104 protein-coding genes, 1 tRNA gene, 1 other RNA gene and 7 pseudogenes (1 of these 113 running past the window's edge) are annotated in these 110,550 nt (G+C 67.8%); 73 read left to right on the forward strand and 40 right to left on the reverse strand.

The window, feature by feature from the left end; genetic code table 11:
• The 6 genes from D7006_RS05465 to D7006_RS05490 form a co-directional block, all read left to right on the forward strand.
• Positions 1-839 carry the end of a ParB/RepB/Spo0J family partition protein gene (locus D7006_RS05465; protein WP_237355854.1) on the forward strand. Its footprint begins 1,225 nt before the window's first position, so 839 of the gene's 2,064 nt are visible here — the last part of the coding sequence; its start codon lies beyond the left edge, outside the window; it ends in the stop codon at positions 837-839.
• 92 nt (positions 840-931) lie between these two features.
• Complete coding sequence (locus tag D7006_RS05470) at positions 932-1,969, forward strand: toprim domain-containing protein (protein ID WP_237355855.1); 1,038 nt, start codon at positions 932-934, stop codon at positions 1,967-1,969.
• A 338-nt stretch (positions 1,970-2,307) separates the two neighbouring features.
• Positions 2,308-3,228, forward strand: coding sequence for a DUF2493 domain-containing protein (locus tag D7006_RS05475; RefSeq protein WP_237355856.1), 921 nt, complete (start codon positions 2,308-2,310; stop codon positions 3,226-3,228).
• A 385-nt stretch (positions 3,229-3,613) separates the two neighbouring features.
• Entirely contained in the window at positions 3,614-3,781 is a 168-nt protein-coding gene (locus tag D7006_RS05480; RefSeq protein ID WP_237355857.1) for a hypothetical protein, read from the forward strand.
• Positions 3,782-3,900: 119 nt separating this feature from the next.
• Entirely contained in the window at positions 3,901-4,482 is a 582-nt protein-coding gene (locus D7006_RS05485; protein WP_237355858.1) for a hypothetical protein, read from the forward strand.
• Between the two features lie 450 nt (positions 4,483-4,932).
• Complete coding sequence (locus D7006_RS05490; RefSeq protein ID WP_237355859.1) at positions 4,933-5,259, forward strand: DUF736 domain-containing protein; 327 nt, start codon at positions 4,933-4,935, stop codon at positions 5,257-5,259.
• 57 nt (positions 5,260-5,316) lie between these two features.
• On the opposite strand, the gene D7006_RS05495 is transcribed toward D7006_RS05490, so the two are convergent.
• The gene (locus D7006_RS05495; RefSeq protein WP_237353990.1) at positions 5,317-5,535 is read right to left on the reverse strand and encodes a helix-turn-helix domain-containing protein; all 219 of its coding nucleotides are present in this window, start codon (positions 5,533-5,535) and stop codon (positions 5,317-5,319) included.
• 206 nt (positions 5,536-5,741) lie between these two features.
• Between D7006_RS05495 and D7006_RS05500 the strand changes: the two genes are divergently transcribed.
• The 13 genes and pseudogenes from D7006_RS05500 to D7006_RS05560 all read left to right on the forward strand — a co-directional run bounded on the left by D7006_RS05500 (position 5,742) and on the right by D7006_RS05560 (position 15,711).
• Positions 5,742-5,999, forward strand: a complete 258-nt coding sequence (locus tag D7006_RS05500) for a DNA -binding domain-containing protein (protein WP_237356857.1) — start codon at positions 5,742-5,744, stop codon at positions 5,997-5,999.
• A 130-nt stretch (positions 6,000-6,129) separates the two neighbouring features.
• Positions 6,130-6,474, forward strand: coding sequence for a transcriptional regulator domain-containing protein (locus D7006_RS05505; RefSeq protein WP_237355860.1), 345 nt, complete (start codon positions 6,130-6,132; stop codon positions 6,472-6,474).
• Positions 6,440-6,898, forward strand: a complete 459-nt coding sequence (locus tag D7006_RS05510) for a DUF2285 domain-containing protein (protein ID WP_237355861.1) — start codon at positions 6,440-6,442, stop codon at positions 6,896-6,898. The genes D7006_RS05505 and D7006_RS05510 overlap by 35 nt, the downstream gene beginning before the upstream one ends.
• Positions 6,899-7,038: 140 nt before the next feature.
• Positions 7,039-7,320 carry an AlpA family transcriptional regulator gene (locus tag D7006_RS05515; RefSeq protein ID WP_237355862.1) on the forward strand — a complete coding sequence of 94 codons (282 nt, stop codon included), beginning with the start codon at positions 7,039-7,041 and terminating at the stop codon, positions 7,318-7,320.
• A 15-nt stretch (positions 7,321-7,335) separates the two neighbouring features.
• Positions 7,336-8,490, forward strand: coding sequence for a replication initiator protein A (locus D7006_RS05520; RefSeq protein ID WP_237355863.1), 1,155 nt, complete (start codon positions 7,336-7,338; stop codon positions 8,488-8,490).
• On the forward strand, positions 8,487-9,140 hold the full coding sequence (gene parA / locus D7006_RS05525; protein ID WP_237355864.1) for a ParA family partition ATPase: 654 nt from the start codon (positions 8,487-8,489) through the stop codon (positions 9,138-9,140). Before D7006_RS05520 ends, parA begins: the two co-directional genes overlap by 4 nt.
• Positions 9,137-9,391 (forward strand): hypothetical protein, encoded by a 255-nt coding sequence (locus D7006_RS05530; protein WP_237355865.1) that lies wholly within the window; start codon positions 9,137-9,139, stop codon positions 9,389-9,391. The genes parA and D7006_RS05530 overlap by 4 nt, the downstream gene beginning before the upstream one ends.
• A complete protein-coding gene (locus D7006_RS05535; RefSeq protein WP_237355866.1) occupies positions 9,388-9,918 on the forward strand; it encodes a DUF2840 domain-containing protein in 531 nt (176 codons plus the stop codon). The genes D7006_RS05530 and D7006_RS05535 overlap by 4 nt, the downstream gene beginning before the upstream one ends.
• Positions 9,915-10,465: pseudogene (locus D7006_RS05540) on the forward strand (S26 family signal peptidase). The gene D7006_RS05535 and the pseudogene D7006_RS05540 overlap by 4 nt, the downstream one beginning before the upstream one ends.
• 291 nt (positions 10,466-10,756) lie before the next feature.
• On the forward strand, positions 10,757-11,296 hold the full coding sequence (locus D7006_RS05545) for a lytic transglycosylase domain-containing protein (protein WP_237356858.1): 540 nt from the start codon (positions 10,757-10,759) through the stop codon (positions 11,294-11,296).
• Positions 11,297-11,539: 243 nt separating this feature from the next.
• Positions 11,540-13,279, forward strand: a complete 1,740-nt coding sequence (locus D7006_RS05550; RefSeq protein WP_237355867.1) for a VirD2 family relaxase/mobilization nuclease — start codon at positions 11,540-11,542, stop codon at positions 13,277-13,279.
• 24 nt (positions 13,280-13,303) lie between these two features.
• On the forward strand, positions 13,304-15,277 hold the full coding sequence (locus tag D7006_RS05555; protein ID WP_229644297.1) for a conjugal transfer protein TraG: 1,974 nt from the start codon (positions 13,304-13,306) through the stop codon (positions 15,275-15,277).
• Positions 15,278-15,282: 5 nt separating this feature from the next.
• Positions 15,283-15,711: a CopG family transcriptional regulator gene (locus D7006_RS05560; protein ID WP_229644296.1), complete on the forward strand. Its 429-nt coding sequence runs from the start codon at positions 15,283-15,285 to the stop codon at positions 15,709-15,711.
• Between the two features lie 88 nt (positions 15,712-15,799).
• Here the strand turns inward: D7006_RS05560 and D7006_RS05565 are convergent, their stop codons facing one another.
• Entirely contained in the window at positions 15,800-16,654 is an 855-nt protein-coding gene (locus D7006_RS05565; protein ID WP_229646964.1) for an SDR family oxidoreductase, read from the reverse strand.
• An 87-nt stretch (positions 16,655-16,741) separates the two neighbouring features.
• Here D7006_RS05565 and D7006_RS05570 point away from each other — a divergent pair, with 87 nt between their 5' ends.
• Entirely contained in the window at positions 16,742-17,647 is a 906-nt protein-coding gene (locus D7006_RS05570) for an AraC family transcriptional regulator (protein WP_229644295.1), read from the forward strand.
• Between the two features lie 84 nt (positions 17,648-17,731).
• Here the strand turns inward: D7006_RS05570 and D7006_RS05575 are convergent, their stop codons facing one another.
• The gene (locus D7006_RS05575) at positions 17,732-18,574 is read right to left on the reverse strand and encodes a helix-turn-helix transcriptional regulator (protein WP_229644294.1); all 843 of its coding nucleotides are present in this window, start codon (positions 18,572-18,574) and stop codon (positions 17,732-17,734) included.
• Positions 18,575-18,668: 94 nt separating this feature from the next.
• Between D7006_RS05575 and D7006_RS05580 the strand changes: the two genes are divergently transcribed.
• A complete protein-coding gene (locus D7006_RS05580) occupies positions 18,669-19,565 on the forward strand; it encodes an SDR family oxidoreductase (RefSeq protein ID WP_237355868.1) in 897 nt (298 codons plus the stop codon).
• 112 nt (positions 19,566-19,677) lie between these two features.
• On the opposite strand, the pseudogene D7006_RS05585 reads toward D7006_RS05580, so the two are convergent.
• Positions 19,678-19,872, reverse strand: a pseudogene (locus tag D7006_RS05585) (transposase); the annotation flags it as partial.
• A 5-nt stretch (positions 19,873-19,877) separates the two neighbouring features.
• Here D7006_RS05585 and D7006_RS05590 point away from each other — a divergent pair.
• Positions 19,878-20,507 (forward strand): annotated as a pseudogene (locus D7006_RS05590) (transposase); the annotation flags it as partial.
• A gap of 838 nt (positions 20,508-21,345) precedes the next feature.
• Here the strand turns inward: D7006_RS05590 and D7006_RS05595 are convergent.
• The 6 genes from D7006_RS05595 to D7006_RS05620 all read right to left on the reverse strand — a co-directional run bounded on the left by D7006_RS05595 (position 21,346) and on the right by D7006_RS05620 (position 30,490).
• On the reverse strand, positions 21,346-23,022 hold the full coding sequence (locus tag D7006_RS05595; RefSeq protein WP_237355869.1) for an electron transfer flavoprotein-ubiquinone oxidoreductase: 1,677 nt from the start codon (positions 23,020-23,022) through the stop codon (positions 21,346-21,348).
• 100 nt (positions 23,023-23,122) lie between these two features.
• Positions 23,123-24,277, reverse strand: coding sequence for an acyl-CoA dehydrogenase family protein (locus D7006_RS05600; protein WP_237355870.1), 1,155 nt, complete (start codon positions 24,275-24,277; stop codon positions 23,123-23,125).
• 10 nt (positions 24,278-24,287) lie between these two features.
• Positions 24,288-25,484 carry an acyl-CoA dehydrogenase family protein gene (locus D7006_RS05605; protein ID WP_237355871.1) on the reverse strand — a complete coding sequence of 399 codons (1,197 nt, stop codon included), beginning with the start codon at positions 25,482-25,484 and terminating at the stop codon, positions 24,288-24,290.
• Positions 25,485-25,487: 3 nt separating this feature from the next.
• Positions 25,488-26,675, reverse strand: coding sequence for an acetyl-CoA C-acyltransferase (locus tag D7006_RS05610; RefSeq protein WP_237355872.1), 1,188 nt, complete (start codon positions 26,673-26,675; stop codon positions 25,488-25,490).
• A gap of 21 nt (positions 26,676-26,696) precedes the next feature.
• Positions 26,697-28,406: an AMP-binding protein gene (locus D7006_RS05615; protein ID WP_237355873.1), complete on the reverse strand. Its 1,710-nt coding sequence runs from the start codon at positions 28,404-28,406 to the stop codon at positions 26,697-26,699.
• Positions 28,406-30,490: a 3-hydroxyacyl-CoA dehydrogenase NAD-binding domain-containing protein gene (locus D7006_RS05620; protein WP_237355874.1), complete on the reverse strand. Its 2,085-nt coding sequence runs from the start codon at positions 30,488-30,490 to the stop codon at positions 28,406-28,408. Before D7006_RS05620 ends, D7006_RS05615 begins: the two co-directional genes overlap by 1 nt.
• Positions 30,491-30,944: 454 nt before the next feature.
• Here D7006_RS05620 and D7006_RS05625 point away from each other — a divergent pair, with 454 nt between their 5' ends.
• From D7006_RS05625 to D7006_RS05730, 22 genes and pseudogenes are all read left to right on the forward strand, one after another.
• A complete protein-coding gene (locus tag D7006_RS05625; RefSeq protein WP_237355875.1) occupies positions 30,945-32,123 on the forward strand; it encodes an ABC transporter substrate-binding protein in 1,179 nt (392 codons plus the stop codon).
• Between the two features lie 123 nt (positions 32,124-32,246).
• On the forward strand, positions 32,247-33,119 hold the full coding sequence (locus D7006_RS05630) for a branched-chain amino acid ABC transporter permease (RefSeq protein ID WP_237355876.1): 873 nt from the start codon (positions 32,247-32,249) through the stop codon (positions 33,117-33,119).
• 11 nt (positions 33,120-33,130) lie between these two features.
• Entirely contained in the window at positions 33,131-34,162 is a 1,032-nt protein-coding gene (locus D7006_RS05635) for a branched-chain amino acid ABC transporter permease (protein WP_237355877.1), read from the forward strand.
• The gene (locus D7006_RS05640) at positions 34,155-34,865 is read left to right on the forward strand and encodes an ABC transporter ATP-binding protein (RefSeq protein ID WP_237355878.1); all 711 of its coding nucleotides are present in this window, start codon (positions 34,155-34,157) and stop codon (positions 34,863-34,865) included. The genes D7006_RS05635 and D7006_RS05640 overlap by 8 nt, the downstream gene beginning before the upstream one ends.
• A complete protein-coding gene (locus D7006_RS05645) occupies positions 34,858-35,580 on the forward strand; it encodes an ABC transporter ATP-binding protein (RefSeq protein WP_237355879.1) in 723 nt (240 codons plus the stop codon). Before D7006_RS05640 ends, D7006_RS05645 begins: the two co-directional genes overlap by 8 nt.
• A complete protein-coding gene (locus D7006_RS05650; RefSeq protein WP_237355880.1) occupies positions 35,577-36,566 on the forward strand; it encodes a nitronate monooxygenase family protein in 990 nt (329 codons plus the stop codon). Before D7006_RS05645 ends, D7006_RS05650 begins: the two co-directional genes overlap by 4 nt.
• A 60-nt stretch (positions 36,567-36,626) precedes the next feature.
• Positions 36,627-37,373, forward strand: a complete 747-nt coding sequence (locus D7006_RS05655; RefSeq protein ID WP_237355881.1) for an enoyl-CoA hydratase-related protein — start codon at positions 36,627-36,629, stop codon at positions 37,371-37,373.
• 90 nt (positions 37,374-37,463) lie between these two features.
• Positions 37,464-38,276: an IclR family transcriptional regulator gene (locus D7006_RS05660; protein ID WP_229646699.1), complete on the forward strand. Its 813-nt coding sequence runs from the start codon at positions 37,464-37,466 to the stop codon at positions 38,274-38,276.
• A 26-nt stretch (positions 38,277-38,302) separates the two neighbouring features.
• Positions 38,303-39,454 carry a CaiB/BaiF CoA-transferase family protein gene (locus D7006_RS05665; RefSeq protein ID WP_229646698.1) on the forward strand — a complete coding sequence of 384 codons (1,152 nt, stop codon included), beginning with the start codon at positions 38,303-38,305 and terminating at the stop codon, positions 39,452-39,454.
• A gap of 62 nt (positions 39,455-39,516) precedes the next feature.
• Entirely contained in the window at positions 39,517-40,278 is a 762-nt protein-coding gene (locus D7006_RS05670; protein ID WP_229646697.1) for a thioesterase family protein, read from the forward strand.
• A gap of 255 nt (positions 40,279-40,533) precedes the next feature.
• A pseudogene (locus D7006_RS05675) lies at positions 40,534-41,047 on the forward strand (transposase); the annotation flags it as partial.
• Positions 41,048-41,227: 180 nt separating this feature from the next.
• Positions 41,228-42,214, forward strand: coding sequence for a P-type conjugative transfer ATPase TrbB (trbB, locus tag D7006_RS05680; RefSeq protein WP_237353965.1), 987 nt, complete (start codon positions 41,228-41,230; stop codon positions 42,212-42,214).
• Positions 42,215-42,219: 5 nt separating this feature from the next.
• Positions 42,220-42,543, forward strand: coding sequence for a TrbC/VirB2 family protein (locus tag D7006_RS05685; protein WP_237356859.1), 324 nt, complete (start codon positions 42,220-42,222; stop codon positions 42,541-42,543).
• On the forward strand, positions 42,543-42,815 hold the full coding sequence (locus D7006_RS05690) for a VirB3 family type IV secretion system protein (protein ID WP_237353964.1): 273 nt from the start codon (positions 42,543-42,545) through the stop codon (positions 42,813-42,815). The genes D7006_RS05685 and D7006_RS05690 overlap by 1 nt, the downstream gene beginning before the upstream one ends.
• Before the next feature lie 12 nt (positions 42,816-42,827).
• Complete coding sequence (gene trbE, locus D7006_RS05695; protein ID WP_237355882.1) at positions 42,828-45,257, forward strand: conjugal transfer protein TrbE; 2,430 nt, start codon at positions 42,828-42,830, stop codon at positions 45,255-45,257.
• Positions 45,254-45,988, forward strand: a complete 735-nt coding sequence (gene trbJ / locus D7006_RS05700; protein ID WP_237355883.1) for a P-type conjugative transfer protein TrbJ — start codon at positions 45,254-45,256, stop codon at positions 45,986-45,988. The genes trbE and trbJ overlap by 4 nt, the downstream gene beginning before the upstream one ends.
• Positions 45,989-45,997: 9 nt before the next feature.
• Positions 45,998-46,258: a putative entry exclusion protein TrbK-alt gene (gene trbK-alt / locus D7006_RS05705; protein ID WP_237355884.1), complete on the forward strand. Its 261-nt coding sequence runs from the start codon at positions 45,998-46,000 to the stop codon at positions 46,256-46,258.
• Entirely contained in the window at positions 46,255-47,535 is a 1,281-nt protein-coding gene (trbL, locus tag D7006_RS05710; RefSeq protein ID WP_237355885.1) for a P-type conjugative transfer protein TrbL, read from the forward strand. The genes trbK-alt and trbL overlap by 4 nt, the downstream gene beginning before the upstream one ends.
• On the forward strand, positions 47,532-48,221 hold the full coding sequence (gene trbF / locus D7006_RS05715; RefSeq protein ID WP_237355886.1) for a conjugal transfer protein TrbF: 690 nt from the start codon (positions 47,532-47,534) through the stop codon (positions 48,219-48,221). The genes trbL and trbF overlap by 4 nt, the downstream gene beginning before the upstream one ends.
• Complete coding sequence (gene trbG, locus D7006_RS05720; protein WP_237355887.1) at positions 48,218-49,270, forward strand: P-type conjugative transfer protein TrbG; 1,053 nt, start codon at positions 48,218-48,220, stop codon at positions 49,268-49,270. The genes trbF and trbG overlap by 4 nt, the downstream gene beginning before the upstream one ends.
• Entirely contained in the window at positions 49,267-50,514 is a 1,248-nt protein-coding gene (locus tag D7006_RS05725; protein WP_237355888.1) for a TrbI/VirB10 family protein, read from the forward strand. Before trbG ends, D7006_RS05725 begins: the two co-directional genes overlap by 4 nt.
• A gap of 1 nt (position 50,515) precedes the next feature.
• On the forward strand, positions 50,516-50,782 hold the full coding sequence (locus D7006_RS05730; RefSeq protein ID WP_237355889.1) for a DUF2274 domain-containing protein: 267 nt from the start codon (positions 50,516-50,518) through the stop codon (positions 50,780-50,782).
• Here the strand turns inward: D7006_RS05730 and D7006_RS05735 are convergent.
• The 3 genes and pseudogenes from D7006_RS05735 to D7006_RS05745 all read right to left on the reverse strand — a co-directional run.
• A complete protein-coding gene (locus D7006_RS05735) occupies positions 50,745-51,416 on the reverse strand; it encodes a LysR family substrate-binding domain-containing protein (protein WP_237356860.1) in 672 nt (223 codons plus the stop codon). The two genes, D7006_RS05730 and D7006_RS05735, sit on opposite strands and share 38 nt — an antisense overlap.
• A 39-nt stretch (positions 51,417-51,455) precedes the next feature.
• Positions 51,456-51,665 (reverse strand): annotated as a pseudogene (locus D7006_RS05740) (LysR family transcriptional regulator); the annotation flags it as partial.
• 60 nt (positions 51,666-51,725) lie between these two features.
• Positions 51,726-52,025: pseudogene (locus tag D7006_RS05745) on the reverse strand (nitronate monooxygenase); the annotation flags it as partial.
• Positions 52,026-52,104: 79 nt separating this feature from the next.
• Here D7006_RS05745 and D7006_RS05750 point away from each other — a divergent pair.
• From D7006_RS05750 to D7006_RS05760, 3 genes are all read left to right on the forward strand, one after another.
• Entirely contained in the window at positions 52,105-52,830 is a 726-nt protein-coding gene (locus tag D7006_RS05750; protein ID WP_237355890.1) for an SDR family oxidoreductase, read from the forward strand.
• A gap of 10 nt (positions 52,831-52,840) precedes the next feature.
• The gene (locus tag D7006_RS05755; RefSeq protein WP_237355891.1) at positions 52,841-53,452 is read left to right on the forward strand and encodes a 2-hydroxychromene-2-carboxylate isomerase; all 612 of its coding nucleotides are present in this window, start codon (positions 52,841-52,843) and stop codon (positions 53,450-53,452) included.
• A 79-nt stretch (positions 53,453-53,531) separates the two neighbouring features.
• On the forward strand, positions 53,532-54,284 hold the full coding sequence (locus tag D7006_RS05760) for an alpha/beta fold hydrolase (protein ID WP_237355892.1): 753 nt from the start codon (positions 53,532-53,534) through the stop codon (positions 54,282-54,284).
• 225 nt (positions 54,285-54,509) lie between these two features.
• Here D7006_RS05760 and D7006_RS05765 read toward each other — a convergent pair whose 3' ends face one another.
• The 4 genes and pseudogenes from D7006_RS05765 to D7006_RS05780 form a co-directional block, all read right to left on the reverse strand.
• Positions 54,510-54,800 carry a hypothetical protein gene (locus D7006_RS05765; RefSeq protein WP_237355893.1) on the reverse strand — a complete coding sequence of 97 codons (291 nt, stop codon included), beginning with the start codon at positions 54,798-54,800 and terminating at the stop codon, positions 54,510-54,512.
• 112 nt (positions 54,801-54,912) lie between these two features.
• Positions 54,913-55,767: pseudogene (locus D7006_RS25370) on the reverse strand (MBL fold metallo-hydrolase); the annotation flags it as partial.
• A gap of 368 nt (positions 55,768-56,135) precedes the next feature.
• A tRNA-Gly gene (locus D7006_RS05775) sits at positions 56,136-56,210 on the reverse strand.
• A gap of 159 nt (positions 56,211-56,369) precedes the next feature.
• Complete coding sequence (locus tag D7006_RS05780) at positions 56,370-56,843, reverse strand: cupin domain-containing protein (RefSeq protein WP_169122684.1); 474 nt, start codon at positions 56,841-56,843, stop codon at positions 56,370-56,372.
• Positions 56,844-56,968: 125 nt separating this feature from the next.
• Between D7006_RS05780 and ettA the strand changes: the two genes are divergently transcribed.
• The 5 genes from ettA (at position 56,969) to D7006_RS05805 (ending at position 62,643) form a co-directional block, all read left to right on the forward strand.
• Positions 56,969-58,624 (forward strand): energy-dependent translational throttle protein EttA, encoded by a 1,656-nt coding sequence (gene ettA / locus D7006_RS05785; RefSeq protein WP_237355895.1) that lies wholly within the window; start codon positions 56,969-56,971, stop codon positions 58,622-58,624.
• A 55-nt stretch (positions 58,625-58,679) separates the two neighbouring features.
• Positions 58,680-59,288: a hypothetical protein gene (locus D7006_RS05790; RefSeq protein WP_237355896.1), complete on the forward strand. Its 609-nt coding sequence runs from the start codon at positions 58,680-58,682 to the stop codon at positions 59,286-59,288.
• A gap of 472 nt (positions 59,289-59,760) precedes the next feature.
• Positions 59,761-60,408, forward strand: coding sequence for a DUF938 domain-containing protein (locus D7006_RS05795; protein WP_237355897.1), 648 nt, complete (start codon positions 59,761-59,763; stop codon positions 60,406-60,408).
• A gap of 126 nt (positions 60,409-60,534) precedes the next feature.
• Positions 60,535-61,608 (forward strand): flagellar motor protein MotA, encoded by a 1,074-nt coding sequence (locus tag D7006_RS05800; protein WP_237355898.1) that lies wholly within the window; start codon positions 60,535-60,537, stop codon positions 61,606-61,608.
• Between the two features lie 15 nt (positions 61,609-61,623).
• Positions 61,624-62,643 (forward strand): peptidoglycan -binding protein, encoded by a 1,020-nt coding sequence (locus D7006_RS05805; RefSeq protein ID WP_169122678.1) that lies wholly within the window; start codon positions 61,624-61,626, stop codon positions 62,641-62,643.
• 60 nt (positions 62,644-62,703) lie between these two features.
• On the opposite strand, the gene D7006_RS05810 is transcribed toward D7006_RS05805, so the two are convergent.
• The 3 genes from D7006_RS05810 to D7006_RS05820 are packed head-to-tail and all read right to left on the reverse strand — an operon-like array spanning position 62,704 to position 65,212.
• Positions 62,704-63,045 (reverse strand): DUF1491 family protein, encoded by a 342-nt coding sequence (locus D7006_RS05810; RefSeq protein WP_029555194.1) that lies wholly within the window; start codon positions 63,043-63,045, stop codon positions 62,704-62,706.
• A gap of 14 nt (positions 63,046-63,059) precedes the next feature.
• On the reverse strand, positions 63,060-63,746 hold the full coding sequence (locus tag D7006_RS05815) for a peptidoglycan-binding protein (protein ID WP_237355899.1): 687 nt from the start codon (positions 63,744-63,746) through the stop codon (positions 63,060-63,062).
• Positions 63,743-65,212, reverse strand: a complete 1,470-nt coding sequence (locus D7006_RS05820; protein WP_237355900.1) for a sensor histidine kinase KdpD — start codon at positions 65,210-65,212, stop codon at positions 63,743-63,745. The genes D7006_RS05815 and D7006_RS05820 overlap by 4 nt, the downstream gene beginning before the upstream one ends.
• Positions 65,213-65,465: 253 nt before the next feature.
• Between D7006_RS05820 and D7006_RS05825 the strand changes: the two genes are divergently transcribed.
• Both D7006_RS05825 and D7006_RS05830 read left to right on the forward strand, forming a co-directional pair.
• Positions 65,466-65,963: a DUF5330 domain-containing protein gene (locus tag D7006_RS05825; RefSeq protein WP_169122674.1), complete on the forward strand. Its 498-nt coding sequence runs from the start codon at positions 65,466-65,468 to the stop codon at positions 65,961-65,963.
• Positions 65,964-66,126: 163 nt separating this feature from the next.
• Positions 66,127-66,549, forward strand: coding sequence for a SufE family protein (locus D7006_RS05830; protein ID WP_169122673.1), 423 nt, complete (start codon positions 66,127-66,129; stop codon positions 66,547-66,549).
• Between the two features lie 15 nt (positions 66,550-66,564).
• On the opposite strand, the gene D7006_RS05835 is transcribed toward D7006_RS05830, so the two are convergent.
• The 4 genes from D7006_RS05835 to D7006_RS05850 all read right to left on the reverse strand — a co-directional run bounded on the left by D7006_RS05835 (position 66,565) and on the right by D7006_RS05850 (position 69,023).
• Positions 66,565-67,005 carry a DUF3775 domain-containing protein gene (locus tag D7006_RS05835; protein WP_237355901.1) on the reverse strand — a complete coding sequence of 147 codons (441 nt, stop codon included), beginning with the start codon at positions 67,003-67,005 and terminating at the stop codon, positions 66,565-66,567.
• An 86-nt stretch (positions 67,006-67,091) separates the two neighbouring features.
• A complete protein-coding gene (locus D7006_RS05840) occupies positions 67,092-67,646 on the reverse strand; it encodes a hypothetical protein (protein ID WP_237355902.1) in 555 nt (184 codons plus the stop codon).
• A gap of 27 nt (positions 67,647-67,673) precedes the next feature.
• Entirely contained in the window at positions 67,674-67,832 is a 159-nt protein-coding gene (locus tag D7006_RS05845; protein WP_169122670.1) for a hypothetical protein, read from the reverse strand.
• A 150-nt stretch (positions 67,833-67,982) separates the two neighbouring features.
• The gene (locus D7006_RS05850; protein ID WP_237355903.1) at positions 67,983-69,023 is read right to left on the reverse strand and encodes a GntR family transcriptional regulator; all 1,041 of its coding nucleotides are present in this window, start codon (positions 69,021-69,023) and stop codon (positions 67,983-67,985) included.
• 231 nt (positions 69,024-69,254) lie between these two features.
• On the opposite strand from D7006_RS05850, the gene D7006_RS05855 reads away from it, so the two are divergent.
• Positions 69,255-70,340, forward strand: coding sequence for an Ldh family oxidoreductase (locus tag D7006_RS05855; protein ID WP_237355904.1), 1,086 nt, complete (start codon positions 69,255-69,257; stop codon positions 70,338-70,340).
• A gap of 258 nt (positions 70,341-70,598) precedes the next feature.
• Here D7006_RS05855 and D7006_RS05860 read toward each other — a convergent pair whose 3' ends face one another.
• Together D7006_RS05860 and purD are read right to left on the reverse strand one after the other, a co-directional pair.
• Positions 70,599-71,027: a thioesterase family protein gene (locus D7006_RS05860; RefSeq protein WP_237355905.1), complete on the reverse strand. Its 429-nt coding sequence runs from the start codon at positions 71,025-71,027 to the stop codon at positions 70,599-70,601.
• Positions 71,027-72,292 (reverse strand): phosphoribosylamine--glycine ligase, encoded by a 1,266-nt coding sequence (purD, locus tag D7006_RS05865; RefSeq protein ID WP_237355906.1) that lies wholly within the window; start codon positions 72,290-72,292, stop codon positions 71,027-71,029. Before purD ends, D7006_RS05860 begins: the two co-directional genes overlap by 1 nt.
• A 152-nt stretch (positions 72,293-72,444) precedes the next feature.
• Here purD and xseA point away from each other — a divergent pair, with 152 nt between their 5' ends.
• Both xseA and D7006_RS05875 read left to right on the forward strand, forming a co-directional pair.
• Positions 72,445-73,896, forward strand: a complete 1,452-nt coding sequence (gene xseA / locus D7006_RS05870; RefSeq protein ID WP_237355907.1) for an exodeoxyribonuclease VII large subunit — start codon at positions 72,445-72,447, stop codon at positions 73,894-73,896.
• 75 nt (positions 73,897-73,971) lie between these two features.
• Entirely contained in the window at positions 73,972-74,196 is a 225-nt protein-coding gene (locus tag D7006_RS05875) for a DUF2093 domain-containing protein (protein WP_237355908.1), read from the forward strand.
• A gap of 161 nt (positions 74,197-74,357) precedes the next feature.
• Here the strand turns inward: D7006_RS05875 and D7006_RS05880 are convergent, their stop codons facing one another.
• Positions 74,358-75,698 (reverse strand): dihydroorotase, encoded by a 1,341-nt coding sequence (locus D7006_RS05880; protein WP_237355909.1) that lies wholly within the window; start codon positions 75,696-75,698, stop codon positions 74,358-74,360.
• Between the two features lie 77 nt (positions 75,699-75,775).
• Here D7006_RS05880 and D7006_RS05885 point away from each other — a divergent pair, with 77 nt between their 5' ends.
• The 6 genes from D7006_RS05885 (at position 75,776) to D7006_RS05910 (ending at position 80,233) form a co-directional block, all read left to right on the forward strand.
• On the forward strand, positions 75,776-76,654 hold the full coding sequence (locus D7006_RS05885; RefSeq protein ID WP_237355910.1) for a folate-binding protein YgfZ: 879 nt from the start codon (positions 75,776-75,778) through the stop codon (positions 76,652-76,654).
• A 28-nt stretch (positions 76,655-76,682) separates the two neighbouring features.
• Positions 76,683-77,294, forward strand: a complete 612-nt coding sequence (locus D7006_RS05890) for a DNA-3-methyladenine glycosylase I (RefSeq protein ID WP_237355911.1) — start codon at positions 76,683-76,685, stop codon at positions 77,292-77,294.
• A gap of 56 nt (positions 77,295-77,350) precedes the next feature.
• Positions 77,351-77,715: a transfer-messenger RNA gene (ssrA, locus tag D7006_RS05895) on the forward strand.
• Between the two features lie 138 nt (positions 77,716-77,853).
• On the forward strand, positions 77,854-78,432 hold the full coding sequence (locus D7006_RS05900; RefSeq protein WP_169122660.1) for an SspB family protein: 579 nt from the start codon (positions 77,854-77,856) through the stop codon (positions 78,430-78,432).
• Between the two features lie 17 nt (positions 78,433-78,449).
• The gene (locus D7006_RS05905; protein ID WP_237355912.1) at positions 78,450-79,715 is read left to right on the forward strand and encodes an FAD-dependent oxidoreductase; all 1,266 of its coding nucleotides are present in this window, start codon (positions 78,450-78,452) and stop codon (positions 79,713-79,715) included.
• Entirely contained in the window at positions 79,712-80,233 is a 522-nt protein-coding gene (locus tag D7006_RS05910; RefSeq protein ID WP_169122658.1) for a dihydrofolate reductase, read from the forward strand. Before D7006_RS05905 ends, D7006_RS05910 begins: the two co-directional genes overlap by 4 nt.
• Before the next feature lie 9 nt (positions 80,234-80,242).
• On the opposite strand, the gene D7006_RS05915 is transcribed toward D7006_RS05910, so the two are convergent.
• Positions 80,243-84,223, reverse strand: coding sequence for an AsmA family protein (locus D7006_RS05915; RefSeq protein ID WP_237355913.1), 3,981 nt, complete (start codon positions 84,221-84,223; stop codon positions 80,243-80,245).
• Between the two features lie 63 nt (positions 84,224-84,286).
• The gene (locus D7006_RS05920; protein WP_371745043.1) at positions 84,287-85,699 is read right to left on the reverse strand and encodes an FAD-binding oxidoreductase; all 1,413 of its coding nucleotides are present in this window, start codon (positions 85,697-85,699) and stop codon (positions 84,287-84,289) included.
• Between the two features lie 207 nt (positions 85,700-85,906).
• Between D7006_RS05920 and D7006_RS05925 the strand changes: the two genes are divergently transcribed.
• Positions 85,907-86,416: a thioesterase family protein gene (locus D7006_RS05925; protein ID WP_169122655.1), complete on the forward strand. Its 510-nt coding sequence runs from the start codon at positions 85,907-85,909 to the stop codon at positions 86,414-86,416.
• Positions 86,417-86,675: 259 nt separating this feature from the next.
• Positions 86,676-86,861 carry a hypothetical protein gene (locus tag D7006_RS05930; RefSeq protein ID WP_237355914.1) on the forward strand — a complete coding sequence of 62 codons (186 nt, stop codon included), beginning with the start codon at positions 86,676-86,678 and terminating at the stop codon, positions 86,859-86,861.
• A 16-nt stretch (positions 86,862-86,877) separates the two neighbouring features.
• Here the strand turns inward: D7006_RS05930 and D7006_RS05935 are convergent, their stop codons facing one another.
• From D7006_RS05935 to D7006_RS05965, 7 genes are all read right to left on the reverse strand, one after another.
• Entirely contained in the window at positions 86,878-87,789 is a 912-nt protein-coding gene (locus tag D7006_RS05935) for a 50S ribosomal protein L11 methyltransferase (RefSeq protein ID WP_229645734.1), read from the reverse strand.
• 10 nt (positions 87,790-87,799) lie between these two features.
• The gene (locus tag D7006_RS05940) at positions 87,800-89,074 is read right to left on the reverse strand and encodes a diguanylate cyclase (protein ID WP_237355915.1); all 1,275 of its coding nucleotides are present in this window, start codon (positions 89,072-89,074) and stop codon (positions 87,800-87,802) included.
• Positions 89,075-89,180: 106 nt separating this feature from the next.
• Entirely contained in the window at positions 89,181-91,643 is a 2,463-nt protein-coding gene (locus D7006_RS05945) for an ATP-dependent helicase (protein ID WP_371745044.1), read from the reverse strand.
• An 88-nt stretch (positions 91,644-91,731) separates the two neighbouring features.
• Complete coding sequence (locus D7006_RS05950; protein ID WP_169122650.1) at positions 91,732-91,965, reverse strand: hypothetical protein; 234 nt, start codon at positions 91,963-91,965, stop codon at positions 91,732-91,734.
• Between the two features lie 73 nt (positions 91,966-92,038).
• A complete protein-coding gene (locus D7006_RS05955; RefSeq protein WP_237355917.1) occupies positions 92,039-92,413 on the reverse strand; it encodes a cupin domain-containing protein in 375 nt (124 codons plus the stop codon).
• Positions 92,414-92,417: 4 nt separating this feature from the next.
• The gene (locus D7006_RS05960) at positions 92,418-93,842 is read right to left on the reverse strand and encodes an MFS transporter (RefSeq protein WP_237355918.1); all 1,425 of its coding nucleotides are present in this window, start codon (positions 93,840-93,842) and stop codon (positions 92,418-92,420) included.
• An 85-nt stretch (positions 93,843-93,927) separates the two neighbouring features.
• Positions 93,928-94,230 (reverse strand): hypothetical protein, encoded by a 303-nt coding sequence (locus D7006_RS05965; protein ID WP_237355919.1) that lies wholly within the window; start codon positions 94,228-94,230, stop codon positions 93,928-93,930.
• Between the two features lie 163 nt (positions 94,231-94,393).
• Between D7006_RS05965 and D7006_RS05970 the strand changes: the two genes are divergently transcribed.
• Positions 94,394-96,253, forward strand: coding sequence for an AI-2E family transporter (locus tag D7006_RS05970; RefSeq protein ID WP_237355920.1), 1,860 nt, complete (start codon positions 94,394-94,396; stop codon positions 96,251-96,253).
• 14 nt (positions 96,254-96,267) lie between these two features.
• Here the strand turns inward: D7006_RS05970 and D7006_RS05975 are convergent, their stop codons facing one another.
• Entirely contained in the window at positions 96,268-101,094 is a 4,827-nt protein-coding gene (locus D7006_RS05975) for an NAD-glutamate dehydrogenase (protein ID WP_237355921.1), read from the reverse strand.
• Between the two features lie 282 nt (positions 101,095-101,376).
• Between D7006_RS05975 and D7006_RS05980 the strand changes: the two genes are divergently transcribed.
• From D7006_RS05980 to D7006_RS06010, 7 genes are all read left to right on the forward strand, one after another.
• Entirely contained in the window at positions 101,377-101,937 is a 561-nt protein-coding gene (locus D7006_RS05980; protein ID WP_169122758.1) for a peroxidase-related enzyme, read from the forward strand.
• Positions 101,938-102,015: 78 nt separating this feature from the next.
• Positions 102,016-102,549, forward strand: a complete 534-nt coding sequence (locus D7006_RS05985) for a hypothetical protein (RefSeq protein ID WP_237355922.1) — start codon at positions 102,016-102,018, stop codon at positions 102,547-102,549.
• 251 nt (positions 102,550-102,800) lie between these two features.
• The gene (locus D7006_RS05990) at positions 102,801-103,571 is read left to right on the forward strand and encodes an ABC transporter ATP-binding protein (RefSeq protein WP_169122643.1); all 771 of its coding nucleotides are present in this window, start codon (positions 102,801-102,803) and stop codon (positions 103,569-103,571) included.
• A gap of 1 nt (position 103,572) precedes the next feature.
• Positions 103,573-104,286 (forward strand): ABC transporter ATP-binding protein, encoded by a 714-nt coding sequence (locus D7006_RS05995; protein WP_169122642.1) that lies wholly within the window; start codon positions 103,573-103,575, stop codon positions 104,284-104,286.
• A gap of 56 nt (positions 104,287-104,342) precedes the next feature.
• A complete protein-coding gene (locus D7006_RS06000; protein ID WP_237355923.1) occupies positions 104,343-105,551 on the forward strand; it encodes an ABC transporter substrate-binding protein in 1,209 nt (402 codons plus the stop codon).
• A gap of 119 nt (positions 105,552-105,670) precedes the next feature.
• Positions 105,671-106,552 carry a branched-chain amino acid ABC transporter permease gene (locus D7006_RS06005; protein WP_237355924.1) on the forward strand — a complete coding sequence of 294 codons (882 nt, stop codon included), beginning with the start codon at positions 105,671-105,673 and terminating at the stop codon, positions 106,550-106,552.
• Positions 106,553-106,579: 27 nt separating this feature from the next.
• The gene (locus D7006_RS06010; protein WP_229645743.1) at positions 106,580-107,569 is read left to right on the forward strand and encodes a branched-chain amino acid ABC transporter permease; all 990 of its coding nucleotides are present in this window, start codon (positions 106,580-106,582) and stop codon (positions 107,567-107,569) included.
• Positions 107,570-107,664: 95 nt separating this feature from the next.
• On the opposite strand, the gene D7006_RS06015 is transcribed toward D7006_RS06010, so the two are convergent.
• The 3 genes from D7006_RS06015 to panB are packed head-to-tail and all read right to left on the reverse strand — an operon-like array spanning position 107,665 to position 110,546.
• Positions 107,665-108,810 (reverse strand): benzoate/H(+) symporter BenE family transporter, encoded by a 1,146-nt coding sequence (locus tag D7006_RS06015; RefSeq protein WP_237355925.1) that lies wholly within the window; start codon positions 108,808-108,810, stop codon positions 107,665-107,667.
• 45 nt (positions 108,811-108,855) lie between these two features.
• A complete protein-coding gene (locus tag D7006_RS06020) occupies positions 108,856-109,704 on the reverse strand; it encodes a penicillin-binding transpeptidase domain-containing protein (RefSeq protein WP_237355926.1) in 849 nt (282 codons plus the stop codon).
• Positions 109,704-110,546, reverse strand: coding sequence for a 3-methyl-2-oxobutanoate hydroxymethyltransferase (gene panB / locus D7006_RS06025; protein ID WP_169122637.1), 843 nt, complete (start codon positions 110,544-110,546; stop codon positions 109,704-109,706). The genes D7006_RS06020 and panB overlap by 1 nt, the downstream gene beginning before the upstream one ends.
• Between the last annotated feature and the right edge of the window lie 4 nt (positions 110,547-110,550).

The raw sequence follows: 110,550 nt of genomic DNA on the forward strand, positions 1-110,550 counted from the left end.
CCGCCATGCCCTCGGCACCGCACCAGGAGGCAGCGGCGTGCGATGCACCTGCGGAGCCCGAGGAAGAAAACGGCCTCACCCCCATCTCCGACCGGCTGCTCACGGAGCTGACCACCCATCGGACCCTCGGCCTGCGCCATGCGCTGGGCGAGCAGCCCGATGTGGCCTTCCTCGCGGCTGTCCACGCTCTCACGCTGAAGGCCTTCTACGTCTATGGCTCGGACAGCTGCCTTGAGCTCGATCTCAAGAGCGTCTCGTTCAATGCCCAGGCGCCGGGCCTCAATGACAGCGTCTCGGCCGAGGCGATCCGTGTCCGGCATGAGAGCTGGGTCAAGGCTCTGCCCAAGGAGTCCGGCTCGCTCTGGGACACCTTGAGCGGGTGGGACCTCGACAGCCGGGCCGCACTGTTCGCCCATGTGGTGAGCCTATCGGTCAATGCGGTGCATGAGGCCTGGAACCGCCGTCCTCGCGCCTTCGCCCATGCCGATAGGCTGGCGCAGGCGGTGTCGCTCGACATGGCAGCCGTCGGATGGAAGCCCACGGTGGACACCTTCCTCGGCAGGGTCACCAAGGCCCGCATCCTGCAGGCGGTGACCGAGGCCAAGGGGGAGCGCCCGGCCGAGCGGATCGCCCACCTCAAGAAGGGCGACATGGCCCGGGAGGCCGAGACCCTCCTCGCCGACAGCGGCTGGCTCCCGGAGGCGCTGCGGACCCTGCCCTTGGACACCGTCGGCGAGGAAACGGCGGAGACCGACGGCGAAACGGCCATGGCCGACAGCGAAGACCTCGCCGACACTGAGGAGCCCGAAGCGATCTCCTCCTCGATCGCTGCCGAATAATCCTCCCCGGGCAACTTGGCCCGCCGCCTGTGGCTCCGCGATCCCCCCTATCGCGTGGCCCGGACGGCGGGCCATTTTCTTGGAGCGTCCCCATGACGGATGCTGCGCACGATCTCGCCCGGCGGCTGGGGCGGCAGGCGGAGGCAGTCTGCCGCCATTATCTCTCCGCTGGTCGGCGGCAAGGGCACTATTGGCAGGTGGGTGATGCCCGCAACACGCCCGGCCGCTCAATGTTCGTGCGGCTGATGGACACCGTAAAAGGCCCGGCCGGCAAATGGACCGATGCGGCCACGGGGGAACACGGCGACCTCCTCGACGTGATCCGGGAGAGCCGGGGCCTGTCCAATTTCACCGAAGTGGTCGCCGAGGCTGAAGCCTTTCTGCACCTTCCACCAATCTCACAAGGCGCGGAAGCTCCTCATGGCGGAAAGCAATGTTCCTCACGTGATCCGGTCACCTCGGCACGACGGCTCTTTGCAGCCGCAAAGCCTATTCCGGGCACAATCGTGGAGACGTATCTGCGGAACCGCGGCATCACGGCTTTGCACGAAACCGGCAGCCTGCGCTTCAACCCACGCTGCTACTATCGTCCAGATGCACACGGGTCCACTCAACTCCTGCCAGCCATGATCGCGGCCGTCACCGATCTCACGGGACGGATCATGGGCATCCACCGGACATGGCTCGCTCCGGATGGATCGGACAAGGCCAACATCGCCACACCCCGGCGCGCTATGGGCCACCTGCTGGAGCATGCGGTTCGCTTCGGCAGACCTTACGACGTGATGGCCACCGGCGAGGGCATCGAGACCATCCTCTCCGTGCGCACAGCGCTGCCCAGCCTCCCGATGGCAGCGGCGCTCTCGGCCGCACACCTCGCCGTCATCGCCTTTCCACCCAGGCTGCGGCGGCTCTACATCGTCTGCGACAACGATCCTGCCGGCAACAGGGCACGGGACAGCCTTATCGCACGAGCGGCTTTTGCCGGGATCGAGGCCATCGTGCTCTCACCAGCTCTCGGAGACTTCAACGAGGATCTGCGCGCCTTTGGGGTCGATGCGGTGCGGGCTGAACTGCGATGCCTGCTTGCTCCTGAGGATGTCAGCCGCTTCATGGCGTTGAGCCCGTGACCTGGAGGAGCTGGGAGTGGGGATGCGCCAACGGCACGCTCTGAGGCTCACCGCCGACAGAGGACCCGCAGCCAGGCCTTCCAGAGGGCGATCGGCCGGCAGTCGTCCCGGACCGGCAATGGCTCCGGCCGGTGATTTTCCGTCGCCGGTGCTTCCCCACGACGCAGGCGTCGCAGGGCCCCGACACGCGGCGTTCCATCGCGAAACAAAATCCCTGGCCTTCGCCATCCTCCGCTGCGCTCCGGCCCCACGCTGCCCGCGGGGTGCGGGTCCGTCCCGCCCGCCGGCTTCGTCGCCATGAAGGCCGCAAGGCTGCGGTCCAACCGACGGAGCATCCCATGAGCGCAGAGCACGACGAACCCCACGCCTCGTCTCCAACCGATCACCTGCTGCAGGACCTTCAGCTCTACGGCTACCGCTCCTTCGGGGACGAGCCCGATCCCCGGCCGCTTCCCGAGGCCGACCGTATCTCCGGTGCCATCGCAGACATCTTCGATGCGCTGATCGCGACGCTTCAGGATACTCGCCTGGAGCCCGACCTTCCCGATCTCCTGTGGTCGACGGTCCATCTGTTCCACCGTGCCGCCGGCCGCATCGCCGGCACCCTCGACGATAACGAGCAAGGCCAGCGCCGCAGCCAGCAGGAGCAGGACGGAAGCGAGGTGCGCTCGGTGGAGCTGGAGCGCCTCATCGCCGAGGGCCAGAGCCTCGTGGAGCGCCGCGATGCCTTCGAGCTGATGCGCGACGAAGCCGCCGACATCTTTGGGCGCCACACCGGATCAGCCTGGCGCCCCCGCTTCGGGTCGCTGGTGAACCATCGGCACCTCACCGCAGCCCTCATCGACAGCCGCGATTTCCTCGCCGCCCGCAGGCGCGCGGAGATCGAGGTGCTGATGCCAGCAGGTCCGAGGATCGCCTTCTCCGGCGGTGACACGGCCGATCACAAGCTCATCTGGGCGAAGCTCGACCAGGTGCACGCCAAGCACCCCGATATGGTGCTGCTGCACGGTGGCTCGTCGAAGGAGGCCGAGAGGATCGCCGCCTGCTGGGCCGATGCCCGCAAGGTGCCGCAGGTCGCCTTCAAGCCGGACTGGGCGCGGCACGCCAAGGCTGCCCCCTTCAAGCGCAACGACCAGATGCTCTCGGTCATGCCCATCGGGGTCATCATCTTCCCCGGCACGGGCATCCAGGACAATCTCGCCGACAAGGCCCGCAAGCTCGGCATTCCGGTCTATCGGTTCGGGTCGGGCGGCGCATGAGCGCTGCCGTTCCCCATCTCCGGAATCTGATTTCACGGGGCCTTATCGCTTTTCACGGGAATGAGGTTCTCGGCATCGATTTTCAGCGGACTGGCGAGCAGGACCAGCGCTCATCAGGCGTCGAGCTGAACGAAATCTCCTGAGCCAGCGCATGCGAAGAGACGGCCACACCTGCCGATCTTCAAGCAACGGTCCACCCCCGCTTTCCTGCGCTGATCCTTAGGTGCCGGCCGAGGGCCTGGTGCCATCAACCCGCAAGGGGTCGGCTACGCACAGCGTGCCGCCGCTCCCGCTTCGCGATCGCGGTGATTGCAGCCCACGGCCGGACCCGTCGGGCGCCTGTCAGCGGGGGATGGTCCTCCGCTTCGAGCAGGAGCCGGACCCTATGTCCTCCACCGATGCACAGGCCTTCGCCCTTAGCCTTGCCAAGACCCTGATGGTCGTCATCGTGATCTTCCGCGCCGGAGACGGCAGCCTGTCGGTCGTTCCTGCCGACGAGTTCGATGGGGATGCCTCCCAGATCGTCCGGGACATTGATCCCTTCGCCAGATAACGGAGGGTGTCCCGGATATTCCCAGCTCAAGGATTCCGGGAGATTTCTTCGGTTGCTATCCTGATTGTCGCGCCGCGGTGGTGGAGGCGCGAGCGCCCCACCTTTGCGGAGCCGCCGCCATGATCATGCCCGTTATCATCGTCGCCTGCATTGCCGCGGGCCTGTTCTGTTGGCTGCTGTTCGAGCTCGCGACCTTGGCACTCCCCGTCATCATGGGGATCACAGCGGCAAGTTGGGCCTATCAGCGCGATGCAGGCGCCATTGGGGCTGTCGTTCTCGGGACCGCCGCCGCCCTCCTTGTCTTCGGCGCCGGTCACGTCCTGATCCTGACGACCCGCTCCCTTTGGGCAAGGACGATCGTCGTGGGTGCGTTCGTGATGCCGGCCATGGTCTGCGGCTACTGCGTCATCTTCGGCATCGTTCGCTACCTCGTGCCGTCAAGCATCTGGCAGGCCTCCTTCGCCGCAATAGGTGCGGTGGCGGTTGGCATTGCGGCGTTCAAGCAAGTCACGAAGGTGCCGGCGCCCGTCCAAACAGCCGGGTCTCCTTCGCGCCCAGGCCCAGCTCCCAGGAGAGCATCAGTAGCTCCGGAGGCCCGCCGATTTCGTCCTGGAGCCATTGCGACGAGGGGCTGTGAAGCGCGGGAGCGTTGGCGACCAGCGATCTTTCCCAGCCGAAACGAGGGACAGGCGGTGCCCTAAGACGCGCTTACGCTCCGGGCTTCGGAAGCGGCCGGTTCAGCATGTGGATCGCAACGAAGGCTCGCCATGCCACGAGCCACCGGGATGTACGCCGAAATTTCCGTTCCCTCTCTTCATGGGCACCCAACGGCCATCCTCTCCGTCGGTATCCGTCATCGCGCGCTCCATACGGCCTCTCTGATGGGCGGATCTGGCCGCAGGACGGCTGCGCCTCGACCGCCTATGCCGCAACGGCGCGTCACGACTTTCTTCCCCTGGACGACCACCCCTTCGGGGGCCCGGATCGCCCATTCCGCGCGGAACAAGAAAGCCGCCTCTGCGCCGTCCTCCGCTGCGCTGCGGCCCCTAAGCCGGTGGCCCGGCGGGATGCGGCGTCGCTCGCCCGCGGCCTTTCGATCGCCATCGAGGCCGCAACGGTGTGGGCTCGGAAACGGAAGACGGAGATCGACAATGGCCACCATCGGCACCTTCAAGAAGACCGGCGCGAACGAGTTCACCGGCGAGATCGTCACCCTCAGCGTCCAGGCCAAGGGCGTGCGCATCGTCCCCGACCTGCGGGCCAACGGCGAGAACGCGCCCAGCCACCGAGTCCTGGTGGGCCGGATCGAGATCGGCGCCGCCTGGTCCAAGCGCTCCAGCGAGGGCCGCGACTATCTGGGCCTCAAGCTCGACGACCCGAGCTTCAACGCCCCCATCTACGCCAACCTCTTCGACGACGAGGACGGCGACACCTTCTCGCTGATCTGGTCCCGACCGAGCGGGCGCCGTGGCGAGTGAGCCACCCAAGGCCCCGGCCGGTTCAGGCCGGGGCTTTCCTACCATCAGGTTCGCCGGTCAGTCGTTACCGTCGGGCTGCACCAGCTCGACGTGGCTGACGCCCAGCGCCTGAGCCAGCTCGTAGAGGGTGATCACTGTCGGATTGCGTCGTCCGCGTTCCAGGCCGCTGATGTACTGCTGGCTGAAACCGGAGCGCGCTTCCACGTCCTCCTGCGTCAGGCCCTTCTCCTGACGTAGGCGCGCGAAATTCCGGCCGACCAGCTTGCGCATATCCATGCGCAGACGGATCGCAATTTACACACTTTGAGCTTATCAACTATAATATGTAATCAAGTGACCCTAGCGGGTTAGACGGCGGCACTCCCGATGCCAAGCGCTTATCGAGCGACCCTGGGAACGCTCCCAGCGCGCTGGCTCGCTTCACGATCCGTCGTCGTCTAGAAGGGACGAAGGCTGCGCCAGGCATGGAAACGTGGTGTGACATGACCGACGCGTTTGCAGATACCGTCCCTACCGCTCCCGAGCTCACCGACTACGACCGGGGGCATATCAAGCTCTATGCACGCCTGCTCGATGCCACGGCGGATGGCGCTGGCTGGGAGGAGATCGCCTCGGTGCTGTTCGGCATCGACGCGGCTCGGGAGCCCGAACGTGCCCAGCGCGTCCATGACAGCCATCTGGCGCGCGCCCGATGGGTGGCCTCCAGCGGCTACAAGGACCTCCTCAGCCGTATTGTCTGACGTCGCTGCCCGTTCGCAGGGGTGATGCCGCAGTCGCATCACGCGATGCTCCCCGGCCGGCTTCCCCCAATACCCTTAATCCCTGATTGTCCTTGCTCGACACGCACGCCAGTGATGCGGAGCCGAGAAAATGAAGCCGGACACATCGCGTTGGCGCGATAGCGCCAGCTACGATTATTTCGACGACCTCTCCGTCGAAGGCCTCGCCTGGGAATGCCTGCGCCGGGACGAGACCTACCAGGACCACTACCAGTCCCTCGTGAAGGCCGGCTCGGATGCCGACCCGCTCCCCCGGGAGGTGGAGCAGCGCTGGGGGCTGCGATTTCGCCGCGCGGCCATCTCTCTCCGCCGTGGAACAGAACGTCCCGTGGTCGCCGGTGGTCGATCCGGCCATCGTGCTTCTTGCCCAACAGCCCGCGTTTCTTCCGGGCGCGCCCAGCGTGTCGTTCGGCGGCATGGTTGCGCCGCGCGATAGCACCGAGGGACGATACTGGGTCCATGGTCCGGCACCCCATGCCGCGCAGGTGCTGCTGCTGACCGGGACTCGCCCCGACACGCCACTGGCGGCATTGATCCCGCTGGATGCGGACACCATAGGGCGGATGGAAGCGCTGACCCGCTTCTGGCGTGCTGTCGAGGGTCGGCCATTGATCCCCGACACCCGCGTTACCGCCCAGCAGCGTGGCCGACTGCGCACCATGATGCTGGCGGCCGATGGTCGGGCGAACGGCGCCAGCTATCGCGACATCGCCGCGGTCCTTTACGGCCCCAAGCGCGTTGCGTCCGAGCCCTGGAAAACCTCGGCGCTGCGCGACAAGGTCATCGGCCTCGTCAAAGGCGGCCTCGCCATGATCGGCGGCGGATATCTCAAGCTCCTGCGTCATCGCAGAAGACCATAGCCGCATCGGCGGCATCCTGAGGGTGGGGATTTTCGCCCCCCCAAACTTCCCCATCCCCCTCGACGGCTGCCCTTCGCCACCGTGATCGCCATCCGCCGCTGATGACCAGCGGCCCGAGATCGCCCACGGAGGTTCGATCCATGCGACCCGACGCTGTCCCGCTGCCGCCACGCTACTTGCGCACCAAGGAAGCCGCCGTCTTCCTCAGCCTGTCGCCCCGGACGCTCGAAAAGCACCGCACCTACGGAACCGGTCCCGCCTATCGCAAGCTCGGCGGTCGCGTCGTCTATGCCATCGAGGATCTGCAGGCCTGGGTCGCCCGCGGCGCGGTCACCTCCACCTCCGATCCCCGCGGCTCGATCCTGCCGGCCAAGCGCCAGGGCCTGCCTGGCCTTGCCGAGCCCCACCGCTTCGCACGCTGATCGGAGCCCTTCTCCATGGCGGCGCGGCATCACTCCCAGCCGGAGCGCGGACAGCTCGATCTGTTCCGCGCGCTTCCCGGCGCGTTCGCGCCACGAGATGCGCAGGATCTCATGGCCTATCCCTTCTTCTCCCTCTCCAAGACCCATCGCATCGCGCCCATCGATTTTGCCGCCGGCGATGTCTCCATCCGGGTCGAGGCCGTGCCTGACCACGGCATGGCGACCATCTGGGACGCCGACATCCTGATCTGGGCGGCGAGCCAGATCGTGGAGGCCCGCGACGCTGGCCTGCGCACGTCGCGCTTCGTGGTCGCCACCCCCTATGAGATCCTCAGGTTCGTGGGGCGCGGCACCTCGCTGCGGGACTATCAGCGCATGAAGGCGGCGCTCGACCGGCTGCAATCCACCACCGTGTCCACCTCGATCCGCCAGCGGGCCGAGGGACGGCGCCATCGCTTCTCCTGGATCAACGAGTGGAAGGAGCGCACCGACCGGGATGGCAGACCCGCGGGAATCGAGCTCATCGTCCCCGACTGGTTTTATTGCGCCATCGTGGAGGACGCCCTCGTCCTCACCATCGACCGGGCCTATTTCGAGCTAACGGGCGGGTTGGAGCGCTGGCTCTACCGGCTGGTGCGCAAGCACGGCGGCCGCCAGCACGCCGGCTGGCGCTTCGACTTCCGCCACCTCCACCTGAAATCGGGCAGCCTCTCGCCCTTCAAGCGCTTCGCCTTCGAGCTCAGGGACATCATTCGCCGCCAGCCGCTGCCCGGCTACACCCTGTTCCTGGAGTGTGACGCGGGTGCGCGCGCGCTGCTCGCTTTCGAGCCGGCCTGTGGACGACCTGTGAATCCCTTCGTGCCATCGGGAACCCGGTGCCACGTGCCATCAGGAACTGGCCCCTCGTGCTTTCGGGAACCGAAACAGGGGTTAACCCCAAGCCCGAAAACGCAAAATCGCACCCCTAACTTAGAGTCTAACATAGACTCTAACCTTAAAAGGCGCGCGGGCGATGTGGACAATCGCACTCAGCCGGCCCGAAAACCTGCCCACCTGCGCACCTCTAAAGATCAACGTCTTCCGTCTTTCCGTAAAGACGGATTTCAGGCGCCAGAACCTCTTTCCGCAACCGAGACGATGCCTGCCGACACATCGGGAGGCCCGCGATGATCGTCGCGCTGCTCAATCAGAAGGGCGGTGTCGGCAAGACGACGCTCGCTTTGCATCTCGCCGGGGCGTGGGCGAACCGCGGTCAGCGCGTCACGCTCATCGATGCGGATCCCCAGGGCTCCGCCCTCGACTGGTCGCAGCAACGCAGTCGCGAGGGCCTGCCACGCCTGTTCGGCGTCGTCGGGCTGGCACGAGACACGTTGCACCGCGAAGCTCCCGAGTTGGCACGCCATGCCGACATGATCGTCATCGACGGGCCACCGCGCGTGGCCGGTCTGATGCGCTCGGCGCTCCTCGCCGCCGATCTCGTGCTGATCCCGGTGCAGCCCTCGCCCCTCGATGGTTGGGCCTCCGCGGAGATGCTCGCGCTCCTGAATGAGGCGCGCATCTACCGGCCGGAACTGGCAGCACGCTTCGTGCTGAACCGCTGCGGCACCCGCACTGTGCTCGCCCGCGAGACCGCCGAGACACTGGCGGATCACGATCCGCCCGTGCTCGCAACCACCATCGGCCAGCGCGTCGCCTTCGCCATGTCCGCCCAGTCCGGGCGGCTCGTCAGCGAGCTCGACGAAGGTGGCCCGGCTGCGCGCGAGATCACGGCGCTGGCGGCGGAGATCGCCGGTCTCGCGGGTCCGAGACGCCTGCCATGAGCGCGCCACCGATCCGCAAGGGCTTCGCCGCGCGCCCGGCTGATCCGGAGCGCTGGATCAAGGCCGCCGAGGCCAAACCGGCAGGTGATGGCTCATCCGGCGCCTTTACCGCGCGGCTCACCATCGACGTCACGCCCGACCTGCGCGGGCGGATCAAGATCGCCGCCTTCAGTCGCGGCCAGACCGTCGCGGACATGCTCCGCGATCTCCTCGCCCGAGAATTTCCCCCGACATCAGGAGAGGCCTCATGATGAGCCCGCCGGTGCCATCCTCGGTTCCCAAGCCTATCGTCCCGTCACCCGCCGCGCCGACATCAGATCCGCTCACCCATGTGGAACTCACCTGGATCGAGAAGCGGATCGAGAACTGGATCCGCTTCGGCCGGCCCGTCCATGCGCAAGCCCTCGACCGCAGCCGCCGCATCGTATCGTTTGCACCCGGGACGATCTTCGCCTTCGTCCGATGGGCGGCAAACGACTTCGGCACCGTGGTGTCGCGCATCGACATCGTGCGCGCCGTCGCACCCGGCGAGGCCTACCAGACGCTTCCCTTCGTGCGACCGGGTGGCGAGATCCTGCTGCGCGTCGATGGCTGGCCGAAGGTGGAGAAGGTGCTCCAGCACGTGGATGCCATCGATACCCTCGGCATCCATGGCGCAGACGTGGCGCCGGACCATTGGCGTCACGTTCACAACCGCCTGGCGGCCGGCCACACGCCCCGAACTTACACGGTCGAGCGCCATGCGGCGTGGCTGAAGCGGCGGGAGTGCGAGGAATGACCCGCTTCGGCTACGTGATGGTCACCTACTTCTTTGTCATGGGCACGGCAGTCGCTGTGTTCGTTCCGACACCGCTGAAGCTGGTGTGGAACGTCTCCGCAAGCGCGCCCATTGGGCTCTATGCCATCGAGCCGGCGCGCAGGCTCGAGGTCACGGACCTCCTGGCCATCACGCAGCAGGCGGCGCTCGCCCGTTTCCTGGTGGAGCGCGGCTATGTGGGCGCGGGCGTCCCATTGATGAAGCGCGTGGCGGCGCTTCCCGGACAGGAAGTCTGCCGCAAGGACCGCACCATCACCGTCGATGGCGTGGCTTACGGCGAGGCGCTGGAGCGCGACAGTATCGGCCGTCCCCTGCCGGTCTGGCGCGGCTGTCGGCGCATCGCGGAAGGCGAGCTCTTCCTCATGAACTTCGACGTGCCGGACAGTCTCGACGGACGGTATTTCGGGCCACTGCCCGCAAGCACCGTGATCGGCCGCGCCGTGCCGTGCCGATCTACACCGACGAGGCTGGCGACGGGCACTTTGTCTGGCGCGCGCCGACGCGCTGAGCGCCACCGACCATCTCCACCTTCATCACACCTCGAGAGGCCGTCATGCTGCGGGCCATACTGTTTTCTTGCGCCTGCGATGGCGTACACGCATCGATGCGAGTGCTCATTTGCCCCCGTGCGCTGGTGCTTCTTCTCCTTTCCGGAGTGCCCTGCGCCTGGCCAACAACAGCCATGGCGGCGGAAACACGAGGGCCACAGACCCCACCTTCGCCGAGCGATCGCTACGCCGATTTCATCGCGGAGGCGGCGGAGCGTTTCGACATTCCCGCAGCCTGGATCCGGACCGTCATGCGCGCCGAAAGCGACGGCGACGCGCGCTCGACCTCGTCCAAAGGCGCAATGGGGCTGATGCAGATCATGCCGCAGACCTGGGCCGAACTGCGCATCCATTACGGTCTCGGCGAGGATCCCTACGACCCGCACGACAACATCGTGGCGGGCGCCGCCTATCTGCGGGAGCTATTCGACCGCTATGGCAATCCCGGCTTCCTCGCGGCCTACAATGCGGGGCCGGGCCGCTACGAGGCTTCGCGGAAAGGGCGCCCCCTGCCACCGGAGACGCGCGCCTATGTCGACAGGCTGGCGCCGGACATCGCGCGCGGAGAGGCTCAGCCCTCCTCGCCGACATCGCGCTCCACGCCGGCGGTCGAGACGCCATCCTGGGCTCAATCTCCAATCTTTGCGGTGCAGCCGATCCGCACGTCGGCTGCAGATCTGGCGTCACACGATCGCGTTCAGCCAGTGCCTGAGGTACGCGATATCTCAGCCATCGTTCCGCAGTCGGCGGCTCTGTTCGTCGCTCGTGGCGGCCTGGGAGGCGCGCCATGACCGCGACGAGGCTCATTCGTATCCTGTCGGGCGATATCGTGGTCAGGCGAAGGTTTGGAGGGGAGACGCAGGAAACGACAGTTCGATGGCGAGATAAAAGGGCGCAAGGTGCGCTCCGGTCGGGCGGTTGTTTTTGCAGGGGGATTTCCATCCAAACGCACATTGCGCTGCAGATCTGCAATGTGCATCGAACGCTCAAGCCTCTAGTTTCATTGATGTTCTCCCACATTGCGGGGCTGCGTCATGGCTGATGAGCGTGAATTCCGCGTCCGCCCCGGCCGCATCCGCTCGACCCGCACGCAGCGGGCCCGCCCCTTCATCGCCCAAGCCCTTACGGCGGCCCAGAAGGCCGGCGGGCATGTCTCCCGATCCGGCCGCATCTCCTCCGGCACCCACTCGCACTTCGGACGCGGCCGGGCGGCGAGCATCGTCGCCAATCGCTTGCTCACCGGGCGTTCGCGGATCGTTGTGATCAAGACCCGCGTGGTCCGGCATACGGCGAGGGCCACACCGTTCGTCGCGCACCTGAGTTATCTACGGCGAGAGGGCGTGACCCGGGACGGAGAGAAGGCGCGCCTGTTCGGGCCGAGCGCCGAGGACGGGAACGGCCGTGTCTTTGCGGAGCGCTGTACCGACGACCGGCACCATTTCCGCTTCATCGTGTCGCCCGAGGATGCGGCGGACATGGCCGACCTCCGGTCCTTCGCTCGCGACCTCATGGGCCAGATCGAGAAGGACCTCGGCACAAAGCTTGACTGGGTCGGGGTCGACCACTGGAACACCGACAATCCCCACCTCCACATATTGGTGCGGGGCCGGACCGATGACGGCCAGGACCTCGTCATCTCCCGTGACTACATCAAGGAGGGCATGCGCGCCCGTGCGCAGGATCTCGTCACCCAGGAGCTGGGGCCGCGTACCGACCTCGACATCCACCGCGCCGTCGAGCAGCAGGTGGAGGCTGACAGATGGACCCAGCTCGATCGCCAGCTGATCCGCGACCAGCGCGAGGTTGGCGTCATTGACGTCGCGCGCGATGCCGATGGTGGGGCGGACGCTTTCCTGCCGATGAAGGTCGGCCGGCTGCGCAAGCTCCAGGCCCTCGGCCTCGCCGATGAGATTGGCCCGGGCCAGTGGGTGATCGACGAGAAGGCCGAGGCGACGCTCCGTGCCCTCGGAGAGCGCGGCGACATCATCAAGCGGATGCACCGCGCGCTCAGCGACCAAGGTATCGAGCGCGGCACGGCAAGCTATGTGCTCGCCGGCGAGAACCTGGATGCTCCTATCATTGGTCGTCTCGTGGATCGAGGCCTCGATGACGAGCTGAAGGGTACGGTCTATGCCGTGGTGGATGGCATCGACGGACGGACCCATCACATCCGACTGCCCGACCTCGAGGCGACTGGCGACGGCGCTCCCGGCTCCATCGTCGAACTCCGGAGGTTCGAGGATGGGCGGGGTCAGGCGCGGGTTGCGCTCGCGGTCCGCTCCGACCTCGACATCGAGCGGCAGATCACGGCCTCCGGCGCCACCTGGCTCGACCGGCAGGCGCTCAGCCGTGCGCCGGCGTCCCTGTCAAAGGGCGGCTTCGGCGCCGAGGTGCGCGGGGCGATGGAACGTCGCGCCGACCATCTGGTCCGGGAGGGGTTGGCCGAGCGTCAAGGCCAGCGCGTCACCTTCGCCCGTGACCTGATCGAGACGTTGCGCAAATGGGAGGTGGACGCTCTGGGCGGGAAGCTCGCTGCCGAGACCGGACGGCCGTTCAATCGATCTGGCGGGGGAGACTATGTCTCCGGCACCTACCGTCAGCGCTTTGCGCTGGCCTCGGGGCGCTTCGCCATGATCGACGACGGCCTCGGCTTCCAGCTCGTGCCCTGGACGCCTTCGCTGGAGAAGCAGCTGGGCAAGCACATCTCCGGCGTCGCCCGAACTGACGGCGGCATCGACTGGTCCTTCGGCCGCAAGCGCGGCCTCGGCCTCTGACCTTAACCGTGAAGGGACCGCAGTATGTCCGCGACCAAGATCCTCTGGGGCCAGATCCTCGCCGTCTTCGCCATCGTGTTGGCCACCACGTGGGGGGCGACGGAATATGTCGCCTGGCGGCTGGGCTTCCAGGACCAGCTCGGCCCGCCCTGGTTCGTGCTGGGGCACTGGCCCGTCTATCACCCGCCGGCTTTCTTCTGGTGGTGGTATTTTTACGACGCCTATGCGCCGGAGATTTTCACAGAAGGCGCCTTCATCGCCGCCTCGGGCGGGTTCCTGTCCATCGCGATCGCCATCGGCCTGTCGGTCTGGCGGGCGCGGGAGGCGAGGCGCGTCGAGACCTATGGCTCCGCCCGCTGGGCCGAGCCGGACGAGATCCGGTCAGCCGGACTTGTCGGTTCCGACGGGGTTGTGCTCGGCCGCCATGGGCGGGACTATCTGCGCCATGATGGACCCGAGCACGTCCTGTGCTTCGCGCCCACCCGCTCCGGCAAGGGCGTCGGCCTCGTCGTGCCCTCGCTGCTCACCTGGCCGGGCTCGGCCATCGTCCACGACATCAAGGGCGAGAACTGGCAGCTCACCGCAGGCTTCCGGGCGAAGCATGGGCGCGTGCTGCTGTTCGACCCCACCAATGTGCGCTCCTCTGCCTACAATCCCCTGCTGGAGGTCCGCCGCGGGGAATGGGAGGTGCGCGACGTCCAGAACATCGCCGACATCCTCGTGGACCCCGAGGGCTCCCTCGAGAAGCGCAATCACTGGGAGAAGACCAGCCATGCTCTGCTGGTGGGCGCCATCCTCCATGTGCTCTATGCCGAGCGGGACAAGACCCTGGCCGGTGTCGCGGCCTTCCTCTCTGATCCCCGGCGGCCCATCGAGACGACCCTCGCCGCCATGATGACGACGGCTCACCTCGGAGAGGCGGGTCCCCATCCCGTAATCGCCAGCGCCGCCCGCGAGCTCCTCAACAAATCCGAGAACGAACGGTCCGGCGTGCTTTCCACCGCCATGTCCTTCCTCGGGCTCTACCGAGATCCCGTGGTGGCCGAGGTGACTCGGCGCTGCGACTGGCGGATCACCGACCTGGTGGCAGGTGGCCGCCCGACCAGCCTCTACCTTGTGGTGCCGCCCTCGGACATCAATCGCACGAAGCCGCTGATCCGCCTGATCCTGAACCAGGTGGGGCGCCGCCTCACAGAGGATCTGCAGGCGAAGGCCGGCCGGCATCGCCTCCTGCTCATGCTGGACGAGTTCCCCGCGCTCGGGCGGCTCGACTTCTTCGAGAGCGCGCTTGCCTTCATGGCGGGCTACGGGCTCAAGAGCTTCCTCATCGCCCAGTCCCTGAACCAGATCGAGAAGGCCTACGGGCCGAACAACTCCATCCTCGACAACTGCCATGTGCGGGTGAGCTTCGCGACCAACGACGAGCGCACGGCGAAACGCGTGTCCGATGCCCTCGGCACCGCCACGGAGATGAAGGCCATGAAAAACTATGCCGGCCACCGGCTGTCGCCCTGGCTCGGGCACCTTATGGTGTCGCGCTCGGAAACAGCCCGACCACTGCTCACTGCCGGCGAGGTGATGCAGCTTCCGCCGGCGGACGAGATTGTCATGATCGCCGGTACGCCGCCGATCCGGGCGAAGAAGGCGCGATATTACGAGGATGAGCGGTTCAGGGAGCGGGTGCTGCACCCGCCGGAGCTCCTGGCCCCTCGCGATCGTCAGCCCGACGACTGGAGCGTCTTTCCGCAGCCCGTGCCTTCACAGATCAACTTGATGGTCGAGGGGAGCGACGACGAGGATACCACCAGCTCCGAACAGCGGCGCCAGCCGGAATTGGCGCGGGTGGTGGAGGCCCATGAGCAGCCCCCCAACGAGTTCGAGATCTATCTGATCGACGACAGCGAGGACGACGTCGCCCGGACCAGTCGCATGACACGCACGATGCAGGGCGTCGCGCGCCAGGTTTCGCTCGATCCCAATGACAGCATGGAGCTGTGACGGCGATGGCCCTACGCAAGAAGAAGGCGCAGATCTCGGTCTATCTCGATCCGGCCACTATGCGGCTTCTCGCCGATTATGCCGCTCGGCGGGATCAGCCTCAGTCTCTGATCGCGGAGGCTGCCATTGCCTCCTTCCTGTCTCCAGACGCGGCCGAGCAGCGGGAGGCTGCCGTCGCGAAGCGCCTTGATCAGCTGGACAGGCGGATCGCCCGGCTGGAACGAGACCTCGGCATCTCTGTCGAGACGCTGGCCGTGTTCGTGCGATTCTGGCTGGCCACCACGCCGGCATTGCCCGAGCCGACGGCCCAGGCCGCGCGAGCCAAGGTGGGGGAGCGGTATGAGGCATTCGTCGCGGCGCTGGGGCGGCGGCTCGCGCAGGGGCCGAGGTTGGTGCAGGAGGTCTCTGAGGAAGGCGGTGTTCCCAAACCGTGAGACAGGGGCTCTTGCGCGATGACCAATGTTCGCACCGCAGGCGGTCAAACAGTCCCGCCGCCATGATGGCTGGCGCGATGGCGCAGCCTCAGAGCGCGCGCGTGTCGGCAAGGGCACGGCTTGGGAGATTCGGGCGGAACATCTCCCGCATCTTCTCCAGATAATGGGGTTCAGAAGTGCTCCAGCGCAGCTCCGCGAGGAGCCGGGTGTCGGGACCTGCCGGATAGCGGATCTCTTCGCCCTCGGCCGTCGCAGCCGTGAACACAGCCTGCGCCACCTCTGCCTCGGTGCAATAGGCGGTCGGATAATGGGCCATCTTCTGGAAGCACCCGAGGGCGAAGGCCTCGTAGTCCGCCGGGATCAGGCCTTGCATGCGCGGGCCACCATTGGTGGTGAAATTCGTCGTCGGGGCGTAGCCGGGTTCCACGAGGCGGGCGCGGATGCCGAACGGCTCCAGCTCATAGGACAGGGATTCCGTATAGCCTTCCACGGCACACTTGCTGGCGGCGTAGATCGCCACCAGCGGCATGACGCCGATGGCCGTGCTGGACGTCACGTTGACGATGACACCATGTCCCTGCCGGCGCATGTGCGGAATGATGGCGCGGCATGTTGCGAACACGCCGAAGCTGTTCGTCTCGAAGATCTCGCGGATGATGCTGTCCGGTGTCGCTTCCACCACGGAGGCCATGCCGATCCCGGCATTGTTCACCAGAACATCGATGGCACCGAACGCCGCAACCGCGTCAGCGATGGCGTGGGTGATGCTGTCACCATCGGTGACATCGAGCTGCAGGACGCGCAGCCGATCCGAAACGGGAAAGATGCCGGGGGCCGGCCGGCGCATGGTGGCGACGACATTCCAACCCTGAGCCAGAAAGTGCTCCGCGATCGCCTTGCCGTAGCCTGAGGAGGTGCCGGTGATGAGAATGGTGGGGGTCATGCCTGTCTCCGTGTTCCCCTGCAGGATAGACAGGCTGGCGATACGATATATAATCAATATGCCTAAAATCATTATTGCTCGTCCAGAATGGATCCCCTCAGCGAGGTCATCTCTCTGCTGCGCCCGAGCGCCGCTTTGTCCAAGCCAATCACCGGGGGCGGCGATTGGGGGGCGAGCTACGCCGCCTATGGGCAGCCGGGGTTTGCCATCGTGCTCGCCGGGCAATGCTGGCTTGCGATCGAGAAAGAAGAGCCGGTTCTGCTCGACCGCGGCGACTTCGTGCTCCTGCCCGATACGCCATCGTTCACCCTGTTCAGCCGGCCCGGCGTCGCCTGTGCGCCGTGCGCCCCGTCGAGCGAGGCCGTCCACCACGGGGATTTGGAAGGCGAGCCGGATTTCCGAATGCTCGGCGGCAGCTTCAGGATCGATCCTGTCAATGCGCCGGTTCTGCTCGAGCTGCTGCCGTCCATGATCCACATCCGTTCGTCTGACGGTGATACCGGCCGGCTCGGCCGTCTTGTCGATCTGATGATGGAGGAATGTGGAGCCGATCGGCCCGGCTGGGACATGATCCTGGAGCGGCTGCTGGAGGTGCTGCTGGTGGAGTGCCTGCGTTGGCGCGGCCGGGACCACGGCGCCTTGCCCGCGGGCTTGCTGGCGGGACTGCAAGACCCGGCGCTCGCCGGGGTGCTGCGGGGCATGCATACCGACGTTCGAACCGGATGGACGGTGGCCGAGCTGGCGGCTGTCGCCGGCATGTCGCGCTCTGCCTTCGCTGCCCGATTTTCTGACGTCGTCGGCTGCGCGCCCATCGAGTATCTGTCGCGTTGGCGGATGGCCCTGGCGCAGAACGCCCTGAGCCGCGGCGGACAATCGCTGGAACGCCTCGCGGAACAGCTCGGCTATGAGTCCGCAAGCGCCTTCAGCACCGCGTTTCGCCGGCGGGTCGGCACGTCACCGGGCGCATTCGCGCGCGCCAGACGGAGCGCATGACGACCCTCCGGATCAATGGGGCCGCGCTCCCCTTCCAGACATTGAAGTCCTTCCCGAGATCGCCCCCGCTCGCACCGTCGCTCTTCACTCAGAACCAGCCTTCGCCTCCACCAAACCCCTGATCCTCGCCGCATCGGCAGGGGTCGCCGGATTGTAGACGACCATGCTGAGATCAGAGCGGCCCTCCACCGTGAAGGTGGAGAATTCAAGCGTCACGGTGCCCAGAACCGGGTGGCGGATGTGCTTGAGGCCTTCGCCCTGGCCATGGATGTCGTTGTCGCGCCACAGGGCCGCGAATTCCGGGCTGAGACGGCAGAGCTCTTCGACGAGGGGTTTTATTTCCGCCGCAGCACCCGCTCGCGCCGCCGCCGCGCGGAACGCGCCGACCACGAGCCGCGCGACGCTCTCCCAGTCCGCCTGGGCGGCGCGCACCCGTGGATCGAGGAAGATGAAGCGCAGAATGTTGCGCTCCTCCGGCGGCAGCTTGCCGTAATCGGTGAGCATCACCGTCGCCGCCCTGTTCCAGGCGACCACGTCCCACAATGCGGTCCGGATGAAGGCGGGACTGGGGTCGAGCGCATCGAGCACGTGCTGCAGACGGGGCGAGACGTCGTCATTCTTCCTGTAGCGCACTTCGGGGGCGCGGCCGAGACCGAGCAGGAAGAGATGCTCGCGCTCCAGGTCGGTCAGCATCAAGGCGCGCGCGATACGGTTGAGCACGTCGGCGGAAGGGGCGCCGCCGCGTCCCTGCTCCAGCCACGTGTACCAGGTGGGGCTGATATTGGCGCGTTGCGCCACCTCCTCCCGGCGCAGGCCGGGGGTGCGCCGCCGCGCCGGGGAAAAGCCGAGGGCGGCAGGATCGAGCTTCCCGCGCCGATCCTTCAGATAGGCCCCGAGCCGGTTTTCGTCGCGCGTGGGATCGGCCATGCTGTTAGTCATTATACCCGTATAAGCTCACGACTTTACCCGGATAGCTAAGGCGCCGAAACCCGTCTCCCGTCAACCCGCGGAGACCTTTCCCATGCGTGTGTTTGTCACCGGCGCGACCGGCTTTATCGGCTCCGCCGTCGTCAAGGAATTGATCGCAGCCGGCCACCAGGTGCTCGGGCTGGCCCGTTCGCCGGAGAAGGCGACGGCGTTGCTGAACACCGGCGCCGGGGTTCATCGGGGATCGCTCGAGGATTTGCAAGATCTGACCTGTGCTGCGGCCCAATGCGACGGCGTCATCCATCTGGCATTCAACCACGATTTCTCGAAATTCGTCGCCAATTGCGAGGACGACCGCCGGGTCATCCTGGCGCTCGGCTCCACACTCGCCGGTTCCAGCCGTCCTCTGATCGTGACCTCCGGGACCGCCATCGCGAAAACCGCGCCCGGCGCGCCCGCCAAGGAAGATAATGCGGCGCTGAGTTCGCAAACCAATCCCCGCGCGGCCTCGGAAGAGGCTGCCGCCGCCCTCGCCGCCGATGGCGCCAACGTTTCGGTGGTGCGCCTGCCGCAAGTGCACGACACGGCCCGGCAAGGGCTCGTCAGCTACGCCATCGCGATGTTCCGCGCGCAAGGCGTGTGCACCTATGTGGGAGACGGCGAGAATTGCTGGCCCGCCGCCCATGTCCTCGACGTCGCGCGCCTCTATCGGCTGGCCGTCGAAAGGGCTGAGCCGTCGGCCAGGTACCATGCAGTGGCGGAAGAAGGCGTGCTGTTCCGCCATATCGTGGAAGCGGTCGGCCGACGGCTCCAGCTTCCGGTCACGCCCATCGCTCCGGAGGCGGCGGAGACCCACTTCGGCTGGCTTTCCTCCTTCATGACCCACAGCTTGCCTGCCTCGAGCGAGCAGACTCGGAAGAAGCTGGGCTGGGAGCCGGCCGGCCCCGGTCTCATCGCCGACCTGGACCGGTTGCCGCTCTCCGAGGGGTGACCGGCCTCGGTCCACCGCATCCGCGGACCTCCAGATCGCGCCGATTCCGTTGAAAAAGTCGGCGCTGGAGGCGTGGCGACATTGGCACTCGTGAGGGGCGTGCGCTTCTCCTTCAAGCCGTCACGGCTCTGGGGCCGTTGGGCACCAGCTTGGCGAGCTTCCTGAGGTTCTGAGCGGTGGCAGCGAGATGGAACTCGTCCCGGGCACTGTTCGGGCCGCGCAGTCGCAGGCGGTCGAGCCTGAGGATGCGCTTCAGGTGGGCGAACAGCATCTCCACCTTCTTCCGCTGCCGGCGCGAGGTGACGTATGCCTCTGGCCACCATCGCCGCTGACCCGAGGCATCTCGGCGTCCGCATCGGCATCACTGCGGTGCTCCATACCTGGGGATCGGCGCTCACCCACCATCCCCATATCCATGCCGTGGTGCCCGGCGGCGGGCTCTCGACTGATGGTACCCGCTGGATTGCCGGCCGAGCCCGGTTCTTCCTGCCGGTGCGGGTGCTGTCCCGCCTGTTCCGGCGGCTTCTTCCTCGACGGTCTGCGGAGGCTCCACGCCACCGGCCGGCTCGCCTTCTTCGGTGATCTCGTCCCGCTGGCGGAGAAGGGGGCGTTCGAGGCCATGCTGGCACCCCTGCGCCGCGCCGAGTGGGTTGGTCTACGCCAAGCGTCCGTTCGCCGGCCCTGCCGCGGTGCTGGCCTATCTGTCGCGCTACACGCACCGCGTCGCCATCTCCAACAGCCGGCTCATCTCCATGGACGACCGTGGGGTCACCTTCCGCTGGAAGGACTATCGCGCCCGGGCCAAGGCCACCGGCAACGGCTGGATCAAGGCCTTGATCCTGCCGGCGGACGAGTTCATCCACCGCATCCGGCACTACGGCCTGTTCGCCAGCGCGGTCCGCGCCGCCAACATCGACAGGATCCGCGCGCTGCTGGAGCCGCGGGAGGAGAACTCGCAACGCCTGGCGCCATCCTCCGTCGACGAGAAAAAGGAGGCAACAGCTCTGCGCTGCCGGTGCTGCGGCGGCTCCATGACCGTCATCGAGACATTCGCCCATGGGGCACTGCCCCGGACATGGTCCGCTGAACCCTTCAGGTTCGACAGCTCATGAGCGCCGAGCCCGTTCCCCGGCACCAGTGTCTCGTCGAAGGCAACGCCATCTCCGGCATCGGGGCCGCACGCGCTTTGTCATCGGCAAGGCCGCGTCCATCATCATTGCGGCACCGGAAAGATGTTGTTGCCGCGAAGACCGGAACACGACCGGAGTGCATTGGCCCCATCATGTACCTCGATATCGGTCCCTCGATCGGTGTCTCCCCCGTCAACGCCTGCCTCAAATCCCCATAGCACCGCAAAGACCTCGACCGTCGTGCACGTCGAACCGCGGTTTCCTCCCCTGGAGGCTTTCCGACGCCGGCCCGCATGCCCAGTCCCGCTGTCGTGATCGGGCCGGCATCCGAAACCCTTCACAGGAGCAGACGTTGGCGTCTCGCCGAAAAGCGGTCTCTTGCTTTTTGTTCGGTCTGTGGGGACTGCCAACCGTACGTAACTGGAAGCAAGGTGGTCCCCATAGAGGAGGCCAAACGAGATAATCACCTCGTCGAGCAGGAAGAAGCGGCCGCGGCGTCAGGTGCTTCCAAACCGGCTTCCCTTCGTGCCAGCAATCCGCCCAGCCACCGCAACCGAAAGCCGCCGAGGTCGGCGGCAGCGGCATAAGACCGCAAATCCGCACCTGGAAACGCAGTTCAGGTTGCCTCCCTCCCGGTCGTGATGCGTCCCTCACATATTTGGATAGTTGGGCCCACCGCCACCCTCGGGGGCGGTCCAGGTGATGTTCTGGTTGGGGTCCTTGATGTCGCAGGTCTTGCAGTGGACGCAGTTCTGCGCGTTGATCTGGAAACGCGGCGCGTCCGCCCCCTCCTCGATCCACTCGTAGACGCCGGCCGGGCAGTAGCGGTTGGACGGGCCGGCATAGATGTCGTGCTCCGACGCCTTCTGCAGGGCCATGTCCTTCACCACCAGATGCACCTGCTGGTTCTCCTCGTGGTTGGTGTTGGACAGGAACACCGACGACAGCTTGTCAAAGGTGAGCACGCCGTCGGGGCGGGGATAGGTGATCTTCTTGCAATCCTTCGCCGGCTTCAGGGAGGCGGCGTCGGTCTTGCCGTGCTTCAGGGTGCCGAACAGGGAGAAGCCCAGCGTGTTGGTCCACATGTCCAGCGCGCCCAGCGGAATGCCGATGAAGGTGCCGAGCTTCGACCACAGCGGCTTCACATTGCGCACCTTCTTCAGGTCCGCACCGATGGCGGATGAGCGCCACGCCGCCTCGTAGCTGATGAGTTCGTCATGGCCGCGATCCTCGCCCAGCGCGCCGGCGAGGTGGTCGGCGGCCAGAATCCCGGAGAGCACCGCGTTGTGGCTGCCCTTGATGCGCGGCACGTTCACGAAGCCCGCCGCGCAGCCCACCAGCACGCCGCCGGGGAAGCTGAGCTTCGGCACGCTCTGGTAGCCGCCTTCCGAGAGGGCGCGCGCGCCATAGGCGATGCGCTTGCCGCCCTCGAAGGTGTCGCGGAAAAAGGGATGGGTCTTGAAGCGCTGGAACTCGTCGAAGGGCGAGAGCCAGGGGTTCTGGTAGTTGAGGTGGACCACGAAGCCCACCATCACCTGCTCGTCCTCCATATGGTAGATGAAGGCGCCACCGCCGGTCTTGCCGTCGAGCGGCCAGCCGAAGCCGTGCTGCACCAGGCCGGGCTTGTGCTTCTCCGGCTTCACCTTCCACAGCTCCTTCAGGCCGATGCCGAATTTCGGCACGTCGCGACCGGCGTCGAGGCCGTACTTGGCGATGAGCTGCTTGGTGAGATGGCCCCGCGCGCCCTCGGCGAACACGGTGTAGCGGCCGCGCAATTCCATGCCGCGGGTGAACTCGCCCTTGGGCAAGCCGTTCTTGTCGACGCCCATGTCGCCGGTGGCGATGCCGGTCACCGCGCCCTTGTCGTCAAAGAGGATCTCGTCGGCGGCAAAGCCGGGATAGATCTCCACCCCCAGCGCCTCGGCCCTGGTGGCGAGGAAGCGGCAGACATTGCCCAGCGAGCCGACGAAATTGCCGTGATTGTTCATCAGCGGCGGCATGGCGAAATTGGGCAGGCGGATGCCGCCGGCGGGGCCGAGCAGGTAGAAATGGTCATCGTTGACCTGGACGGAGAGCGGCGCGTCCGCCTCCTCGCGCCAGCCGGGCAGGAGCGCGTCGAGGCCGACCGGATCGATGACCGCGCCGGAAAGGATATGGGCGCCCACCTCGGAGCCCTTCTCCACCACCACCACCGAGATGTCGCTGCCGCGCTCGGCCGCCTGCTGCTTCAGGCGAATGGCGGTGGCAAGGCCGGCAGGCCCGGCGCCGACCACCACCACGTCATAATCCATGCCCTCGCGTTCAGGCAGTCCGTGCTCCGTACTCATGTCAATATCCCAGAGTGATCATCGTACGCCCCTCTGACTCTGTTCCCGTGGACCGCGGGGGCGCCTAAACCGGCCGCGCCCTTACACCCAAGGAGAACCTTCAACCTATCCCGACGAGGCCGCCGGCGAGGGTGACCCGCCGCTGGTGATAGGCGGTGTCGCCGAACATCAGCTCGATCATGGCGAGGCGGCGGAAGTGGTGGGCGCCGATATATTCCATGGTCATGCCGATGCCGCCGTGCAGCTGCACCGCCGTCTGGCCCACGAAGCGGGCAGCGCGGTTGATCTGCACCTTGGCGGCGGAGAGGGCGACGGCGCGCTCGGCCGCGTCCTCCGCCTCCACCATCATGGCGGCATAGAGCGCCATGGAGCGGGCCTGCTCCAGCGCGACGAACATGTCCACCGCCTGGTGCTGCAGCGCCTGGAACGAGCCGATGGCGACGCCGAACTGCTTGCGCGTCTTCAGGTATTCCACCGTCAGCTCGTGCAGCGCCTCCATCAGGCCCACCGTCTCGGCGCACACGGAGGCGATGGCACCTTCCGTCACGCGCTCGACGATGGCCAGCCCCTCGCCCTCCGGGCCCAGCATCGCGTCGGCGGGGATGAACACGTCGGAGAGGATCACGTCCGCCGCGCGCCCGCCGTCCTGGGTGGGATAGGCGATGAGGCTGACGCCCGCCGCATCCACCGGCACAAGGAACAGGGTGATGCCGGCCGCATCGCGCCGGTCGCCGGCGGTGCGGGCGCTGACCACGAGGGTCGCGGCGGCATCGGCGTTCTGCACCACGCTCTTGCGGCCGTCGAGGCGGAAGCCGCCGTCCACGGCGCGGGCGGCGGTGGCGACGTCATTCAGGTCGTAGCGCGCCTGCACCTCGGAATGGGCGAAGGCGAGGCCGGCGGTGCCGTCCATCAGGCCGGGCAGCAGCGCGGCGCGCTGGGCCGGGCTGCCGGCGAGGCGTACGGCGCTGCCGCCGAGGATGACGCTGGCGAGGTAGGGCTCGGGCGCCAGCGCGCGGCCGAGGGCCTCCATCACCACCAGCGTTTCCACCGGGCCGCCGCCGAAGCCGCCATCTTCTTCCGCGAACGGCAGGCCGAGCAGGCCCAGCTCCGCCAGCTCCACCCACCGCGCCTTCGGAAAGCCGAGCGGCTCGGCGCGGGCCGAGGCCAGCTGCTCGATGCCGGGATAGGTGTCGGCCGCCCAGCGCCGGACGGTATCCTTGAGGAGCGACTGCTCGTCGGTCAGGTCGAAATCCATGGAGCCCTCCTCACAGGCCGAGGATCGCCTTGGCGATCACATTGTGCTGGATCTCATTGGATCCGCCGTAGATGGACACCTTGCGGTGGTTGAAATAGACCGGCGCCGCCGCGTCCGCCCAGGCGAACAGGGCCTCGGCATCATTGTCGCCGGCGCCGTCGCGCAGGGCGGGCAGGGCCTGCGGGCCGGCCAGCTCCAGCAGCAGCTCGGTGGTGGCCTGCTGCAGCTCGGAGCCCTTGATCTTCAGGATGGAGGAGGCGGGATCGGGCTTGGTGGGATCGCGCGTCGCCTGCGCCGCCACCACGCGCATCTGGGTGATCTCCAGCGCCTTCAGCTCGATCTCCACGCTCGCGAGGCGGGAGCGGAAATCGATGTCGTCCCACATGGTGCCGGCGCCGGCCGGGGTGGTGCGGGCGAGGCGCTTGATGCGGGCGATGCGCTCCTTCGACATGCCGATGCGGGCGATGCCGGTGCGCTCGTTGGCGAGCAGGAACTTGGCATAGTCCCAGCCCTTGTTCTCCTCGCCAACCAGATTCTCCACCGGCACCTTCACGGCGTCGAGGAACACCTCGTTCACCTCGTGCCGGCCGTCGATGGTGATGATGGGCCGCACGGTGACGCCGGGGCTCTTCATGTCGATGAGGATGAAGGAGATGCCAGCCTGCTTCTTGGCGTTGGGGTCGGTGCGGGCGAGGCAGAACATCCAGTCGGCATACTGGCCGAGCGTGGTCCAGGTCTTCTGGCCGTCGATGATGTAATGGTCGCCCTCGCGCACCGCGCGGGTCTTCAGCGAGGCGAGGTCCGAGCCGGCGCCGGGCTCGGAGAAGCCTTGGCACCACCAGTCCTCCAGGCTCTTGATGCGCGGCAGGAAGCGGCGCTTCTGCTCCTCGCTGCCGAACGTGGCGATCACCGGGCCCACCATGAAGCAGTTGAACTGCAGCGGCAGCGGCACCGCCGCCTGCATCAGCTCTTCCATGAAGATGTAGCGCTGAACCGCGCTCCACGGCTGGCCGCCATGCTCCACCGGCCAGTGGGGCACGGCCCAGCCCTTGTCGTTCAGGATGCGCTGGGAGGTCACGTAGTCCTCGCGCGCCAGCTTGCGGCCCTCCGACACCTTGGTGCGGATCTCGGCCGGGATGGCGGTGCGGAAGAAGGTGCGGACCTCCTCGCGGAAGGCGATTTCTTCGGGGGTGAAGCGCAGGTCCATGGATCAGGCCTCCGGATTGATTTCGATGAGGCCCGCGGCACCCATGCCGCCGGCGATGCACATCGTGACGACCGCATAGCGCACGCCGCGCCGGCGCCCCTCCAGCACCGCGTGGCCGACGAGGCGCGCCCCGCTCATGCCGAACGGATGGCCCACCGAGATGGCGCCGCCGTTGACGTTGCAGATCTCCGGGTCGATGCCCAGCGTGTCGCGGCAATAGAGCGACTGGGAGGCGAACGCCTCGTTCAGCTCCCACAGGCCGATGTCGGACACCTTCAGCCCGTTGCGCTCCAGAAGGCGCGGCACGGCGAAGACCGGGCCGATGCCCATCTCGTCCGGCTCGCAGCCGGCGGTGGCATAGCCGCGGAAGATGCCGAGCACCTGCGCCCCCCGCCGCGCCGCCTCGGTGGACGACATGAGCACGCTCGCGGAGGCGCCGTCCGAGAGCTGCGAGGCATTGCCGGCAGTGACGAACTCGTCCTCGCCGCGCACCGGCTTCAGCTTGGCGAGGCCCTCCAGCGTGGTGTCGGCGCGGTTGCCCTCGTCGCGGGAAAGGGTGACGCTCTCGCGCCGGGTCTCGCCGGTCTCCTTGTCGGTCACCGCCTTCTCGACGGTGATGGGCACGATCTCGGTGTCGAACAGGCCGGCCTGCTGGGCCCGGGCGGTGCGCTGCTGGCTCTCGAGGGAGAAGGCGTCCTGCGCCGCGCGGGTGATGCCGTAGCGCCGGGCGACGTTGTCGCCGGTCTCGATCATGGTGACGTAGATGTCCGGCTTGTGCGCCATCAGCCAGTCGTTGCGGAACAGCTCGCGGTTCACCGGCTGCACCAGCGAGATGGATTCCACGCCGCCGGCCACCGCCACCGGCACGCCGTCGAACGCGATGCGCCGCGCCGCATGGGCCACCGCCTCCAGCCCCGAGGCGCAGAAGCGGCTGACCGTGACGCCGGTCGCGGTCACCGGAATGCCGGCCACCAGCGCCCCGTGGCGGGCGACGTTGCCGCCGGTGGCGCCTTCCGGATAGCCGCAGCCCATCACGACCTCCTCCACCTCGGCGGGGTCCACCTTGCCGCGGGCAAGGGCGTGGCGGATGGCGTGGGCGGCCATGTCGGCGCCCTTGGTGATGTTGAGCGCGCCGCGCTGCGCCTTGCCGATGGGCGTGCGCGCGGTGGAGACGATGACGGCATCAGCCATTGGGCTTCCTCGTTCTGGTCTTCAGTGTGTTTCGGGGGCTTCGCCGGCGGCCGCGGCCACTTCCGCCATCAGCACCTTGGGCAGGAGCTTGCCGACGGGGCTGCGCGGCAGCTCGGCGCGGAATTCCAGCGCGCGGGGCATCTCGTGGCGGCCGAGCCGGTCGGCGAGGAAGTCGGTGAGCGCGTCGAGGGTGAAGGGCTCGGCCCCGGCCTTCAGCTTCACGTAGGCCTTGGCGGACTGGCCGCGATAGGCATCGGGCACGCCGATGACGATCACTTCCTCCACCGCCGGATGCTCGTAGATCGCGCTCTCCACCGCCGCCGGATAGACGTTGAAGCCCGACGAGATGATCATGTTCTTGCGGCGGTCGACGATCTCGAACAGGCCGCTCTCGTCCATGCGCCCCATGTCGCCGGTGAGGAACCAGCCGTCGTGGAAGGCGGCGGCGGTGGCCGCCTCGTCGCCGAGATAGCCCTTGAACACGTTGGGCCCGCGAATGGCGATCTCGCCCACCTCGCCGGGGGGCAGCGCCTCGCCCGGCGCGTCCATGGCGACGATCCGCAGGGCAAGGCCGGGCAAGGGAATGCCGATGAGGCCGAGCCGGCGCGGCACCCGAAAGGGCACCCGCGAGCCGGCTGGGCCGGTCTCCGTCATGCCCCAGCCGTTGTTGAGCTGGGTGCCGATGATGGCCTCGATGCGCGCCTGCACCTCGAACGGCAGCGGCGCGCCGCCGGAGACGCAGGACTTCAGCGGGGAGAAGTCCACCGCCTCCACGCCCGGCCGGTTGAGCAGCGCCACCCACATGGTGGGCACGCCGGAGAACTGGCTGGCCTTCAGCTCGCTCACGTCACGGATCAGCCGCTCCACGTCGAACCGCTGGCGCAAAAGGATCTCGTTGCCGTCGCGCAGGTGGCGCAGCAGCACGGTGGTGAGCGCATAGATGTGGAACAGCGGCAGCACCGCCACCACCTTCTCGGTGCCGGCCACCAGCGGGCGGCCGCCGTCGCGCCACAGGCGATACATGCTCACCGCCGAGGTGAGGTTGCCGTGGCTGAGCATGGCGGCCTTGGGCAGGCCGGTGGTTCCGCCGGTGAACTGCAGCACCGCGATATCGTCCGCCGAGGGCAGTGGCGCGTGGAGCGGAGCATCGCTGAACAGGCGGGCGAGGGGGCGCACGCCCGGCCGCGCGGGCAGGGGCAGCGGCGCGGTCTCGCCGGCGCCCCACATGACGTCGTCGCCCACCAGCACCTCGTCCACCACGCCGGTGTCCAGCATCTCCAGCGCGCCCGGCAGGAAGCCGGGCAGGTTGGTGGTGATGATGCGGCGCGCGCCGGTGGCCTTCAGCTTGTGGATGATCTCGCGCCGGGCATCGAGCGCGCTGATGTGCACCACCCGCGCCCCGAGCCGTGCCAGCGCGAAGAAGGTGATGGGGTGCCAAGGCGTGTTGGGCAGCAGCAGGGCGATGTTGTCGCCGCGCCGCACCCCGTCCTGCGCCAGCCCGCTGGCGAGGCGCTCCACGAGGCGGCCGAGCGCGGCGTAGCTGATCTTCGCGTCGCGGAAATCGAACGCGGGCCGTTCTGCTCCGGCTGCTACACCGGCGGCGAGCAGGTCCGGCAGGGTGGTGATCTCCAGCGGCGCGGACCAGTCGCACACGTCCGGAAAATGCGCCTGCCAGGGCGGCGCCTCGCCACCCGGCGCGTGAGACGGCGCAGGGGAGTGGCCTTGCGCCATCACGCCGCCTCCGCCGCCGCGAACGTGCCGGGCCCGGCCGCGAGGCGCCTCAGCAGCGCCGCCGGCTTCAGGCTGTCGTCACCGGTCTCGGTGGCCATCTCCTCGAGGCCGGCGACGATGCGGGCAAGGCCCACGCCCTCGGCCCAGTGCATGGGCCCGCCGGTGAAGGACGGCCAGTTGTAGCCGTTGAGCCAGATGACATCGATGTCGCCGGAACGGGCGGCGATGCCCTCCTCCAGGATCTTCGCGCCCTCGTTGACCATCGGGTAGAACAGGCGCGCCTGGATCTCCTCGATGGTGAAGCTGCGGCGGGCGATGCCGCGCTCGGCGGAGAGCGCGGCGATCAGCGCCTCCGTCTCTGGATCGCGGGTGCCCGCGCGGGCACCCTCGGGATAGAGATAGAAGCCGCGCCCGGTCTTCTGGCCGAACCGGCCCTGCTCGGCCAGCGCATCCGCCACCGGGGCCTTCACCGCCTTGTCGCCGGCCGCCTTGCGGGCGCGCCAGCCGATGTCGATGCCGGCGAGGTCCGCCATGGCGAACGGGCCCATGCGGAAGCCGAAGTCGGTCACCGCCGCATCCACCTCGTGGGGCAGGGCGCCGGCGAGGAGCAGGCGCTCGGCCGCCTCGGTGCGGCGCGCCAGAATGCGGTTGCCGACGAAGCCGTAGCACACGCCCACCACCACCGGCAGCTTGCCGAGCTTGCGGCCGAGATCGAGGCCGGTCACCAGCACGTCGGGCGCCGTCTGTTCCCCGCGCACCACTTCCAGCAGGCGCATCACGTTGGCGGGGCTGAAGAAATGCAGGCCCACCACATCCTGCGGCCGGCTGGTGGTGGCGGCGATGGCGTCCACGTCGAGGTAGGAGGTGTTGGTGGCGAGGATGGTGCCGGGCTTCGTCACCCGATCGAGGGTGCCGAAGATCTCTGCCTTGACGCCCATGTCCTCGAACGCGGCCTCCACCACGATGTCGGCATCAGCCGCCGCCTCGAGGCCCACCTTGGGAGTGATGAGCGCCATGCGCGCGTCCATCGCCTCCTGCGAGAGCGAGCCGCGCTTCACCGAGGTGGCGTAATTGGCGCGGATGCGCTCCATGCCCACGTCGAGCGCCTCGGCCTTCACCTCGATGAGCGTCACCGGGATGCCGGCCTGGGCGAAGCACATGGCGATGCCGCCGCCCATGGTGCCGGCGCCGACGACCGCCGCAGAGGCGATGGGCCGGGCCTTCACCTCCTTGCCGATGCCGGGGGTGCGCGCGGCCTCCCGCTCGGCGAAGAAGACGTGGCGCAGGGCCTTGGAGCTCGGGTCCGCCACCAGCGCCTTGAAATGCGCCCGCTCGGCGGCGAGGCCCTCGGCGAACGGCCGCTCGAACACGCCGCGCACGGCATCGATCAGCGCCGGCACGTTGGGGATGCGGGCGGAACGCTTCCGTGCGTCGGTGGCGGCGGCCTCGAAGACAGCACGGTCATCGCTGGTGAGTTTGTCGGCACGCTCGCTTGCCCGGGGCCAGGTGCCGGCGGCGGCGAGGCCGAGCGCGCGATCGATGGCGGCGGCCAGGAGGTCGCCGTCCGAGATGGCGTCGGCAAGGCCGAGGGCGAGCGCCTTCTGCGCCGTCACCGGATCGCCCGAAAGCATCATGCCGAAGGCCGGTGTGGCGCCGATGAGGCGCGGCAGCCGCTGGGTGCCGCCGGCGCCGGGAATGATGCCGAGCTTGATCTCGGGCAGGCCCAGCCGCGCGCCGGGCGCCACCACCCGGGCATGGCAGGCGAGGGCGAGCTCCAGCCCGCCGCCGAGCGCCATGCCGTTGACGGCGGCGACCACCGGCTTCGGGCAGTCCTCGATGGCGGCCAGCATGTCCGGCAGGGCAGGGGGAACGGGGGGCTTGCCGAACTCGGAGATGTCGGCGCCGGCCACGAACACTTTGCCGGCGGCAGCCAGCACGACGGCCTTGACGGCCGGATCGGCGGCGGCGGCCGCGATGCCCTCGGCGATGGCGCCCCGGACCGCCGCGCCGAGCGCATTGACCGGCGGATTGTCGATGACGAGCACGGCGACGCCGTTCGAGACCTCGGTGCGGACCGGAGCCATGTTGTCTCCCTTGTGTTCTGCTATGCAGAATTGCCGTCTGCAATTTTCTGAAGACGTGCCTTGCAGAGCAGATCTTGTCAAGCAGACAGTTCGAATCGTCAGCGGCGCCAGATAAGCGTCTTGGATAGCTTGTTCCATTATGCAGAACTGATGACTGCACAATTGACACGTGGCGGCGGTGCGTGGCATTCATCCTCCAGCCCCGGGCGCCGGTCGCGTGGCGGGGTCAGAACGCGGAGAGGCTGCGCAGAAGGGGAGGTCTTTGCCGTCCGCACCGAGTCCGCGGCGGCGGCCGCTACACCTCCCGCACATGCCCTCTCCGCCGGATCACCGCAGCAGCGGTCACGTGGCGGACGGCTTGTGCCGCTCCGGTCGCGGATACGTCTGCGCCCGCCGGGCAGCCACGCCGAGAGATCGGCCGCCCCGGCGTCAGAAACGCTCAGGGAGGACATACATGGTCGGCAGGACAATCGTGTCGGCGGCGCTGGTGTTCAGCCTCACCGTGGCGGCAACCGCCACCGAGGCCCAGGACGCGCCGAAGACCTTCACCATTGGCGCGCACATGCCGCTCACCGGCTCGCTTGCTCGCTCCGGCCAAGCCTTCACCGAAGGCATGCAGGTGGCGGTGAAGATGTGCAACGCCGCCTCGCCCAAGTTCCAGGTGAAGGTGGACCTCATCGACGACGAGAGCACTCCGGCCAAGGCGGTCTCGGCGGTGGAGAAGCTGTCGTCCGACGGCGCGGTGGCGCTGATCGGCGGCTACGGCTCCAACATCATCGGCCCGGCGTCCGACGCCTCCGACAAGCTCGGCAAGGTCTACATCACCGCCGGCGCCGTCTCCGACGAGCTGACCAAGCGCGGGCTGAAGACCTTCTTCCGCATCAACAACAATGCCGGCTACGAGCGCGGCATCGCCACCCTCATCGGCGACCTGAAGCCCGCGAAGGTGTCCATCGTCGCCTCCACCAAGGAGGCGCCCGCGCTGCTCGCCGAGGGGCTGGAGAAGGACCTCGCCGCCAAGGGCATCGCCGTGACGGTGCACAAGTTCGATCCGGCGATCACGGATTTCAAGCCGATCATCAACAAGATCAAGCTGCAGGACAAGCCGGACATCATCATGATGTCGGCCTACGAGAACGACTACGTGGGCATCATCCGCGCCGCCAAGGTGCTGAAGCCCAACGTGAAGCTGATCGTCGGCACCTGGTCCCTCGCCACTCCGAAGATGTACACCGAGTTCCCCGACCTGATGAACAACGTGGTCGGCACCTCCTTCCTGCCGTTCCCGGTGGAAGTGAAGGACGAGGAGGGGCGCAAGTTCTCGGAGATCTACAAGCAGTCGTACAATAAAGAGATCGAGTATCTCTCCACCCTGAGCTTCGTGGAGACCATGGCGCTGTGCGAGGCCATCGTCCGCGCCGCCGAGGCGGGCACGCTGGACAAGGGCGGGCTTGCCGCCGAGATGCGCAAGACCGACCGCAACAGCCTGCTCGGCCGCATCCAGTTCGACGAGACCGGCGACAACCCCAACTTCGCGCTCTCCATGGGCCAGCACCGCGACGGCAAGATCGTGCTGGTGTCGCCGAAGTCGGCCGCCACGGGCGAGATCGCCTATCCCGCCCTGCCGTGGTGAGGCGAGGCTGACATCGCGGCCCGCCGGCACCGGCGCCGGCGGGCCGCATCCTGCCGGTGCCCCGACCCCGGCCTGCTCCTCACCGCCGCTCTGTACCGCCCGCCTTGCCCCATCCGAGGTGACATGACCGAACTCATCCTGCAGGCGCTGTTCTCCGGCGTGCTCATCGGCAGCGTCTATGCGCTGGTGGCCCTCGGCCTCGCCCTCGCCTTCGGCGCCATGCGCATCATCAACCTCGCCCATGGCGAGCTGGTGCTGCTCGCCGCCTACATGGCCTATCTGGTGGAATCGCGGACAGGGCTCGATCCCTATTTCGCCATCCCGCTCGCGCTGGTGGTGGTGGCGGCGGCGAGCTTCGTGCTGTTCCTGCTGGTGGACCGCATCAAGGACCACCGCGAGCTGAACTCGCTCATCCTCACCTTCGCCATCGGCATCATCCTCACCAACGCCATCCTGCTGGTGTTCGCCAGCGACGTGCGCACCACCGCCTCGCCCTTCCTGCAGGATGCGGTGTCGCTGGGCGACCTGTTCGCCATGCGCAGCGAGATCATCGCCTTCGTGCTCTCGCTGGTGCTGATGGGCGCGCTGTGGTGGTGGCTGAAGTCCAGCTGGTACGGCCGCGCGGTGCGCGCCGTCTCCTCCAATCGCGGCGCCGCCAAGCTGATGGGCATCAACCCCACCCGCATCGAGACCGTGTCCTTCCTGGTGGCGGGCGCGCTCGCCTCGTTCGCCGGCGTCGCGCTCTACACCATGAGCGTGGTGCAGCCGGCCACCGGGCACGCGCTGACGGTGAAGGCCTTCATCATCACCGTGCTGGCGGGCGTCGGCTCCATCCCCGGCGTGTTCCTGGGCGCGGTGCTGCTCGGCGTCACCGAGGCGCTGACCGTGACGCTCGCCTCGTCCGCCCTGCAGGAGCTCGCCGGAATGGTGCTGTTCCTGCTCGTCCTGTTCCTGATGCCGAACGGCCTGTTCGGCGCGCGCGCCCGTCGCGGCTGAAAGGCGAAGCCATGCCGGTCACTTCCAACGCATCCGCGCAGGCCGCGCCCGCAGCCGCATCGCAGCGGGGGCGCGGCGCGCTCATCGGCGCGGGCCTCCTCGCGCTGGCGCTGCTGCCGCTGGTGGCGGGCGCCAGCCCCTACATGCTGGGCCTGCTGATCTCGGCGCTGATTCTCGCCGGCCTTGCCCTGTCGTGGGCGCTGCTGGGCAATCTCGGCGGCATGGTCTCGTTCGGCCACGCCGCCTTCTTCGGGGTGGGCGCCTATGGCTCGGCGCTGCTGGCCGGCAAGCTCGGCGTGCCGGTGCTGCTCGCCATCCCGCTGGGCGGGCTGATCGCCACGGTGTTCTCGCTGGCCATGCTGCCGGCGCTGCGGCTCTCCGGGCCGTACTTCGCCCTCGCCATCCTCGCCTATGCGCAGATTTTCCGCATCCTCGCCACCGAGCTCGACTGGCTCACCGGCGGCGCGGCCGGCCTGCAGCGCTATCCCGGCCTGCCGACGGTGCTCGGCTTCAACCTCGCGGACCGGGCCGGCAGCTACGTGCTGGTGCTCGCCTGCGTGGTGGTGTTCGCGCTGGTCTACATGGCGCTCAGGCGCAGCCATGTGGGCACCGCCTTGCGCGCCATCGCCGACAGCGAGGACGCCACCCGCGTGGTGGGCGTCAACGCCACGGTGCTGAAGACCTGGATGCTGCTGCTTTCCGCCTTCATCGCCGGGGTGTTCGGCGCGCTGAACGCCCACATCATCGGCTTCCTGGAGCCGGACTATGCCTTCTCCGGCATCTGGAGCGTCATGCCCATCATCGCCGCGGTGTTCGGCGGCTATCGCAGCGTGCTGGGGCCCATCTTCGGCGCGGTGGTGATCTATCTGTTCGACCAGGTGATCGCGAAAAGCCTCATTCCGGTGGGCCACCAGATCCTGCTCGGCATCGTGCTCGCCATCATGGTGCTGCTGGCGCCCAACGGGCTGTCCGGCCTCGTCGCCCGCTTCCTGCCGCGCCTCGCCGGCCGCGGCCTCTCGAACGCGGAGAAGGGCCATGCTTGAGCTCGACGCCGTCACCGTCCGCTTCGGCGGCCTCACCGCCCTGTCCGGCATCTCGTTCCGCATCGCGCAAGGCGAGATCCTCGGCCTCGTGGGGCCGAACGGGGCGGGCAAGACCACCCTGTTCAACTCCATCTCCGGCCTCGTGAAGGCGCGCGGGCGGATCAGCTTCAACGGGCGGGAAGTCACCTCCCTGCCGCTGCACAAAAGGGCGCGGGCGGGCATCGGGCGCACCTTCCAGATCCCCCAGCCCATGCACCATCTGACCGTGCGCGAGAATCTCGCGGTGGCGCAGGTGTTCGGCGCCGGGCGGTACGACGAGAAGCGGATCGACGAGATCCTCGCGGTGATGGAGCTGTCCCACAAGGCCGATGCCGACGCCGCCACCGCTTTGGCTCTGCAGGAGCTGAAACGGCTGGAGATCGCCAAGGCGCTCGCCACCGAGCCGAAGCTGCTGCTGCTGGACGAGGTGCTGGCCGGCCTCGAGAGCAACGCGAAGCGCTCCTTCATGCTGAAGCTGAAGGAACTGCACGCGCTGTTCGGCCTCACCATCGTCATCGTCGAGCACGACATCGAGACCATCTCGGGCCTGTGCACGCGGGCGGTGGTGCTCAACTTCGGCCAGCTCATCGCCGATGGCACGCCGGCCGAGGTGTTCAACAATCCGGCCGTGGTGGAGAGCTACACGGGGACCGCCCATGCTTGAGACGCGCAACCTCTCCTCCGGCTACGGCGCCATCACCGTGCTGTGGGACGTGAACCTCACGTTCCGCGCTGGCGCGCTCACCGCCATCGTCGGCCCCAACGGCGCCGGCAAGACCACGCTGCTGCGCACCCTCACCGGGCTTCTGCCCTTTAGCGGCGAGATCCTGATGGATGGCGCGCCGCTGAAGGGCAAGACGTGGGACCTCGCGGTCCAGGGGCTGGTGATGGTGCCGGAAGGGCGCCTCGTGTTCCGCGACATGTCGGTGGAGGAGAACCTCTGCCTCGGCGCCTATCCCGAGCGCTGCCGGGGCGATCTTTCCGCCAACCTGGAGCGCATGTACGCCTTCTTCCCGCGCCTGAAGGAGCGCCGGCACCAGCTCGCCGGCTCGCTCTCCGGCGGCGAGGCGCAGATGGTGGCCATGGGCCGCGGGCTGATGGCCAAGCCGCGCATCCTGCTCATCGACGAGCCGTCGCTGGGCCTCGCCCCGGTGATCGTCAACGAGGTGTTCGACATCATCCGCCGGCTGAAGGGCGAGGGCACCACCATCGTCCTGATCGAGCAGAACACCCGCGTCGCCCTCTCGGTGGCGGACGACGTGCACCTCATGCGCTCGGGCAAGGTGATCCTGTCCGAGAAGGCGGAAGGGCTCGATCTCGACCGGCTGCATGATCTCTATTTCGCCCGCGAGGGCGCGAAGGAAGGGGCCGGCCGATGATCGCGCCGTCAGATCGTCTTCCGCCGGCGTTCCGCGGCACGCTCGCGCTGCCGGTGATCGCCTCGCCCATGTTCATCCTGTCAGGACCGGAGTTGGTCATCGCCGAATGCCTCGCCGGCGTGGTCGGCGCCTTTCCCGCGCTGAATGCCCGCGCGCCGGACACGCTGGATGGATGGCTCACCCGCATCAAGGCCGAGCTCGCCGCGGCGCGCGCCGCCGACCCCACCCGGCGCATCGCCCCGTTCGCGGTGAACCAGATCGTCCACGCCTCCAACGACCGGCTGGAGCGCGACATGGAGACCTGCGTCGCCCATGAGGTGCCGCTCATCATCACCTCCCTGCGCGCGCCCGGCGACGTGGTGCGGCAGGCCCATTCCTATGGCGGCGTGGTGTTCCACGACGTCACCACGGTGCGCCACGCGGAAAAGGCGCTGGAGGCGGGGGTGGATGGCCTCATCCTGGTGTGCGCGGGGGCCGGCGGCCATGCCGGCACGCTGAGCCCGTTCGCGCTGCTGGGCGAGGTGCGCCGCTTCTACGACGGGCCGGTGGCGCTCGCCGGCGCCATCACCACCGGGGAGGCGATCCTCGCCGCGCAGGCGCTGGGGGCGGACTTCGCCTACATGGGCACGCGCTTCATCGCCACGGTGGAATCCCGCGCGGTGCCGCCCTACAAGGAGATGATCGCCGACGCGCAGGCGGCCGACATCCTCTATTCGCCCTTCTTCACCGGCGTGCCGGGCAATTACCTGAAGCCCTCCGTGGTCGCCTCGGGCCTCGACCCGGACAACCTGCCCCACGCCGACAAGACCGCCATGAGCTTCAGCTCCGGCAAGGTAAAGGCGTGGCGCGACGTGTGGGGCGCGGGGCAGGGGGTGGGCACCATCGCCGATGCGCCGCTGGTGGCCGAGGTGGTCGCCGGCCTCGCCCGCGAATATGCCGACGCCCTCGCCCGCCTCGCCGTTGATGCGGCGGGCTTTACCGCCTGAATGCCGACACCGTACCGCCCCCCGCCCCGGGGAGCGCCAGAAGGATCAGGAGCCGCCGCCATGACGCAGAGCCTCATCGTCACCGATCCGCACCCCGGCGTGCGCCTTCTCACCATGTCCCGGCCCGAGCGCCGCAACGCGCTGGACCGCGCCACCTACAAGGCGCTGGGTGATGCCTTCGCCGCCGCCGGTGAGGCTGAGTCGGTGCGCGTGGTGGTGCTGACCGGCGCCGGCAACTGCTTCACCGCCGGCAACGACCTCGCCGATTTCCAGGACACCTCCAACGCGGGCGAGCCGAGCGCCGGCCTCACCTTCCTCAACGCCCTCAGCGCCTTTCTCAAGCCGGCGGTGGCGGCGGTGGAGGGGTTCGCGGTGGGCATCGGCACCACCATGCTGCTGCATTTCGATCTCGCCTATGCCGGCGCCGGAGCCCGCTTCCGCCTACCGTTCGTCAATCTGGGCCTGTGCCCGGAGGGGGCTTCGAGCTACCTGCTGCCCCGCATCGCCGGATCGAAGCGCGCGAGCGAGCTACTGCTGCTCGGCGAGGTGTTCGGCGCCGAGGTGGCGGCGGAGGCCGGCATCGTCAATGCCGTGACGGCGGAAAGTGGTGCGCTCGGCCTCGCGCTCGAGAAGGCGCAGGCGCTGGCGGCGCTACCGCCGCGCTCGCTCGCCACCACCAAGCGCCTCCTGCGCGCGGCCACCGCAGGCCCGGTGGCGGATGCGCTGGCGCTGGAGGCCGAGCACTTCCACACCCTGCGGCTGGAGCCGGCCGCGCAGGTGGCGTTCGCCGCTTTCTTCAGAAAGTAGGGCCAGCGACGCGTCCGGCCGCGAATCCCCGATAATGGCGTTGGTCCGGGCCTCTCGCCGCAGTGTCCGGATGCCATCGAGAGCAGCACCATGCGACAGACCGAAAACGCCGCCCAAGATCTCGACGCCGATGGCGACGGCAAGGACGACCGCCACTTCGTGACGGCTCTCGCGCGCGGGCTGGAGGTGCTGGCCTGCTTCAAGCGCGGCGAGACCTTCCTCGCCAACCACGAGATCACCGAGCGCTGCAAGCTGCCCCGCTCCACCGTCTCGCGGCTCACCTACACCCTCACCAAGCTCGGCTACCTCCATTACGTGGAGGAGGTGGGCAAGTATCGCCTCGGCACCCAGCTGATGGCGCTGAGCACGGTGGCGCTGGGCGGTCTCGACGTCCGCCAGATCGCGCGGCCCGCCATGCGCGAGCTGGCGAACTTCTCCAACGGAACGGTGGGCCTCGCGGTGCGCGACCGTCTCTCCATGCGCTACGTGGAGTGCATGCGCGGGCCAGCGGCCATCTCGCTCAACATCGAGGTGGGGGTGCGCATGTCCATGGTGCGCTCGTCCATCGGCCGTGCCTTCATCGCCGCCCTGACGCCGGCCGAGCGCGCGCCCCTGTTCGAGGAGCTGCGCATGCTCGATCCGCTCGCCTGGCCCAAGGTGCGGGAGACTCTCGAGAAGGCGATCGAGGATCACGCCACGCTCGGCTGCTGCTGCTCGTTCGGCGAGTGGCAGGAGAGCGTCAGCGCCATCGCCGTCGGCTTCCGGCCGGGGCGCGGCCTGCCGCCCATGGCCATCAATTGTGGCGCCCCCACCGTCATCACCGCCCCCCAGTTCCTGCTCGACGAGGTGCGCCCGCGGCTCGTGGAAATGGTGCGCGGGCTCGATGGGGTGATGGGGGCCTGACCGCGTGCCAACTGGAGCTTGCGTCGATGAGTGAAACCAATCCCGCCGCCCATGGGCTGGCCGACGATCTGCCGCTCGCCGGCGTGCGCGTGCTCGACCTGTCGCGCATCCTTGCCGGGCCTTGGTGCGCACAGGTGCTGGGGGATCTCGGGGCGGAGGTGGTGAAGGTGGAGCACCCCGAGCGCGGCGACGACACCCGCGACTGGGGCCTGCGAACCGGCGCCACCAACACCTCCTATTTCGACGCTGTGAACCGCAACAAGACGTCGGTCGGCATCGACCTCTCGACGCCGGAGGGCCTCGCCCGGGTCAAGGCCATGGCGCGCGAGAGTGACGTGCTGGTCGAGAACTTCAAGACCGGCGGCGCCGACCGCCTCGGCCTCGGCTACGAGGCGCTCAGCGCGGAGAATCCGGGCCTCATCTACTGCTCCATCACCGGCTACGGCTCCAGCGGGCCGGAGGCGACGCGCCCGGGATACGACCTGCTGGTGCAGGGCGAGGCCGGACTGATGGCGCTGAACGGGGAGGCCGGGCAGCCGCCGCTGAAGTTCGGGGTGGCGGCGGTGGACCTGTTCACCGGCCAGTATGCCGCGCAGGCGGTGCTTGCCGCGCTCTACCAGCGCACCCGCACCGGCAAGGGCCGGCAGGTGGAGCTAGCGCTGTTCGACTGCGGCCTCGCCATCACCTCCTATTACGGGCTGGAGGCGCTGGTGCAGGGCAAGGACCCGCCGCGCTACGGCAATGCCCATCCCTCCATCGTGCCTTACGGCGTGTTCGAGGCGGCGGATGGGCCACTCGTCATCACCGTGGGCAACAATGCCCAGTTCCGGCGGTTCTGCACGGCGGTGATCGGCCGGCCGGAGCTGGCGGAGGATCCGCGCTTCGCCACCAATCTCGAACGCTCGCGCAACCGGGCGGCGCTGCTGCCGCAGATCGGCTCCGAGCTGCTCCGTCACAGCCGAGGGGACCTGCTGGCGAAGCTGCGCGCGGAAGGCATTCCCGCCGGCGAGGTTCTCGGCCTTCACGAGGCTCTGACATCGGACCGGACGCGGTCCACCGGCATGGTGGTGCACGCCGCGGCCGATAGCGCGCTGAGGTCTATCCTGGCTCCTCCTTATCGCTTCGACGGACACCGCCTCCCGATTCGTACGATGCCGCCGTCGCTGGGGCACGATTGAATAGAAGCGAAACAGAAGGAGCTGCAATGCCACGCCACACCGCACCCGATAGTAAGCGGGCCATGAGCGTTTTGGAGAACCTTGGTGACGGCGTCTGGTGGGCGGGGTGCTTTGCCCGCGGTCCGTTCGACGGCGTTCATGGCGGCATAGTGACAACCGCGATGATGGCCGAGATGGAGAAGGCCGCGCCGGAAGGTTTGCGGCCCCTTGCGGTGCGCACGGACTTCCTTCGGCCAACCCCGTTGGGGAGCGTGCTTCAGGTAAGGGTGCAGCCGGTGCGGGTGGGCCGCCGCACCGCGTTATTCGATGCGCACCTGGAGGTCGACGGTGTGGTTACCGCACGCTGCACGATGACCTTCGCGGGAGAAACCCGGATTTCGACACTTGAAGCCGACTATGCCTCCGACCCAGCCCCACCTGATAGAGATCCACAGGACTTACCCCGTCGCAATGTTGGGGTGAGCCACGGCGAATCCTGGCTTCTGGACGTGCTGGATCCACGTTTGGCCGAAGACGGCGGCGTTTGGTTCCGGTGGACCATGCCGGTGATACCAATGGCATCCGCCTTCCTCGCGGCTATTGCTCCCGCCGATACCTTGCACGGCATGGCCCGTCCTGGCTTGCCGGGACCAGCACCAGTTGCGGGCTACCCCAACACCGACCTCGCCATCCACTTCACCCGTGAGCCGCGTGGGGAATGGATAGGAGTTCGTCCGGTGACGCGATGGCAAAAGACCGGTATTGGCATCGGCTTCGGCGACCTGGTTGATCTCGACGGTACGTTCGGGCATGCCGCCATGGGCGTTGTTCTGCTGCCGTTCTGACAGTGAGTTGGCCCCATTCGGCGGATAGATTCGCGGCTTTACTAAGCTTGATGGCCAGCGCGTCGGACCGGCTCTTCGGCGCTCGAATTAAACGTAAGCTCTGAAATCGCGATATACCCAAGCCCTCCAGGCTCGGAACATCACCGCCTCAACCTCACCGGCGAAAGGTGGGGAAGGGCTCCGCTTACGAGGCAAGGGAGTACGAAGAAAGGGGCGGCCGAACAGGCTGTGTGGAACGAGAGGAGGCTCCGGCAGTTGCCTGGGCCTTTTTTTGTTTCAGGCGCTTTCGGCCCGTCGGATGTCGATGAGGATGGCGCGAAGACTGCTGACGTTTGCCGCAAGCACGGCATCTCCTCGGCCACCTTCTACAAGTTCAAGGCGAGGTATGGCGGCATGGACGTGTCCGATGCCCGCCGGCTGAAGGCGCTCGAAGATGAGAACGCCTGCCTGAAGAAGCTGCTCGCCGAGCAGATGCTGGACAACGCCATCCTGAAGGATGTCGCCGCAAAAAATGGTGACGCCCGATGCGAGGCGTAAAGCCGTGGCCCACGCCTGTGCGGAGCACGGGGTGAGCCAGCGTCGGGCGTGCAAGGCCCTGAGCGTCGATCGCACCAGTATGCGCTATCGGAGCGTCCGTCCCGACGATGCAGGCTTGCGCGAGGCCATGAAGGTCGTGGCCGGCGAGCGCCGCCGGTTCGGCTACCGGCGGATTCACGTCATGCTGAGGCGCCAGGGCATCGTCATGAACCACAAGAAGCTGCGCCGGCTCTCCTGAACCGGAGGAGAAAAGGGTCTAAGGTCACGAGGACGAACGTCACGCCGATTTCAGGCGATCGCGCGCCACGCTGCGATGCCCGCGTTCTCTTGTTGAATCTCCCCCAATTCCCCCTTCTTTAATCATCCCCGTCCGGGAAGCCCCTGCGTCGCTCCCGGCCAGGGCGGGGATGATATGGCGGGTTCAGATCACAGTTTAGAAGGCCTGATGCGCGGCGTGCGCATGCTGCGTACTGCGCTCGGCCCGGTGATCTCCCGCCTTCTCGATGACCCAGCCGTCGTCGAGGTCATGCTCAACCCGGACGGATGCCTCTGGGTCGACCGCCTGTCCAACGGGCTCGGCGCCACCGGTGAGCGACTGGCCCCCGGTGACGGCGAGCGCATCATCCGCCTCGTCGCGCACCATATCGGCGCCGAGGTCCATGCCGGTGCCCCGCGGCTCTCCGCCGAGCTTCCTGGGACCGGTGAGCGCTTCGAAGGCCTGCTCCCGCCTGTCGTCGCAGCTCCGGCCTTCGCCATCCGCAAGCCCGCCGTTGCGGTCTTCACGCTCGACGATTATGTGGCCGCCGGCATCATGTCTGCGCCGCAGGCAGAGGCTCTCCGTCACGGTGTTGTCTCCCGTGCTAACATCCTTGTGGCCGGCGGCACCTCCACCGGCAAGACCACCCTCACCAATGCCCTCCTCGCCGAGGTGGCCAGGACCTCCGAGCGGGTCATCCTGATCGAGGACACGCGCGAGCTCCAGTGCGCCGCGGCCAATCTGGTGGCCATGCGCACCAAGGACGGCGTCGCTTCGCTCTCCGACCTCGTGCGCTCGTCGCTCCGTCTGAGACCCGACCGCATCCCCATCGGCGAGGTGCGCGGCGCGGAGGCCCTGGACCTCCTGAAGGCGTGGGGGACGGGTCACCCCGGCGGCATCGGCACCATCCACGCCGGTAGTGCCATAGGCACCCTGCGACGGCTGGAGCAGCTCATCCAGGAAGCCGTGGTCACCGTGCCGCGCGCTTTGATCGCCGAGACCATCGACCTCATCGCCGTGCTGTCCGGCCGAGGCGCGGCGCGCCGGCTCACGGAGCTCGCCCGCGTCGAAGGGCTCGGCCCCGACGGCGACTACCGGGTCTCTCCCGCTATCCCTCCTGCAGAAGAAGGAGCCTCCCCGTGACCTCGATGCTCGTTGTCCGCCATCGCCGCTTGCTGCGAACCGCCGCTGCAGCTCTCGCCTTCGCCTGCGCGGTGTCGGCTGCCCACGCCTCCGGCTCTTCCATGCCCTGGGAGACGCCCTTGCAGTCGATCCTGGACTCCATCCAGGGGCCGGTCGCCAAGATCATCGCGGTGATCATCATCATCTCGACCGGCCTCGCGCTGGCTTTCGGCGACACCTCGGGCGGGTTCCGGCGGCTGATCCAGATCGTGTTCGGCCTCTCCATCGCCTTCGCCGCTTCCAGCTTCTTCCTGTCCTTCTTCTCCTTCAGCGGCGGAGCGCTCGTCTGATGGCGGGCGATGTCGGCGAGGTGCCGGGCTTCTCCGTCCCGGTCCATCGGGCGCTCAGCGAGCCGATCCTGCTCGGCGGCGCGCCGCGGGCGATCGCGATCTTCAACGGCACCCTCGCCGGCGCCATCGGGCTGGGGCTGAGGCTCTGGCTCGTCGGCCTCGCCCTTTGGGCCGTCGGCCATCTCGCCGCCGTCTGGGCCGCCAAGCGCGATCCGCTCTTCGTCGACGTGGTGCGCCGGCATCTGCGCATCCCCTCCCATCTGTCGGTCTGAGTGGGGCGCACCATGATGAACCTCGCCGAGTATCGTCGACACGGGAGCCGGCTCGCGGACTATTTGCCGTGGGCGGCCCTCGTTGGCCCGGGCATCGTCATCAACAAGGACGGCAGCTTCCAGCGCACGGCGCGCTTCCGCGGGCCGGACCTCGATTCCGCGGTGCCTGCTGAGCTGGGGGCGGTGGCAGGTCGCCTCAACAGTGCCTTCCGTCGTCTCGGCTCCGGCTGGGCACTGTTCGTGGAAGCCCAGCGGCACGAGGCGGGCGCCTATCCCGAGAGCCTCTTCCCCGATCCCGCCTCCGCGCTGGTGGAGGCCGAGCGCAAGGCGGGCTTCGCCGAGGCCGGCAGCCATTTCGAATCCAGCTATTTCCTCACCTTCTGTTGGCTGCCCCCGGCGGAGGATGCCGCACGGGCGGAGAGCTGGCTCTATGAGGGGCGTGGGCGCGAGGGTGTCGATCCCCGCGAAGCATTGGATGGCTTCGTGGATCGGACAGACCGGGTGCTCCGGCTGGTCGAAGCCTTCATGCCGGAGTGCCGTTGGCTCGATGACGCCGAGACCCTGACCTATCTGCACGGCTGTGTCTCGACACGGCGCCAGCGGGTCCGTATCCCCGAGACGCCTATGTATGTCGACGCGCTCCTCGCCGACCAGCCGCTCACCGGCGGGCTGGAGCCTATGTTGGGCGCGGAGCACTTGCGTGTCCTCACCATCGTCGGCTTCCCGACGGCGACGACACCTGGGATCCTCGACGACCTCAACCGGCTGGCCTTCCCCTATCGGTGGTCGACCCGGGCCATCCTCCTCGATAAGACCGACGCGACCCGGCTGCTCACGAAAATCCGCAGGCAGTGGTTCGCCAAACGCAAGTCCATCGCCGCCATCCTCAAGGAGGTGATGACCAACGAAGCTTCGGTGCTGGTGGATTCGGATGCCGCCAACAAGGCGGAGGACGCCGACCTCGCCCTACAGGAGCTCGGCGCCGACCATGCCGGCATTGCCTATGTCACCGCCACGGTGACCGTCTGGGATGCTGATCCCCGCGTCGCCGACGAGAAGCTCCGGGCCGTGGAGAAGGTGATCCAGGGCCGGGACTTCACCGCCATGGTCGAGACCATCAACGTAGTGGACGCCTGGCTCGGCAGCCTGCCGGGGCATGTCTACGCCAATGTCCGCCAGCCCCCCGTCTCCACCCTCAACCTCGCGCACATGATCCCGCTCTCGGCCGTGTGGGCCGGAGACGAGCAGGACGGGCATTTTGCGGCACCCCCGCTGTTCTATGGCAAGACGGAGGGCTCCACCCCGTTCCGCTTCTCGCTCCATGTGGGAGACGTGGGCCATACGCTGGTAGTGGGACCGACCGGTGCCGGCAAGTCCGTGCTGCTGGCGCTCATGGCCCTGCAGTTCCGGCGCTATGCCGGATCCCAGGTGTTCGCCTTCGACTTCGGCGGCAGCATCCGAGCGGCGGCCCTCGCCATGGGTGGCGACTGGCACGATCTCGGTGGAAGCCTCGCGGAGGATAGCACCGCGCTCCAGCCGCTCGCCCGCGTCGATGAGCTTTCCGAGCGCAGCTGGGCGGCGGACTGGATCGCGGCGATCCTCACCCGGGAAGGCATCTCGATCACCCCGGAGGTGAAGGAACATATCTGGTCGGCGCTTTCGTCGCTCGCTTCCGCGCCCGTTGAAGAGCGCACGCTGACCGGCCTCGCCGTCCTTTTCCAGTCCAATGCGCTAAAGCAGGCCCTGCGGCCCTATTGCATCGGCGGCGCCCATGGCCGCCTGCTCGATGCCGAGGCGGAGCATCTGGGGCAGGCGTCCGTCCAGGCCTTCGAGACCGAGGGGCTGATCGGCACTAGCGCGGCGCCGGCGGTGCTCTCCTATCTCTTCCACCGCATCGAGGACCGGCTGGACGGATCGCCCACCCTCCTCATCATCGACGAGGGATGGCTGGCGCTCGATGATCCGGGCTTCACCGGGCAGCTCCGGGAATGGCTGAAGACCCTTCGTAAGAAGAACGCCAGCGTCGTCTTCGCCACCCAGTCCCTCTCGGATATCGACGGCTCCGCCATCGCCCCCGCCATCATAGAAAGCTGCCAGACGCGGCTACTGCTCCCCAACGAGCGGGCGGTGGAGCCCCAGATCACGGCCATCTACCGGCGCTTCGGCCTCAACGACCGGCAGATCGAGATCCTCGCCCGGGCAACACCCAAGCGGGACTATTACTGCCAGTCCCGGCGCGGCAACCGCCTGTTCGAGCTCGGCCTGTCGCAGGTGGCTCTGGCCCTGTGCGCCACTTCGTCCAAGACCGACCAGGCCGCGCTCTCGCAGATCTTTGCCGAGCAGGGGCGCGGCGGCTTCCTCGCCGCCTGGCTGCACCATCGCGGCCTCGGCTGGGCCGCCGACCTCATTCCCACCCTCGACAATCTGGAGACACGCCCATGATCCGCAGCTCATTGCGGGCGGTACTTCTGGCCGCGCCGCTCCTCGCGTACTCGCTGGCTCCGGCGGCCGCGCAATATGTGGTCTACGACCCTTCCAACTATGCCCAGAACCTCCTTCAGGCGGCTCGCGCCCTGCAGCAGGTCACCAACCAGATCACCTCGCTGCAAAACGAAGCGCAGATGCTGATCAACCAGGCCCGCAACCTCGCGAGCCTGCCATACTCCTCTCTCAGCGCGCTCCAGCAGTCGGCCCAGCGCACGCAGCAACTGCTCGGGCAGGCGCAGAAGATCGCCTATGACGTCGGTGCCATCGATCGGGCCTTCCAGGGTCAGTACGGCTCGGTCTCCCTGAGCGCCTCGGACGCCGTCCTCGTCACCCAAGCGAAGGGCCGCTGGGAGACCACGGTCGCCGGCCTCCAGGATGCGTTGCGGGTGCAAGCGGGTGTCGTCGGCAATCTCGACAGCAGCCGCACCCAGGCTTCGACGCTGGCGGGCCAAAGCCAGGCGGCAACCGGCGCGCTGCAAGCCATGCAGGCGGGCAACCAGCTCCAGGCGCTCCAGGCGCAGCAACTCTCCGACCTCACGGCGGTGGTCGCCGCCAATGGCCGGGCGCAGGCCCTGTCCGAAGCTGAACGGGCGACCGCGGTGTCGGAGGGGCAGGAGCGCTACCGGCGCTTCTCCACCCCGTCGAGCTACCAGCCGTCCGCCGTCACCATGTTTCGCGGGAACTGAGGGCGGGCCATGGATCAGAGCACCGTGCTCAGAACCCTTGTTGTCGCCGGGCTGGTCGGGTCGGTGATCGCGACCCTGGCAATGGCCTCCGGCCGGGAGACGGAGCCGGTCACTTCGATCCACGTCCCGGCTGGAAGCGTCTCCTCGGCCGACCTGAAGAGCTGCGCCACGCTTGAGCAGGCCGATCCCGTCGACCCGCGCTGCGCTGCCCTCTGGGAGGCGAACCGCCGCCGCTTCTTCGGCAAGCCCGCGGACGGAGCGGCACCATGAACGACGTCGGCGTCATCGACACCTTCCTCAACACCTTCACCAGCTACATCGATTCCGGCTTCGGCCTGATCAAGGGCGAGGTGACGGGTCTCTCCTCCATCCTGATCGCCCTCGACATCACGCTCGCCGGCCTGTTCTGGGCCTGGGGCGCGGACGAGGACGTGATGCGCCGGCTGGTGAGGAAGACCCTCGGCATCGGCTTCTTCGCCTGGATCATCGGCAACTTCAACGCGCTTTCGAAGATCGTGTTCGAGAGCTTTGCCGGGCTCGGCCTCAAGGCCGGCGGGTCGACCATCAGCACGGCGGAGTTCCTGCGGCCGGGGCGCCTCGCGGAAGTGGGGCTCACCGCCGGCCAGCCGCTGCTGGATGCCGCGAGCCAGCTCACCGGGCCGGTGGCGCTCTTCGTCAATGCCGTGCAGATCGCCGTGCTGCTGGTCTCATGGCTCCTGATCCTGATCGCCTTCTTCATCCTGGCGGTGCAGCTCTTCGTCACCCTCATCGAGTTCAAGCTGACGACGCTCGCCGGCTTCGTCCTCATCCCCTTCGCCTTCTTCGGCAAGACCGCCTTCCTCGCCGAGAAAGTGCTCGGCAACGTCGTCGCGTCAGGCGTGAAGGTGATGGTGCTCGCCGTCATCGTCGGTATCGGCTCGGGGCTGTTCTCTCAATTCACCACCTCCTATGGCGATGCCCAGCCGACCATCAGCCAGGCCCTGTCCGCCGTGCTGGCAGCGCTCGCGCTGCTTGGGCTCGGCATCTTCGGGCCAGGAATTGCCACGGGACTGATCACTGGCGCGCCGCAACTCGGGGCGGGCGCTGCAGTCGGGACCGGCCTTGCTGCGGGAGGTGTTGGGCTCGCGGGCGCCGGCGCCACTGGCCTCACGGTGCGAGGGGCAGGTGCTGCGCTCGCCGGAACAGCCGCTGCGGCTCGTGCTGGCGTGAGCCTCGCCGGAGGAGCCGCATCCGCGTACAGCGCGGGAGCTGCCGGTCAATCCGGGGTGTCTGGCGTCGCGGGTGGCCTTGGTGGTGTCGCGCGCGCTGGGGCAGCGGCGGCAGCCTCTCCGTTGCGCGGATCGGCCTCCGTCTCGTCGACCTCTGGAGCCAATTCCACCTCGCCGAGCACTCCGGCCTGTTCCGGTGATGTTCCCGAGTGGGCCCAACGCATGCGGCGCTCCCAGCAGGTCGCCCATGGCATCCAGACCGCAACCCATGCGGTGCGATCCGGCGACAGCCATGGCGGTGGCTCCTCCATCTCCCTCTCCGAAAGCGATCGCCCATGACGCCCTTCAAGCGACCGTCGGTCCGTTACGGCCGATCTCCCGAACCCGAGACGCCGTATCAGCGTGCAGCCCAGGTCTGGGATGACCGCATCGGCTCGGCCCGGGTCCAGGCCAAGAACTGGCGCCTCATGGCCTTCGGTTGCCTCGCACTCTCGGCCGGCCTCTCCGGGGCCCTGGCGTGGCAGGCCCTGAACGGCTCGGTGGTCCCATGGGTCGTCCAGGTGGACAAGCTTGGGCAGGCTCAGGCGGTGGCGCCCGCCACCTCGGACTATCGCCCTTCCGATCCCCAGATCGCCTTCCACCTCGCCCGCTTCATCGAGGAGGTGCGCAGCATCTCCGCCGATCCCGTCATCGTGCGGCAGAACTGGCTCAGGGCCTATGCCTATACGACGCAGGTCGGTGCGGTCGCCCTCAACGACTATGCCCGCGCCAACGATCCCTTCGCCCGGGTCGGCAAGCAACAGGTCGCGGTGGAGGTCTCGAGCGTGATCCGGGCCTCGCCGGACTCCTTCCGCATTGCCTGGATCGAGCGTCGCTACCAGGACGGCAGCCTCGCCGACACCGCCCGCTGGAGCGCCATCCTCACCGTCGTGGTGCAGGCGCCGCGGGATGCCGAGCGCCTCCGGGCCAATCCACTCGGGATCTACGTCAACGCCATCAACTGGTCTAAGGAGCTCGCACAATGACGCCGGCCATCCGCACATCCGGGAGGCCGGCATTCCGGGGCCTCTCGTCTCAGGTTCTCCGTGGGTCCGGCTTGCCGGTTCTGCTGATTTGCACATCGGCATTGGCGGGTTGCGCCACCTTCGAGAAGCCGCCCGAGATCGAATATGACGATGCTCCGCCCGCCGTCTTCAAGGCAGAGCCGCCGAGGCCGGTGCGCATCGTCGAGCTGCCGAAGCCTTTGCCGCTGCCGGGCCAGCTGAAGCCGGTGGGAAAGGATGGCAAGGCAGAACCGGAAGCGACCGATCCTGCAGCTCGTGTGAACCAGGCCAATGCCGCCGCCCGGGTCCAGCCGGTGCGCAATGGCTTCATCAATTCCATGCAGATCTATCCCTTCGTGGAGGGCGCGCTCTACCAGGTCTATGCCGCGCCCGGCCAAGTCACCGACATCGCGCTGCAGCCCGGAGAGCAGTTGGTGGGCACGGGGCCCGTGGCCGCCGGCGACACGGTGCGCTGGATCATCGGCGACACCGAGAGCGGAGCGGGAACGGCCAAGCAGGTCCACATCCTGGTGAAGCCCACGCGACCGGACCTCACCACCAATCTCGTCATCAACACCAATCTGCGCACCTATCACATGGAGCTGCGGTCCACCGAAAAGACCTACATGGCCTCGGTCTCCTGGCAGTACCCTCAGGACCAGCTCATCGCCCTGCGGCGCCAGAATGCCGAGGCCCAGGCGGTGCAACCCGTCGCCAACGGCATCGACCTCACGAAGGTCAATTTCCGCTACGAGGTGAGCGGCGATCGAGCACCGTGGCGGCCACTACGCGCCTTCGACGATGGCCAGCAGGTGTTCATCGAGTTTCCCCGGGGCATTGCTCAGGGCGAGATGCCCCCGCTGTTCGTGGTCGGTCCGCAAGGTGACACCTCCGAGCTCGTGAACTATCGCGTGCGCGGCACCTACATGATCGTGGATAGGCTGTTCGCCGCAGCCGAGCTGCGCTTCGGTGCGGACAAGGACCAGAAGCGCGTGCGCATCTCCCGCACCGACGGGAGACCTGTCCTATGAACGGCATCGAATCCGGGAAGGAGAAAGGGCCGGGACCGGTCGGCGATGACGGCGCCCGACCGCTGACGGGAGAAGCCGGGGCGGCCATGCGGTTGCGGCCGGAGCCGCCGCGGGTGACCCGCCTGTCCCGAAAGGTATTGGCCGGGCTGGGCCTGGTTGCTGGCCTCGGGATCGGTGGGGCGCTGATCTACGCCCTACAGGTGCGGAAAGACCACGGTCCGGGGGAAGAACTCTACGCCACCGACGTCAAGGCGACACCGGACGGGCTTGCCGGCCTGCCGAAGGACTACACCGGGATCCCAAAGCTGGGACCGCCGCTACCGGGAGACCTTGGCCGGCCGATCCTCAATGCGCATACGGGAACCCAGCCGCCGATGCCCACGATGGGCGGCATGCCCAATCCGGCCCTGAGTCCCGAGGAGCAGCGCCAGCAGCAGGAGAGTGAGGCCGCGCGGACCGGACGGCTGTTTGCCCAGACCAATACACGGCCGGCGAACCCCATCATGGCACAACAGGTGAATGCGGCCTCTGGGACCGCCGCGGCACCTCTCCCTGATCTCCCGTCCCTCGGCCTCGCCCCGCCGGCGGCGACCCCGACGGCCCAGGAGCGGCAGACGGCCTTCCTCAACCAGGCGGTCGACCGACGCACCGTGTCGCTCGACCGCGTCGCAGTTCCGGCCTCGGCCAATATCCTGCAGGCGGGCGCGGTCATCCCTGCAGCGCTGATCACCGGCATCCGTTCCGATCTGCCCGGCCAAATCACCGCCCAGGTGACCGAGAATGTCCATGACAGCCCGACCGGCCGGATCCTCCTGATTCCGCAGGGTACCCGCATCATCGGCCAGTACGACAGCGGCGTCGGCTTCGGGCAGCGCCGGGTCCTTCTCGTATGGACCCGCCTCATCTTTCCCAATGGTCGCTCCATCGTGCTGGAGCGACAGCCAGGCGCCGACGCCGAGGGCTATGCCGGCCTGGAAGATGGCGTCGACTATCACTGGGGTGAGCTATTCAAAGCCGCGGTGCTCTCCACCATTCTAAGCGTCGGGGCGAGCGCAGGCTCGTCCGGCAGCGACAGCGACCTTGCGAGCGCCCTGCGCGAGGGTGCCTCCGACAGCATCAGCCAGACCGGTCGGCAAATCGTCCAGCGCCAGCTCAACATCGCGCCGACGCTGAACATCCGACCGGGGTACCCGGTGCGGGTGATCGTCACGCGCGACCTCGTTCTTGAAACCTATGGAGGCTGAAATGCCGAAGCTGAAGCTGACCGAGATCCTCGACGACAAACCGGTGAAGGTGACGGTGGAACTGCCGGCGAAGCTGCATCGCGACCTTGTCGCTTATGGGCAGGTCCTGAGCGAGGAGAAGCGGAGCACGCTCTCTGATCCGGTTAGGCTCATCGTGCCGATGCTTGAGCGGTTCATCGCGACGGATCGGGCATTCGCCAAGGCCCAACGTTCGCGAGGGAGCTCCGCCTCTATGCCGTTTCCTGGGACATCTTCCGGGCAAGGCTGATCAGCACGCGCGCAGCCGGATTGTCGTTGCGCGCGGAAAAAATCATGAAGAATGGCAGTCTTTCCTCTGCGATTGGACGATAGACGACCCCTGGGATGGAGATCGTCGTCTCCGATTGAATAACGAGGGCGATGCCGCGCCGGGCCGCGACCAGCCCCAGGAGGCTGTAGCGGCCCACGCGCTGCACTTTTATGGTTGCGCGCATGTTAAGTTCTTCGAGACGCCCCACGATATAGTCCCGCACCTCCAAACCTAAGGCCCCTGGACGTACCAGGAAAACTTCGTCCGCCAGGTCGGACCAGGACAACTGCTCCTTTGGCGCGAGGGGATGGGAGACAGGCAAGGCAACGGACAGGCTTTCCGTCCACAAGTGAACGGCATCACAGTCGTGCACGTTCAGCCGACCGATTGTAAAGGCGACGTCGGTCTCAAGCTGTCTGACGGACATAGAATGCTCGCGCGCCGACGCATCCACGAAATCGACTTGCACGCCCGGATACCTGTCGTCATATGCATGGAACAATCGCGCAAGGAAGCCAGACGCGAGGGAGGAGAACAGGCCGACCGTGAGTTGCCCGCTGGCACTCCCGCCGATCGCCCGGACCTCTCGCGTTCCTTCTTCGATCTGCTCCATGGCATGATGTGCGCGGCGAAAGAACCGCTGCCCGGCCAAGGTGAGGCTTACACCCCCTGGGTGTCTCAAGAACAATGATGCGACGAGCTGATCTTCCAGATCCCGTATGCGGCGACTAACAGCAGATTCTTGGACGCCAGCAATGCCGGCGGCTTTTCGGAAGCTCCCCGCTATTGCCGAGTTATAAAAATAAATTATACCTTTAGTGCTTATGTATTTTATTGATTTTTTCAATTGAAACGTTCTCATTTTCTAATGAGTGATGCGATTATCATGTAAATTCAACTAATTTAAATGTTACTAATTTAATTATAACAAAATCACTTCAAGTTTGCTTCGGATTATGAATTTTGCCTCTTCAACGATCCTGTCGATGAGCTCTTTGACTGTGGGGGTGTCGTTGATCAGGCCAGCGACCATCCCGCAGCTCCAGGCGCCGGCATTCACGTCGCCTTCCTGCATGACACGGGGATATACACCAACGACTTCTTGATGAATATCCTCGAACATAATTGATGACCCAAGTGCTGCTTCCTTCCTTAGCAGTCTCTCGACGCCAATGTTTTTCAATACTCGTTCGGTATTACGGAGCGGGCGCATGACGAGCCGCAGCCGGCTCTCCCCCTTCGCGAATGCCAGCAATCCGAAGTAATTAGGGCTCGTACCGACCGATAAAAGGTGTCACCGGATGGATGATCGTGCGATCCTGGTAATGGGGGCTGGCGATGCTTTGGGGGGCGCGATAGCCCGCCGGTTTGGCCGCGAGGGGTATATCGCCTGCGTCGCGCGCCGGGACGGTCAAAAGCTGGCACCCCTCGTGGAAGCCATTCAGGCAGAAGGAGGGAAGGCTGTTCCGTTCAGCGTCGACGCCCGAAAAGAAGACGCAGTCATCGGACTCGTGAACACGATCGAGCGGGAGATAGCACCGCTCGAAGCCGTCGTCTTCAACATCGGGGCAAACGTCACCTTTCCTTTTCTCGAAACAACGGCGCGCGTCTACTCAAAGGTGTGGGAAATGGCGTGCTTCGCGGGCTTCTTGACGGGACGGGAGGCCGTGCGCGTGATGCTTCCGCGTGGACGCGGCACTGTTATCTTCACAGGAGCTTCCGCCAGCCTACGTGGGCGTCCGGGATACGCGGCTTTCAACGCCGCCAAACATGCCCTTCGGGCCACCGCACAGAGCATGGCCAAGGAGTTCGCACCTCAAGGACTGCATGTCGCCCACGTCATTATCGACGGGGCTATCGACACGGCCTGGATCAAGGAAAATTTCCCCCAACGCTATGCCCTCAGGGATCAAGGCGGCATTCTCGACCCGGCCCACATAGCCGAGAACTACTGGACGCTTCATCAGCAGCCGCGTGATGCCTGGACGCATGAATTGGATTTGCGCCCCTGGATGGAAACTTGGTGACGGAGCACCCATGGCCACCAGCTTTCACAACGTCGATTTCTATTTTGATTATGGAAGCCCGAATTCATATCTCGCCTATAGGCGGCTTCCTGCCATTGTTGAGCGTACGGGCGCCACCGTAGAATACATCCCAATAGCTCTCGGTGCCGTATTTCTAGCAACGCAGAATCATTCGCCGGCGGCGGTGAGCGCAAAGCGGAAAAATTCGTCGTTTGATTTGCGAAGATTTTCGAATAAATATGAAATTGAATTCAACGAAAATCCATTTTTTCCAATAAATAGTCTTCAGTTGATGCGTGGAGGGGTCGCCGCGTTGGAGGTCGGAGTTTTCGAGCGGTACTCAGAAGCAATATGGCGTGCGATGTGGGTGGGGATGAAAAATCTCGGAGATCCGCAGGTATTTCGAAGTGTTATTTCTGATGTAGATATAGACTGTGACGGTTTAATAGCGTTGGCTTCAGCATATACCGTCAAGGAAAAGTTGCGAACGCTAACCGACGCGGCCGTCCATCGGGGAGTATTTGGAGCTCCAACTTTTTTCGTAAAAGACGAAATGTTTTTTGGGCAAGATCGATTGGATTTTGTCGAGGATGCCCTGAGGGGGCGAACATACGTCAAATAGAAAACTTAATCTAAGGCCGGTGCAGGATCCGGGGGGCGCAAGCTGTCAGGCGGCGTGAATTTTGGAGATGTTTCCGATCATGTCCTTAGATGCGCGACTTGTTGTATTTGTGCACGGCTATCGCGATGATGCAGAGACATGGAGGTTTGTACGCGCGCGTCTCGAAGGGATGGGCCTGGCGACGCTTGCCATAAAACTCTGCCAGGCCGGTCTTGGGCAAGAATCAGCGCAGATTCTCGATCATTACGCGATGCAAGTACTTTCTGAGATCGGAAAGGTAGCTCCGACGAAGCGCTTCTTAATCGTCGGTCATAGCATGGGAGCGCAAGTGGCCGAGCTCGCGGCCTCACAGCTCCCACCGAAGCGCCTAGCCGGACTTGTGCTAGTCACCCCGGCGCCTCTGGCTGGATATGCATTGCCTGAGGCAGAATATGCACGCTTCGCAGCAAGTGCTAGACAGACAAATCCCGCAAACATCGAAGCTGCGTGGCGAGCCCTGTCGCCTAACGCCGGAGACGCGGGAATTGCCGAGTTGGTTCGCGCCACCCTGAATACCTCCGAAGCCTTTGCGTTAGAGCAGTTGAGGGCCTGGACCGGTGGGCATCCTGCCGGTCAAATGTCCTTTCCCTTAAACGTTCCCGTATTAATTATCGCGGCAGAGCAGGATTTTTTCTTCACAAAGCGTCTCATCAGAGACACTATACTTCCGCGCTTCCGCAACCCGGCCTTTGAGATAATAGACGAATCCGGACATTGGGCGCATGTGGAGAATCCACGCCTACTGGCTATGGCCATCTCCCGCTTCGCCTCCAGGCTATCAGTTGAGTTTTGATGAACCTCCAATAGTTCCTTGCGAAAGAATGTTGGGAGTTTGATCTCGATCTGACAATGGAGAATGTGGCATAGGTCTCCTCAGGGGCTACTAGCTTGTTGCGCGGGTTCCGGACCGCTCACCATCGCTGACAGAAGTGACCCATACGTTCCTTTGTGCTGTAGTGGCGCAGCTTGGCGCCCGTCGTTAGCCAAGTGGGCCTGCCTTATTTGGTAGATCGCAATGCTATCTGCGCTCGAAGCGCCAGCAGTCGCCCTCCAACACCTGGGCCATCTCACCGGCACGAACGAGATGACGCAGATGAGCCAGAGCCTCGCTCAGGCCAAAGCCGATCTGCGGTACGGGAAGGGGCCGAAACAGGACGCTCAACGTGTCCATCACGGTTCGCGGCTCGGTGCAGAACTCCATCAGCTTGTCGAGCCGTTCCCTGTGGTGGGCGCGCAAGGCGGCGATGCGCGGGTGGAGGCCCATGAAGGGATCGCCGTGCGAGGGCAGGACCAGCGTGTCCTCGGGCAAGGCCTCCGAACTTGGTCAATGAAGCCAGGAAGGCCGCAAGTGGGTCGGAGACGGGATCGGAAGCGTAGGAGCCGATATGGGGTGAGATGCGCCCCAGGATCTGGTCTGCCGAGATCAGCATGGAGCGCCCGGCGCTGTAGAGGCAGATCATTTCGGGCGCGTGGCCCTCTCCGATCATGACGCGCCATGTAGTGCCGTAGAGGGTGAAGGCGTCGCCCTCCTCAACGCGAAGGTAGTGATGCGGGAGCGGGCCGACCCACTTGGGATAGATGGTGCCGCGGACCGGCAGGAAATCCAGGAATTCTTGCGGCGCACCGCACCGCCGGACGTGGGCGAGCAGGTGCGCCATCTCTGCGGCGGGGTCCTCGAGCAGGAGGAGGCGCGCCTGCATGAACTCGAGGCGGGTCATGTGGAGATCGAGCCCCGTCTTCTCGTGAAGCCATCCCGCGAGCCCGATATGGTCGGGATGGAAATGGGTCACGAGGAGCCGCGCGATGGGCCGGCCTTCGAGGAGCGGGCTGGCCAGGACGTGCTCGAACAGTGCGCGCGTCGCAGGATCGTCGATGCCGGAATCGATCAGCGTCCAACCGTTGCCATCGCGGAGCAACCAGGCGTTGACCTCGCCAGGAGGAAAGGGAAGGGGGATCTGGATCCGCAGAACATCCGGAGAGACTAGGCTGAGGTGGCTTGAAACTTGGTCAACCCCGTTCATCATCACTGTCCCGCCTGCACATTGTAGGATCGCTTGGCCTCTCGCTCCGTCGGGCGCTGGGGGTGCCACAGATCCTGAACGAGCATTGCAGGCAAAGTAGCCGCCCTCTCCGGCCGCCAGCAATCCTACCTCTGCGCCTTCTACAGGCATTCGGCCAAAGCCGCCGATTGTTCGGAGCCCGTCTATCAATACGAGATCTGCTCGTGGGTTGGACGAGGAGCCGTACGAGTTCGAGGGCTGCGCTGCCGTCGGCATGCAATCCCACCAGCTCACCGGTGGGCAGCCCCATGTCGCCGGAGTTTATAGACAGCTAACTCAGAGCGGGTGGAGCTCCCTAAGGACATGAGGTCTGGAAGCCGTGCCGTCCAGCGCTCCGGGCTTGAAAAGCCATGATGCGGCAGCGGGAGTGCAAAAGTCCGCGGTGAGGAGAGGTGGAGTTTGAGAAGCATAGCCTGGCTTGGGGAAGGCGTTACCCCGCAGCCTGCTCCAGGATTTCCGGGAGGAGCCGATTCTGCGATTCATCTTGGAGACAATATGGAGACAAGAGCCGCCAACCCGGCCGCTGTCTCCATCAAAAATGACACGCCTTCTAAGGCATGTCATTGATTTTTCTTGAGAGAAACTGGAGCGGGCGAAGGGATTCGAACCCTCGACCCCAACCTTGGCAAGGTTGTGCTCTACCCCTGAGCTACACCCGCATCCATTTGCCGGCGAGACAGTGTGTCGGCGGCAGGTGCGGTTCTATAGAAAATGCCGGCGGCGAATGCAACACCCTTTGCATTCTTTCTCCGCCGGCCTGTGGATGGCGCGGCCGGGAAGCGGCCGCAAAGCCTGTTCGCGCAACGCCTGCGGCCACCTCACTCCCGATGGATCGGGTCAATCCACTTCACGTGCTCGGGCTTCTCCACCGGCTCGATGTCGAGATTCACCACCACCGGGTCCTGGCCGGAGCGCACCAGCACGCATTCCAGCGTCTCGTCGGCGGAGGCGTTGATTTCCTGGTGGGGCACATAAGGCGGCACGAAGATGAAGTCGCCGGGACCGGCCTCGGCCACGAACTCCAGATTCTCGCCCCAGCGCATGCGGGCGCGGCCCTTGACCACGTAGATGACGCTTTCGAGATCGCCGTGGTGGTGGGCGCCGGTCTTGGCGTCGGGGTGGATGTGGACGGTGCCGGCCCAGATCTTTTCCGCCCCGGCGCGGGCGCGGTTGATGGCGGTGGCGCGGTTCATGCCCGGGGTCTGGGCGGTATTGGGGTCGAGGCGGTCGCCGGGGATCACCTGCACGCCGTCGGTGCGCCAGTCCTTGTGGTGGTGGTGGTCGGAACCCATCTTTTCCTCCAGAGCGCGCCGGCTCTATTCGTCTCGCGAAACATGCTGCGAACCTTGCCGCGCCTCGCCTGCGAGGCTAGAACGGCGCCAACTTTCCCGCACCCCTTTTCAGGAGACGGCGGCCCATGGCCCCCTATCAGTACGCCTACCACATGCACGGCATGACCAAGACCTATGCCGGCGGCAAGAAGGTGCTCGACAACGTGCACCTCTCTTTCTACCCGGACGCCAAGATCGGCGTGCTGGGCAACAACGGCGCGGGCAAGTCGACCCTGCTGCGCATCATGGCCGGCATCGACAAGGATTTCACCGGCGAGGCGCGCCCCGCCGAGGGCGTGCGCGTGGGCTACCTGCCGCAGGAGCCGGCGCTCGACCCTACCAAGAATGTCCGGCAGAACGTTGAGGACGGGGTGGCCAAGCAGAAGGCCATTCTGGAGCGCTACAACGAACTCGCCATGAACTACTCGGACGAGACCGCGGACGAGATGACCCAGCTTCAGGACGAGATCGAGGCGCAGGGCCTCTGGGATCTCGATTCCAAGGTGGAGCAGGCCATGAACGCGCTGGGCTGCCCACCGGACGACTGGGAGGTGACGCGCCTGTCGGGCGGCGAGCGCCGCCGCGTCGCGCTCTGCCGCCTGCTGCTGGAGCAGCCGGAACTCCTGCTGCTCGACGAGCCCACCAACCATCTCGACGCCGAGACGGTGAACTGGCTGGAAGGTCACCTGCGCACCTATCCGGGCGCGATCCTGATCGTGACCCATGATCGCTACTTCCTCGACAACGTGACCGGCTGGATCCTGGAGCTGGATCGCGGCCGCGGCATTCCCTACGAGGGCAACTACTCTTCCTGGCTCGGGCAGAAGCAGAAGCGCCTCCAGCAGGAGGGTCGCGAGGACGAGGCCCGCCAGCGCGCGCTCTCCCGCGAGCAGGAGTGGATCGGCGCCTCTCCCAAGGCCCGCCAGGCGAAGAACAAGGCGCGTATCCAGCGCTACGAGGAGCTGCTGCAGCGCGCGTCCGAGCGCCAGCCCTCCGCCACCCAGATCGTCATCCCCGTGGCCGAGCGCCTGGGGCAGAACGTCATCGCCTTCGACCATCTCAGCAAGTCGTTCGGCGACAAGATGCTCATCGACGATCTCTCCTTCAAGCTGCCGCCGGGCGGCATCGTCGGCGTCATCGGGCCGAACGGCGCGGGCAAGACCACGCTGTTCCGCATGATCACCGGGCAGGAGAAGCCGGACGGCGGCACCATCTCCATCGGCGACTCGGTCAAGCTCGGCTATGTGGACCAGAGCCGCGATGCCCTCGACGACAAGAAGACCGTGTGGGAGGAAATCTCCGACGGCAACGAGGTGATCTACGTCGGCAAGAAGGAGATCCCCTCGCGCGCCTATTGCGCGGCCTTCAACTTCAAGGGCGGCGACCAGCAGAAGAAGGTGGGCATGCTCTCCGGCGGTGAGCGCAACCGCGTCCACCTCGCCAAGGTGCTCCAGCGCGGCGGCAACGTGCTGCTGCTCGACGAGCCCACCAACGACCTCGATGTGGACACCCTGCGTGCCCTGGAAGAGGCGCTGGAGGATTATGCCGGCTGCGCCGTCATCATCTCGCATGACCGCTTCTTCCTGGACCGCATCGCCACCCACATGCTCGCCTTCGAGGGCGACAGCCACGTGGAATGGTTCGAAGGCAACTTCGCGGACTACGAGGAAGACAAGAAGCGCCGCCTGGGCACGGACTCGGTGATCCCCAAGCGGATTCAGTACAAGAAGTTTTCGCGGTGAGGGGTGGGGTTTGAGGTATAAAGGGAGGGGCGGGAGCCCCTCCGTTGGAGCAGTCATGGCGAAGCGAATTGCTTTTGAAGAAATTCTGAATCAACCGCTGCGCTGGCCAAGACAGGGTGATGAACCGTTTGTTTCCACCAACGAACCTGATGACAATGCTCATATTGCGAGCGATTGGTTCGCGCGCCTAGTCTATATGATGGAAGGGTACAAGGAGGCTGCTGATCGCTTAGTGGAAGCGGCGGAGTTAAATCCAGTAGACCGACATATTCTAGTTTATCCAATTGTATTCAATTATCGTCAATTCATCGAGTTAAATTTAAAGTATCACATTGCCGTATACGGTAGTTCTGTTGGCGTAGGACCTATTTGGAATACTCACAATTTGGTTCAGCTCTGGAGCCATTTTGCAAATATTCTCGAAAAGTATGGGACATCAGACCCAGATGAGGCTGACCCTGTCGTGATGGACGTGATCGCCCAGTTTGCAAAAATCGACGAACAGTCATTTGCATTTCGTTATCCACTAGACAATAAAGGAAATGAAATTCCTCTGACGCGAAGCGACCTAAATTTAAGAACGCTGGCCGACGTCATGAAAGCATTGGATTCATATTTCAAAGGATGTGATAGTTATTTGAGTAGTGCGAGATGGAAGGTATAGTCTAATACGATACCTTAATCTGCGACCCAAAGAAGGGGTGCGGGATAAGCCTGAGATATTTCAAAGCAATAGCCGGCAGGCGCTTGTGAAACCGACCGCACTCAGGTTTTGCCCCGCTGCGCGGGAGTCTTGCGCTGGGCCCCGGATCGGCGCTCCGGCTGCGCCGTCCCTTGTCCGGGGAGTGGCTCCGGCAAAGCCGTCGCCGGGCGGCGGGCACTCTCGCGCCCCGGCCGACTGCAACGGAGCGTAGCGCAGGGAAAGGAGAGCCGGGGCCCAGCGCAACGGCTCGCCGCAGGCGCTTCTGAAACCAGCCGTCCTCGGGTTCTGCCCGCTGCGCGGGAGTCTTGCGCTGGACCCCGGATCGGCGCTCCACCTTCGGTGTCGCTTGTCCGGAGCGCGCTCGCCGCAATCCGGTTGAGCCGGCGGGCCGGGCGGGCCAAGATCGCGCGAACGATCCCTGCCGGAGATGTCCGTGACTGCCCCCGACCTCGACGCCCGCCGCTCGGCGCCCGCGACGCTCAAGAACCGCGGCCCCATCGGCGATCTGCTGCTGCCGCTGCTGCCCCGCTCCGGCACTGTGTTGGAGATCGCCAGCGGCACCGGCGAGCATGCGGTGCATTTCGCCCGCCGCGCGCCGCATCTGGTGTTCCAGCCGTCCGATCCCTCTCCCGCGGCCCGCGCCTCCATCGCCGCCTGGACCGCCGCCGAGGGCCTTGCCAACGTGCGCGACCCCCTCGCCCTCGACGCGGCGGGCGCGGACTGGCCGGTGGGCAAGGTGGACGCCATCGTCTGCATCAACATGATCCACATCAGCCCATGGGATGCGACGGTCGGCCTGATGCGCGGCGCCGGCGCCCGCCTGCCGGCGGACGGCATCCTCTTCACCTACGGCGCCTATCTGCGCGACGACGTGGAGACGGCGCCGAGCAACGTCGCCTTCGATGCGGACCTGCGGCGGCAGGACCCGCGCTTTGGCCTGCGGCACCTCGCCGAGGTGGCGGCGGAGGCGGCGAAGAACGGCCTCGTTCTCGCCCGGGTGGAGGAAATGCCGGCAAACAATCTGTCGCTGGTCTTCCGCAAGGTCGCGACTGTTTCGCCGCGCGGTGTCCCTGTGCCATAGTCGGCGCCGGCGCTTGCCAGAGGCCGGGCCTGATTCTCCGGCCGATGCCCCCGTCCGGGGCCGCCCGCGCGGCGGCCTTCAAGGGGGCCTTCAGCGTTCGAGGACAAAACTCGCTCGGGGAGAACCATGGCGCGCGTCGTCGATCCGTTCATCAAGCTTTCCTCGCCCCGCATCTTCCTGGTGCGGATGCTGGTGTTCCTGGCCCTGTGCGCGGCGCTGGCGGCGGTGCTGCACCGGCAGATCGTCGCCGCCTTCCTCAACAATCCGGGGCTCAACGGCGTCATCTTCGGCGTGCTCGCCGTGGGCATCATCCTCGCCATCCGGCAGGTGTACCGCCTGTTCCCCGAGGTGGACTGGGTGAACTCCTTCCGCCTCGCCGATCCCGGCCTTGCGGTTTCGCGCCCGCCGACGCTGCTGGCGCCCATGGCCGCGCTTCTGGGCGAGCGGCTGGGGCGGATGACCATCTCGCAGGCCACCATGCGCTCCATCCTCGATTCCATCGGCACCCGCCTCGATGAGAGCCGGGACATGGGGCGCTACCTCACGGGCCTGCTCGTCTTCCTCGGCCTGCTCGGCACCTTCTGGGGCCTCTTGGAGACCGTCTCCTCCATAGGCTCGGTCATCGGCGCGCTGCAGGTGGGGCCGGACGTGGGCTCCATCTTCGAGGACATGAAGAGCGGCCTCGCCGCCCCCCTCGGCGGCATGGGCACCGCCTTCTCCTCCTCGCTGTTCGGCCTTTCCGGCTCGCTGGTGCTGGGCTTCCTCGACCTTCAGGCCGGGCAGGCGCAGAACCGCTTCTATACGGACCTCGAGGACTGGCTCTCCACCACCGTGCGCGATCTCGACGACGGGCCGCGCGACCGCGCGCTCGCCGCCGACCGCGAGGCCGCCCCCCGCGTGCCCGCCGCCCCCGCGCAGATCACCCCTGCCGCGCCACTGGCGCTTCCCCCGCCGGTGCTGGACCTCGATCCGCTGGTCTCGGCCATGGGGCGGCTGGAGAAGACCATGACGGAGGCGGGCTCCCAGCGCGTCACCACGGCGCTGGCCCAGCTTGCCGAGAGCCTTCAGGGCCTCGTCACCCACATGCGCTCCGAACAGGCGCTGCTGAAGCAGATGATCGAGCAGCAGCAGGCGCAGCAGGAGCAGATGCGGCGCCTGCTCTCACGGGTCGAGGACGACGCCGGTCCGCGGCGCAACTGAGCGGAGGCAGAACCCATGGCCCTCGGCCGGCGCGGGCGCGACCGCCACATCGACTACTGGCCCGGCTTCGTGGACGCCTTGTCCACGCTGCTCCTCGTCTTCACCTTCCTGTTGTCGGTGTTCATCCTCACCCAGTTCTTCCTGACGCAGGAGATGGCGGGCAAGGATGACGTGATGCAGCGCCTTCAGGCGCAGATCCGCCAGCTCACCGACCTTCTCTCCCTGGAGCGCGCGAACAGCCAGTCCTCCGAGAGCGAGCTGGCCTCGGTGCGCGCCTCCCTCGAAGCCAGCGAGGGCGAGCGCGACAAGCTGCGCGGGCAGGCCATCGCCGTGCCGGCCCCGTCCGACACCGGCCGCGCCAACGCCTTGTCCCGCGAACTCGATCTGCAGAAGGACGTGGCCGCCCGTGCCGCTGCGCAGATCGAGCTGCTCAACCAGCAGATCGCGGCCCTGCGCCGGCAGATGGCGGCGCTGGAGGAGGCGCTCAACATCTCCGAGAAGCGCGACGCCGAGAGCCAGTCCAAGATCACCGACCTCGGGCGCCGGCTCAACGTGGCTCTGGCCCAGCGGGTGCAGGAACTGACCCGCTTCCGCTCCGAATTCTTCGGCCGCCTGCGCGATATCCTCGGCAACCGGCCGGACATCCGCGTGGTGGGCGACCGCTTCGTGTTCCAATCGGAAGTTTTTTTCGACGCCGGCTCGGCGGTGATGAAGCCGGAGGCCATCGCCTCCCTCGACAAGCTGGCGGGCGCCATCCTCGACCTCGAGAAGTCCATCCCGCCGGACATATCCTGGGCGCTGCGCATCGACGGCCACACCGACAACCGTCCCATCTCCACCGCGCAATTCCCCTCCAACTGGGAATTGTCGGCGGCGCGCGCCATCGCGGTGGTGCAGTATCTCATCGCCAAGGGGGTGAGCCCCAGTCACCTCATCGCGGCCGGCTTCGGCGAATACCAGCCCCTCGACACCGGCACCTCCGACGAGGCCCGCGCCCGCAACCGCCGCATCGAGCTGAAGCTGACGGAGAGGTAGGCCGGCAGCGGGGCGAGGCCCCCGCCGGTCGCACGATGGGGGAGGGGAGGCGGGGCGCCGCTACTCCACCAGATCCAGAAAGTGCCGCCCCTGGCGGTCCTCAATCTCCAGCACGAAGATGTCCGGGTCGAACTTCAGCTCGCGGGCGATCCGGGCGTCGGCGTCGGCCTCCGGGCTACCGGGGGCGACCAGCACCGAGAATTTGCGGTCCGCCGGGAAGGATTCATCGAAGGCGGACTGCGGTGCCGGGCCGTAGAGCGCGGCGGTGCCGTCGAGGCGGGCCACCTTCACGAAGATGGCGCCGGCCTCCTCCGCGCCCTTGCGCACCAGGGTCGCATAGCACCCCTCCACCTGGCAGCGGCGGATGAGGGCGGAGACGAAGATCGCGCTCTTGAGGCGCATTCAGGTCAAAGCCATCAGTTCAGCGCCATGCCTGAGACGGAGCCCAACTCGCGCACGAGCTTGTCGGTGATCTCGCCGTCGGCGGTCAGGTTGCGGTCGCGCTGGAAGCGCACGATGGCGGCCCGCGTCTCGCCGCCCGGCCGGCCGTCCACCTTGAGGGGGCCATAGCCGAGCTTGGACAGCGCCTTCTGCACCGAGAGGATGCGCGGCGAGGCGCCCACATCCACCGGCGGGCGCACGGCGCCGGTGATGTCCCCCGACGAGACGAGCCCCGCGGGCGGGCGGCTGGGCGGCGGCTCGGCGCGGGCATCGGCGGTGCGGGCACCGGTCGCCGGCACGAGGGGAGCCGCTGTTCCCGTCACTGACGTGCGGATGGAGAGATAGCCGAGCGAGCCAGTGGTGGCGCCGCCCGCCGGTGCCGACGCCGTCGCGGTGCCGGTGCCCGTTGAGGTGAGCGGGACTGTGGTGTGGTTGATCTTGCCGGCCCCGGCCGGGCGCGCCATGGGCAGGGGTGCGCCGGGCGGCGAGGTTTGGAGAACGAGCACGTTGGCGAGGAACGCGCCGCTGCCGGCCAGTGCCACCAGCGCTGCCATCACGTCCAGGCGGCGCAGCCGGCGTGCCTGCCGCGCAGTCTCCTCCGCCTCTGCGGCCTCGGCGAGTTCCGGGGGCGCTGCGTTTGCGGTGGCCGTTTCCAGCTTCATGCCGTCCTCTTTGCCCGTGTGTCTTCGGTCCGCGCCGGAAACGGCGCAACGACCCCCTGTCCCTTGGCCTCGATCGCGGCCGCGACCGGCAGGCTCACCGACACGCTCGTCCCCCGACCCAGCGCGCTTTCCACCCGCACATCGCCGTCATGCAGCTTCACGAGGCCCTTCACCACGGCGATGCCGAGGCCGGAGCCGCGTGATTTCTGGATGCAGTCTCCCGCCTGGAAGAAGGGTTCGCCGAGGCGCGCCACGTCCTCCGCGCGCATGCCGGGGCCGGTGTCGCGGACGCGGATGATGAGTTCGTCGCCCTGCATCCTGACGCCCACCTGCACCCGCCCGCCGGCGGGGGTGAACTTCACCGCATTGGAGAGCAGGTTGAGCACGATCTGGCGCAGCGCGCGCTTGTCCGCATCGAGCACGGGCAGGCGCGCCGGCACCTTGGTCTTCACGCTTACGCCGGTGCGCTCGGCATCGAGGGCGACCATCTCGGCGCAGCCGGCGACGAGGGCGCCCACGTCCACCGCCTCGCGCTCCAGCACATAGGCGCCGGCCTCCACCCGCGACAGATCGAGGATGTCGTTGACGAGGCCGAGCAAGTGCTGGCCGCTCTCGTGGATGATGCGGGCGTAGTCGGCCTTGCGGGCATCGTCGAGGGGCGCGCCGGTCTGCGTGGCCAGAAGTTCGGAGAAGCCGAGGATGGCGTTAAGCGGCGTGCGCAGCTCGTGGCTCATGGCGGCGAGGAAGCGGCTTTTGGCGGCGTTGGCGGCCTCCGCCTCGGCGCGGGCGCGGGCGGCGGCATCGGCCTTCTGGCGCTCCGCCTTCATCTGCTCGGTCTGCGCCTGCTGCCAGGGCGCCCGCCAGGAGACGCGCACCATGCCGCCCCGCATGGCGCGGCAACGGGCCTCGGCGGTGAGGAAGGAGGGGGCGGCGTCGCCGGCCGCATCACAGCGCAGGCGCAGCTCCAGCGTGGCGGCGCGGCCGCGCGAGGCCGCTTCCACGGCGGAAAGAAAGGCGGGGCGGTCGGCTACCAGCACACGCTCGAACAGGGCCATGCCCTCCAGAGCCGATGCGGGCGAGGCGGCGAAGGGGCCGCCCTGGCGCTCCACCCGCATCACCTCGCCGCGCGGGCCGTGGCAGGTGACGAGCAACATGTCGGAGGGCGGCGCGGCGCTCGCCTTGGTGGCGGCGCGGGCCAGCCCGCCGGCCACCGCCGCAAGGGCCGCGCAGACGAAGCCGCTAGCAAGAAGGGTGGTGGCGTTGAGAAGGCCGCCGGTGGCGAGGCCGGAGAATTCCGCGAGCAGCACCAGCCCGCCGGAGCCGAGCCCGAGCAGGCCGAGGCCGCTCAGCACCGCGCCGGTGAGGCGGCCGAGACCGGCAAGGCGCGGCAGCGCCTCCCGGTCGCCGCCGTCGCGGGCCGGGACGGGCCGCGCACCGGCCGCTGCATCGCCGAAGACGTGAGCCACGTCGCCCCCTGTCAAGTGCCGTTGTCCGGCCGGGCGCCGCGCATCTTCTGCGCGCCCCGCCATCACGTTTCGCAAAATCCTGCCACGGCGGGCTTTAAGCGAACGCTAAGCCGGCGCGGATCGCACGCTGTCAGCGTTAACGATGTCTTGAAAAGTCGGGGCATGGCCAGCCCGCGACGGCTCACGCGCGGACGCGTCGGTGGTAATGTCGAAGGGCGCGAATTCAGCTTCGCCGCCGTTTCAAGAGGGAGCGATGTTCTTCCTGTTCCGCCTCGCCTTCTGGGTCGGCCTCGTGCTGCTCCTCCTCCCCTTCGGCCTCAAGGGCAGCGACGGGCGGGACGTGAGCGTGTTCGACGCCTTCGGTGCCGCCCAGGCGCTGGTGGCGGACCTGCGCGGCTTCTGCGATCGCCAGCCCCAGGCCTGCGCGGTGGGCGGGCAGATGGCGGGACATCTCGTGGAGAAGGCCCAGATGGGCGCGCGCTGGGTCTATGACTCCATCGGCCATCGCGAAGGCGCGCCGCCCGCGCCCGTCCCCGGTGCCCAGCCCGGTGCCAAGGGCACGGCGGACAAGAGCGCGGCCGAAAAGGGCAGCGCGCTAGAACTCACGCCGCAGGATCTCATGCCCCTGTGGGGTGGAGGCGACGCGGCCAAGCTCGTGGTGCCGCAGGGCTTCCAGCCCGTTTCCGGGCAGCCGGCTCAGACCATGACGCCCACGCCCCTGCCGCCGCTGCCGCCCCGCCGCCCGGCCTGACGGGCGGTTGAGTCTCACGCGGCCTTGCGCGGCGCCGATCCGGTACCATGTTCGGGATGTGGATTAGGCAGGCATTGCTTGCCGGCTGTGCTATGCTGCAGCGCAAGGACAGGCGGCCGTGCCCTTTTTCCCGGCCGTCATCTGGTGACGAGGAATTGGCCTCATGAATGCTGACGATCTGATTGCGGATTTCGAATTTTTGGACAATTGGGAAGACCGCTACCGGCACGTGATCGAGCTCGGCAAGAAGCTGCCGCCCTTTCCCGAGGCCGAGCGCAACGACATCAACAAGGTGCAGGGTTGCGCGAGCCAGGTCTGGCTCATCTCCCACGTGAAGGAAACGCCTTCCGGTCCCCTCCTGGAGTTCGAGGGCGATTCCGATGCGCACATCGTGCGCGGCCTCGTGGCAGTGCTGCTCATGCTCGTCTCCGGGCGCACGCCCAAGGAGATCATGGAAACCGACATCCTCGGGGTGTTCCGACAGATCGGCCTCGAAGGCCATCTGACGCCGCAGCGCTCCAACGGCCTGCGCTCCATGGTGGAGCGTATCCGCGGCCACGCCCGCAACGCCATGGCCGCCGCCTGAGGACAGCGGCCGGCCTCACAGCCGGCCGAGTTCGACGTCGGCGCAGGAATAGCCGAGGCGGGTGAGGCCCTCCTCCAGATAATCCCCCACCAGTGGCATCCCGAGCAGGTAGCGCGCGGTCGAGACCTCGCGGCTCGCGGCGGCCTCGGCGCGCAGGGCGTCCCATGTGGAGATGTCCTCGTCGCCGCGGCCGAGCCAGGCGAGGGTGACGAGATCGATCTGCTGGTCCTCGTTCAGCGCGGTGATGGCGCCGGCCAGTTCCTCGTCCACCGGATCGTCCGGGTGGTCCTCCAGCACTGCGCGCATCCCGTCGTCGGGGCCGTCGGACCCGGGATCGGGATCGGTCACCGCGTCCTTGGCATCGCGGGAGCGGGCCTTGACGATGATGTAGCAGATGGTTTCGGGCGAGATGCTGAGGGTGACGAGATCGTCGTCGGGTGTCGCGTCGGGCGCCATGAATATCCTCCTGGTTGCGGGGGCGAGCCCCGCATCTCCAGAGGAAATCTTCTGCCGCCGGCCTTGTTCCTCTCAGTGGCGCGCGATCAGGGCACCGCGCGCACGCTGATGCCGGCCATGGCGAGGCGCTGGTAGAGCCGGCGCTGCCCTGCGATGGGCCACCAGTCGTAGAGGAATATTTCCATGGGCCGCCAGAGCGCGACCCAGCCGAGGATCAGCAAGCCCTCGGCGGCGAGGCTGCCGAGGCTTTCGAGCCGTGGCTCGGCGATGAGCCCGGCGATGCCGAGGCACAGCGCCAGCACGATGATGCCGATGGTGAGCGAGATGCGCCCCACCCGGAACAGCTCCGACAGCTCCGCCGAGAGCGCGCGGGCACGGAGGGTGAAATAGCCGCGGATGGCGTCGGGAAGGCCCTCCGCCTCCCTGGTCAGCGCCTCTTCGGGCGGCAGATGGACGACGATGGAGATCGGCGCGCCGCGTGGCAGCTCGCGCGCCCACTCCACGATGAAGGCTTCCGCCTCCGCGTCGAGGTCGCGTTCCCGGAAGGGGAACGGGTCCAGCATGTTGAAGAGCTGCGGGACCCGCTCGACGCGAATCTCGATTGTGGAGCCTGCGGGATCAGGCCCGGCGACCGGGGTCACGGCGGAAGGTTCGGGGAGCGTCGCGCCTCAGCGATGGGTGCGGCGGGCGCGCACGCGCACCGGTACCATCTGCCTCTGCTTGGCGGCGAGCTGCGCAAGCGCAACCGCGGCAAGACCAGCGAGGACGAGGGCGGAACCGGCAACGAGGGACAACATCAAATCCTCCACCACCACGCCGAAGCTCATGTCTTCCGCACATTTCCGAAAGGAGAGTGCGACCGATGCGCCGGCGAACAATGCAATCTTAACCGGGTTCGCGCGCTTCGCCACCCGTTCAGATCAAGAAATGTTCCGTTTTGGCGCAATCGGAAGACCTGTCACGGCTATTTGAGAAGCTCAGAGCGGGGAGAGGTAGGGCAGGGGGCCGGGGGAAAACTCCCGCCGCACCCGGTCGAGCCGCTCCACCGCGCGACCGAAAGAGCCGCGCAGGTGGTCGCGCAATGCGTCCGCCGCCCCTTCCACATCCGCCGCCGCGAGGCGCTCGGCGACATCGAGATGCTCGGCGATGAACGGTTCGCGGCCGTGGGGCTGGGGGGAGCGCACATAAAGGAAGGTGAGGGCGACCAGCAGCGTCTGGCAGGTGGCCAGCGCCTCCATCAGCGTGGCATTGCCGCAGCGGCCGAGCAGGCCCACATGCAGCTCGTTTTCCAGCGCGCCGAGGCGGGCGCCGTCCACCGCATCAGGGTGGGCGGCGGCATCGCGCAGATTGGCCAGCAGGGTCGTCACCTGTCCGGGGGCCAGGCGCGGAAAGGCCAGCCGCAGCGCCGCCGGCTCCAGGATGGCGCGCATCTCGAACAACTCGGCCACATAAGCCGGCGTCAGAGCCGGCGCATACCAGTGCAGGCGGTTGTCCTTGCGCACCACGCCACGCTGGTTGAGGCGCGAGAGCACTTCGCGGGCGACCGTCCGGCTCACGCCGTAATAGGCGGCGAGATGGTTCTCCACCACGCGGAAGGCGCCGAGCGCGGTGCGCGAGACCACCTCCTGCTCTACGTCCGCATAGATGCGCTGCCAGGTCGATTCGGGGGCGAGCTGGATCGGCGTTTCGCCGCTGACATCGACGGCCGGGACGGCCGGCGCCGGTCCGGCGAGGGGCATGACCTGGAAGCCGTGGCCGTCGCTGCGGCTCACCAGCCCCACCCGCTCCAGCCGCGCCAGCGCCTGCCGGGCCGGTGCACGGGAGATGCCGAATCGCTCGGCGACGCGGGATTCGAGCAGGCGCTCGCCGGGGGCGAGGGCGCCGGAGGCGATCTGCGAGGCGAGAATGTCGAAGGCGCGCTCGTGCAGGCGGGGGGCGATGCCGGCCACCGGGCGCGCGCGCCGTTCGGCGGCGGGCGTCGGCTTGCCCGCAGCCGCCGGGGGCACATCACTCGTCATGTCCCGTCCGCTCACGTCTCGTCCGTCTTTCCGCCGCGCCGGTCGCGGCCCGCCGGCAAGGTGCCCCACGATGGTGCAAATGCCAAGTTGTCCAAAGGGTTGCTAGCCCGGTTGCCGGCTGACCGGATGCCGCACCGCCGGCCGCGTTAAAGGGAGTTTACACCGTCACCGTCCAATGCATACAAAGGACATACGCTGAGCCGCCCCAGCGCCGTCTCAAGGATTGCCCCCATGTCCGTGCCCGCTCCCGTCCGCTCCTCCGCCCTCGAACAGCACCGGGAGGACGCCTTGTTCGCCTTCTGCAGCGCGGCTCTCACGGCGGCAGGGGCGGATGCGGCGAGTGCCGAGGCGGCGGCCCGTGCCATGCTGCACGGCTCGCGCTTCGGGGTGGACAGCCACGGCGTGCGGCTGCTGGACCATTATGTGACGGTGATCGAGGGCGGCCGGGTGAACGGCCATCCCACGCTCGACTTCCGGGCCGGCGCGGCGGCTGTCGCAACGCTCGATGCCGGCCATGGCCATGGCGCCCGCGCCGCCTATGCGGCCATGGACCGGGCGATGGAGAATGCTGCCCTCTACGGCATCGGCGCGGTGGCCATCCGCAACTCCTCCCATTTCGGCGCAGCGGGCGCATATGCGCTGGCGGCGGCGGAGAAGGGCTTCATCGGCCTCGCCTTCTGCAATTCGGACAGCTTCGTGCGTCTGCATGGCGGGGCGGAGCGCTTCCATGGCACCAACCCCATCGCCATGGGCGTGCCGGTGAAGGGCGAGGCGCCGTGGTTCCTCGACATGGCGACCAGCGCCGTGCCCTACAATCGGGTGCTGCTCTATCGGAGCCTGGGACAATCCCTGCCGCCGGAAGTCGCCTCCGACGGCGACGGCTTCGACACCACCGATCCGCACAAGGTGGAGATGCTGGCCCCGCTCGGTGCCGCCTTCGGCTTCAAGGGCGCGGCGCTTGCCGGGGTGGTGGAGGTGTTCAGCGCGGTCCTTGCGGGGGCGCGGCTCTCGTTCGACATCGCGCCCATGGGTGGGCCGGACTTCGGCACTCCGCGCAATGTCGGCGCGTTCGTGATGGCGATGAAGCCGGGCGCCTTCCTGCCGGAGGAGGAGTTTGACGCGGCCATGCAGCGCTATCGTCATACGCTGCGCAATTCACGTCGTGCGCCGGGGGATATTGTGATGGCGCCGGGCGACCGGGAATGGAGGGTGGCGGAGGAGCGCCGCCGCGATGGCATCCCCATCGACCCCGCCACCGCCGAGGCCTTCGACCGCCTCGCCGGGCGATTCGGCCTGACCCGTCCGAAAGCCGTTTAGCATCAAGCCTTTCAGCCGAAGATGACCGCCGCGACGATGATGCCGTAGGCGGTGAGGAAGAGCAGGCTGTCCCGCAGGACCTGTCCGCGAACCGCTGTCATGATGGGCCTCGTGAATTTCACTTTCGACTATTTCCCCGAATTTAATATCGAATGTGAATCAACGTCAAAAACATAATTTATATGTGGTTTAGAGGCGCGACGAGGTGCCTCCCGGGGGAGCGCACCTGTCTGGCGATTCAGGGACTGGCGGAGGCCGTCAGGCCACGCGGAGCGCTTCGAGGGCGGCGCGCATGTCGTCGGGCAGGGGGGCGGCGCGGCGTTCGGTGAGATCGAACAGCACCACCACCGTCTCGGCGGTCGCCATGCATTGGCCATCCTGGAAGATGGCCTGCCTGAGGCCTACCGAGCTGCGGCCGATGGAGATGACGCCCGTGCCGATATCCGCCTCGCCCGGCCAGTGCATTTCCGCCCGGTAGTCCAGCACGAGGCGGACCAGCGCGAAGCCCATGCCCTGGGGGGCAAGACGGCGCGGCGTCAGCAGCAGGTGGGTGCGCCCGGTCTCCAGGAAGGTGGAGAACACCGCGTTGTTGACGTGCCCGAGCATGTCGGTGTCGCCGTAGCGGATGGTATCGCGCGCCTTCACCGGGAAGTCGTCGAGGACGGGGAGGGGGGCCTTCTCGGCCATCAGTCGTCCTTCCCCAGCGCCCGCCAGCCGATATCGGAGCGGAAGAAGCCGTCCGGCCAGTCGATACGGGCGATGGCGGCGTAAGCGCGCGCGCGGGCATCGGCCAGCGTCGTCCCGGTGGCGGTGACGTTCAGCACCCGCCCGCCGTTGGAGACGAGCGTGCCGCCCTTCATCCGCGTGCCGGCCTGGAACACGGTGACGCCCTCCAGCGCCGACGCCTCGCCGAGGCCGCCGATGGGCGAGCCGATCTGGTGCGGGCCGGGATAGCCACGCGAGGCATAGACCACCGTCATGGCCGAAACCGGGGACCACTGGGGCGTCACCTCGGCGAGGCGGCCGGCGGCGGTGGCGTGGAGCACTTCCACCAGATCCCCGGCGAAGCGCGGCATCAGCACCTGGCATTCGGGATCGCCGAAGCGGCAATTGTATTCCACCAGCTTGGGGCCGGAGGTGGTGAGCATGAGGCCGGCATAGAGCACGCCGCGATAGGGCGTTCCGGCCTTGGCCATGGCGCGGGCGGTGGGGATGAGGATTTCCTCGATCGCCCGGCGCTCCAGCTCCGGTGTCAGTACCGGAGCGGGGGAATAGGCACCCATGCCGCCGGTGTTCGGGCCGAGGTCGCCGTCATAGGCGCGCTTGTGATCCTGGGCGCTGCCGAAGGCGACGACGGTCTCGCCGTCCACGAGGGCGAACAGGCTCGCCTCCTCGCCCTCCATGAATTCCTCGATGAGCACTTCGGTGCCGCCGCCGGCGAACACCTGCTCCACCGCATCCACCGCCTCCTCGACGGTGAGGGCGACGACCACGCCCTTGCCGGCCATCAGCCCGTCCGCCTTCACCACGATGGGCGCGCCCTGCCCGCGGATGTAGGCGGCGGCCTCGGCGGTGGAGGTGAAGCGGCCGAAGGCGGCGGTGGGAATGTCGTTCGCCTTGCACAATTCCTTGGTGAAGAGCTTGGAGCCCTCCAGCCGGGCGGCCGCCGCGGTGGGGCCGAAGGCGAGGATGCCGGCGGCGGCGAGGCGATCCACGAGGCCGGCCACCAAGGGCGCCTCGGGGCCGACCACCACCAGGTCGATGGTGTGCTCCTGGCACCATTTCACGATGGTGTCGTGAGCGGACAGCGGGATGCCTTCCACCACGTCCGCGAACTCGGCGATGCCCGGATTGCCGGGCAAGGCATAGAACTGACCGATGGTTGGGCTCTGCGCCAGCTTCCAGGCGAGGGCGTGCTCACGCCCTCCCGAACCGAGCAGCAGGATGTTCATGCGGCCTCCCCCGAGTTTCCGACGGATCTTGGTTTTCTGCTCTCTTCGCCTATCGGCTCAAGGCCGCGCAAACAAGGGGCAGGGCTCTGCGCTCGCCGCATGGGGCACCTTCCCGTTATGCTGGGACACCACCCGTCCGGGTTCCGATTCGCATGACCGATGATGCCGAAGTCAGGGCCAACGCGCCCGAATGGAGCGTTTCCGAGCTGTCCGCCGCCCTACGCCGGACGGTGGAGGACGCTTACGGCCACGTTCGGGTGCGGGGCGAAATTTCCGGCTATCGCGGCCCCCATTCCTCCGGCCACGCCTATTTTTCGCTGAAGGATGCCGGTGCGCGGCTCGATGCGGTGATCTGGAAGGGCACCTTCCAGCGCCTGCGGCTCAAGCCCGAGGAGGGGCTGGAGGTGGTGGCGACCGGCAAGCTCACCACCTATCCCGGAAAATCCGGCTACCAGATCGTGATTGAGTCGCTCGAGTTCGCCGGCGCCGGCGCCATCATGGCCATGCTGGACGAGCGCAAGCGCCGCCTCGCCGCCGAAGGCCTGTTCGATCCCGCCCGCAAGCAGGAGCTGCCGTTCCTGCCCAAGGTGATCGGCGTCGTCACCTCGCCCACCGGGGCGGTGATCCGCGACATCCTCCACCGCCTCAATGACCGATTCCCCCGCCGGGTGCTGGTGTGGCCGGTGCGGGTGCAGGGCGAGACCTCGGCCGCCGAGGTGGCCGCCGCCATCCGCGGCTTCAACGATCTGCCGGAGGGCGGACCCATTCCCCGGCCGGACGTGATCGTGGTGGCGCGCGGCGGTGGCGCGCTGGAGGATCTGCTCGGCTTCTCCGACGAGGCGGTGGTGCGCGCGGCGGCGGAGAGCATGATCCCGCTGGTCTCGGCCGTGGGGCATGAGACCGACGTGACCCTCATCGATTTCGCCGCCGACGTGCGCGCGCCCACCCCCACGGCCGCGGCCGAGATGGTGGTGCCGGTGCGCACCGATCTCATCGCCACGGTGGAAGATCTCGGCGCCCGCTTGATCGCCGCGCCCTTGCGCCTTCTGGACCGGCGCCGCGCCGACCTGCGCGGGCTCGCCCGGCTCCTGCCAGCCGCCGAAACCCTGCTGGCCCAGCCGCGCCAGCGCCTCGATCTTGCCGCTGAGCGGTTGCCTCGCGCCTTGCGAGCCAACGCCTCTGCCCACCGGCTTCAGCTCGCGGCGGTGCAGGCGCGCCTCTCGCCGGAGGCGCTGCGCACGCGGCTGGCGCGGGCGGGCGAACGCCTTGAGGTGCTGGACGGGCGCATGCGCCGGGCGCTGGAGGTGCAGAAGGAGCGCCGCACGGCGCGCCTCGCCGCCTTGGCGCAACTGCTCAAGGCGCTTTCCTACAGGGAGGTGCTGGGCCGCGGCTTCGCGCTGGTGCGGGATGCCGGCGGCCATGCGGTGCGGCGGGCGGCGGACATCGCGGACGGCGCGGCGCTGAGCCTGGAATTCGCCGATGGCCGGGTCGCCGTGCAGGCCGGGGCGGGGGCTCCGCCGCCGGATTCGCCCCCCCGGCCGGCGCCGCGCCCGGCCGGCCGCAAGCCGCGAAAGGTAGAGGGGCCGACGCTTTTCGACCCCTGATCGTGCGCCCCTTTCGCGTTGCGGCGCAAAGGGCTATCCTTCGGGCAAACCAGTTTTCGGGACGCTCCCCAGGTGATGAACAGATTCGAACGCTTCCCCGAGCCCCATGGCGAGGCGGAAGTGCGCTACCTCGATGGTGAATTCCGCATCCTGCGGCCCGGCAGCTTCGTGCGCTGTGCCGTGACCGGGCAGATCATCCCGCTCGACGAACTGCGCTACTGGAGCGTCGACCTGCAGGAAGCCTATGCCAGCCCCGAGGCCGTGCTCACCCGCGTGCGGGAGTTGCCGCCGCAGGGCTAGGGTTTCTGCCTTTTGCCGTATCTATCGCACTGTCGTCCTCCGGCTTGACCGGAGGACCCATGATGCCACCTGCCCCAGCCTCCGACAGCTTCCGCGAGCGGAAGGATGGACCCTCCGGTCAAGCCGGAGGGTGACGGTAGGGGCTGGCGCGATGAGAATTCTCACCCCTGCGGCTGAAGCGTCTCCAGGAAGCCGATGGGCTGGCCGGCGGACGGGCCGGTGAGCTCGCCTTCCCACATCACCTTGCGGCCGCGCACGAAGGTGCCCACGGGCCAGCCGGTGACTTCCTTTCCATCATAGGGCGTCCACTGGGCGCGCGAGGCGATCCAGCCGTTGGTGATGGTGGCGCGGCGCTTGAGGTCCACCACGGTGAAGTCGGCATCGTAGCCCACCACGATGCGCCCCTTGCCGGCGATGCCGAACAGGCGCGCCGGGCCGGCGCTGGTGAGGTCGATGAAGCGCTCCAGCGTCAGGCGGCCGGCGGCGACGTGGTCCAGCATCAGCGGCACCAGCGTCTGCACGCCCGTCATGCCCGAAGGGCTTTCGGGATAGGGCTTGCTCTTTTCTTCCAGCGTGTGCGGCGCGTGGTCGGAGCCGAGCACGTCCACCACGCCGTTGGCGATGGCCGCCCACAGCCCGTCGCGATGGCGTTCGCCGCGCACCGGCGGGTTCATCTGGGCCAGCGTGCCGAGCCGCTCGTAGCATTCCGGGGCGGCCATGGTGAGGTGATGGGGCGTGACCTCCACCGAGGCCACGTCGCGCGCGTCGGCGAGGAAATCCATCTCCTCGGCCGAGGTCACGTGCAGCACATGCACCCGCGCGCCGGTCTCGCGGGCGAGATTGACGAGGCGGCGGGTGGCGGTGAGCGCCGCGATCTCGTCGCGCCAGACGGGGTGGGAGGAGGCATCGCCCGGCACGCGCAGGCCCTTGCGCTCCTGCAGGCGGGGCTCGTCCTCGCAATGGAAGGCGGCGCGGCGGCGGATGACCTTCAGGATGTTGCGCACGCCGTCGTCGTCCGGCACCAGCAGCGAGCCGGTGGACGAGCCGATGAACACCTTGATGCCGGCCGCGCCTGGCAGGCGCTCCAGCTCCGGCAAGTCCTTCACATTGTCATGGGTGCCGCCCACATAGAAGGCGAAGTCGCAATGCATGCGGGCCGTCGCCCGCGCGATCTTGTCTTCCAGCGCGGAGGGGTTGGTGGTCTGGGGAATGGTGTTCGGCATCTCGAACACGCCAGTCACGCCCCCCATGACGGCGGCGCGGGAGCCGGTCTCCAGGTCTTCCTTCTGCTCCAGCCCCGGCTCGCGGAAATGCACCTGCGTGTCGATGACGCCCGGCAGGATGTGGAGGCCGGTGGCGTCCACCACCTCGCCCGCGCTCGCGGCGGAAAGATCGCCGATGGCGCGGATGCGCCCGCCCGTGACGCCGATGTCGGCAACGGCAATGCCGGCGGGGGTCGCGACCGCGCCGCCCTTCAGCAGCAGATCGAAAGTCACGGGCATGGGAGGGGCTCGCTCTTGATGGGGACAGGCAGCCGGCCTTAAATCTGTTTTTTATTTTGCTGACAAGGACGGCCCCTATGCCGCTCATTCATTTGACCGATCGTACCCTCATTCGTGCCGATGGCCCCGATGCGGTAAAGCTGCTGCACAGTGTCATCACCTGCAACGTCAAGACCATGGCGCCGGGAGATGCCCGCTATGGTGGCCTGCTCACCCCGCAGGGCAAGATCATCTCCGACTTCCTGTTCTATGGACTCGCCGAGGAGAGCTTCCTGTTCGACGCCCCCGCGGACCGGGCGGAGGATCTCCTCAAACGGCTGATCTTCCATCGCCTTCGGGCCAAGGTGACGTTCGAGGTGGCGGCCGACCTCGCGGTCGCCGCCGTGTTCGGCGATCACGGCGCGCTGCCGGACGGCCGGCTCTTCACCGATCCGCGCTATCCCGGCCTCGGCCAGCGGCTGGTGCTGGACAAGGCGGCAGCCGAGGGGCTTTCCAGCGATCTCGCCGCCTATGAGGCGCACCGCATCGCCCTGGGCATCCCCAAGGGCGGGGCCGACTTCACCTATGGCGACACCTTCCCCCACGAGGCCGACATGGACCAGCTCGGCGGCGTGGACTTCAAGAAGGGCTGCTATGTGGGGCAGGAGGTGGTGAGCCGCATGGAGCACCGCTCCACCCCGCGCAACCGGCTGGTGGAAGTGATCTTCCCCACACCGCTCGCGGTGGGGCAGGAGATCGTGGCCGGCGACAAGAGCGTGGGCCAGCTCACCTCCGTTACCGAGGGGCGGGGCATCGCCACCGTCCGCCTCGATCGCGCGACCGATGCGCGGGCCGAGGGCGTGCCGCTGACCGCCGGGGCGGTGGAGGTGGAGTTGCGCAAGCCGGAATGGGCGACCTTCCCGCTGGATTGGGAAAAGAAGGTCAGCGCGCTGGACGCCAAGTTCAAGCCCACCTGACGTTTCAGGGCCTGAGGAGACCGAGAGAATGGACGATGCCGCGCCGAAGCCCGTGCGCCAGCCTTTGATCGCGCACGCGGACGGCCATGCCCGCTGCTTCTGGTGCGGCACCGATCCCTTCTACATGGCCTATCACGACACCGAATGGGGCGTGCCGGAGCGCGACAGCCGCGCTTTGTTCGAGAAGCTGCTGCTGGATGGCTTCCAGGCCGGGCTCTCCTGGATCACCATCCTCAGGAAGCGGGAGAATTTCCGCCGCGCCTTCGACGGCTTCGAGCCGGAGGCCATGGCCCGCTACGATGCCGCCAAGGTGGAGGCGCTGATGCAGGATGCCGGCATCGTGCGCAACCGGGCCAAGGTGGAGGGCGCGGTGCTTTCCGCCCGTGCCTATCTGGAGCTCAGGGATAAGGGAATCGCCTTCACCGACGTCATGTGGGACGCGGTGGACGGCGAGACGAAGGTGAACCGCCCCCGCCGCATTGCCGACGTGCCCGCCGAGACGGCCGAATCGAAGGCCCTGTCCAAGCGACTCAAGGCGGCGGGCTTCAAGTTCGTCGGCCCCACCATCGTCTATGCCGCCATGCAGGCGTGCGGCCTCGTGGACGACCATCTGGAAGGCTGCCACTGCGCCAAGACGTGAGGGCGGAGGGCCCAGCGGAGCGGAACCGGGGACAGGACGGGACATTCTGCCCCGCGCCCCTTTCATCGGCCGGCGGCGGCGCCTATATTCATCGGGCCGGCGCAAGTCGGCTATGGCGATAAATCGGTGTTGGAATAAGCCTTTCGGACCCGGGGGCGGTACCCGGCGCCTCCACCAAAGCCCGTTTTTCCCTTGGGAAAGGCGGGCTCCGGCGGGGGCGAAATAGGATCGACGAGGGTGTAAAGAGCATTCTTTCGCTCGGCATTGTACCGCCGTTATCGGGCTAAACTTATAGTTGCCAACGACAACTATGCTCCGGTTGCTCAGGCCGCGTGAGCGGTTTGACGATCGAAATCAAAGTCCTACCGGGTAGCACTGGATAGGCGGGGTTCGGAGGCACCTGGCAACAGAAGCCTCCACTTCCCTCCCGACCGGCCGAAGGGGGGAAGCGCGCTCCTTCGTTCGTCCTTTCGGCCGCGGCGCCACCCGTTCACGGTGCCGCCCGGAAGGTCTCCGGAGCCTGGCTCGTCATCAGGCCGGAGGGGACTGCTGCGGGCTCATGACGGTCGATCACATCCGCTACGATCTTCTCGCCCAGGAGGCCCTGCGCTCCGTGGTGCGCCGGGTGCTCACGGACGTGGCCAAGACCGGCCTGCCGGGCGACCACCATTTCTTCATCTCCTTCGACACCCGCGCGCCGGGCGTCCGGCTCTCGCAGCGGATGAAGGAGAAGTACCCGGAAGAGATGACCATCGTGCTCCAGCACCAGTTCTGGGACCTGATCGTCACCGAAACCTCGTTCGAGGTCGGCCTCTCCTTCGGCGGCATTCCCGAGCGCCTGCTCGTGCCCTTCACCGCGCTCAAGGGCTTCTTCGATCCGGCCGTGAAGTTCGGCCTGCAGTTCGAGACCCTCACCGCCGATGCGGATGGGGAAGAGACGGACGACGCCCCGCTGGAGACGCCCGTCTCGGCCAACGGACCCGGCCCGGCCTCCAACGCGCCGACCCCGCTCAAGCCCGCGCCCGGCGCCGCCTCCGAGCCGGCGCTCGCCAGCGCGGCGACTGCTGCCGAGGGTGAGGAAAAGCCTGCCGGCGGCGCGCAGGTGGTGCAGCTCGACGTCTTCCGCAACAAGAAGTAGCCGGCCGGACTCCGCCGGTGACCTCACAGGCCGACGTGGTGGTGATCGGGGCCGGTGCCGCCGGCCTTGCCGCCGGGGCGCGGCTGAGGGCGGCGGGCATTCCCTTCGAGATCATCGAGGCCGCGCCGGTCGCGGGTGGCCGGGCGTCCACCGACACAACCACGCTCGGCGTGCCCTTCGATCTCGGCTGCCACTGGCTGCACGACGCGCGGGACAATCCCTTCACCGCCCTCGCGGAGACGCATGGCTTCCGCGTTGGACGCAGCGCGCCGGTGCGGCGGCGGCTTTTTCTCGGTGATCGCTTTTCCACGGACGCCGAGAAGGATGCCGCCGATGCGGAGGTGGATGCCGTTTTCGACGCCATTTATGACGCAGGGCTCGCCGGGAGCGACATTTCCGCCGCCGAAGTCATGCGCGCGCGGGGGCCGGGCCGCTATGGCGTCCTCGCGCGGCACTGGCTGGAGCTGATGTCGGCCGCCGGGCCGGCGGACATCTCGGCCGTGGACTTCGCGCTCTATCGCGACACCGACGACAATTGGCCGGTGCTCGACGGCTATGGCGCGCTGGTGCTGGCGGTGGCCGGCGACCTGAAGGTGACGCTTGGCTGTCCCGTCCGCCGCATCGATCGCAGGGGCCGGCGCCTCTCCATCGAGACGGAGCGGGGCGCCATCGCCTGCCGCGCGGTGGTGGTCACGGTGTCCACGGCGGTGATCGCTGCCGGCCGGCTCGCCTTCGATCCCGCCTTGCCACCCGACGTCGCGGAGGCATTCGCCGCGCTGCCCCTCGGCTTTGCTGAGAAGGTGGCCCTGCTGTTCGACCGGGATGTGTTCGGCGTGGCCGATCGCACCGGGCTCGACGCGGTGGACCCGTCCCGTCCCCAGCGGGCCGGCGCTTCGGCGATGCTGCGACCGGGCGGCGCCCCGGCGGCCCTCGTCCATGTGGCGGGGCCGGAGGCACAGGCGATGGCGGGCGAGGGGCCGGATGCGCTGGCCGATTTTGCCCTCGGCGTGCTGGCGTCCGCCTTTGGGGAGGACGTGCGGCGCCATGTGGTGCGGCGCCTGACCACGGATTGGGCGGGCATGCCCTTCATCGGCGGTGCCTATTCCTGCGCGCTGCCGGGCAAGGCGCATCTGCGCGCGAAGCTTCACGAACCGTTCGATCCGCGCATCGTCTTCGCGGGAGAGGCACTGGGCGGCCCCGCCTTCTCCACCTGCCATGGCGCGCACATTTCCGGGATCGCCGCCGCCGAGACCGCCCTCGCACAATTGGAGCAAGCCGCATGAGCGCGACCCGCCATCCCCTCGCGCTGGTGGTCGCGGTGTCCCGGAACGGCGTCATCGGCGTCGGCGGCGGCCTGCCGTGGCGCCTGCCGTCGGACCTGAAGCGGTTTCGCGCCATCACGTGGGGCAAGCCGCTGCTGATGGGGCGGCGCACCTTCTCATCCATCGGCAAGCCGCTGCCGGGGCGCACCTCCGTGGTGGTGAGCGCCGATCCAGCCTTCGCTCCGCCCGAGGGCGTGCTGAGGGGCGCCTCGCTGGCGGAAGGGCTCGCGCTGGCGGATGACGCGGCGGATGCCATGGGCGCGGACGCCATCATGGTCATCGGCGGCGAGCGGGTGTTTCGCGAGACCCTGCCCATCGCCCGCTGGCTGCACCTGACCGAGGTGGATGCAGCGCCTGAGGGTGACGTGCTCTTCCCCGCCTTCGATCGCACCCAATGGCGGGAGACCGGCCGCGAGGGGCCGATCCGCGGCGAGAAGGACGAAGCCGCCTTTACTTATGTGACGCTCGAGCGGACCTGACCGACCCGCTCAGCGCGCGCCCACCAGACCCGGCGGGCGCGGCAAGTCGCCGAAGCCGGAGGTGGGCGGCAGCTGGCCGTCCGAGGGTGCCGGCACCGCGAAGCGCGGCGGGGGCGGCGGCTCCACCCGGTCCGTGCGACGTGGCGCGGGGGGCTGCGGCTGCGTCTGGCGCACCACCGGCGGGCGCCGGGCCTCCCCTGCGGGCTCGGGCGTGGCGTGGCTTTCCAGCTGGCGCTCGGGTTCGGTGCGGGCCGGCGCGGCCTGGTGCGTCTGGCGGGACTGGACCTCGCCCGGTGTCGCGGTGCCGGCGGTGCCGGAGGCGGTGGGCACGCCGAAGCCGGACGCGGGCACGTCGCGCCGTTCGATCTCCTGATTGCGATCCACTGCACGCGGCACCGGCACGGGGGCCGGCTGGGGCGCGGGCGCGACCACAGGGGCTGCCGGAGCGGTCGCCACAGGCGCTGGTGTCGGCGCAGGGGCAGGCGCCGTCACGGCCGGACGGGGCGCGGGCGCGACCTGGGGACCCGGCTGCGGGCTTGCCGGCTGCACGGGGGCGATGGCCGCGGGCGCAGGGGCCGGAACAACAACTGGCGCAGGAACAACCGGCGCCGGGGTCACGGACACCGGCGCGACAGGCGCGGGTGCCGCCGGGGCGGTGGCCGGATCCGGGGCCGGCGTGCCGCCGCGCTGGCGTTCTTCCAGACGGCGGGTCTCGCGCTCGATGGCGCGCATGGCGATGACGCTGGTCGCAGCCGGCGCACTCACCCGCCGCTCGGGCGCCGCCACCGGCCCACGCCAGGAGATGGCGCCGCCGGGCACGCCGCCGGCGCTTTCGGCGCCTTCCAGATCCATGCCCGCATCGAGAATGAGCCGCGACAGGTCGAGGCTGCCGGAGAGGCCGACACGCACGCCGTCCGCCGTGGTGCGGGCGGGGGACAGGCGGGCGACGCCGTTCACCACGCCGAGCGTCGTTTCCACGAAGGCGAGCTTGAGCGGCCCCTTGGCCAGCGCCCGGTCCAGCATCTGCGCGGTGCGCCGCTCGTCGGGCGGCGGCGAGAGGGGTGCGGCCTCGGCGAGAACGGCGTCGAGGGCGGCAGGGCTGGCATTCTCGATCACGAGGTCGCGGACGCCGAGGGTGCCCTGCCCGGAGAGGCTCTGCACGATGGTCTGGACGCTGCGGCCGGAGCCACCGAGATCCAGCAGCAGGTTCACCCGCCCCTTGGGCGGGGTGCGGGCGCCGGTCGGGCCGATGAGGGCGCCCGCGTCCACCTGCTCCAGCACGAGGCGGCCGTCGGCCTGGATGAGGTCGTTCTGCCGCTTCAGCCGGAGGGAGGCGGCCATGCGCCCGCCGCCGAGGCTGCCGGACAGGTCGCGCAGGTCGAAATCCGTGCCATCGCTGACCAGAACGAGGCGGCCCTTGTCGAGGGCATAGGGGCCGAGCGCGGCGATGCGGCCGGCGGACAGCTCCAGATTGAGGCCGATGCCGCCCGCCGAGGCGGGGGCGAGCCGCGCGGTATTCCACAGGCCGGCCGGCCCGCTCTCCGCACTGGCGCGGGCGGCGAACATGGCGAGGATGCGCGGCACGGACAGGGTATCGAACGCCAGCTTGCCGGAGAGGCGCGGCACCGCGCCGGGCTCGAACTCCACGCTGCCGGAGACCGGCGCGGCCGCGAGCGACCCGGTCAGCTCGCCGAGCCGCCATGCCCCGGCGCGGCGGGACAGGGTGAAGGCGAGGGCGGTGGGCACCGGTCCTTCGACGGCGGCGGAGGCCTGCGGCAACAGCCGGCCAAGGTCGGCGCCGTCGAGGCGCATGGTGAGATTGGGCTCGATGCTGCCGCCGGAAAGGCGGGCCGTGCCCTGCGCCTGCGCCGTGAGGTCGGCGAGGCTGATGCGGCCGCGCACCTGCGCCTCGTCCTGCGTCAGGGGATCGACGGAGAGTTCCACACGGGCGGGGCCGAGCCGCTGGCCGAGCCCGTCCACGCCGAGGGCGGCGAGCGCGCGTCCGCCGTCCGTCGCGTCCGCCTTCAGGGCGATGCGCAGCGGCACGCCGGCGGTGGTGCGGGCGAAGGAGATGTCGCCGGAAATCTGCCCCAGCGTGCCGGCAATGGTGACATTGCGCCCGCCCGCCTCGGCCCAGACGACGGTGCTGTTGAGCTTCACCGGCGAGGCGATGGGCAGGAGGTTGCCGATGACCTGCGCCGTCTCCTCTCCGGCCAGAAGCCGCGCCACGGGCACGAGCCCGTCGGCCTTGGCGCCGGAGGCGGTGATGTTGAATTCGCCGCGCGGGGTGGTGGAGAAGTTCTCCATCCGCCCGGCGCCCTCGACGCGCAGGCCGGCGAAATCGTCCATCACGATGCGGGCGAGGCGCCAGTTGCCGCCGGTGGCCGAGCCTTCGAGGTTCAAGGCGCGCAGCGGCAGGCCGGAGAGCGTGAGGTTGCGCCCGTCGATGGCCACCTGGCCGTCGGCGCCCCCGCCCACCGCGGTGGACGCGGTCTGCACGGCAGCAATGAGCGGGTCGAGGTCGAAGCCGTCCAGCGACAGGCGCAGGTCGAGCTTGGGCGGCGCGTTGTCCGGCAGCGCGGCGGAGGCCGAGCCACGCACCCGGCTCGCGGCGAACGTGGCGTCCAGCATGTCCACCGCGATGCGCGACGGACCAGCGGTGACGCGGCCGGAGATGCGCACCGGCCCCTTCGCCGCCGCCACATAGTCGCGCGGCGCGGTGGGGGCGGCCCAGCGCAGGAAGACGGCCGGGTCGTCGGCGGCGAAGGAGACGTTGCCGTCGAAGCCGCCGCCGCCATTGGCGCGGGTCGGCATGCCGGAAAGGCGGAGCGAGGCCTTGCCCGGAAGCTGCGCCTCGGCGCTGTCCACCCGCCAGCCGGCGGCGGAGCCGGAAATGTCGGCGCGCACGTCGCGCACCATGGTGCCGCCGAGCACCAGCTGCTCCACGGAGAGGCCGATGCGCGAGGCGATGTCCGGCGCCGGCAGGGCCGCGACGCCACCGAGGAAGCGGGCGAGGGAGGCGGCCGGGCTGCCGCTGCCTGCGTCGGCGTCCTTGGTGCCGGTGGCGGCCCGCACGGCGTCGATGTCGAGGCTGCGGGCATTCAGCACCGCATCAAGGCCGATGGCGCGGCCGAGGGCGAGGCGCGCGGAGCCGGTGAGCTGCGCCGGGGTGGCCGAGCCGCCCAGCGCGAGGTCGAGGCTTTCCGCCAGCACCGCTTCCGGGCTCGCCTTCAGCGTGCCGGAGAGCTGCCAGGCCTCCGCGCCGTCGCCGGCATGCCGGGAGAGGGTGGCGCGGCCGTCGAAGCGCGGCTTGGCGCCGGCCACGTTGAGGTTGCCGTCGAGATCGAGGGCATAGGGCCGGGTGCGCCCGTCCAGCACGATGCGCAGCTTGCCGGCGCCGTCATCGCCGATCTTGCCGAGGGTGGAGCGCACGGCGAACCGCGCCTCGCCGGCCTGCACCTCGCCATCGAGGCGGAAGGGGCCGGTGAGCGAGCGCGCCTCGCCCTTCAGGTCGAGGTCATCGATGCTGACGCGATGGTCAGAGGCGCGGTCGAGCAGATCGAGGCTGCCGTCCTCCACCTCCAGCCGGGCGATGGAGAGTTCCGCCGCCCGTCCGGTGCCCGTGGGCATGGCGACGCGGCCGGCGCTGTCCAGCACCACACGGATCTGCGGCTTGCGCAGGGTGACGCCGGTGGCCTGGATGTCGCCGCGCATCAGGGCGCCGAGGGAGAGCTCGGCGGTCAGTTCCTTCACCGTGCCGCCGGTGGACACCACGTCGCCGAGGGTCACGTCGCGCAGCACGATGCGGGGGGCGGGCAGGATCTCCGCCTCGATGGCGCCGCGGATCACCACGGGCAGGCCCAGCGTGCGGCCCATCTCGGTCTCGAACGTGCCGCGCCACTGGTTCCAGTCCACCACGAACGGCGCGGCGAACGCCGCGCTGATGGCGAGGACTATCGCCGAGGCGAGGCTGATGAGAATGCCCTGCACACGCGTCTCCCGATGAGGCCCCGATCATAAAGGGCCGCTTAACCCTATGCGCAGGGAATGCGATCAGATCGCGACGATTTTTCCCGGATTCATGATGTTTTTGGGGTCGAGCGCCCGCTTGATCGCGCGCATGGCCTCCAGCGCCGCGGCACCGTGCTCGCCCTCCATGTATTTCATCTTGCCCTGGCCGACGCCGTGCTCGCCGGTGGAGGTACCGCCCATGGCGAGGGCACGCTCCACCAGACGCTTCATGTAGTGCTTGGCCTTGGCGAGGTCTTCCGGGTCGTCCACGTTCACCATCAGCGTGGTGTGGAAATTACCGTCGCCCACATGGCCGACGATGGGGGCGATGAGGCCCATCTCCACGATGTCGCGCTTGGTCTCCATCACGCACTCGGCGAGGCTGGAGATGGGCACGCACACGTCGGTGGCCACCGCCTTGGCGCCCGGCCGCATGGGCAGGACGGACCAATAGGCATCGTGCCGCGCCTGCCACAGCTTGGTGCGCTCCTCCGGCTTCACCGCGAACACCGACGGGCCGCCGCCATATTCGGCCGCCAGTTCGCCGAAGCGATCGGCCTGCTCGTGGACGCTGGCTTCCGTGCCGTGGAATTCGAGGAAGAGGGTGGGGGTCTCGGCCAGCGCCAGCTTGGCGTAGGCATTGGAGGCCTTCACCTGCTCCTCGTCCAGAAGCTCGATGCGCGCCACCGGGATGCCGCTCTGGATGGTGGCGATCACCGTGTTGCAGGCGGCCTCGATGCTGGGGAAGGGGCAGACAGCGGCGGAGACTGCCTCCGGGATGCCGTAGAGCTTCAGGGTGATTTCGGTGATGATCCCGAGCGTGCCTTCCGCGCCCACATAGAGGCGGGTGAGGTCGTAGCCGGCGGAGGATTTGCGCGCGCGGGTGGCGGTGGTGAGGATTTCGCCGGTGGGCGTCACCACCTTCAGCGACAGCACGTTGTCCTTCATGGTGCCGTAGCGCACCGCATTGGTGCCCGAGCAACGGGTGGAGACCATGCCGCCCAGCGAGGCGTCGGCGCCGGGATCAATGGGGAAGAATAGTCCCTGGTCGCGCAGTTCCTCGTTCAGCCGCTTGCGGGTGACGCCGGGTTCGATCACGCAGTCGAGGTCGGCGGTGTTGACGGCCAGGATGCGGTTCATGCGCGAGAGGTCGATGCAGATGCCGCCGAAGGGGGCGTTCACATGGCCTTCCAGCGAGGTGCCCGCGCCCCAGGGGATCACCGGGACCGACAGCTCGTAGCAGATGCGGACGACAGCCTGCACATCTTCCGTGCATTCAGCGAAAACAACGGCGTCCGCGGGTTCGTTGGGCAGGTAGGTCGTCACGTTCGCGTGCTGTTCCCGCACGGCGCGGCCCGTAACGACCTTGTGATCCAGTGCGGCCTGCAGGCGCTGCACCGCCTGGGCGATGCGATCGGGCATTGCACTGTCGGATTTCGCGGCTGCGGCAACCATTTACAAATCCTTAACCTTTGTCTGCGCCGAGCGGGCGGGTCCCGGAGGGCGCGAAAGTGGATTGAACCGTTTTAGGAACAGTTTCGACTTGACAGTGTCTTTTTTGATTCGCCCCGCCGGTGCTTTTTCAGGGTGACGAATGCCTCCTAGCACGGCACAGTGCTCTCACAAGCGGCAAAATCTGAAACCTGACGAAGCGAGGCGGCCATGCTCGACCGAATCGACTTTGAACCCGTGTTCTTTGCTCCGTTCGTGTCCTCCTCCATGAAGGTGGAGAGCAACTGGATCGACTATAACGGCCACCTCAACGTGGCCTATTACACGCTGATCTTCGACCGGGCGCTGGACGAGGCGCTCTGCCTGCTCGGGCTCGGGCCGGCTTATGCCCGTGGACGTGGCGCCTCCTTCTTCACCGGCGAATCCCACATCCGCTACGCCCGCGAACTGGCGCCGGACTCGCCGGTGCGCGTGACCATGCGGTTGCTCGACTATGACGAGAAGAGGCTGCACCTCTTCCAGTCGCTGCATCATGCCAGAGATGGCTGGGTGTCCGCCACGTCGGAGCAGATCACGCTCCATGTGGATCTCGGCTCGCGGCGCGTGGTGCCGTTCCCGGACGATGTGCTGGAGCGGATCGCCACCATGCGCGCCGCCCATGCCGGCCTGCCGCCACTCGATGGCGTCGGCCGCAAGGTGTCCATGCCGTCGCGCTCCTGACGCGCGGCTTTCGAGGCCGCCATGGTCTTAACGTCCATCGCGGTTCTCGCGGCGCTGTGCGCCGATGGCGGCTGAGGCGAGAGCGCCCGGCCGCCTTTCTCTTTGTGGGGCCAGGGTCGGGAACTGCCTAATTGGCAACCATGCCTTTACCGTGCGCTCCGCGCAGGTCTGGCATGCCGAGCCGGAAGTTCTGGTGCGCTGCACAGAGGCATATATTGCACTGCGATAAAGCCCCGTAGGGCCAGTGCAGGAGGCCTCCATGAGCGCCGTTACCTTTTCTCCCGACACCCTCTCTCGCGAAACCCGCTCTGCCGCTCCCAAGGCTGCGGCCGGCAAGGGCTTCTTCGCCCGCCTGATGGACGCGATCATCGCCGCCCGCATGGAGCAGGCCGAGCGCGAGCTGTCCCGCTACGTCCAGCTCAACGGCCGCGATCCGCTGAACTGAGACGACTGACGATCCCTCATCCGCGCGGCCGATCCGACCGCGCGGCGAGGGTCAGGGTGGCCCAGCCCTCGATATGCCGCTGGCTGACGAGGTGCAGGCCCTGCGCGCGATAGGCCGCTAGCGCGGCCGGAACCTGCGCGGTGAGCAATCCCGACAGGACGATGCGTCCCCCCGGCGCCAGCAATGAGGCGAGTGGGCGCGCCAGCCGCTTCAGCGGCGGCAGCAGGATATTGGCGAGGATCAGGTCGTAGGGTCCGTGGATGCGGATCGCCCGCGCCCCTGCGCCGGCCGCATGCACCATGCGCACCCCCGGCGCCTTGTTCGCCGCCGCATTGGCTTTGGCCGTGCGCACCGCGATGACGTCGATATCGCTGCCCACAATCTCCGTGTGAAACAGCCGCTCGGCCGCGATGGCGAGCACGCCCGTGCCCGTGCCCACGTCCAGCACGCGCTGAGGGCGTCCCCGGCGCGCGGCGTTGACGATGGCGTGTAGGCAGCCCTGCGTGGTGCCGTGGTGGCCCGTGCCGAAGGCCAGCGCCGCCTCGATCTCGATGCCGATGCGGTTCGGCCCCACCCGGCCGCGATCATGCGAGCCATGCACGACCACCGGCCCGACGGCCACGGGCGCGAGGCCTTCCAGGCTCGCGGCCACCCAGTCCTTCTGCTCGATCTCGCCGAAGGTCACGGCGGCGGCCAGCTCGGGGCCGGCCGCGATCTCCACCAGCTCGCGCAGCGTCTCCGCATCGAAGGCGGCGCCGGCATAGACCTCCACCACCCAGTCGTCGTCCGTCCGCTCGAAATTCGCCACCGCCACCTCGGCGGGGTCGAACGTCTCCGAGATCAGGTCGGCGATGCGCTGCGCTTGCCGGCGGGGCGCCTCGACCCGCATCACATGGGTGGCGTCGTTGGGGGGGAGGCCTTCGAGCATGGGGAAAACGTCATCCGTTGTCGCTGAGGCCGCCGTCGCCCGTCGCCCCCGTCACGCGGTTGCGCCCGGCGGCCTTGGCCGCGTAGAGGCGCTTGTCGGCCGCTTCGAGCAGTGCCGTCAAGGTCTGGCCGTCCTCGGGCAGCGTGGCGACGCCGATGGACAGGGTCTGCTTCCGCACGCCGTCCGGCAGAGCCAGCGCCGTCACGCTTTCATTGAGCATATGGGCGAGCGCCACCGCCGAGGTATGGGACACGCCCGGCGCCAGCACCGCGAATTCGTCGCCGCCATAGCGCACCACATGGTCCGACTGCCGAAGGCTCTCGGAGATGGCACCCGCCAGCTGCCGCAGCACCGCGTCACCGGTGGCATGGCCGTGGATGTCGTTGACCTCCTTGTAGTCGTCCACATCCACCAGCAGCAGGCTCATGGGCCGGCCGGTCTTGCGGGCGATCGCCACGAGGTCGCGGCCGAGCGGCTCCAGCTGGCCGCGGTGGAGCACGCCTGTGAGTGGATCGAGCCGGGAGGTCACCTCCAGCTGCTCGTAGCGCTGGCGGTAGGTGAGGGTGTCGAACACGTCGGCGATGCGCGGGCGCAGCGGATCTCCGGCCATCTCGAAGCGGTCGAGATAGAGCGCGAGCATCAGGGCATAGAAGCCTGCCGCCACCATCTTGCCGACCCAGCCGCCGATGCCCGCCGAGAGCGGCACGTCGAGCGCGAAATGCAGCACGCCGAAGAAGCCCAATTGATCGAAGGTGAGCACCAGCGCCAGCGTCGCCCAGATGACCGCCACCGGATACCGCTTCACCCGCGACGAGAGGCGCTCATAGAGGAGGATCATGGCGATGGAATCGATGAAGAGCAGCAGCGTGCTCCACACCGCCAGCGCGCCGAGCTGGTCCATGAAGGCGATGTCCCCCGGCACGCCGGGCGCCGGCACGAGATCGTGCAGGCGCAGCAGGAAGACGAGCGCCAGCATCACCAGATTGCCGAGGAAGAGCCCGTAGATGGGCTGGCGGGCCACCAGCGCATCCTCGCGAATGTACACGAGCAGCAGAAGCGCCAGCTTTCCCGAAAACAAGACCACAGAGCCGGGCGACAGGGAGACCGAGAAGGGCAGCTGCACGTAATAGGCGGCAGCCAGGTACGTCTCCATGAAATGGAGCGAGCCCAGCGCGCAGAAGAACACGCCGATGCCCAGCGTTCCGCGCAGGCGGAACAGCGCGAGCATCGCGCCGAAATACACCAGCATTTCGGCGCCGAGCAGGAGGATGTTGAGTGCGATCATCGATCTGGAATCTGCGGCGCGGGCGACGCTAGGGGAAGATCAGGGCAAAGATGAGGGGCCGCCCCGCCGGATCGAGGCGCCATTCCCCTCGCCCCTGAGGACTGGGTCAGGCCTTCTCGACGAAGGTCTCCAGCACCCGCTTCTCGCCGGCCTTGTCGAACTGCACGGTCAGCTTGTTGCCGTCGATGCCCGTGATTTCGCCATAGCCGAACTTGATGTGGAACACCCGCTCCCCCCGCTTGAAGGCGGAGGACGAGGCCGAGGACGAGGCCACCAGCGTGCCCTCGATCACCATCGGACCGCGCCGCGCCGACGGGCCGGCATCGTAGCGCCCGCCGCGCTCTGAGAAGCCGCCACGGCCGCCGCCACTCCCGCCACCGGTTTCGGTGCGGGCGCGGCTGGTCTGCGCCCGCTGCCAGCCGGGGGTGGAATAGGAGGAGGCGGCGAAGGGCTCGGCCCGGTCGAACCGGCTCTGCCCGTAGCTGCCGCCGCCGCCATAGGACGAACCGCCCCAGCCCATGCCACCGCGGCTTTCCTCGACCTGCACGTGGGCGTCGGGGAGTTCGTCGAGGAAGCGGGAGGGGACGGTGGAATTCCACATGCCGTGGATGCGCCGGTTGGAGGCGAACCAGATGCGGGCGGAGGCGCGGGCGCGGGTGATGCCCACATAAGCGAGGCGGCGCTCTTCCTCGAGGCCTGCCTTGCCCTGCTCGTCCAGCGCACGCTGGTGGGGGAACAGGCCTTCCTCCCAGCCGGGCAGGAAGACGGTGTCGAATTCCAGCCCCTTGGCGGAATGCAGCGTCATCACCTGCACCGCATCCTCGCCGGCGCCGTTGTCCACGTCCATCACGAGGGAGATGTGCTCGAGGAAGCCGGGCAGGCTCTCGAACGGCTCCATGGAGCGCACCAGCTCCTTGAGGTTTTCCAGCCGGCCGGCCGCCTCGGCGGAGCGGTCCTTCTGCCACATCTCCGTATAGCCGCTCTCGTCGAGGACGATCTCGGCGATCTCGGTGTGGGACATGGTGCGCGCCTGCTCGCGCCAGCGCTCGAAGGCCTGGATGAGCCCGCGCAGCGTGCCGCGCACCTTGGGCTTCAGCTCCTCGCTCTCGGTGAGAACGCGCGCGGCTTCCTGCAGCGGCACGCCGGCGGCGCGGGCGACATCGTGGATTTGCTTCACCGTGGCATCGCCGATGCCGCGCTTGGGCACGTTGACGATGCGCTCGAAGGCGAGGTCGTCGGCGGTGGAGTTCACGCAGCGCAGATAGGCCAGCGCATCGCGGATTTCTGCCCGCTCGTAGAAGCGCGGGCCTCCGATGACGCGATAGGGCATGCCCAGCGTGACGAAGCGGTCTTCGAACTCGCGCATCTGGAAGGATGCGCGGACCAGGATGGCGATCTCGGACAAGCGATGCCCGGCGCGTTGCAGCGCCTCGATTTCCTCGCCGACGGCGCGGGCCTCCTCGCCGGAATCCCAGGCCCCGGTGACGGAGACGCGCTCGCCTTCGTCACCCTCGGAGAACAGGGTCTTGCCCAGCCGCCCCTCATTATGGGCGATGAGGTGGGCGGCGGAAGCGAGGATGTGGCCGGTAGAGCGGTAGTTGCGTTCCAGCCGGATGACCTTGGCGCCAGGAAAATCGCTCTCGAACCGGAGGATGTTGTCCACCTCCGCGCCGCGCCAGCCATAGATGGACTGGTCGTCGTCGCCGACGCAGCAGACATTCTTCGAGCCCTGCGCCAGCAGGCGCAGCCACAGATACTGGGCGACGTTGGTGTCCTGATACTCGTCCACCAGCAGGTACTTGAATCTGCGGTGGTATTCGGAGAGCACGTCAGGATTCTCGCGGAACAGCCGGATGCCTTCCAGCAGCAGGTCGCCGAAATCCACCGCGTTCAGCGCCTTGAGACGCGCCTGATAGGCGGCATAGAGCATGCCACCCTTGCCATTGGCGAAGACGGCGCCCTCGCCGGGCGGCACGTCCTTCGGCGACAGGCCGCGGTTTTTCCAGCCGTCGATGGTGGCGGCGAGCAGGCGTGCCGGCCAGCGCTTCTCGTCGATGTTCTCGGCAGCGAGGAGCTGCTTGAGCAGGCGGATCTGGTCGTCCGTGTCGAGGATGGTGAAGCCGCTCTTCAGCCCCACCAGCTCGTGGTGGCGCCGGAGGATGCGCACGCCGATGGAATGGAAGGTGCCGAGCCAGGGCATCCCCTCGATCTGGTCACCGACCATGCCGTGGATGCGGTCCTTCATCTCCCGCGCGGCCTTGTTGGTGAAGGTCACCACGAGGATCTGCGAAGGGAAGGCGCGGCCGGAGGCGAGGATGTGGGCGACACGGGCGGTGAGCACCCGCGTCTTGCCGGTGCCCGCGCCAGCCAGCACGAGGAGCGGTCCTTCAAGGGTTTCGACCGCCTCGCGCTGCTCGGGATTGAGGCCGGAGAGATAGGAGGCCTGCGGCCCGGCGGGCGCAATGCCGGCGCGGGCACGGGCAGCAATGCCGCCGGGCTTCAGGCCGGGTAGCTCTGGCACTCCGCCGGGCTCGTGGCCCGGACGGCGCGGGGATTCAGGCGGTCTCAATGCAAAAGGTCTCGGTGCGCGTGATTCGCTTAAGGGAACAAAATGGCATCGCGCGCGCCGGATTGCGAGCTTGGCCGCAGGCGAGCCTTTACCGGAGCAGTTCGGCGGTGCCTTCGCGCCGCCAGGTGCGCGCCCGAAGCCGCGGCGCCAGCCACCAGGACAGCGGCGCGGAGATGATCGACGAGCCGAGCACCACAAAGGGCATCAGGGTCATGGCGTCGCGCGCCAGAGGCGACAGCAGAAGCAACAGGAGGGCGGCGAAGAACGTGACCGCCTGGATCATCATGAACAGCATGGCGGCGAGTTGCAGCCGGATCGACATGGGCGAGCCTCCTTCGGAAACGACGTCTCGAAAGGGCAACATGTCCGGGGCGATCGCGGTTCCCGGCACGCGGTCAAGTTCCGGCGAGATCGGCCGCGGCATCCGGCAGGGACGCTGCGCCCGGGCCGGCCACGGGAAGATGCACCACGTAGAACTTGCGCACCGCGGTCACGCTCTTCCACACCCCCTTGAAGCCCGAGGGGATGACGAAGGACTGGCCAGCCTGAAAGGTCTCGGTGTGGCCAGAAGCGTCGGTGAGTTCCACGGTGCCTTCGATGAGGACGCAGAACTCGTCCTCGTCATAGCTCACCTCGATCTCCGACGGGGCGGAGGCCCAGAAGCCCGCCGAAAAGGCGCCGGTGCGATCCTGGTACCATTCATGGACCGTCGTCGCGGCGTTGGGGTCCAGCGGCGGAGCGGGATCGAAGCGGATGGAGCGGATGGTCATGGGGTCACTCCCTGCGCGCCTGGTTCGCTGTGCGTGGCCCATCCTTCGCCTGTCTGCCATCCGCCCGCAAGGGTGCCCGCAGACCTGCGACAAGAACGGCCCCCACGCTGAAGAAGGCGACCAGCACCGCCACCCCCGCGCGCTGGCTACCGGTCAGCGCCGTCACAACGGCGACCGATGTCGGGGCGGCGAACGAGGTGATCTTGCCGGAGAGGGCGAACAGGCCGAAGCATTCGCCGATGTTCTCGGGCGGGGCGAGGCGCACCAGCAGGGTGCGCGAGGCCGATTGCAGCGGGCCGGCGACGATGCCGATGAGCAGCCCGAAGCCCACATAGACCTTCTCCGGCAGCGATCCGTAGAGGCCGGTCCCCGGCGGGGTGGGCACCAGCCCGAACAGGATGGAATCGTGCGCCACCGATAGGAGGCCCACGCAGGCGAGGAGCAGCGCGAGGAGGGCGACGAGGATGACGATGCGCGGGCCGAAGGCATCGTCAAGCCACCCGCCCGCCAGCGCCCCGATGGTCGCGGTCACGGTGATGAGGATGCCGAAGATGCCCATCTCGATGGAGCCCCAGCCGAACAGGCCGGCAGCGAAGATGCCGCCGAAGGCGAACAGGGCGACGAGGCCGTCCGCATAGATCATGTTGGCGATGAGGAAGCGGGCGAGCGCCGGGCGCGTCCGCAGCTTCGGCACCAGCCCGCGGATTTCCGACACTCCCTTGCGCACCGCCTCGCCCAGCGGCACGCTTTTTCTGCGGTCGGGCACGAACAGGAACATGGGCAGCACCAGCACAGCGAACCACAGGGCGGTCAGCGGGCCGGAGAAGCGGTCGCCCTCGCGGGTCGCGGCGTCGAGCCCGAACGCCGGCGGCCGGCCGATGAGGGTGAGGCCGGTGTCCGGCGCGGTGGAGAAGAAGCAGAGCATCAGCGCGAGTGCCACCAGCCCGCCGAAATAGCCCACCGCCCAGCCGGTGCCGGAGAGCCGGCCCAGCTGCTCCGGCGGCACCAGGTCCGGCATGATGGCGTTGTTGAAGACGGTGGCGAACTCCACGCCGATGGTACCGATGGCGAAGGCCGCCAGCACCAGCGGGATGCGCGCGGTGTCGCCCGGCACCGCGAACCACAGCAGCGCCGATCCCGTCATCAGCATCAGCCCGAATGCCGCGATCCACGGCTTGCGCCGGCCGGAGGCATCGGCCACCGCCCCGAGCACGGGGGAGAAGATGGCGATGACGAGCCCCGCCGCGCCGGTGGCGAAGCCCCACAGGCTCTGCCCCTCGGCCGGTGTCGAGGCCACGGCGGAGGCGAAGTAGGGCGCGAAGATGAAGGTGGTGATGAGCGCGAAGAAGGGCTGGCAGGCCGGATCGAACAGGATCCAGCCGATCACCGCCCGGCGCGGAACGCGGGCGTAGGACTGCGAGGAGGGCAAGGGCGGGTTCCGCAATGGCTGGCAAAAGACGCCGCACCATGGCAGCACCCACGTCCGAGGGGAACCGTCCGGGGCGCGAAACCGCTCAGGCGGGAAATTCGGGCATGGGCTCGGCGCCGGCCGGCACCACATGCTCCACTAGCGCCGCGACGGCGGAGGCGACGAGCACGGCGGCCCCCACGGGCGCGACGGAGAAGAAGTCCTCCTGTACCGCATTGCCCTCCTCGTCCTTGAAGGCGGAGGAGGCGGCGCGCACGGCGACGGCCTCGGTCACGAGGTAGCCGTCCTTGATCAGATCGCGCGCGATGGCCTTGGGCGGGCGCTTGTCACGCACGTGCAGCGCGTCCTCCTCGCCTGCGGCCTGCCAGACGACCTTGTAGATGTACATGGTGCTTCGCTGCTCCCTGCGGACATCTCTTTCCTGAACGCCACGGTCGAGCCCCCCGTTCCGATCCTTCCGCATTCTGATTCTGTTTGAATGGATCAACTGCCACGCCGCAGCGTTGATGCCGTGTTCGGCGCCGCGGGCGCGAGATTGGGGAGAGGCGGCGATGCTGCAGTCACAGGATCCGTCGTTGCCCGGGCCGGCCGCAGGCGTCGATCTGCCCGGGCGGGACCGGCTGCTCGCCTTCTTCACCGCCATCGCCATCGTCACCGTGCTTTACGTGGGGCGCGACGTGTTCGTGCCCATCGCGGTGGCCATCCTCCTGTCCTTCGTTCTGGCCCCCGTCATTCTCGTTCTCAGGCGGGTGCGGGTGCCGCGCACGGCCGCCGCGGTGGTGGTGGTGATTGCCACCTTCGTCGGCCTTCTGGCGCTGGGCTCGGTGATCGCGCTCCAGACCTCCGATCTCGTGGCCGAACTGCCGAAATACCGTTTCAACCTCAGCGAGAAAATCCGCTCCGTGAAGGAGGCGACCGGCGGCTCCGGCACCTTCGAGCGGACCATGGACATGATCCAGGACCTCGGGCGGGAGCTCGAGGCGCCGGACCCGGCCAAGGCCGTGAAGGAGGAGGGCGGGCCCTTCGCGACGGGCGGGCGGCCGCTGCCGGTGGAAATCCGCCAGCCGCCGCCCGGTACGCTCGGCACCCTCTCCACCGTGATGGCGCCGCTGCTGCATCCTTTGGCGACCATCGGCATCATCTTCATCTTCGTGCTGTTCATCCTGCTCCAGCGCGAGGATCTGAGAAACCGCTTCGTACGCCTCGCCGGTGCCCACGACATGCAGCGCACCACCGCGGCGCTGGACGACGCGGCGCGGCGGCTGTCCCGCTTCTTCCTCACGCAGGTGGCGCTGAATGCCGCGTTCGGCACTGTGATCGGCGTCGGCCTTTGGCTCATCGGGGTACCGAGCCCGCTTCTGTTCGGTATCGCCGCCGCGGTGCTGCGCTTCGTGCCCTATGTGGGCGCGGCGGTGGCTGCCGCTTTGCCCATCGGCTTCGCGCTGGCCGTGGACCCCGGCTGGACCATGGTGCTTTCCGCCTTCGCGCTGTTCATCGTGGTGGAACCGCTGGTGGGGCACGTCATCGAGCCCCTGCTCTATGGCCGCTCCACGGGCCTCTCGCCGGTGGCTGTGATCGCGGCTGCCACCTTTTGGACCTGGCTTTGGGGACCCATCGGGCTGCTTCTCTCCACCCCGCTCACCCTGTGCCTCGTGGTGCTCGGGCGTCATGTGGAGAGCCTGGAATTCCTGGACGTCGCCCTCGGCGACCGGCCGCCGCTTTCGGACAGCGAACTTCTCTACCAGCGGCTCTTGGCCGGCGACCCCATCGAGGCCGCCGCATCCGCCGAGGATGTCCTGCGCCAGACCGATCTCGACGCCTATTGCGACGGCGTGGTGCTGCCGGCGCTGAAGCTCGCCCAGCGCGATGCTGCGCGGGGCGCGCTCGATGCCGAGCGTCAGGTCCGCATCCGCGACACCCTCGCCGATCTGCTGGAGCATCTGCCGGCGCCCGAGGACAAGGTCGCGGCCGACGGGGCGGAGGCCGACGATGCCGGTCCCCGTCCAGAAGGCCCCTCGGTGCTGGTGCTTCCCGCCCGCTCGGCGCTTGATGAGGCGGCGGCGCAGCTTTTGGTCTATCGGCTCACCGCGGACGGTGTCGCGGCCGAGGCGGCGGCGCCCGGTGGCGCCCGGCGGCTGGCGACGGGACAGGCCGGGATGGTTGTCCTCGCCTATCTCTCCCCCGCGACGCCTGCGCACCGCCGCTACACCATCCGCACCCTGAGCCGCGACCGCACCGGCCGGCGCGTGGTTGTGGCCGACTTCATGGCCGAGGAACCGCCGCCCGTGCTTCAGGGCGAGGCGGCGGCGGTGTCCACCGTGAAGGGCGCGGTGGAGGCGGCGCAGATGGAGGCGCCCGCGTCGGAGCCTGCCGCTCCCGCGGTGGTCCCGGTGCGGGCGGGAGCGGCCTGAAGGGGTTCGCCCCCTCAGCCCTTCACCAGATCCCCCAGCAGGCTCGCGGCCAGCGTCAGCTTGGAGAGGCTGAGGCCGGACTGGGCGATGTCGCGCACCGTGCGGCGCATGCGCTCCACCTCCTCGCGGCGGCGGGCGACATAGGCTTCCACCGCGGCCTCGCCGGAGATGCCCTCCGCCAGCATCGCCTCAGTGATGCGGCGCAGGAATGTCTCGAGCTGCGCCAGCGAGCGGTCCAGCGCCAGCCGGTCGTAATAGTCCGGGGCCATGATGCTGCGGGACTGGGTGAGCAGATCGTCGATGGCGAAGTAGCGGCCGGCGGCGAAGAAGGTGCTGGCCGCGCTGGGGATGGCCTTGCCGGTGGTCTCGGCGATCAGCGCGATGTCGGAGGCCGCCGCCAGCGCCGGCATGGAGGCGACGCGGCGGGCAAGTTCTTCCGGCACCCTTTGGGCGACGAGATCCGCCACGCGGGCGGCGCGGTCCTTACGCCAGATTTCCGGCAGGCTCTCGTCGAGCGCGGCGGCAACCGCCGCAACCCCGCTGCGGTAGCGCTCGACCACGCCGGCGATGCCGTCGGCGAAGGAGACGTTGCCGAGGAACCAGATGGTGCGGCCCACCATCAGGTCCTGCACCGCCGCGTAGAGCTGGAGCTGGACGTGCCCGTCCACCTTGTTGTCCAGCGCGTCGATGGCGGCGGTCAGTTCCGGCAGGTGATAGCTGTCGCGCACCGCCGCGAAGGCGCGGGCGATGGAGGCGGCATCCCCGCCTGTCTGGTCTGAGATGCGGGCCATGGCGGAGGGGCCGCCCTGGTTGACGATGGCGTTGGCGAGGCCCGTCGCGATGATCTCCCGGTGGAGGCGGTGGGTCTCGATGGCGTGGGGATAGCGGTCCTGCAGTTCGTGCGGGAAGTAGTGCACCAGCTCGCCGGAGAGATAGGCGTCGTCCGGCACGCTGGAGCCGATGAGGTCGTCCTTGAGGGCGAGCTTGGCATAAGCGAGCAGCACCGCCAGCTCGGGCCGGGTGAGATGCTCCCCGCGCGAGCGGCGGTCGGCAATCTCGGCATCCGAGGGCAGGAACTCCACCGAGCGGTCGAGTTCGCCCCGCGCCTCCAGCATCTGCATCAGGCGCTGCTGGAAGGCGAGGTCATCCGCCCCCTTCAGCTCGGCGAGGGACAGAGCGAGGGTCTGGTCGTAATTGTTGACGAGGACGAGGCGCGCCACCTCGTCCGTCATCTGCTTCAGGAGGGCCGCGCGGTCCGGCACGCTGAGGTCGCCCATCTCCAGCGGCTTTGCGAGGGCGATCTTGATGTTCACCTCCACGTCGGAGGTGTTCACGCCGGCGGAATTGTCGATGGCGTCGGTGTTCAGCCGCACGCCCTTGCGCGCCGCCTCGATGCGTCCGCGCTGGGTCATGCCGAGGTTGGCGCCCTCGCCGATGACGCGGGCATTGAGATCGGCGGCGGCGATGCGCACCGCATCATTGGCGCGGTCGCCGGCCTGGGCGTCGGTCTCGGCGGAGGCGCGCACATAGGTGCCGATGCCGCCGAAGAACAGCAGGTCCACCGGCGCCTTCAGGATGGCGTTGATGAGCTCCGCCGGCGTGGCGCTGGCCTTCGGAAAGCGCAGCAGCGCGCGGACCTCTTCGGAGAGGTCGATGCTCTTGGCACTGCGCGGGAAGATGCCGCCGCCCTTGGAGATGAGGGAAGCGTCGTAGTCGGCCCAGGAGGAGCGGGGCAGATCGAACAGGCGCCGCCGCTCGGCGAAGGCGCGGGCCGGGTCCGGTTCGGGATCGAGGAAGATGTGGCGGTGGTCGAAGGCCGCCACCAGCTTCAGCGCCGAGGACAGCAGCATGCCGTTGCCGAACACGTCGCCCGACATGTCGCCGACGCCGGCCACGGTGACGGGCGTGGTCTGGATGTCGATGTCCATTTCCCTGAAGTGGCGCTTCACCGCTTCCCAGGCGCCGCGGGCGGTGATGCCCATGGCTTTGTGGTCGTAGCCCACCGAGCCGCCCGAGGCGAAGGCGTCGTCCAGCCAGAAGCCGTGGCGGGCGGAGATGGCGTTGGCGGTGTCGGAGAAGGTGGCCGTGCCCTTGTCGGCAGCCACCACGAGATAGGGGTCGTCCCCGTCGAGCCGCACCGTGTCGGCCGGGGGCACCACGGCGCCGCCCTTCAGATTGTCGGTCAAGTCGAGGAGCGAGGAGACGAACACCTCGTAGGCCGCCGTGCCCTCGGCGAACACCGCCTCTCGCGAGCCGCCGGCCGGCAGGCGCTTCGGCACGAAGCCGCCCTTGGCGCCCACGGGCACGATGACCGCATTTTTCACCTGCTGCGCCTTCACCAGGCCGAGGATCTCGGTACGGAAATCCTGCGGCCGGTCGGACCAGCGCAGGCCGCCGCGCGCCACCTTGCCGAACCTGAGGTGCACCCCCTCCACGCGGGGCGAATAGACGAATACCTCATAGAGCGGGCGGGGCAGGGGCAGGCCCTCCACCTTCGCGCTCTCGAACTTGATGGCGATGGGCTCGCGCAAGCGGCCCTGCGCATCCTTCTGGTAGTAGGTGGTGCGCAGCGCCGCATCCACGAGATTCACGAAGCGCCGCAGGATGCGGTCCTCGTCGAGGCTGGATACCGCGGCGAGAGCGTCGTCGATGGCCGCGCGCAGCGGCGCCTCGCGGGCGGCGCGGGCCTCGGCCGAGGTGTCCAGCGCCGGGTCGAAACGGGCCTGGAACAGGCTGACGATGGCGTGGGCGAGGGCGCCGTGGCGGTTTAGCGTCTGCCAGATATAGTCCTGCGAGAAGGGGATGCCCGCCTGCCGCAGGTAGCGGCCGAGGGCGCGCACCAGCGCCGCCTCGCGGAAGCTGAGGCCGGCATCGAGCACGAGGGCGTTGTAGCCGTCATTCTCCGCCGCGCCGCGTAGCACCGCGTTGAGGCAGTCCTCCAGCCGCGCGGCCGAGCCTTCCACCGAGATGGAGCCCCCGTCCGCCCGCTCCAGCGACATGTCGTGGACCCAGCTCTTGGGACCGCCGGCGGGCTCGATGCGGAAGGTGCGCTCGTTGATGGCCTTGAGGCCCATATTCTCCAGCATGGGCACCCGCGCCGCCAGCGGGAGGGGCGCGCCGAAGGAGAGAAGGCGCAGGGCGATGCGCCGGTCGTCGTCACCCTCGCGCTGGTAGAAATCGAGGGCGACGGGCCGTTCCTCGGAGAGGCGTTCCAGCAGTTCGATGTCGGCGAGCGCCGTCGGCACGCCATAGGCCGCGCGGTAGCCGGGATCGAATGCCTCCACGTAGCGTCGCGACAGGCGGGCCGCATCCCCGGCGTCGATTCCGGGGACATTCGCCACGGCGGCCGAGAGGCGGTCGCGCCAGGTGAGGATGGCGTCCGCCACCGCCCGTTCCAGCTCGCCCTTGTCCACCTCCGGGATGCGTCCCTCGGTGCGGCCGATGTCGTAGTGGACGCGCGTGAGCGGCAGGCCGGCGACGAACGCCTGCTCCAGCGACGTGACCGTTCCGCCGTAGGATTTCTCAAGGATGGCGCCCACCCGGTCGCGGACCTGCGCATCGAACCGCTCGCGGGGCAGGAAGGTGAGCACGGAGACGAACCGATCGAACCGGTCGGCACGAGCCAGCACCTTCAGGCGCGGCCGGTCATAGAGCGAGAGGATCTCGCGGGCGTGGACGAGCAGCGTCGGCACGTCGATTTGGAACAGGTCGTCGCGCGGGTAGGTCTCCAGCACGGTCGACAGCGCGCGGGCGGAATGGCTGTCCGGTTCGAGCCCGGCGCCCCGGATGACCGAATCCGCCTTGAGGCGCAGATAGGGAATCTCGCGCAGGGAATGGGTGTAGGCCGTGGAGGCGAACAGGCCGATGAGGCGCACCTCGCCGATGAGCCGGCCTTTTTCGTCGTGGGCCTTGATGCCCACATAGTCCATCACATCCCGCCGGTGCACGCGCGAGCGCAGGCTGGCCTTCGTGAAGAGGAGCGGGGTGGGGCCTTCGAGGAAGGCGCGGATTTCCGGCGTCGTCACCACCGGCGCATCGCCGAGGCGCAGTTCGTGGACGTCGGGATTGCGCAGGATGCCGAGGCCGCTATTGGCCTCGGCCTTCAGGCCGTCCTCGCTCAGCTCGTAGTGGCGCAGGCCGAGGAAGATGAAATTGTCCTCGGTGAGCCATTCGAGAACGTCGGCGGCTTCCTCGCGGGCGTCGTCGCCATAGGGCCGCTTCTCGCGCCGGTAGCCCTTCGACAGGCTCTTTACCTGCTTGCGCATGGCGGAGAAATCGAGATTGGCCGCGCGCACGTCGGCGAGCGTCCGGTCCAGTCCCGCCTTCAGCTCCGCCGCCGCGGCCTCGTCGATGGCGGCGACGTGGATGTGGATGAGGCTTTCGCGGTTCTCTTCCGACAGGCTGCCGGGACCGGAGTTCTCCAGGCCACGCACCCCGCCGTCGCCGTCGCGCTCCACATGCAGGATGGGGTGGGCCGCAAGCTTCACCACCAGCCCCCGGTCGGCGAGTTCGCCGGCAACCGAGTCAAACAGGAAGGCCATGTCGTCGTTCACCGCCTCGATGACGGTGATGGCCGGCCCCGGTAGCGGCGGATTGAACACCCGCACGCTCGGCTGCCCCTTGGGACGGCCGGCCACATGGGTCCAGGCCTCGCGCAGCAGGAGAGCGATGCAGGCCGCCGGAAGCGGCGCCAGATCCTCCGGCGCCACGGCGGCGAGGAAGGTATCGGCGAAGCCGGCCGGCAGATGGGGCGCGTCGCGTTCGATGAGCGCCTTCATCGCGGCCAGAGCCGTCTCGTCGTGGAGCCCGTGTGCACCGGCTTGAAATCCCATGACGTTCATGGCCTTTCCTCACTGTGTGGTCGCCGGGTGCGGGTCCCGCGTTCGGCGAGCATGACGTTGTGGCCGGGAGCGGCGACGCTGGAATGACGAGGCGACCCAATGGCATCGAAAGTGAAGGCAGCAGGGGGCGTGGAAAAGGCCAAAAGCGCCACTGCCGCAAATAAAGGCAGGCCCGAAACTCAGGCGGCGCCGTCCGGCCGAAAGTCTTCGGCCAAGTCTTCTGCACCGAAAACGGCTGTTCCTGCCGCCGAGCCTGCCCGCCAGCGCGACGATCTTCCCGCGATCGCCCTCGCGATCCCGCCCGCCGAGCTTGATGCGCAGAATCAGGCTTATTTCGACAAGTGCGTGGAGAAAATCGGCTTCGTGCCGAACGTCCTTCAGGCCTACGCGCTCGACATGGCGAAGCTCAATGCCTTCGCCGGAATGTATAACGACCTCATGCTCGCCCCGTCCGGCCTCTCGAAGCTGGAGCGGGAGATGATCGCGGTGGTCGTTTCCAGCATCAACCGCTGCTATTACTGCCTCACGGCGCACGGTGCCGCGGTGCGCCAGCTCTCCGGTGATCCCATCCTTGGCGAGCAGATGGTGATGAACTATCGCGCCGCGCGCCTCGACCCACGCCGCCGGGCCATGCTCGACTTCGCCGCCAAGCTCACGGAGCGCCCCCACGAGGTGGAGGAAGACGACCGGGCGGCGCTGCGCAAGGTCGGCTTTTCCGAGCGCGACATCTGGGACATCGGCGCCGTGGTCGGTTTCTTCAACATGTCCAACCGCATCGCCTCGGCGACGGACATGCGGCCGAACGAGGAATACCACGTCCAGGCGCGCACGCCGAAGGGCTGAGGTCCGCCGAAGGGCTCGTCCGCCGGTCCGGAAAGATATATTCATTAGGATATACCTTTCCGGATCGTGAGGCGCGGCATGGCCCCGGCACGCCGTCTGTTGATGCTTGTGATACCCGCCATCGTTTGCGCCGCCGTCTCGGCCGCTCCGGTGATCGCCAAAGCCGAACCGGCCGGGGAGGATTGCGGCAAGGCGGCATGGCCGCTCGCGTCCGCCCGCACCCGCCTCGCATCGCCGCTTCGGACGGTGGAGGCTGGGGGGCGCCTGTCCCTGCCGCTGGAGGGCGCCGTTACGCTCGCCTTGTCGGATCGCGCCTCCGCCGCCCTGCCGTTCCAGCCGACCCGGCGGGGGCGGGAGTCGCAGGCCGGATTCGCGCGCATCGCCGTTCCCGCGCCCGGTGGCGACTATCAGATCACGGTGTCGGACGGCGCGTGGCTCGACGTGTTCGCGGACGGAAAGTCGTTGGCCCCGCTCGCCTTCACCGGCGTGCATGCCTGCCCCGGTGTACGCAAGAGCCTGCGCTTTCGCCTGCCGGCGGGCGAGGTGGTGCTGGTCGTGACCGATGCTGCCGTCCAAGGTCTGGCAATGGTGATCGATCCCGTCGGGCCCTGAGGCGATAACAACTTTGTCTCAACCTCGGCGAGTGTGGCCTTAGATTACCTCCTGCCGCAGCGGCGCTCATACAATAGTGGTAAGATCGAGCTAGACATTCGTCGGCGGCCCGGTCTATTGCAGCCTCGGCGGAGCGTGATAGCTTGCGCCACAAGATCAAGGGCACCGGCCAAGGTGCCATGTGTTGGAGGTCGGCTGGAGCGCGTCGCTTGCGACGTGCGGCCGGGGAACAGCGAGGGCGCCTTACGATCATGGACAGCGTCTCAGACGTGCCCTACATCGTTGAAGCTTCAGGTCTCACGAAGGAATTCAAGGGGTTCGCTGCGGTCAAGAACGTTGACCTCAGGATCCGTCGTCACACGATTCACGCCCTCATCGGGCCGAACGGTGCCGGCAAGACCACCTGCTTCAACCTGATTACCAAATTCCTGGAGCCGACGCGCGGCACCATCAAGCTGAACGGCCGCGACATCACGCGCACGCCGCCGGCGGATGTGGCGCGGCTCGGCATGGTCCGTTCGTTCCAGATCTCGGCCACGTTCCCGCATCTCACCGTGCTTGAGAACGTGCGGATCGCGCTGCAGCGGCCCATCGGCAACTCATTCCACTTCTGGCAGTCGGAGAAGAGCCTCGATGCGCTCAACGACCGCGCCATGGAGCTGATCGCCGACGTGGACCTGACGCAATACGCGAAGCATCTGGCGGTGGAGCTGCCCTACGGCCGCAAGCGCGCGCTGGAGATCGCCACCACGCTGGCGCTCGAGCCGGAAATGCTGCTGCTGGACGAGCCCACCTCTGGCATGGGCCGCGAGGACATCGCCCGCACGGCGGACCTCATCAAGCGCGTCTCGGCCAACCGCACCATCCTCATGGTGGAGCACAATCTTTCGGTCGTGGCCAACCTCTCGGACCGGATCACCGTGCTGGCGCGCGGCGAGATCCTCACCGAGGGGCCCTATGCCGAAGTGTCGAAGAACCCGCAGGTGATCGAGGCCTATATGGGCACCGGTGGAGCGCATTGAGATGGCCGTGAACGGAACTCCCCTCCTCGAGGTGAAGGACCTGCACGGCCACTATGGCGAGAGCCATGTGCTGCACGGCATGACCTTCGACGTCCATCCGGGCGAGGTGGTGACGCTGCTCGGCCGCAACGGCGCGGGCAAGACCACCACCATGCGGGCCATCATGGGCCTCCTGCGCAAGCGCGCCGGTTCCATCCGCTATCAGGGCACTGAAACGGTTGGATTGCCGCCCAACAAGATCGCCCGGCTCGGCATCGCCATCTGCCCGGAAGAGCGGGGCATCTTCTCCTCGCTCTCGGTGCGCGAGAACCTGCTGCTGCCGCCCGTGGTGCTGCCCGGCGGCCTCACCGTGGACGAGGTGCACGAGCTGTTTCCGCGGCTCGAAGAGCGCCGCAACAGCCAGGGCACCAAGCTGTCGGGCGGCGAGCAGCAGATGCTGGCCATCGCCCGCATCCTGCGCACGGGGGCGAAGCTCCTGCTGCTCGACGAGCCCTCCGAGGGCCTCGCGCCGGTGATCGTGCAGCACATCGGCGAGATCATCCGGAACCTCAAGAAGAAGGGGTTCACGGTGCTGCTCGTGGAACAGAATTTCCACTTCGCGTCCACTGTCGCCGATCGCCACTACGTGGTGGAGCACGGCCGGGTGGTGGACATGGTGGAAAACGACAAGATCGCGGAAAACGCGGCTCGTCTCGAAGCGTTCCTCGGCGTGTGACGCCGGGTTCCTGACAGAGAGAGAAATCCGGTTCCAGCCGGAGGGGAGGACACATCATGCGTCTTGCAGCTGTATTGCTGGCCGCCGCCAGCGTCGTCGTTGCCGCTGGCGCCGCCAAGGCCCAGGTTCCTGTCAAGATCGGCGTTCTCAATGACCAGTCGGGCCTTTACGCCGATCTCGGCGGCCAGGGCTCCGTGTGGGCCGCCAAGAAGGCGGTCGAGGACTTCGGCGCCGCCGCCAAGGGCCTCAAGGTGGACGTGATCTTCGCCGATCACCAGAACAAGGCCGACGTCGGCACCTCCATCGCCCGCCAGTGGTACGACGTGGATGGCGTGGACGTGATCGTCGACACGCCGAATTCCGGTGTTGCGCTCGCGGTGAACACCGTCACCAAGGAAAAGAACAAGGTCTTTATCAATTCCGGCGCGGCCACCTCCGACCTGACCGGAAAAGCCTGCACGCCGAACACCGTGCACTGGACCTACGACACTTGGGCGCTGGCCAATGGCACCGGCAAGGCCATCGTGAAGAACGGCGGAGACACCTGGTTCTTTCTTACCGCCGATTACGCCTTCGGTCATGCGCTCGAGCGCGACACCTCCGAAGTGGTGAAGGCCAACGGCGGCAAGGTGGTCGGCTCCGTGAAGGTGCCGCTCAACAACTCCGACTTCTCCTCCTTCCTGCTGCAGGCTCAGTCGTCCAAGGCCAAGATCATCGGCCTCGCCAACGCCGGCGGCGACACCATCAACTCCATCAAGCAGGCGTCGGAATACGGTATCGTCGATGGTGGCCAGAAGCTCGCTGGCCTCCTCATCTTCCTCACCGACGTGCATTCGCTCGGCCTGAAGGTGGCGCAGGGCCTGAACCTGACCTCCGCTTGGTACTGGGACCAGACCGACGCTAACCGCAAGTTCGCCGACGCCTTCGCGGCGGCCAACGGCGGCAAGCGCCCGACGATGGTGCAGGCTGGCGTCTATTCGGGCGTGCTGCATTATCTCAAGGCCGTCGCAGCGCTGAAGTCCGCCAAGGACGGCGCTGCGGTCGTGGCCGAGATGAAGAAGATCCCGACCGACGATCCGCTGTTCGGCAAGGGTGAGGTGCGGGCCGATGGCCGGCAGATCCATCCCATGTATCTCTATGAGGTGAAGAAGCCGTCGGAGTCGAAGGGCCCCTACGACTACTACACCCTGAAGGGTACCATCCCGGCCAACGAGGCCTTCCGTCCCATCGGCGAGGGGGACTGCCCGCTCGTCAAGAAGGGCTGATCCAGCATCGGGTGGGGCGGGTCCTCAGGGCCCGCCCGATCCTCTTTCGTTTCCGGTACCCTCAGTTCCGGCTGTCGCTTGCGGTTTCCGCCGTTTCCTCCTGACGAGACGGGTCTTCGATGTTCGAGCTTCTCGGCATTCCCCCCCAGGCCCTGTTCGGGCAATTGCTTCTGGGCCTGATTAACGGCGCCTTCTACGCCATGCTGAGCCTCGGGCTCGCGGTGATCTTCGGCCTTTTGAACGTCATCAACTTCACCCACGGCGCGCAGTACATGATGGGCGCGTTCGGGGCGTGGATGTTGCTGAACTATGCGGGCATCCCCTTCTGGGGGGCGCTGGTGCTGTCGCCCATCGTGGTGGCGATCATCGGCATGGTCATCGAGAGGACGCTGCTCAAACGGCTGTACCATCTCGATCATCTGTACGGCCTGCTGCTGACCTTCGGCCTAGCCCTCATCCTCGAGGGCCTGTTCCGCCGGCAGTACGGCTCGTCGGGCCTGCCCTACAACAACCCGCTGCCGGGCGGCACCAATCTCGGCTTCATGTTCCTGCCCAACTACCGCGCCTTCGTGGTGGCGGCCTCGCTGGTGGTGTGCCTTGCCACCTGGTTCGTGATCGAGCGCACCAAGCTCGGCTCCTACCTGCGCGCCGCCACCGAGCGGCCGGACCTGGTGCAGGCCTTCGGCATCGACGTGCCGCGCATGATCACGCTCACCTACGGCTTCGGCGTCGGCCTCGCCGCGCTCGCCGGCGTGCTCGCCGCCCCGGCCTATCAGGTGAGCCCCACCATGGGCTCCAACCTCATCATCGTGGTGTTCGCGGTGGTGGTTATCGGTGGCATGGGCTCGATCATGGGCGCCATCGTCACCGGCTTCGGCCTCGGCGTCATCGAGGGCCTGACCAAGGTCTTCTATCCCGAGGCCTCGTCCACCGTGATCTTCGTCATCATGGCCCTCGTGCTCATGGTGAAGCCCGCCGGCCTGTTCGGCACCGCCAAATGAACAGCCCCAGGAAGTGAGGCCGCAGCGATGAGCTCTGCAACCCATCCCGCCGCCGCCCCCGCCACCTCGGGCGCCGGCTCCAATGCCATGATCCTGTTCGCAGTCGCCGCGGTGGCGGTGCTGCTGGTGGCGCCGTTCGGCGTCTATCCCGTGTTCCTGATGAAGGTGATGTGCTTCGCGCTGTTCGCGTGCGCCTTCAACCTGCTGCTGGGTTACACGGGTCTCCTGTCGTTCGGCCACGCCATGTTCTTCGGCGGGTCGGCCTACATCTGCGCCCACACCACCAAGGTGCTGGGCTTCACGCCGGAGCTCGCGCTCCTCGCCGGTGTCGCCTTCTCGGCGGTGCTGGGCCTGCTCGCGGGCCTGCTCGCCATCCGCCGGCAGGGCATCTACTTCGCCATGGTCACGCTGGCTCTGGCGCAGATGTTCTTCTTCTTCTGCCTGCAGGCGAAGTTCACCGGCGGCGAGGACGGCCTTCAGGCGGTGCCGCGTCGGCCGCTGTTCGGCGTCATCGACATCAGCCAGGACATCCACCTGTACTATTTCGTGCTGGCGATCTTCCTGTTCGGCTTCTTCGTCATCTACCGCACCATCCACTCGCCCTTCGGGCAGGTGCTGAAGGCGATCCGTGAGAACGAGCCCCGCGCCATCTCGCTCGGCTACCGGGCGAATCAGTACAAGCTGCTGGCCTTCGTGCTCTCGGCGGCGCTGGCGGGTCTCGCCGGTTCCACCAAGGTGCTGGTGTTCCAGCTCGCCTCGCTCACCGACGTCGCCTGGCAGATGTCGGGTGAGGTGGTGCTGATGACGCTGGTGGGTGGCATGGGCACCGTGCTCGGCCCGGTGGTGGGCGCGGCGGTGATCGTGACCATGCAGAACTACCTTGCCGGCCTCGGCGAGTGGGTGCTGGTGATCCAGGGCGTCATCTTCGTCCTCGCTGTCTCGCTGTTCCGCCGCGGCTTCGTCGGCGAGGTCATCGCGGTCTGGCAGCAGATGAAGGCCCGCAAGGCCAACAGCTAGGCCGTCAGTCTCCGGCCAGTGGCCGGCCCGACATCCTCCCACCCCGCGGGCGTCCATCGTCCGCGGGGTTTTTCGTTTCAAGGGGGCCGCTCCGGTCAGCGGCGGCGCACGTTATCCATGGCGAAGACGGCAAGGCCGGCGGCCAGTCCCCACACCGGCGCGCCGAGGCCGAGGGCACTGATTCCCGAGGCCGTGGTGGCGAAGGTCACGATGGCGGCGGTGCGGTCCTTGTCCACATTCAGCGCGGCGGTGAGCGAGCCGGTGAGGGGGGCGATCAGCGCCAGCCCCGCAATGGTGGCGACCAGCGCCGGCGGCAGCGCCGCGAACACCGCCACCAGCGAGGCGCCCGCCGCCGCCAGCAGCAGATAGAACAGGGCATAGACCGGCCCCGCCTTCCACCGCGCCCGCGGGTCCGGGTCGCAGTCCGGCCCGGTGCACAAGGCGGCGGTGATGGCGGCGAGATTCGAGGCATGGGCGCCGAACGGCGCGGTGAGCACCGAGGCGATGCCGGTGGTGGCGAGGATGGACCGGACCGGCGGCACGTAGCCGCTGGCGGTGAGCACGGCGAACCCGGGCAGGTTCTGCGATGCCATGGTCACAAGGAACAGCGGCAACGCGATGCTGATGAGCACGCCGCCGTCGAACTCCGGCGTCACCCAGACCAGAGCGGAGAGTTCCGGCGCCGGCATCGGGCCGACCGCGCCAAGCCCGAGGGCCGCCCCGATGCCGGCGACGAGCGCCGCCGGCACGGACCAGCTCGGCGCGAGCCGGCGGGTCAGGAAGAAGGCGGCGACCACCGGCAGGACCAGCGCGGGGCTCTTCACCGCATGTTCGGCCAGCGCCGTGACGAAGCGCACCAGCACGCCCGCGAGCATCGCCGCCGCCACCGCGACGGGAATGCGCGCCACCAGCGTGCCGAGCGGTTTGATCGCCGCGCAGGCCACCATCATCAGTCCCGCCACCAGGAAGGCGCCGGCTGCCCGCTCCATGCCGATCCCCGCCCCGAAGGCGGCGAGCAGGGCCGCTCCCGGCGTGGACCATGCGGTGATGATGGGCAGGCGGTGGCGGATGGAGAGGAACGCGCTCGATCCCGCCACGGCGAGGCAGAGCGCCGCGACCCAGGACGACGCCTGCGCCGGGCTCGCCCCCACTGCGGCAGCGGCGGAGAGGATGAGGGCGAGCGTGCCGCCGAAGCCCACGAGGGCGGCGACGAAGGCCGACACGATGGCGGAGACCGGCACGCTCAACTCCTCGCCTACATCTTCAGGGGGCCTCCGCCGGCAGGCTCAGGGGACCTGAGCCGACAGGATCGGGACGAGCGCCGCCAGCGTCTGCCGCCGGGCCACCTGTCCGAGCGATTCGGGGGAAGCCATGTCGAGGGAGGTGTAGCGCACGAAGACGGCGGTGCGGCCGTCCTTCTTCGCAAAGCCCATGAACCAGCCGAACGGCCGCGACCGGTCGATGCCTCCGTCCGGAAAGCGGCCAAAGCCCGAGCCGGTCTTGCCGAATGTCACCCAGCCCGCGGGCTGCTCGTCGATGGCCATGATGCGGATGGTCTCGTCGACGGCATCGGCGGAGACCGGCAGATCGCCCTTCAGCATGCGGCGCAGGAACTCGATCTGCTCGCGCGGGGAAATGACGAGGGAGGAGGAGATCCAGTAGCGTTTGCCGGGCTCCGCCTCGCCCTTCACGCCGCCCATATTCTCGTTGCCGTAGGCGAAGATCTTGAGGTAGTGGGCCATCCGCTCGCGGCCGAGCTCGGCGGCCAGCACCTCGGAATACCAGACCACCGAATTCTTCATCCAGGAGCGGGGCGTCTGGGGGCCGCGCGTTACCTCCCGTTCGAGGTCGGCGCCGGGCAGGGGCTCATAGACGGGCTTGCTGTCGCTCTTGAGGATGCCGGCGTCGTAGCCCATCAGCGCCAGCACCACCTTGAAGGTGGAGTTGGGCGGATGCCGCGCGGCGCACAGCCCCTGCTTCGCCAGCACCCGGGCGCTTTCGAGGTCGGTGACGAGCAGGCAGTCCTCCGCCGCGGCCGCCGGGCGCATTCCGAGGAGCGCCGGGACCAAGGCGAGGGACAAGGTGAGGGCGAGGCGGGCGAGGGGCGTTCCCGCCCCGGAGCGCGTCCGCCCCATCAGGAGGCCTTGGCCGGCTTGTCCACCAGACGCGGGGCGTAGGTGTGCTCCTTGGCCGGGAAGGTGCGGGCGCGCACCTCCTCCGCATAGGTCGCCACCGCCGTCTCGATGTCTGGGCCGAGGTTCGCGTACTTCTTCACGAACTTCGGCACACGGTCGCCGAGGCCGAGCATGTCTTCCAGCACCAGAATCTGCCCGTCGCAAGCCGGCGAGCCGCCGATGCCAATGGTGGGCGGGGCCACCTCCTCGGTGATGCGGCGGGCCAGGGGCTCGGCGATGGCCTCAAGCACGATAGAGAAGGCGCCCGCCTCGGCGATGGCGCGGGCGTCATCGAGAATGATCGAGGCCTCGGCATCGTCGCGGCCGCGCGCCTTGAACGAGCCGAGCGTGTTGATGGCCTGGGGCGTGAGGCCCACATGGCCCATCACCGGCACGCCGCGATCCACCAGGAAGCGAACCGTCTCGGCCATGCGGCGACCGCCCTCGAGCTTCACCGCGCCGGCGCCGGTTTCCTTGAGCACGCGGGCGGCGGTGTGGAAGGCTTCGGTGGGGCTCGCCTCGTAGCTGCCGAAGGGCAGGTCCACCACGATGAGCGCGCGCTGCGTGCCACGCACCACCGCGCGGCCGTGCACGATCATCATCTCCACGGTAACGGGGACGGTGGTCTCCAGCCCGTGCATCACCATGCCGAGGCTGTCGCCGACGAGGATCACGTCCACGTGGCGGTCGAGCAGGCGCGCCGTATGCGCGTGGTAGGAGGTGAGCGACACGATGGGCTCGCCCCCCTTGCGGGCCTGGATCTCGGGCGCGGTGATGCGGCGGGCATCGGCCTGAATGGACATGGCG

The organism is Xanthobacter sp. YC-JY1 (assembly GCF_021730305.1).
GTDB lineage: Bacteria > Pseudomonadota > Alphaproteobacteria > Rhizobiales > Xanthobacteraceae > Xanthobacter > Xanthobacter flavus.

Excerpts from the sequence above, each read along its gene's own strand:
- D7006_RS05470 (WP_237355855.1), top strand. The coding sequence starts at position 932 with ATGACGGATGCTGCGCACGATCTCGCCCGGCGGCTGGGGCGGCAGGCG.
- D7006_RS05475 (WP_237355856.1), top strand. The coding sequence starts at position 2,308 with ATGAGCGCAGAGCACGACGAACCCCACGCCTCGTCTCCAACCGATCAC.
- D7006_RS05480 (WP_237355857.1), top strand. The coding sequence starts at position 3,614 with ATGTCCTCCACCGATGCACAGGCCTTCGCCCTTAGCCTTGCCAAGACC.
- D7006_RS05485 (WP_237355858.1), top strand. The coding sequence starts at position 3,901 with ATGATCATGCCCGTTATCATCGTCGCCTGCATTGCCGCGGGCCTGTTC.
- D7006_RS05490 (WP_237355859.1), top strand. The coding sequence starts at position 4,933 with ATGGCCACCATCGGCACCTTCAAGAAGACCGGCGCGAACGAGTTCACC.
- D7006_RS05495 (WP_237353990.1), bottom strand. The coding sequence starts at position 5,535 with ATGGATATGCGCAAGCTGGTCGGCCGGAATTTCGCGCGCCTACGTCAG.
- D7006_RS05500 (WP_237356857.1), top strand. The coding sequence starts at position 5,742 with ATGACCGACGCGTTTGCAGATACCGTCCCTACCGCTCCCGAGCTCACC.
- D7006_RS05505 (WP_237355860.1), top strand. The coding sequence starts at position 6,130 with ATGAAGCCGGACACATCGCGTTGGCGCGATAGCGCCAGCTACGATTAT.
- D7006_RS05515 (WP_237355862.1), top strand. The coding sequence starts at position 7,039 with ATGCGACCCGACGCTGTCCCGCTGCCGCCACGCTACTTGCGCACCAAG.
- D7006_RS05520 (WP_237355863.1), top strand. The coding sequence starts at position 7,336 with ATGGCGGCGCGGCATCACTCCCAGCCGGAGCGCGGACAGCTCGATCTG.
- parA (WP_237355864.1), top strand. The coding sequence starts at position 8,487 with ATGATCGTCGCGCTGCTCAATCAGAAGGGCGGTGTCGGCAAGACGACG.
- D7006_RS05530 (WP_237355865.1), top strand. The coding sequence starts at position 9,137 with ATGAGCGCGCCACCGATCCGCAAGGGCTTCGCCGCGCGCCCGGCTGAT.
- D7006_RS05535 (WP_237355866.1), top strand. The coding sequence starts at position 9,388 with ATGATGAGCCCGCCGGTGCCATCCTCGGTTCCCAAGCCTATCGTCCCG.
- D7006_RS05545 (WP_237356858.1), top strand. The coding sequence starts at position 10,757 with ATGCGCGCCGAAAGCGACGGCGACGCGCGCTCGACCTCGTCCAAAGGC.
- D7006_RS05550 (WP_237355867.1), top strand. The coding sequence starts at position 11,540 with ATGGCTGATGAGCGTGAATTCCGCGTCCGCCCCGGCCGCATCCGCTCG.
- D7006_RS05555 (WP_229644297.1), top strand. The coding sequence starts at position 13,304 with ATGTCCGCGACCAAGATCCTCTGGGGCCAGATCCTCGCCGTCTTCGCC.
- D7006_RS05560 (WP_229644296.1), top strand. The coding sequence starts at position 15,283 with ATGGCCCTACGCAAGAAGAAGGCGCAGATCTCGGTCTATCTCGATCCG.
- D7006_RS05565 (WP_229646964.1), bottom strand. The coding sequence starts at position 16,654 with ATGACCCCCACCATTCTCATCACCGGCACCTCCTCAGGCTACGGCAAG.
- D7006_RS05570 (WP_229644295.1), top strand. The coding sequence starts at position 16,742 with ATGGATCCCCTCAGCGAGGTCATCTCTCTGCTGCGCCCGAGCGCCGCT.
- D7006_RS05575 (WP_229644294.1), bottom strand. The coding sequence starts at position 18,574 with ATGGCCGATCCCACGCGCGACGAAAACCGGCTCGGGGCCTATCTGAAG.
- D7006_RS05580 (WP_237355868.1), top strand. The coding sequence starts at position 18,669 with ATGCGTGTGTTTGTCACCGGCGCGACCGGCTTTATCGGCTCCGCCGTC.
- D7006_RS05595 (WP_237355869.1), bottom strand. The coding sequence starts at position 23,022 with ATGAGTACGGAGCACGGACTGCCTGAACGCGAGGGCATGGATTATGAC.
- D7006_RS05600 (WP_237355870.1), bottom strand. The coding sequence starts at position 24,277 with ATGGATTTCGACCTGACCGACGAGCAGTCGCTCCTCAAGGATACCGTC.
- D7006_RS05605 (WP_237355871.1), bottom strand. The coding sequence starts at position 25,484 with ATGGACCTGCGCTTCACCCCCGAAGAAATCGCCTTCCGCGAGGAGGTC.
- D7006_RS05610 (WP_237355872.1), bottom strand. The coding sequence starts at position 26,675 with ATGGCTGATGCCGTCATCGTCTCCACCGCGCGCACGCCCATCGGCAAG.
- D7006_RS05615 (WP_237355873.1), bottom strand. The coding sequence starts at position 28,406 with ATGGCGCAAGGCCACTCCCCTGCGCCGTCTCACGCGCCGGGTGGCGAG.
- D7006_RS05620 (WP_237355874.1), bottom strand. The coding sequence starts at position 30,490 with ATGGCTCCGGTCCGCACCGAGGTCTCGAACGGCGTCGCCGTGCTCGTC.
- D7006_RS05625 (WP_237355875.1), top strand. The coding sequence starts at position 30,945 with ATGGTCGGCAGGACAATCGTGTCGGCGGCGCTGGTGTTCAGCCTCACC.
- D7006_RS05630 (WP_237355876.1), top strand. The coding sequence starts at position 32,247 with ATGACCGAACTCATCCTGCAGGCGCTGTTCTCCGGCGTGCTCATCGGC.
- D7006_RS05635 (WP_237355877.1), top strand. The coding sequence starts at position 33,131 with ATGCCGGTCACTTCCAACGCATCCGCGCAGGCCGCGCCCGCAGCCGCA.
- D7006_RS05640 (WP_237355878.1), top strand. The coding sequence starts at position 34,155 with ATGCTTGAGCTCGACGCCGTCACCGTCCGCTTCGGCGGCCTCACCGCC.
- D7006_RS05645 (WP_237355879.1), top strand. The coding sequence starts at position 34,858 with ATGCTTGAGACGCGCAACCTCTCCTCCGGCTACGGCGCCATCACCGTG.
- D7006_RS05650 (WP_237355880.1), top strand. The coding sequence starts at position 35,577 with ATGATCGCGCCGTCAGATCGTCTTCCGCCGGCGTTCCGCGGCACGCTC.
- D7006_RS05655 (WP_237355881.1), top strand. The coding sequence starts at position 36,627 with ATGACGCAGAGCCTCATCGTCACCGATCCGCACCCCGGCGTGCGCCTT.
- D7006_RS05660 (WP_229646699.1), top strand. The coding sequence starts at position 37,464 with ATGCGACAGACCGAAAACGCCGCCCAAGATCTCGACGCCGATGGCGAC.
- D7006_RS05665 (WP_229646698.1), top strand. The coding sequence starts at position 38,303 with ATGAGTGAAACCAATCCCGCCGCCCATGGGCTGGCCGACGATCTGCCG.
- D7006_RS05670 (WP_229646697.1), top strand. The coding sequence starts at position 39,517 with ATGAGCGTTTTGGAGAACCTTGGTGACGGCGTCTGGTGGGCGGGGTGC.
- trbB (WP_237353965.1), top strand. The coding sequence starts at position 41,228 with ATGGCGGGTTCAGATCACAGTTTAGAAGGCCTGATGCGCGGCGTGCGC.
- D7006_RS05685 (WP_237356859.1), top strand. The coding sequence starts at position 42,220 with ATGCTCGTTGTCCGCCATCGCCGCTTGCTGCGAACCGCCGCTGCAGCT.
- D7006_RS05690 (WP_237353964.1), top strand. The coding sequence starts at position 42,543 with ATGGCGGGCGATGTCGGCGAGGTGCCGGGCTTCTCCGTCCCGGTCCAT.
- trbE (WP_237355882.1), top strand. The coding sequence starts at position 42,828 with ATGATGAACCTCGCCGAGTATCGTCGACACGGGAGCCGGCTCGCGGAC.
- trbJ (WP_237355883.1), top strand. The coding sequence starts at position 45,254 with ATGATCCGCAGCTCATTGCGGGCGGTACTTCTGGCCGCGCCGCTCCTC.
- trbK-alt (WP_237355884.1), top strand. The coding sequence starts at position 45,998 with ATGGATCAGAGCACCGTGCTCAGAACCCTTGTTGTCGCCGGGCTGGTC.
- trbL (WP_237355885.1), top strand. The coding sequence starts at position 46,255 with ATGAACGACGTCGGCGTCATCGACACCTTCCTCAACACCTTCACCAGC.
- trbF (WP_237355886.1), top strand. The coding sequence starts at position 47,532 with ATGACGCCCTTCAAGCGACCGTCGGTCCGTTACGGCCGATCTCCCGAA.
- trbG (WP_237355887.1), top strand. The coding sequence starts at position 48,218 with ATGACGCCGGCCATCCGCACATCCGGGAGGCCGGCATTCCGGGGCCTC.
- D7006_RS05725 (WP_237355888.1), top strand. The coding sequence starts at position 49,267 with ATGAACGGCATCGAATCCGGGAAGGAGAAAGGGCCGGGACCGGTCGGC.
- D7006_RS05730 (WP_237355889.1), top strand. The coding sequence starts at position 50,516 with ATGCCGAAGCTGAAGCTGACCGAGATCCTCGACGACAAACCGGTGAAG.
- D7006_RS05735 (WP_237356860.1), bottom strand. The coding sequence starts at position 51,416 with ATGGAGCAGATCGAAGAAGGAACGCGAGAGGTCCGGGCGATCGGCGGG.
- D7006_RS05750 (WP_237355890.1), top strand. The coding sequence starts at position 52,105 with ATGGATGATCGTGCGATCCTGGTAATGGGGGCTGGCGATGCTTTGGGG.
- D7006_RS05755 (WP_237355891.1), top strand. The coding sequence starts at position 52,841 with ATGGCCACCAGCTTTCACAACGTCGATTTCTATTTTGATTATGGAAGC.
- D7006_RS05760 (WP_237355892.1), top strand. The coding sequence starts at position 53,532 with ATGTCCTTAGATGCGCGACTTGTTGTATTTGTGCACGGCTATCGCGAT.
- D7006_RS05780 (WP_169122684.1), bottom strand. The coding sequence starts at position 56,843 with ATGGGTTCCGACCACCACCACCACAAGGACTGGCGCACCGACGGCGTG.
- ettA (WP_237355895.1), top strand. The coding sequence starts at position 56,969 with ATGGCCCCCTATCAGTACGCCTACCACATGCACGGCATGACCAAGACC.
- D7006_RS05790 (WP_237355896.1), top strand. The coding sequence starts at position 58,680 with ATGGCGAAGCGAATTGCTTTTGAAGAAATTCTGAATCAACCGCTGCGC.
- D7006_RS05800 (WP_237355898.1), top strand. The coding sequence starts at position 60,535 with ATGGCGCGCGTCGTCGATCCGTTCATCAAGCTTTCCTCGCCCCGCATC.
- D7006_RS05805 (WP_169122678.1), top strand. The coding sequence starts at position 61,624 with ATGGCCCTCGGCCGGCGCGGGCGCGACCGCCACATCGACTACTGGCCC.
- D7006_RS05810 (WP_029555194.1), bottom strand. The coding sequence starts at position 63,045 with ATGCGCCTCAAGAGCGCGATCTTCGTCTCCGCCCTCATCCGCCGCTGC.
- D7006_RS05815 (WP_237355899.1), bottom strand. The coding sequence starts at position 63,746 with ATGAAGCTGGAAACGGCCACCGCAAACGCAGCGCCCCCGGAACTCGCC.
- D7006_RS05825 (WP_169122674.1), top strand. The coding sequence starts at position 65,466 with ATGTTCTTCCTGTTCCGCCTCGCCTTCTGGGTCGGCCTCGTGCTGCTC.
- D7006_RS05830 (WP_169122673.1), top strand. The coding sequence starts at position 66,127 with ATGAATGCTGACGATCTGATTGCGGATTTCGAATTTTTGGACAATTGG.
- D7006_RS05835 (WP_237355901.1), bottom strand. The coding sequence starts at position 67,005 with ATGGCGCCCGACGCGACACCCGACGACGATCTCGTCACCCTCAGCATC.
- D7006_RS05845 (WP_169122670.1), bottom strand. The coding sequence starts at position 67,832 with ATGAGCTTCGGCGTGGTGGTGGAGGATTTGATGTTGTCCCTCGTTGCC.
- D7006_RS05850 (WP_237355903.1), bottom strand. The coding sequence starts at position 69,023 with ATGACGAGTGATGTGCCCCCGGCGGCTGCGGGCAAGCCGACGCCCGCC.
- D7006_RS05855 (WP_237355904.1), top strand. The coding sequence starts at position 69,255 with ATGTCCGTGCCCGCTCCCGTCCGCTCCTCCGCCCTCGAACAGCACCGG.
- D7006_RS05860 (WP_237355905.1), bottom strand. The coding sequence starts at position 71,027 with ATGGCCGAGAAGGCCCCCCTCCCCGTCCTCGACGACTTCCCGGTGAAG.
- purD (WP_237355906.1), bottom strand. The coding sequence starts at position 72,292 with ATGAACATCCTGCTGCTCGGTTCGGGAGGGCGTGAGCACGCCCTCGCC.
- xseA (WP_237355907.1), top strand. The coding sequence starts at position 72,445 with ATGACCGATGATGCCGAAGTCAGGGCCAACGCGCCCGAATGGAGCGTT.
- D7006_RS05875 (WP_237355908.1), top strand. The coding sequence starts at position 73,972 with ATGAACAGATTCGAACGCTTCCCCGAGCCCCATGGCGAGGCGGAAGTG.
- D7006_RS05880 (WP_237355909.1), bottom strand. The coding sequence starts at position 75,698 with ATGCCCGTGACTTTCGATCTGCTGCTGAAGGGCGGCGCGGTCGCGACC.
- D7006_RS05885 (WP_237355910.1), top strand. The coding sequence starts at position 75,776 with ATGCCGCTCATTCATTTGACCGATCGTACCCTCATTCGTGCCGATGGC.
- D7006_RS05890 (WP_237355911.1), top strand. The coding sequence starts at position 76,683 with ATGGACGATGCCGCGCCGAAGCCCGTGCGCCAGCCTTTGATCGCGCAC.
- D7006_RS05900 (WP_169122660.1), top strand. The coding sequence starts at position 77,854 with ATGACGGTCGATCACATCCGCTACGATCTTCTCGCCCAGGAGGCCCTG.
- D7006_RS05910 (WP_169122658.1), top strand. The coding sequence starts at position 79,712 with ATGAGCGCGACCCGCCATCCCCTCGCGCTGGTGGTCGCGGTGTCCCGG.
- D7006_RS05920 (WP_371745043.1), bottom strand. The coding sequence starts at position 85,699 with ATGGTTGCCGCAGCCGCGAAATCCGACAGTGCAATGCCCGATCGCATC.
- D7006_RS05925 (WP_169122655.1), top strand. The coding sequence starts at position 85,907 with ATGCTCGACCGAATCGACTTTGAACCCGTGTTCTTTGCTCCGTTCGTG.
- D7006_RS05930 (WP_237355914.1), top strand. The coding sequence starts at position 86,676 with ATGAGCGCCGTTACCTTTTCTCCCGACACCCTCTCTCGCGAAACCCGC.
- D7006_RS05935 (WP_229645734.1), bottom strand. The coding sequence starts at position 87,789 with ATGCTCGAAGGCCTCCCCCCCAACGACGCCACCCATGTGATGCGGGTC.
- D7006_RS05940 (WP_237355915.1), bottom strand. The coding sequence starts at position 89,074 with ATGATCGCACTCAACATCCTCCTGCTCGGCGCCGAAATGCTGGTGTAT.
- D7006_RS05950 (WP_169122650.1), bottom strand. The coding sequence starts at position 91,965 with ATGTCGATCCGGCTGCAACTCGCCGCCATGCTGTTCATGATGATCCAG.
- D7006_RS05955 (WP_237355917.1), bottom strand. The coding sequence starts at position 92,413 with ATGACCATCCGCTCCATCCGCTTCGATCCCGCTCCGCCGCTGGACCCC.
- D7006_RS05965 (WP_237355919.1), bottom strand. The coding sequence starts at position 94,230 with ATGTACATCTACAAGGTCGTCTGGCAGGCCGCAGGCGAGGAGGACGCG.
- D7006_RS05970 (WP_237355920.1), top strand. The coding sequence starts at position 94,394 with ATGCTGCAGTCACAGGATCCGTCGTTGCCCGGGCCGGCCGCAGGCGTC.
- D7006_RS05975 (WP_237355921.1), bottom strand. The coding sequence starts at position 101,094 with ATGAACGTCATGGGATTTCAAGCCGGTGCACACGGGCTCCACGACGAG.
- D7006_RS05985 (WP_237355922.1), top strand. The coding sequence starts at position 102,016 with ATGGCCCCGGCACGCCGTCTGTTGATGCTTGTGATACCCGCCATCGTT.
- D7006_RS05990 (WP_169122643.1), top strand. The coding sequence starts at position 102,801 with ATGGACAGCGTCTCAGACGTGCCCTACATCGTTGAAGCTTCAGGTCTC.
- D7006_RS05995 (WP_169122642.1), top strand. The coding sequence starts at position 103,573 with ATGGCCGTGAACGGAACTCCCCTCCTCGAGGTGAAGGACCTGCACGGC.
- D7006_RS06000 (WP_237355923.1), top strand. The coding sequence starts at position 104,343 with ATGCGTCTTGCAGCTGTATTGCTGGCCGCCGCCAGCGTCGTCGTTGCC.
- D7006_RS06005 (WP_237355924.1), top strand. The coding sequence starts at position 105,671 with ATGTTCGAGCTTCTCGGCATTCCCCCCCAGGCCCTGTTCGGGCAATTG.
- D7006_RS06010 (WP_229645743.1), top strand. The coding sequence starts at position 106,580 with ATGAGCTCTGCAACCCATCCCGCCGCCGCCCCCGCCACCTCGGGCGCC.
- D7006_RS06020 (WP_237355926.1), bottom strand. The coding sequence starts at position 109,704 with ATGGGGCGGACGCGCTCCGGGGCGGGAACGCCCCTCGCCCGCCTCGCC.
- panB (WP_169122637.1), bottom strand. The coding sequence starts at position 110,546 with ATGTCCATTCAGGCCGATGCCCGCCGCATCACCGCGCCCGAGATCCAG.